This is a genomic window from Pantoea sp. PvP021, from assembly GCF_054056055.1.
On record NZ_JBSRXX010000005.1, the window covers coordinates 115344 to 227587 of the forward strand.

109 protein-coding genes (2 of these 109 cut by a window edge) are annotated in these 112244 nt (G+C 56.7%); 61 read left to right on the forward strand and 48 right to left on the reverse strand.

The window, feature by feature from the left end:
* Nucleotides 1-946, reverse strand: the beginning of a protein-coding gene (locus ACVKSX_RS15145; protein WP_187507252.1) for a zinc/cadmium/mercury/lead-transporting ATPase. 1346 nt of this gene lie to the left of the window's left edge; the window shows 946 of its 2292 coding nt (coding positions 1-946); the start codon lies at nucleotides 944-946; the stop codon falls past the left edge of the window.
* Nucleotides 947-1039: 93 nt separating this feature from the next.
* Nucleotides 1040-1669: a lysoplasmalogenase gene (locus tag ACVKSX_RS15150; RefSeq protein ID WP_010253326.1), complete on the reverse strand. Its 630-nt coding sequence runs from the start codon at nucleotides 1667-1669 to the stop codon at nucleotides 1040-1042.
* A 144-nt stretch (nucleotides 1670-1813) separates the two neighbouring features.
* On the opposite strand from ACVKSX_RS15150, the gene ACVKSX_RS15155 reads away from it, so the two are divergent.
* Complete coding sequence (locus ACVKSX_RS15155) at nucleotides 1814-2170, forward strand: DUF2500 domain-containing protein (RefSeq protein WP_033759060.1); 357 nt, start codon at nucleotides 1814-1816, stop codon at nucleotides 2168-2170.
* A gap of 26 nt (nucleotides 2171-2196) precedes the next feature.
* On the opposite strand, the gene ACVKSX_RS15160 is transcribed toward ACVKSX_RS15155, so the two are convergent.
* Entirely contained in the window at nucleotides 2197-2469 is a 273-nt protein-coding gene (locus tag ACVKSX_RS15160; protein WP_003852192.1) for a DUF1145 family protein, read from the reverse strand.
* Nucleotides 2459-3058 (reverse strand): 16S rRNA (guanine(966)-N(2))-methyltransferase, encoded by a 600-nt coding sequence (rsmD, locus tag ACVKSX_RS15165; RefSeq protein WP_010671526.1) that lies wholly within the window; start codon nucleotides 3056-3058, stop codon nucleotides 2459-2461. Before rsmD ends, ACVKSX_RS15160 begins: the two co-directional genes overlap by 11 nt.
* A 232-nt stretch (nucleotides 3059-3290) precedes the next feature.
* Here rsmD and ftsY point away from each other — a divergent pair, with 232 nt between their 5' ends.
* The 4 genes from ftsY (at nucleotide 3291) to rpoH (ending at nucleotide 7727) form a co-directional block, all read left to right on the forward strand.
* On the forward strand, nucleotides 3291-4982 hold the full coding sequence (gene ftsY, locus ACVKSX_RS15170; protein ID WP_061901966.1) for a signal recognition particle-docking protein FtsY: 1692 nt from the start codon (nucleotides 3291-3293) through the stop codon (nucleotides 4980-4982).
* 5 nt (nucleotides 4983-4987) lie between these two features.
* Nucleotides 4988-5656, forward strand: a complete 669-nt coding sequence (gene ftsE, locus ACVKSX_RS15175; protein ID WP_010253318.1) for a cell division ATP-binding protein FtsE — start codon at nucleotides 4988-4990, stop codon at nucleotides 5654-5656.
* Nucleotides 5646-6629, forward strand: coding sequence for a permease-like cell division protein FtsX (gene ftsX / locus ACVKSX_RS15180; protein ID WP_010253316.1), 984 nt, complete (start codon nucleotides 5646-5648; stop codon nucleotides 6627-6629). Before ftsE ends, ftsX begins: the two co-directional genes overlap by 11 nt.
* A gap of 240 nt (nucleotides 6630-6869) precedes the next feature.
* A complete protein-coding gene (gene rpoH, locus ACVKSX_RS15185) occupies nucleotides 6870-7727 on the forward strand; it encodes an RNA polymerase sigma factor RpoH (protein WP_010253314.1) in 858 nt (285 codons plus the stop codon).
* A gap of 59 nt (nucleotides 7728-7786) precedes the next feature.
* Here rpoH and panM read toward each other — a convergent pair whose 3' ends face one another.
* Nucleotides 7787-8182, reverse strand: a complete 396-nt coding sequence (gene panM, locus ACVKSX_RS15190; RefSeq protein ID WP_010253313.1) for an aspartate 1-decarboxylase autocleavage activator PanM — start codon at nucleotides 8180-8182, stop codon at nucleotides 7787-7789.
* Nucleotides 8183-8577: 395 nt separating this feature from the next.
* On the opposite strand from panM, the gene ACVKSX_RS15195 reads away from it, so the two are divergent.
* From ACVKSX_RS15195 to ugpQ, 10 genes are all read left to right on the forward strand, one after another.
* Complete coding sequence (locus ACVKSX_RS15195) at nucleotides 8578-9690, forward strand: branched-chain amino acid ABC transporter substrate-binding protein (protein WP_010253311.1); 1113 nt, start codon at nucleotides 8578-8580, stop codon at nucleotides 9688-9690.
* Nucleotides 9691-9824: 134 nt separating this feature from the next.
* The gene (gene livH / locus ACVKSX_RS15200; RefSeq protein ID WP_009087789.1) at nucleotides 9825-10751 is read left to right on the forward strand and encodes a high-affinity branched-chain amino acid ABC transporter permease LivH; all 927 of its coding nucleotides are present in this window, start codon (nucleotides 9825-9827) and stop codon (nucleotides 10749-10751) included.
* On the forward strand, nucleotides 10748-12019 hold the full coding sequence (locus tag ACVKSX_RS15205) for a high-affinity branched-chain amino acid ABC transporter permease LivM (protein WP_010253305.1): 1272 nt from the start codon (nucleotides 10748-10750) through the stop codon (nucleotides 12017-12019). The genes livH and ACVKSX_RS15205 overlap by 4 nt, the downstream gene beginning before the upstream one ends.
* The gene (gene livG / locus ACVKSX_RS15210; RefSeq protein WP_022624012.1) at nucleotides 12016-12783 is read left to right on the forward strand and encodes a high-affinity branched-chain amino acid ABC transporter ATP-binding protein LivG; all 768 of its coding nucleotides are present in this window, start codon (nucleotides 12016-12018) and stop codon (nucleotides 12781-12783) included. Before ACVKSX_RS15205 ends, livG begins: the two co-directional genes overlap by 4 nt.
* A 1-nt stretch (nucleotide 12784) precedes the next feature.
* Nucleotides 12785-13498, forward strand: a complete 714-nt coding sequence (gene livF / locus ACVKSX_RS15215) for a high-affinity branched-chain amino acid ABC transporter ATP-binding protein LivF (protein WP_029519452.1) — start codon at nucleotides 12785-12787, stop codon at nucleotides 13496-13498.
* 620 nt (nucleotides 13499-14118) lie between these two features.
* Complete coding sequence (gene ugpB, locus ACVKSX_RS15220) at nucleotides 14119-15435, forward strand: sn-glycerol-3-phosphate ABC transporter substrate-binding protein UgpB (protein ID WP_167430532.1); 1317 nt, start codon at nucleotides 14119-14121, stop codon at nucleotides 15433-15435.
* A 54-nt stretch (nucleotides 15436-15489) separates the two neighbouring features.
* On the forward strand, nucleotides 15490-16377 hold the full coding sequence (gene ugpA, locus ACVKSX_RS15225) for a sn-glycerol-3-phosphate ABC transporter permease UgpA (RefSeq protein WP_010253295.1): 888 nt from the start codon (nucleotides 15490-15492) through the stop codon (nucleotides 16375-16377).
* Nucleotides 16374-17219 carry a sn-glycerol-3-phosphate ABC transporter permease UgpE gene (gene ugpE, locus ACVKSX_RS15230; RefSeq protein WP_010671530.1) on the forward strand — a complete coding sequence of 282 codons (846 nt, stop codon included), beginning with the start codon at nucleotides 16374-16376 and terminating at the stop codon, nucleotides 17217-17219. Before ugpA ends, ugpE begins: the two co-directional genes overlap by 4 nt.
* A gap of 1 nt (nucleotide 17220) precedes the next feature.
* Nucleotides 17221-18294 carry a sn-glycerol-3-phosphate import ATP-binding protein UgpC gene (locus tag ACVKSX_RS15235; RefSeq protein ID WP_159227123.1) on the forward strand — a complete coding sequence of 358 codons (1074 nt, stop codon included), beginning with the start codon at nucleotides 17221-17223 and terminating at the stop codon, nucleotides 18292-18294.
* Nucleotides 18291-19034: a glycerophosphodiester phosphodiesterase gene (ugpQ, locus tag ACVKSX_RS15240; RefSeq protein WP_052270769.1), complete on the forward strand. Its 744-nt coding sequence runs from the start codon at nucleotides 18291-18293 to the stop codon at nucleotides 19032-19034. Before ACVKSX_RS15235 ends, ugpQ begins: the two co-directional genes overlap by 4 nt.
* On the opposite strand, the gene ACVKSX_RS15245 is transcribed toward ugpQ, so the two are convergent.
* Nucleotides 19031-19318: a DUF2756 domain-containing protein gene (locus tag ACVKSX_RS15245; RefSeq protein ID WP_022624015.1), complete on the reverse strand. Its 288-nt coding sequence runs from the start codon at nucleotides 19316-19318 to the stop codon at nucleotides 19031-19033. The genes ugpQ and ACVKSX_RS15245 overlap by 4 nt on opposite strands.
* Before the next feature lie 206 nt (nucleotides 19319-19524).
* Here ACVKSX_RS15245 and ggt point away from each other — a divergent pair, with 206 nt between their 5' ends.
* A complete protein-coding gene (gene ggt / locus ACVKSX_RS15250; protein WP_031292113.1) occupies nucleotides 19525-21276 on the forward strand; it encodes a gamma-glutamyltransferase in 1752 nt (583 codons plus the stop codon).
* 251 nt (nucleotides 21277-21527) lie between these two features.
* Here ggt and ACVKSX_RS15255 read toward each other — a convergent pair whose 3' ends face one another.
* The gene (locus tag ACVKSX_RS15255; RefSeq protein WP_010253280.1) at nucleotides 21528-22022 is read right to left on the reverse strand and encodes a GNAT family N-acetyltransferase; all 495 of its coding nucleotides are present in this window, start codon (nucleotides 22020-22022) and stop codon (nucleotides 21528-21530) included.
* A 348-nt stretch (nucleotides 22023-22370) separates the two neighbouring features.
* Between ACVKSX_RS15255 and ACVKSX_RS15260 the strand changes: the two genes are divergently transcribed.
* The 4 genes from ACVKSX_RS15260 to gntU all read left to right on the forward strand — a co-directional run bounded on the left by ACVKSX_RS15260 (nucleotide 22371) and on the right by gntU (nucleotide 26184).
* The gene (locus ACVKSX_RS15260; protein ID WP_010671535.1) at nucleotides 22371-23066 is read left to right on the forward strand and encodes a pirin family protein; all 696 of its coding nucleotides are present in this window, start codon (nucleotides 22371-22373) and stop codon (nucleotides 23064-23066) included.
* Between the two features lie 102 nt (nucleotides 23067-23168).
* Nucleotides 23169-24164, forward strand: coding sequence for a gluconate operon transcriptional repressor GntR (gene gntR / locus ACVKSX_RS15265; RefSeq protein ID WP_010253274.1), 996 nt, complete (start codon nucleotides 23169-23171; stop codon nucleotides 24162-24164).
* Nucleotides 24165-24304: 140 nt separating this feature from the next.
* The gene (gene gntK, locus ACVKSX_RS15270; RefSeq protein ID WP_010253272.1) at nucleotides 24305-24841 is read left to right on the forward strand and encodes a gluconokinase; all 537 of its coding nucleotides are present in this window, start codon (nucleotides 24305-24307) and stop codon (nucleotides 24839-24841) included.
* A gap of 2 nt (nucleotides 24842-24843) precedes the next feature.
* Entirely contained in the window at nucleotides 24844-26184 is a 1341-nt protein-coding gene (gene gntU, locus ACVKSX_RS15275) for a gluconate transporter (protein WP_010671538.1), read from the forward strand.
* A 13-nt stretch (nucleotides 26185-26197) separates the two neighbouring features.
* On the opposite strand, the gene ACVKSX_RS15280 is transcribed toward gntU, so the two are convergent.
* From ACVKSX_RS15280 to ACVKSX_RS15295, 4 genes are all read right to left on the reverse strand, one after another.
* Complete coding sequence (locus tag ACVKSX_RS15280; protein ID WP_081113823.1) at nucleotides 26198-26527, reverse strand: DUF805 domain-containing protein; 330 nt, start codon at nucleotides 26525-26527, stop codon at nucleotides 26198-26200.
* Nucleotides 26524-26835 carry a hypothetical protein gene (locus ACVKSX_RS15285; RefSeq protein ID WP_242462559.1) on the reverse strand — a complete coding sequence of 104 codons (312 nt, stop codon included), beginning with the start codon at nucleotides 26833-26835 and terminating at the stop codon, nucleotides 26524-26526. Before ACVKSX_RS15285 ends, ACVKSX_RS15280 begins: the two co-directional genes overlap by 4 nt.
* Nucleotides 26836-26945: 110 nt before the next feature.
* A complete protein-coding gene (locus ACVKSX_RS15290; RefSeq protein WP_157353903.1) occupies nucleotides 26946-27527 on the reverse strand; it encodes a hypothetical protein in 582 nt (193 codons plus the stop codon).
* A gap of 135 nt (nucleotides 27528-27662) precedes the next feature.
* Complete coding sequence (locus ACVKSX_RS15295) at nucleotides 27663-28256, reverse strand: YhgN family NAAT transporter (protein ID WP_003853054.1); 594 nt, start codon at nucleotides 28254-28256, stop codon at nucleotides 27663-27665.
* A 217-nt stretch (nucleotides 28257-28473) separates the two neighbouring features.
* Between ACVKSX_RS15295 and asd the strand changes: the two genes are divergently transcribed.
* On the forward strand, nucleotides 28474-29583 hold the full coding sequence (asd, locus tag ACVKSX_RS15300; RefSeq protein WP_010671542.1) for an aspartate-semialdehyde dehydrogenase: 1110 nt from the start codon (nucleotides 28474-28476) through the stop codon (nucleotides 29581-29583).
* Nucleotides 29584-30075: 492 nt separating this feature from the next.
* Here the strand turns inward: asd and ACVKSX_RS15305 are convergent, their stop codons facing one another.
* The 4 genes from ACVKSX_RS15305 to ACVKSX_RS15320 form a co-directional block, all read right to left on the reverse strand.
* On the reverse strand, nucleotides 30076-30237 hold the full coding sequence (locus tag ACVKSX_RS15305; RefSeq protein ID WP_164501699.1) for a hypothetical protein: 162 nt from the start codon (nucleotides 30235-30237) through the stop codon (nucleotides 30076-30078).
* Between the two features lie 392 nt (nucleotides 30238-30629).
* A complete protein-coding gene (locus ACVKSX_RS15310; RefSeq protein ID WP_010253261.1) occupies nucleotides 30630-31115 on the reverse strand; it encodes an Hcp family type VI secretion system effector in 486 nt (161 codons plus the stop codon).
* Between the two features lie 7 nt (nucleotides 31116-31122).
* Complete coding sequence (locus ACVKSX_RS15315) at nucleotides 31123-31383, reverse strand: hypothetical protein (protein WP_010253258.1); 261 nt, start codon at nucleotides 31381-31383, stop codon at nucleotides 31123-31125.
* The gene (locus tag ACVKSX_RS15320) at nucleotides 31364-31873 is read right to left on the reverse strand and encodes a DUF2778 domain-containing protein (protein ID WP_010253255.1); all 510 of its coding nucleotides are present in this window, start codon (nucleotides 31871-31873) and stop codon (nucleotides 31364-31366) included. Before ACVKSX_RS15320 ends, ACVKSX_RS15315 begins: the two co-directional genes overlap by 20 nt.
* 660 nt (nucleotides 31874-32533) lie before the next feature.
* On the opposite strand from ACVKSX_RS15320, the gene glgB reads away from it, so the two are divergent.
* From glgB to ACVKSX_RS15350, 6 genes are all read left to right on the forward strand, one after another.
* Nucleotides 32534-34717, forward strand: a complete 2184-nt coding sequence (gene glgB / locus ACVKSX_RS15325; protein ID WP_191924664.1) for a 1,4-alpha-glucan branching enzyme — start codon at nucleotides 32534-32536, stop codon at nucleotides 34715-34717.
* Nucleotides 34714-36696, forward strand: coding sequence for a glycogen debranching protein GlgX (glgX, locus tag ACVKSX_RS15330; RefSeq protein ID WP_354439431.1), 1983 nt, complete (start codon nucleotides 34714-34716; stop codon nucleotides 36694-36696). The genes glgB and glgX overlap by 4 nt, the downstream gene beginning before the upstream one ends.
* 10 nt (nucleotides 36697-36706) lie before the next feature.
* Nucleotides 36707-37999: a glucose-1-phosphate adenylyltransferase gene (glgC, locus tag ACVKSX_RS15335; RefSeq protein WP_010253246.1), complete on the forward strand. Its 1293-nt coding sequence runs from the start codon at nucleotides 36707-36709 to the stop codon at nucleotides 37997-37999.
* Between the two features lie 63 nt (nucleotides 38000-38062).
* Nucleotides 38063-39496, forward strand: coding sequence for a glycogen synthase GlgA (glgA, locus tag ACVKSX_RS15340; RefSeq protein ID WP_010253243.1), 1434 nt, complete (start codon nucleotides 38063-38065; stop codon nucleotides 39494-39496).
* Nucleotides 39497-39515: 19 nt separating this feature from the next.
* On the forward strand, nucleotides 39516-41963 hold the full coding sequence (glgP, locus tag ACVKSX_RS15345) for a glycogen phosphorylase (protein ID WP_010253240.1): 2448 nt from the start codon (nucleotides 39516-39518) through the stop codon (nucleotides 41961-41963).
* Nucleotides 41964-42185: 222 nt separating this feature from the next.
* Entirely contained in the window at nucleotides 42186-43121 is a 936-nt protein-coding gene (locus tag ACVKSX_RS15350; RefSeq protein ID WP_010253237.1) for a LysR family transcriptional regulator, read from the forward strand.
* On the opposite strand, the gene mdcH is transcribed toward ACVKSX_RS15350, so the two are convergent.
* The 9 genes from mdcH to glpD form a co-directional block, all read right to left on the reverse strand.
* Entirely contained in the window at nucleotides 43102-44004 is a 903-nt protein-coding gene (gene mdcH / locus ACVKSX_RS15355; protein ID WP_207254311.1) for a malonate decarboxylase subunit epsilon, read from the reverse strand. The genes ACVKSX_RS15350 and mdcH overlap by 20 nt on opposite strands.
* Complete coding sequence (locus tag ACVKSX_RS15360; RefSeq protein WP_236352068.1) at nucleotides 44001-44621, reverse strand: malonate decarboxylase holo-ACP synthase; 621 nt, start codon at nucleotides 44619-44621, stop codon at nucleotides 44001-44003. Before ACVKSX_RS15360 ends, mdcH begins: the two co-directional genes overlap by 4 nt.
* Before the next feature lies 1 nt (nucleotide 44622).
* The gene (locus ACVKSX_RS15365) at nucleotides 44623-45582 is read right to left on the reverse strand and encodes an AEC family transporter (RefSeq protein WP_010253228.1); all 960 of its coding nucleotides are present in this window, start codon (nucleotides 45580-45582) and stop codon (nucleotides 44623-44625) included.
* A gap of 133 nt (nucleotides 45583-45715) precedes the next feature.
* Complete coding sequence (gene mdcE / locus ACVKSX_RS15370) at nucleotides 45716-46516, reverse strand: biotin-independent malonate decarboxylase subunit gamma (protein ID WP_354439433.1); 801 nt, start codon at nucleotides 46514-46516, stop codon at nucleotides 45716-45718.
* A complete protein-coding gene (locus ACVKSX_RS15375) occupies nucleotides 46516-47349 on the reverse strand; it encodes a biotin-independent malonate decarboxylase subunit beta (protein WP_010253223.1) in 834 nt (277 codons plus the stop codon). The genes mdcE and ACVKSX_RS15375 overlap by 1 nt, the downstream gene beginning before the upstream one ends.
* Nucleotides 47342-47641: a malonate decarboxylase acyl carrier protein gene (gene mdcC, locus ACVKSX_RS15380; RefSeq protein ID WP_010253220.1), complete on the reverse strand. Its 300-nt coding sequence runs from the start codon at nucleotides 47639-47641 to the stop codon at nucleotides 47342-47344. Before mdcC ends, ACVKSX_RS15375 begins: the two co-directional genes overlap by 8 nt.
* Before the next feature lie 8 nt (nucleotides 47642-47649).
* Nucleotides 47650-48510 carry a triphosphoribosyl-dephospho-CoA synthase gene (locus ACVKSX_RS15385; protein WP_354439436.1) on the reverse strand — a complete coding sequence of 287 codons (861 nt, stop codon included), beginning with the start codon at nucleotides 48508-48510 and terminating at the stop codon, nucleotides 47650-47652.
* Nucleotides 48510-50165 carry a malonate decarboxylase subunit alpha gene (mdcA, locus tag ACVKSX_RS15390; RefSeq protein WP_010253213.1) on the reverse strand — a complete coding sequence of 552 codons (1656 nt, stop codon included), beginning with the start codon at nucleotides 50163-50165 and terminating at the stop codon, nucleotides 48510-48512. The genes ACVKSX_RS15385 and mdcA overlap by 1 nt, the downstream gene beginning before the upstream one ends.
* Nucleotides 50166-50546: 381 nt before the next feature.
* Nucleotides 50547-52052 (reverse strand): glycerol-3-phosphate dehydrogenase, encoded by a 1506-nt coding sequence (gene glpD / locus ACVKSX_RS15395; RefSeq protein ID WP_010671548.1) that lies wholly within the window; start codon nucleotides 52050-52052, stop codon nucleotides 50547-50549.
* Between the two features lie 227 nt (nucleotides 52053-52279).
* Here glpD and glpE point away from each other — a divergent pair, with 227 nt between their 5' ends.
* The 5 genes from glpE to malQ all read left to right on the forward strand — a co-directional run bounded on the left by glpE (nucleotide 52280) and on the right by malQ (nucleotide 58899).
* Nucleotides 52280-52606 (forward strand): thiosulfate sulfurtransferase GlpE, encoded by a 327-nt coding sequence (gene glpE / locus ACVKSX_RS15400; RefSeq protein ID WP_052270778.1) that lies wholly within the window; start codon nucleotides 52280-52282, stop codon nucleotides 52604-52606.
* Nucleotides 52607-52635: 29 nt separating this feature from the next.
* Nucleotides 52636-53457, forward strand: a complete 822-nt coding sequence (gene glpG, locus ACVKSX_RS15405) for a rhomboid family intramembrane serine protease GlpG (RefSeq protein ID WP_010671549.1) — start codon at nucleotides 52636-52638, stop codon at nucleotides 53455-53457.
* 31 nt (nucleotides 53458-53488) lie between these two features.
* Nucleotides 53489-54247 carry a DeoR/GlpR family transcriptional regulator gene (locus tag ACVKSX_RS15410; RefSeq protein ID WP_354439439.1) on the forward strand — a complete coding sequence of 253 codons (759 nt, stop codon included), beginning with the start codon at nucleotides 53489-53491 and terminating at the stop codon, nucleotides 54245-54247.
* A 155-nt stretch (nucleotides 54248-54402) separates the two neighbouring features.
* Nucleotides 54403-56808, forward strand: coding sequence for a maltodextrin phosphorylase (malP, locus tag ACVKSX_RS15415; protein ID WP_187505966.1), 2406 nt, complete (start codon nucleotides 54403-54405; stop codon nucleotides 56806-56808).
* Between the two features lie 9 nt (nucleotides 56809-56817).
* Nucleotides 56818-58899, forward strand: coding sequence for a 4-alpha-glucanotransferase (gene malQ, locus ACVKSX_RS15420; protein ID WP_354439441.1), 2082 nt, complete (start codon nucleotides 56818-56820; stop codon nucleotides 58897-58899).
* A 35-nt stretch (nucleotides 58900-58934) separates the two neighbouring features.
* On the opposite strand, the gene nfuA is transcribed toward malQ, so the two are convergent.
* Nucleotides 58935-59510, reverse strand: coding sequence for a Fe-S biogenesis protein NfuA (nfuA, locus tag ACVKSX_RS15425; protein ID WP_010253194.1), 576 nt, complete (start codon nucleotides 59508-59510; stop codon nucleotides 58935-58937).
* A gap of 58 nt (nucleotides 59511-59568) precedes the next feature.
* Nucleotides 59569-60249 carry a DNA utilization protein GntX gene (gene gntX, locus ACVKSX_RS15430; RefSeq protein WP_264353451.1) on the reverse strand — a complete coding sequence of 227 codons (681 nt, stop codon included), beginning with the start codon at nucleotides 60247-60249 and terminating at the stop codon, nucleotides 59569-59571.
* A 34-nt stretch (nucleotides 60250-60283) separates the two neighbouring features.
* On the opposite strand from gntX, the gene bioH reads away from it, so the two are divergent.
* Together bioH and ACVKSX_RS15440 are read left to right on the forward strand one after the other, a co-directional pair.
* Nucleotides 60284-61057 (forward strand): pimeloyl-ACP methyl ester esterase BioH, encoded by a 774-nt coding sequence (gene bioH, locus ACVKSX_RS15435; RefSeq protein WP_052270782.1) that lies wholly within the window; start codon nucleotides 60284-60286, stop codon nucleotides 61055-61057.
* A gap of 173 nt (nucleotides 61058-61230) precedes the next feature.
* Entirely contained in the window at nucleotides 61231-61500 is a 270-nt protein-coding gene (locus tag ACVKSX_RS15440) for a YdgH/BhsA/McbA-like domain containing protein (protein ID WP_010671554.1), read from the forward strand.
* On the opposite strand, the gene ACVKSX_RS15445 is transcribed toward ACVKSX_RS15440, so the two are convergent.
* The 4 genes from ACVKSX_RS15445 to yjbE form a co-directional block, all read right to left on the reverse strand.
* Nucleotides 61501-63186, reverse strand: coding sequence for an alpha-amylase family glycosyl hydrolase (locus ACVKSX_RS15445; protein WP_022624034.1), 1686 nt, complete (start codon nucleotides 63184-63186; stop codon nucleotides 61501-61503).
* A gap of 128 nt (nucleotides 63187-63314) precedes the next feature.
* Complete coding sequence (locus ACVKSX_RS15450) at nucleotides 63315-65642, reverse strand: Tex family protein (protein WP_354439444.1); 2328 nt, start codon at nucleotides 65640-65642, stop codon at nucleotides 63315-63317.
* A 103-nt stretch (nucleotides 65643-65745) separates the two neighbouring features.
* Entirely contained in the window at nucleotides 65746-66219 is a 474-nt protein-coding gene (greB, locus tag ACVKSX_RS15455) for a transcription elongation factor GreB (protein WP_010253180.1), read from the reverse strand.
* Nucleotides 66220-66401: 182 nt separating this feature from the next.
* Entirely contained in the window at nucleotides 66402-66650 is a 249-nt protein-coding gene (yjbE, locus tag ACVKSX_RS15460; RefSeq protein WP_010253177.1) for an exopolysaccharide production protein YjbE, read from the reverse strand.
* Between the two features lie 537 nt (nucleotides 66651-67187).
* On the opposite strand from yjbE, the gene ompR reads away from it, so the two are divergent.
* A complete protein-coding gene (gene ompR / locus ACVKSX_RS15465; RefSeq protein ID WP_003853014.1) occupies nucleotides 67188-67907 on the forward strand; it encodes an osmolarity response regulator transcription factor OmpR in 720 nt (239 codons plus the stop codon).
* Nucleotides 67904-69271: a two-component system sensor histidine kinase EnvZ gene (gene envZ, locus ACVKSX_RS15470; protein ID WP_010253168.1), complete on the forward strand. Its 1368-nt coding sequence runs from the start codon at nucleotides 67904-67906 to the stop codon at nucleotides 69269-69271. The genes ompR and envZ overlap by 4 nt, the downstream gene beginning before the upstream one ends.
* A gap of 39 nt (nucleotides 69272-69310) precedes the next feature.
* Here the strand turns inward: envZ and pckA are convergent, their stop codons facing one another.
* From pckA to ACVKSX_RS15495, 5 genes are all read right to left on the reverse strand, one after another.
* Nucleotides 69311-70930 (reverse strand): phosphoenolpyruvate carboxykinase (ATP), encoded by a 1620-nt coding sequence (pckA, locus tag ACVKSX_RS15475; RefSeq protein WP_010253165.1) that lies wholly within the window; start codon nucleotides 70928-70930, stop codon nucleotides 69311-69313.
* A 368-nt stretch (nucleotides 70931-71298) separates the two neighbouring features.
* Nucleotides 71299-72165: an Hsp33 family molecular chaperone HslO gene (hslO, locus tag ACVKSX_RS15480; RefSeq protein ID WP_010671560.1), complete on the reverse strand. Its 867-nt coding sequence runs from the start codon at nucleotides 72163-72165 to the stop codon at nucleotides 71299-71301.
* 49 nt (nucleotides 72166-72214) lie between these two features.
* Nucleotides 72215-72619, reverse strand: coding sequence for a ribosome-associated heat shock protein Hsp15 (gene hslR, locus ACVKSX_RS15485; protein ID WP_010253159.1), 405 nt, complete (start codon nucleotides 72617-72619; stop codon nucleotides 72215-72217).
* A gap of 13 nt (nucleotides 72620-72632) precedes the next feature.
* The gene (yrfG, locus tag ACVKSX_RS15490; RefSeq protein ID WP_354439447.1) at nucleotides 72633-73280 is read right to left on the reverse strand and encodes a GMP/IMP nucleotidase; all 648 of its coding nucleotides are present in this window, start codon (nucleotides 73278-73280) and stop codon (nucleotides 72633-72635) included.
* Nucleotides 73281-73337: 57 nt separating this feature from the next.
* The gene (locus ACVKSX_RS15495) at nucleotides 73338-75473 is read right to left on the reverse strand and encodes an intracellular growth attenuator family protein (RefSeq protein WP_033773015.1); all 2136 of its coding nucleotides are present in this window, start codon (nucleotides 75471-75473) and stop codon (nucleotides 73338-73340) included.
* Between the two features lie 391 nt (nucleotides 75474-75864).
* Between ACVKSX_RS15495 and nudE the strand changes: the two genes are divergently transcribed.
* Nucleotides 75865-76428 (forward strand): ADP compounds hydrolase NudE, encoded by a 564-nt coding sequence (gene nudE / locus ACVKSX_RS15500; RefSeq protein WP_010253151.1) that lies wholly within the window; start codon nucleotides 75865-75867, stop codon nucleotides 76426-76428.
* A 73-nt stretch (nucleotides 76429-76501) separates the two neighbouring features.
* On the opposite strand, the gene mrcA is transcribed toward nudE, so the two are convergent.
* Nucleotides 76502-79051: a peptidoglycan glycosyltransferase/peptidoglycan DD-transpeptidase MrcA gene (mrcA, locus tag ACVKSX_RS15505; RefSeq protein ID WP_354439448.1), complete on the reverse strand. Its 2550-nt coding sequence runs from the start codon at nucleotides 79049-79051 to the stop codon at nucleotides 76502-76504.
* A 116-nt stretch (nucleotides 79052-79167) separates the two neighbouring features.
* On the opposite strand from mrcA, the gene pilM reads away from it, so the two are divergent.
* From pilM to hofQ, 5 genes are read left to right on the forward strand one after another with little or no spacing between them, the layout of a single operon-like run.
* Nucleotides 79168-79974 carry a type IV pilus biogenesis protein PilM gene (pilM, locus tag ACVKSX_RS15510; RefSeq protein WP_122889877.1) on the forward strand — a complete coding sequence of 269 codons (807 nt, stop codon included), beginning with the start codon at nucleotides 79168-79170 and terminating at the stop codon, nucleotides 79972-79974.
* On the forward strand, nucleotides 79974-80516 hold the full coding sequence (locus tag ACVKSX_RS15515; RefSeq protein WP_172608215.1) for a PilN domain-containing protein: 543 nt from the start codon (nucleotides 79974-79976) through the stop codon (nucleotides 80514-80516). The genes pilM and ACVKSX_RS15515 overlap by 1 nt, the downstream gene beginning before the upstream one ends.
* A complete protein-coding gene (locus tag ACVKSX_RS15520) occupies nucleotides 80509-81003 on the forward strand; it encodes a HofO family protein (protein WP_010671566.1) in 495 nt (164 codons plus the stop codon). The genes ACVKSX_RS15515 and ACVKSX_RS15520 overlap by 8 nt, the downstream gene beginning before the upstream one ends.
* Nucleotides 80993-81376 (forward strand): DUF2531 domain-containing protein, encoded by a 384-nt coding sequence (locus ACVKSX_RS15525; protein WP_354439451.1) that lies wholly within the window; start codon nucleotides 80993-80995, stop codon nucleotides 81374-81376. The genes ACVKSX_RS15520 and ACVKSX_RS15525 overlap by 11 nt, the downstream gene beginning before the upstream one ends.
* Nucleotides 81315-82586 (forward strand): DNA uptake porin HofQ, encoded by a 1272-nt coding sequence (gene hofQ / locus ACVKSX_RS15530; protein WP_172608216.1) that lies wholly within the window; start codon nucleotides 81315-81317, stop codon nucleotides 82584-82586. The genes ACVKSX_RS15525 and hofQ overlap by 62 nt, the downstream gene beginning before the upstream one ends.
* A 91-nt stretch (nucleotides 82587-82677) precedes the next feature.
* Here hofQ and ACVKSX_RS15535 read toward each other — a convergent pair whose 3' ends face one another.
* Complete coding sequence (locus ACVKSX_RS15535) at nucleotides 82678-82851, reverse strand: hypothetical protein (RefSeq protein ID WP_223265993.1); 174 nt, start codon at nucleotides 82849-82851, stop codon at nucleotides 82678-82680.
* Between the two features lie 97 nt (nucleotides 82852-82948).
* Between ACVKSX_RS15535 and aroK the strand changes: the two genes are divergently transcribed.
* The 7 genes from aroK to trpS all read left to right on the forward strand — a co-directional run bounded on the left by aroK (nucleotide 82949) and on the right by trpS (nucleotide 89061).
* A complete protein-coding gene (aroK, locus tag ACVKSX_RS15540; RefSeq protein WP_003852989.1) occupies nucleotides 82949-83470 on the forward strand; it encodes a shikimate kinase AroK in 522 nt (173 codons plus the stop codon).
* A gap of 38 nt (nucleotides 83471-83508) precedes the next feature.
* Nucleotides 83509-84597: a 3-dehydroquinate synthase gene (gene aroB / locus ACVKSX_RS15545; protein ID WP_010253124.1), complete on the forward strand. Its 1089-nt coding sequence runs from the start codon at nucleotides 83509-83511 to the stop codon at nucleotides 84595-84597.
* Nucleotides 84598-84669: 72 nt separating this feature from the next.
* Nucleotides 84670-85722 carry an SPOR domain-containing protein gene (locus ACVKSX_RS15550; protein ID WP_022624046.1) on the forward strand — a complete coding sequence of 351 codons (1053 nt, stop codon included), beginning with the start codon at nucleotides 84670-84672 and terminating at the stop codon, nucleotides 85720-85722.
* 93 nt (nucleotides 85723-85815) lie between these two features.
* Nucleotides 85816-86631 carry an adenine-specific DNA-methyltransferase gene (gene dam / locus ACVKSX_RS15555; RefSeq protein WP_010671570.1) on the forward strand — a complete coding sequence of 272 codons (816 nt, stop codon included), beginning with the start codon at nucleotides 85816-85818 and terminating at the stop codon, nucleotides 86629-86631.
* Between the two features lie 67 nt (nucleotides 86632-86698).
* Nucleotides 86699-87382 (forward strand): ribulose-phosphate 3-epimerase, encoded by a 684-nt coding sequence (rpe, locus tag ACVKSX_RS15560; RefSeq protein ID WP_010253116.1) that lies wholly within the window; start codon nucleotides 86699-86701, stop codon nucleotides 87380-87382.
* A complete protein-coding gene (locus ACVKSX_RS15565) occupies nucleotides 87366-88043 on the forward strand; it encodes a phosphoglycolate phosphatase (protein ID WP_010253114.1) in 678 nt (225 codons plus the stop codon). The genes rpe and ACVKSX_RS15565 overlap by 17 nt, the downstream gene beginning before the upstream one ends.
* A gap of 16 nt (nucleotides 88044-88059) precedes the next feature.
* Nucleotides 88060-89061, forward strand: coding sequence for a tryptophan--tRNA ligase (trpS, locus tag ACVKSX_RS15570; protein WP_010253111.1), 1002 nt, complete (start codon nucleotides 88060-88062; stop codon nucleotides 89059-89061).
* Between the two features lie 58 nt (nucleotides 89062-89119).
* On the opposite strand, the gene cysG is transcribed toward trpS, so the two are convergent.
* From cysG to nirB, 3 genes are read right to left on the reverse strand one after another with little or no spacing between them, the layout of a single operon-like run.
* The gene (cysG, locus tag ACVKSX_RS15575; RefSeq protein WP_010671571.1) at nucleotides 89120-90484 is read right to left on the reverse strand and encodes a siroheme synthase CysG; all 1365 of its coding nucleotides are present in this window, start codon (nucleotides 90482-90484) and stop codon (nucleotides 89120-89122) included.
* 45 nt (nucleotides 90485-90529) lie between these two features.
* On the reverse strand, nucleotides 90530-90856 hold the full coding sequence (nirD, locus tag ACVKSX_RS15580; RefSeq protein ID WP_163850996.1) for a nitrite reductase small subunit NirD: 327 nt from the start codon (nucleotides 90854-90856) through the stop codon (nucleotides 90530-90532).
* Nucleotides 90853-93393 (reverse strand): nitrite reductase large subunit NirB, encoded by a 2541-nt coding sequence (nirB, locus tag ACVKSX_RS15585; protein ID WP_354439454.1) that lies wholly within the window; start codon nucleotides 93391-93393, stop codon nucleotides 90853-90855. Before nirB ends, nirD begins: the two co-directional genes overlap by 4 nt.
* Before the next feature lie 217 nt (nucleotides 93394-93610).
* Here nirB and ACVKSX_RS15590 point away from each other — a divergent pair, with 217 nt between their 5' ends.
* On the forward strand, nucleotides 93611-94888 hold the full coding sequence (locus ACVKSX_RS15590; RefSeq protein WP_354439456.1) for a cytosine deaminase: 1278 nt from the start codon (nucleotides 93611-93613) through the stop codon (nucleotides 94886-94888).
* Nucleotides 94889-94921: 33 nt separating this feature from the next.
* Here the strand turns inward: ACVKSX_RS15590 and tsgA are convergent, their stop codons facing one another.
* Entirely contained in the window at nucleotides 94922-96100 is a 1179-nt protein-coding gene (tsgA, locus tag ACVKSX_RS15595; protein ID WP_031593897.1) for an MFS transporter TsgA, read from the reverse strand.
* 261 nt (nucleotides 96101-96361) lie between these two features.
* Between tsgA and ppiA the strand changes: the two genes are divergently transcribed.
* The 5 genes from ppiA (at nucleotide 96362) to argD (ending at nucleotide 99706) form a co-directional block, all read left to right on the forward strand.
* A complete protein-coding gene (gene ppiA / locus ACVKSX_RS15600) occupies nucleotides 96362-96934 on the forward strand; it encodes a peptidylprolyl isomerase A (RefSeq protein WP_003852970.1) in 573 nt (190 codons plus the stop codon).
* 99 nt (nucleotides 96935-97033) lie between these two features.
* On the forward strand, nucleotides 97034-97204 hold the full coding sequence (locus tag ACVKSX_RS15605; protein ID WP_010253095.1) for a YhfG family protein: 171 nt from the start codon (nucleotides 97034-97036) through the stop codon (nucleotides 97202-97204).
* The gene (locus ACVKSX_RS15610) at nucleotides 97194-97787 is read left to right on the forward strand and encodes a putative adenosine monophosphate-protein transferase Fic (protein ID WP_022624052.1); all 594 of its coding nucleotides are present in this window, start codon (nucleotides 97194-97196) and stop codon (nucleotides 97785-97787) included. The genes ACVKSX_RS15605 and ACVKSX_RS15610 overlap by 11 nt, the downstream gene beginning before the upstream one ends.
* Nucleotides 97788-97828: 41 nt before the next feature.
* Nucleotides 97829-98404, forward strand: a complete 576-nt coding sequence (locus tag ACVKSX_RS15615; RefSeq protein WP_033758980.1) for an aminodeoxychorismate/anthranilate synthase component II — start codon at nucleotides 97829-97831, stop codon at nucleotides 98402-98404.
* Nucleotides 98405-98485: 81 nt separating this feature from the next.
* Nucleotides 98486-99706, forward strand: a complete 1221-nt coding sequence (gene argD, locus ACVKSX_RS15620; protein WP_010671575.1) for a bifunctional acetylornithine/succinyldiaminopimelate transaminase — start codon at nucleotides 98486-98488, stop codon at nucleotides 99704-99706.
* Between the two features lies 1 nt (nucleotide 99707).
* On the opposite strand, the gene ACVKSX_RS15625 is transcribed toward argD, so the two are convergent.
* Complete coding sequence (locus tag ACVKSX_RS15625; RefSeq protein WP_124890370.1) at nucleotides 99708-101783, reverse strand: YccS/YhfK family putative transporter; 2076 nt, start codon at nucleotides 101781-101783, stop codon at nucleotides 99708-99710.
* 57 nt (nucleotides 101784-101840) lie between these two features.
* Nucleotides 101841-102473, reverse strand: coding sequence for a cAMP-activated global transcriptional regulator CRP (gene crp / locus ACVKSX_RS15630; RefSeq protein ID WP_003852956.1), 633 nt, complete (start codon nucleotides 102471-102473; stop codon nucleotides 101841-101843).
* A 303-nt stretch (nucleotides 102474-102776) separates the two neighbouring features.
* Here crp and ACVKSX_RS15635 point away from each other — a divergent pair, with 303 nt between their 5' ends.
* Complete coding sequence (locus ACVKSX_RS15635) at nucleotides 102777-103181, forward strand: OsmC family protein (RefSeq protein WP_010253071.1); 405 nt, start codon at nucleotides 102777-102779, stop codon at nucleotides 103179-103181.
* 333 nt (nucleotides 103182-103514) lie between these two features.
* Here the strand turns inward: ACVKSX_RS15635 and ACVKSX_RS15640 are convergent, their stop codons facing one another.
* The 3 genes from ACVKSX_RS15640 to ACVKSX_RS15650 form a co-directional block, all read right to left on the reverse strand.
* Nucleotides 103515-104384 carry a phosphoribulokinase gene (locus ACVKSX_RS15640; RefSeq protein ID WP_010253068.1) on the reverse strand — a complete coding sequence of 290 codons (870 nt, stop codon included), beginning with the start codon at nucleotides 104382-104384 and terminating at the stop codon, nucleotides 103515-103517.
* A gap of 61 nt (nucleotides 104385-104445) precedes the next feature.
* Entirely contained in the window at nucleotides 104446-104664 is a 219-nt protein-coding gene (locus ACVKSX_RS15645) for a YheU family protein (RefSeq protein WP_010253066.1), read from the reverse strand.
* 4 nt (nucleotides 104665-104668) lie between these two features.
* Nucleotides 104669-105685, reverse strand: coding sequence for a hydrolase (locus tag ACVKSX_RS15650; protein WP_010671577.1), 1017 nt, complete (start codon nucleotides 105683-105685; stop codon nucleotides 104669-104671).
* Between the two features lie 57 nt (nucleotides 105686-105742).
* Here ACVKSX_RS15650 and ACVKSX_RS15655 point away from each other — a divergent pair, with 57 nt between their 5' ends.
* Nucleotides 105743-106345: a LysE family translocator gene (locus ACVKSX_RS15655; protein WP_010671578.1), complete on the forward strand. Its 603-nt coding sequence runs from the start codon at nucleotides 105743-105745 to the stop codon at nucleotides 106343-106345.
* Between the two features lies 1 nt (nucleotide 106346).
* Here the strand turns inward: ACVKSX_RS15655 and ACVKSX_RS15660 are convergent, their stop codons facing one another.
* Nucleotides 106347-107327, reverse strand: a complete 981-nt coding sequence (locus ACVKSX_RS15660; protein WP_010671579.1) for a LacI family DNA-binding transcriptional regulator — start codon at nucleotides 107325-107327, stop codon at nucleotides 106347-106349.
* 236 nt (nucleotides 107328-107563) lie between these two features.
* Between ACVKSX_RS15660 and tauA the strand changes: the two genes are divergently transcribed.
* From tauA to tauD, 4 genes are read left to right on the forward strand one after another with little or no spacing between them, the layout of a single operon-like run.
* A complete protein-coding gene (gene tauA, locus ACVKSX_RS15665; RefSeq protein ID WP_010253052.1) occupies nucleotides 107564-108541 on the forward strand; it encodes a taurine ABC transporter substrate-binding protein in 978 nt (325 codons plus the stop codon).
* A gap of 9 nt (nucleotides 108542-108550) precedes the next feature.
* Nucleotides 108551-109318, forward strand: coding sequence for a taurine ABC transporter ATP-binding subunit (tauB, locus tag ACVKSX_RS15670; RefSeq protein ID WP_010671580.1), 768 nt, complete (start codon nucleotides 108551-108553; stop codon nucleotides 109316-109318).
* Entirely contained in the window at nucleotides 109315-110142 is an 828-nt protein-coding gene (tauC, locus tag ACVKSX_RS15675) for a taurine ABC transporter permease TauC (RefSeq protein WP_010671581.1), read from the forward strand. The genes tauB and tauC overlap by 4 nt, the downstream gene beginning before the upstream one ends.
* Entirely contained in the window at nucleotides 110139-110978 is an 840-nt protein-coding gene (tauD, locus tag ACVKSX_RS15680; protein ID WP_033772975.1) for a taurine dioxygenase, read from the forward strand. Before tauC ends, tauD begins: the two co-directional genes overlap by 4 nt.
* A gap of 32 nt (nucleotides 110979-111010) precedes the next feature.
* On the opposite strand, the gene ACVKSX_RS15685 is transcribed toward tauD, so the two are convergent.
* Nucleotides 111011-112244: the 3' portion of an ABC transporter ATP-binding protein gene (locus tag ACVKSX_RS15685; RefSeq protein WP_010671582.1), read on the reverse strand. It continues 671 nt past the right edge of the window; 1234 of the gene's 1905 nt are visible here — the last part of the coding sequence; the start codon falls outside the window, past its right edge — the gene reads right to left on this strand; the stop codon is at nucleotides 111011-111013.

Sequence of the window (112244 nt, forward strand, 5' to 3'; positions counted from 1 at the left end):
TTAGCGCGCTCTCATCGAAACTGGCAAGCGGGCTGATTAAGCTGCCATCGACCGGCAAGCGGCTGCCCGCCGCGACTTCAATCACATCGCCGGGTTGCAGCGCTGCGAGCGGTACCTCAGTACGTTTGCCCTGTTCAAGACGGATCGCCGATTCAGGCCGCAACGCCATCAGGCTGGTAACGCCGCTGCGCGCCCTGGAAGCGGCATAGCTTTCCAGCTGTTCGCCCAGCTGAAACAACACCAGCACCATCGCGGCTTCAGCGTGTGCGCCAATAATCAGTGCGCCAGCTGACGCCAGCGTCATTAATGTCTCAATAGTAAAAGGCGATCCGCTGCGCAGACGCTGCCAGGCGCCGCGCGCCACCGGGACCAGGCCGACCAGCGTGGTCAGCACAAACAGCCGATCGCCCCAGGTGGGCGCGAACTGGCTGAGAATGCTACTGGCAAGCACCAGCAGCGCCAGCAAAATCAGCATCCGGTTATGCTGCCAGCCCGGCGTAGCGGGGGATGTGGCCGACGTGGCTGATGGGGTTGCGAGCTGGAAGCCGGCTTTTTTCACCGCCTGTTCAACGGCGTTTTGTACGTCCTGGTCAGCGTTGACCACCAGTTTCTCGCTGCTGAACAAGACACGGGCATCGGTCACGCCACTCACCTGACGGACAGCGGTTTCAATGGTGCGGGCACACGACGGGCAATCCATCCCGCTGACCTGCCAGCTAAAGGGATAACTGTCGGCGCCTCGCCGGTCGCTTTCCTCAGCGGTGTCGGCGTCGTTGCCAGGGCTGCAGTGACTGTCACAGCAACAGCCTGCCGTCTCGGCAGGTACAGGCGTCGCGGCGTGAATAGAAAGGGAGAGGGGGCGGGCCTGGCGAACCTGGCACAGCGGTTTTGCTGCGGCGTGACTGGCACGGGGTTTGCCGCAGCCACAGGCGTGATGTTGATGCATATGACCTCCAGAGTGTAAGGATAGTGGGATGAGCAACGCAGCCCATCCCTTATCCTACACTCTGGAGTGAACTCCAGAGTCAAGGCTATTTTTTCAGACGACCCACAACGAGCGCACGATCATAAAGTGACCGGCGAAGTAGCAGGCGGCGACAATCGCGCTGTCGGCGGTAAAGCGGCGACGATAGTGTGAGATAAACCAGACGGCGTTTGCCAGCAGCAGCAGACCGGCACCCACCATGATCGAGAAGCTGTAATCGGTCGGGCGGAAGAAGTACTGCTCGGTCGCTATCCAGGTCATCACCAGCGTCATGCCGATAAAGGTGCAGACAGGCCAGCGCAGATCTTCCAGTCGGCTCCAGATGATGCCAATCAGGGCGGCACCGATGATGAGCAGCGTCAGCGGAATCGGCCAGAAGAAGGTCATGGTCATGCTGGCGGCGAAGCAGAGGGTATAAAGCAGGTGCGACAGGAAGAAAGCCCCGATGGCATAGAGCATCTGCTGACGCGGCAGCAGCGTTAACGCATCACCGACCAGCGTCGCGACCAGACCGGCCAGAATCAGGTAGTCCGTAGTCTGCAGCACCGGTGCCTGCCAGGCCAGCCCGACAAGAAGCAGCAGCGTGACCGGCTTAAATAACCAGCGTTGCCATTGCGGGCCGCGATAGGTGGCGTCGACATAGAGCCAGCCGGAGAAAAGTACAGCGAGGAAAGACCAGAGCATTGTTTCTCCCTTTTTTGTTCAAAATGGTGAAAGATCCCAAAATATCCCTTCCAGTTTAGGTTAAGCCTCTGAGATGTGACAATCAGGCAACTCTGGTTGTATGCTTTGCCGCCTGATTAATCATCCTGCAGGCACAAGAACGCTATGAGCAAACCGCCGCTAATCTTTATCATCGTTCTGGCGATTATCGCCGTGCTGGCGACCCGTCAGTTCATTAAGCAACGCCGGGAAGTGGCGGTGAATGACGCTTCACCCGAGCGTTCTCTGCAGGTTGAGGTCAAAACCAAACGCGAATTTCCTGCACCCAATCGCCGTTCGCGGCAGCGGGAAGTGATCGCCGGGGAAGAGATGCGCTACGAGGTGCTGTTTCACCCGCTGAACGGTGCCAGCGACATCAAAGTGCAGCTTAAAGAGGCGGAATATCATCAGCTGGACAAGGGCGCCAGAGGTGAACTGAAGATGCAGGGCACGCGCTTTATCAGCTTCACACCCCGGCAGTAACCGGCGGGCAGTGCGCCCGCCCGGAATTATTTCTTGCGTGGGAAGTTTTTCTTCTGCCAGGCGACCAGTTCGAACACCCCGAACAGAAACACTTTGGCCTGGGTGACGCGGTCAATCGGCGGCGCATCTTTGGTCTGCGTGGTGCGCAGTAACACCAGCTGCAGGCCATGCATCAGGATCATGAAAATCAGCGCAACGTTGATAAAATAAGTCAGCGGTTTCGGGTAGGGATGAACCAGGTTAGCCAGTAAAAATCCCCACACGCATAGCATCAACAGACGCCCCAAATTAAGTAACATCCTGCGTCTCCTGTTGACGTTGATACAAACGATAAGCCACTTGTCCGGCTATTTTCTCGCGATAAAGATCCCACTCCGGCGGCACCGGCGGTGCGCCATTTTCCACTTCACTTTCGACGTAAATCAGCGCCTGATCGGCCAGCCAGTGATTCTGCTCCAGCAGCTGTAACGTCTGTTCCAGCAATCCCTGACGAAACGGCGGATCGATAAACACCACATCAAAGGGTTCACCTGGCTGTGCCAGCCAGTTTAACGCATTGGTCTGAATCACGGTGCCATTACTGGCGCGCAACGTCTGCAGATTTTTTGTCAGCTGCTGCGCCACCGGCCGTTCCAGCTCCAGCAGCGTCGCCGATCCCGCGTAACGCGACAGGGCTTCCAGTCCTAATGCGCCGCTACCGGCAAAGCAGTCGAGGCAGCGCGCCTCTGGCAGCACCGGGGCCAGCCAGTTAAACAGCGTCTCACGTACCCGATCGGTGGTCGGGCGCAGTCCGGCGCTGTCCGGCACCGGCAGTTTGCGTCCGCGCCACTGGCCGCCAATGATGCGAATCTGCCCGGCACCGCCTGTACTGCGGGGGTTTTTATTCATCTTGCTCACAACTCGTCATAATTTGTTGCGTAGTTTAACGGGCGAATCGGTGAGAAGAAACGTTAAAAAAGGGTGCTGTGGTGAGCTGGCTGGAAAGTGTTAGACTACTGAGTTGCTGAAGTCATGCATTATTCTGCGGTTTACGCCGGTCTGGCGCTGACCAACTTTCATTGATTTACCCCTGGAAACCACGCGCGACCGGGACAAAGCCATCGAGGAGTGTCGTCACACAATGGCAAAAGAGAAAAAACGTGGCTTTTTTTCCTGGCTGGGATTTGGCAAAGAGGAAGAGAAACAACCTGTCGCGGAGGAGCAGACACAAGAGGTCGCAGAACCCGCAGAGCAGCAGGCAGAACAGGACGCCCCGGCATTAAGCCAGGCTGAAGCGCAAGCGGAAGAGACTGTCGTTATCACCGAAACGGTGGCCGGGCAGCAGCGTGAGGCGGAAGTCACCGCGGCAGCGCCGCACGAGTCAGCACCCATGGTGCTGGATGAAGCTGCGCCGATTGAGGCCGATCCTGAAGCGCTACTGGAAATCGCCGCACCTGAACATGACGCGACGCCGGTTATTGACGCCGACGACGTGGTAAAGCCAGCCGTTGATGCGGAACCCGCGGATGCGCCGTTAAGCGAAGAAGAGCTGACCGCGCTGGCACTGGGCGATGCAGCGATCGTTGAAACCCCGGACAGCGAAGCGGACGCGCCGTTAAGCGAAGAAGAGCTGACCGCGCTGGCGCTGGATGACGCCGGGATCGTTGAAACCCCGCACAGCGAAGCCGAAGCGCCGTTAAGCGATGAAGCGCTGACGCCGGACGAGGCTGCGATCGTTGAAACATCGGACAGCGAAACGGAAGCACCGCTCACCGAAGAAGAGCTGACCGCACTGGCACTGGGCGAAGCCGAAGTCACCGACGCGGAACCGGCAGAGACATTATCCGATACCGTCAGCGATCTCCCGCTGGCCGCCGCGCCACTCATCGTGCAGGAGCAGGAGCGTCCCAGCAAAGAGGGCTTCTTTGCCCGCCTGAAGCGCAGCCTGGTGAAAACCCGTCAGAACCTCGGTTCCGGTTTTATCAGCCTGTTCCGTGGCAAAAAGATTGATGATGAGCTGTTTGACGAGCTGGAAGAGCAGCTGCTGATTGCGGATGTGGGTGTGGATACCACTCGCCGCATCATCACGCATCTGACCCAGCAGGCAAACCGCAAGCAGCTGCGTGACGCGGAAGCGCTCTTCGGCCTGCTGAAAGCGGAGATGGCCTCGATTCTGGCGAAAGTGGATGCGCCACTGGACGTCTCAGGCAAAACGCCGTTTGTGATCCTGATGGTTGGCGTCAATGGTGTAGGTAAAACCACCACCATCGGTAAACTGGCGCGCCAGTATCAGGCTGAAGGCAAATCTGTGATGTTAGCGGCTGGTGATACCTTCCGCGCCGCGGCTGTTGAGCAGCTGCAGGTGTGGGGCCAGCGCAATAACATTCCGGTGATTGCTCAGCACACCGGTGCAGATTCCGCTTCGGTGATCTTCGATGCTATTCAGGCGGCTAAATCGCGTGGCGTTGACGTGCTGATTGCCGATACCGCGGGTCGTCTGCAGAACAAATCGCACCTGATGGAAGAGCTGAAAAAAATTACCCGAGTGATGAAGAAACTGGATGATTCAGCGCCACACGAAGTGATGCTGACGCTGGATGCCAGCACCGGACAGAATGCGGTCAGCCAGGCCCGACTGTTTAATGAAGCCGTTGGCGTGACCGGGATTGCGCTCACCAAGCTGGATGGCACCGCTAAAGGCGGCGTGATCTTCTCGGTGGCCGATCAGTTCGGTATTCCGATTCGCTACATCGGCGTCGGTGAAGGCATTGAAGATTTACGGCCGTTTAAGGCGGAAGATTTTATTGAGGCACTGTTTGCCCGAGAGGACTAATTAGGATGATTCGCTTTGAAGAGGTCAGTAAGGCATATCTCGGCGGACGTCAGGCGCTGCAGGGGGTAGATTTCCGTCTGCGTCCCGGCGAAATGGCGTTTCTGACCGGCCACTCCGGTGCCGGTAAAAGTACCTTGCTGAAGCTGATTTGTGGCATTGAGCGCCCGAGTGCCGGAAAAATCTGGTTCAGTGGCCATGACATTTCCCGCCTGCGTAACAGCGAGGTGCCTTTCCTGCGTCGTCAGATCGGCATGATTTTCCAGGATCACCACCTGCTGATGGATCGTTCGGTTTATGAAAATGTGGCGATCCCGCTGATTATCTCCGGTGCCAGCGGCGAAGATATTCGTCGTCGTGTTTCGGCGGCACTGGATAAAGTGGGTCTGCTCGACAAAGCGAAAAGTTATCCGATTCAGCTTTCTGGCGGTGAACAGCAGCGTGTGGGCATCGCCCGTGCGGTGGTGAATAAGCCCGCCGTGCTGCTGGCCGATGAACCGACCGGTAACCTTGACGACGCGCTGTCAGAAGATATTCTGCGCCTGTTCGAAGAGTTCAACCGCGTCGGCGTCACCGTCCTGATGGCGACGCATGACAGCGGTCTTATCGCCCGACGCAACTACCGGATGATGACGCTGAATCAGGGACGTCTGCACGGAGGCCACGATGGTCAATAAACGCATTAAACGTCCGGCTGCGCCGAAAGCGAAGCAGCAGTCAAAGAGCAAAGCGCTGAAAGGCGGCTGGCAGGAGCAGTGGCGCTATGCGCTGCGCGGCACGCTTTCTGATATGTGGCGTCAGCCGCTGGCAACCCTGCTGACGGTGATGGTCATCGCCATTTCACTGACGCTGCCCAGCGTCTGCTACATGGTGTGGAAAAACGTCAGCCAGGCGGCAACGCAGTGGTATCCGGCGCCGCAGTTAACCGTTTATCTCTCAAAAACGCTGGATGACACGGCGGCAGAAAACGTGGTGGCGCAGCTCAAGCAGGTCGAAGGCGTGGATAACGTCAACTACCTGACGCGGGAAGAGGCGCTGAACGAGTTCCGCAACTGGTCAGGCTTTGGCGGCGCAATGGATATGCTGGAGCAGAATCCGCTGCCTGCGGTGGCCATCATTACACCTAAGCTCAATTTCCAGAACTCAGACACCATGCAAAGCCTGCGCGATCGGGTAACTAAAGTGCAGGGCGTGGATGAAGTGCGGATGGATGATAGCTGGTTTGCGCGGCTGGCGGCGCTGACCGGGCTGGTGGGGCAGATCGCCTCAATGATTGGCGTGCTGATGATCGTGGCAGTGTTCCTGGTGATCGGTAACAGCGTCCGGCTCAGCATCTTTGCCCGACGCGACACCATTAACGTGCAGAAGCTGATTGGTGCCACTGACGGCTTTATCCTGCGTCCGTTCCTCTATGGCGGGGCGCTGCTGGGCTTCAGCGGGGCAGTGCTGTCGCTGCTGCTGTCGGAAGTGCTGGTGCTGCGTCTGCAATCCGTTGTTGCCAGTGTGGCAACCGTATTTGGTACCACCTTCTCGCTGGAAGGCTTCTCGTGGGATGAGGCGCTGCTGCTGTTACTGATTGCGGCAATCATCGGCTGGGTGGCTGCGTGGCTGGCAACGGTACAACATTTACGTCGATTTACGCCGCAGTAAACGCCTGCAACATTTTTTTGTTATAATGGTCCTCTGCTACCGATGGTGGGTGCAGAGGATATTTCCCCTCTTCCCTTCCTGTCATCTGTGTGTAAAATATTCACCGCTATAATTGAACTTGTGGATAACTTTACCACTCTAAGTAGCACAGATTGCTTTCGGATTTCGCGCGACGTTGACTTAATGTATCGTCTGCGCAGGGAAATGTGCGGCAATTCCACTGAATTTGTGAGGGTTTGAATGACCAAAGAAATGCAAACTTTAGCTATTGCTCCTCTTGGCAACCTGGAGTCTTACGTCCGGGCTGCGAATACCTGGCCGATGCTCTCGGCAGAAGAGGAAAAAGCGTTGGCTGAACGGCTGCATTACCAGGGCGATCTGGATGCGGCAAAGACGCTGATCCTGTCTCACCTACGCTTTGTAGTTCATATCGCTCGTAATTACTCCGGCTATGGTCTGCCACAGGCTGACCTGGTCCAGGAAGGCAATATCGGCCTGATGAAAGCGGTACGTCGCTTCAACCCAGAAGTGGGCGTGCGTCTGGTTTCGTTTGCCGTGCACTGGATTAAAGCGGAGATTCACGAATACGTGCTGCGTAACTGGCGTATCGTGAAAGTCGCGACCACCAAAGCACAGCGTAAGCTGTTCTTTAACCTGCGTAAAACCAAGCAGCGTCTGGGCTGGTTCAATCAGGACGAAGTCGAGATGGTTGCGCGTGAGCTGGGCGTAAGCAGCAAAGATGTGCGTGAAATGGAATCGCGTATGGCCGCGCAGGATATGACCTTTGATATGTCTGCCGACGACGAGAGCAGCGAAGGCCGATCTATGGCACCCGTGCTTTATCTTCAGGATAAAACCTCTGACTTTGCTGACGGCATTGAAGAGGATAACTGGGATGCGCACGCGGCTGACAAGCTGAGCTATGCGATGGAAGGTCTGGATGAGCGTAGTCAGCACATCATTCGCGCCCGCTGGCTGGACGAAGACAATAAAACCACGCTGCAGGAGCTGGCCGATCAGTACGGCGTGTCAGCCGAACGTGTCCGGCAGCTGGAAAAGAACGCCATGAAGAAACTGCGTATGGCGATCGAAGCGTAACGCACTTCGACATCTTAAGGGGCGACTTTATGTCGCCCTTTTTGTTTTTCTGCGCCTGACTATTCTACCGCCATTATCCAGCCATCACTCTGCGCCCTGAAGCCACACGCCTGCATAAAGGCTGCCCGCACCTGCTGATCGTCACTGCCATCATCGGCAATCCACCAGTCCGCTATCGACCCATTCTGCCTGATCGTCTCTTCCAGTAAATATTGTCCCACCCCGCGTCGGCGCGTGACATCGCGCACCGACAGCCGGTGAACTTTGCCGTGGATTCCGGCGATTTCCAGCTGCAAACCCGCCAGTAGCCGGTCGTTAAAACGGGCAGCATAGAGACGATGGCGCTCATCCAGCTGCTGCTCCAGTTGTTCAATCTCCAGATCCGGCCAGACTTTGCCAAGATCGATGCGGTCCTGCGCGGTCAGCGTGGTTAAACGCTGGATAGTGAGCTTCATAACAAAAACCTCTGTAACAGGGGAAAGTGCAGCGAAAATGTACAACCAGAGTGCTACCACATTTTCATCAATAAAACAGGTCAAAAGATGGTCGGGATGCCAGGATGATAGTTGTAAACAGGGATAGCGTGCGATCAATCCAGCATAACGCGCTGGCAAAGCGGTGAAAAACCGGCCGTTGCCTCCAGTGTATTATGCTGTTTCACTCAGTCAATTCTGAATATGTCAGTTGATTTACAGAAGAAACTTCCTGTTTAATAACCTGAAAAATAAAGTCTTATTAATAAAAAATGTCAGAAAAGTACGCTAACTCATTCATGCTTAATCAGTTTTCGACTTTATCTGACAGCACAAACACTCACAACATACACGACAAAACAAATGGGGTAGTCAGGATGAAAATGAAAGGTCGCGCATTACTGGCGGGATGTGTAGCACTGGCGATGAGCCATGCGGCGCTGGCTGAAGATATCAAAGTGGCGATTGTCGGCGCAATGTCTGGCCCGGTGGCGCAGTACGGCGACATGCAGTTCGCCGGTGCGACTCAGGCGATTGAAGATATCAACGCCAAAGGCGGTGTTAACGGCAACAAACTGGTTGCGGTGAAATATGACGACGCCTGTGACCCGAAACAGGCGGTTGCGGTAGCGAACAAGGTGATTAACGACGGCATCCGCTACGTGATCGGCCATCTCTGCTCTTCATCCACCCAGCCCGCTTCTGACATCTATGAAGATGAAGGCGTGCTGATGATTACCCCGGCGGCGACCGCCCCTGACCTGACTTCCCGCGGCTATAAACTGATTATGCGCACCACCGGTCTCGACTCCGATCAGGGGCCGACCGCCGCGAAATATGTGATGAGCGAGCTTAAACCGCAGCGCATCGCCGTAGTGCATGACAAACAGCAGTATGGCGAAGGCCTGGCGCGCTCCGTACAGGAGAGCCTGAAAAAGCAGGGCGCCAATATCGTGATGTTTGAAGGTATCACCGCTGGCGATAAAGATTTCTCTACGCTGGTCGCGCGCTTCAAGAAAGAGAACGTCGATTTCGTCTATTTCGGCGGTTACTACCCGGAAATGGGTCAGATCGTGCGTCAGGCACGTGCTGCGGGCCTGAAAACCCAGTTTATGGGACCGGAAGGCGTGGGTAACGCCTCGCTGTCGAACATCGCCGGTGCCGCTTCTGAAGGCATGCTGGTGACCCTGCCAAAACGCTACGACCAGGTTGAAACCAACAAACCGATCGTGGAAGCGCTGAAAGCGAAGAAACTGGATCCGACCGGACCGTTCGTCTGGACCACCTATGCCGCACTGCAGTCGCTGGCAACCGGCATGGAGCGCAGCAAGAGCGCTGAGCCGGACGCTATCGTGAAAAACCTCAAGGAAGGTGCGGCGGTGCCAACCGTGATGGGCAACCTGAACTGGGATGAGAAGGGTGACCTTAAGGGCTTTGAATTCGGCGTCTTTAAATGGCATGCCGATGGCACCTCGACTGCTGTGAAGTAAACCAGGCTGTTTTGTGGTGAGCGGGAGGCCGGTTAACCGGTTTCCCCTGACCAGCGACACGAACGCCTGGTGCTGGTCTGCCAGGCGTTTTTTGTACCCCGATCGCCCACGATCGGTTAAGTAAGGGTCAAGGTATGTCCGAGCAGTTTCTCTATTTTATTCAGCAGATGTTTAACGGTGTGACCCTGGGCAGCACCTACGCGCTGATCGCCATCGGTTACACCATGGTTTACGGCATTATCGGCATGATCAACTTCGCCCACGGCGAGGTCTACATGATCGGTAGCTATGTCTCCTTTATCGTGATTGCCGCCCTGATGATGATGGGCATCGACACCACCTGGCTGATGATTGCGGCCGGCTTTGTGATGGCGGTAATTATCTCCAGCGCCTACGGCTGGAGCATCGAGCGCGTCGCCTACCGGCCTGTGCGCTCATCCAAGCGCCTGATTGCGCTGATCTCCGCCATCGGGATGTCGATATTCCTGCAAAACTACGTCAGCCTGACGCAGGGTTCACGCGACCTGGCGCTGCCGAGTCTGATTACCGGACAGTGGACGGTAGGCGAGAGCAACGGCTTTGCCGCCACGATTTCTACCATGCAGATAGTGATCTGGGTGGTGACGTTCCTGGCGATGCTGGCGCTGACCACCTTTATCCGCTACTCACGCATGGGCCGCGCCTGCCGCGCCTGCGCAGAAGACCTGAAAATGGCCAGCCTGCTGGGAATAAACACGGACCGCGTGATCTCGCTGACATTTGTCATCGGTGCCGCGATGGCCGCGGTGGCGGGCGTATTGCTGGGACAGTTCTACGGTTCAATCAACCCCTTCATCGGCTTTATGGCAGGAATGAAGGCATTCACCGCCGCCGTGCTGGGCGGGATTGGCAGTATTCCGGGCGCGATGATTGGTGGTCTGGTACTGGGCATCGCCGAGGCGCTGACCTCGGCCTATCTCAGCACGGAATATAAAGATGTGGTCTCGTTTGCCCTGCTGATTGTGGTGCTGCTGGTGATGCCGACCGGGATTCTGGGCCGCCCGGAGGTCGAAAAAGTATGAAGACTTCCTTTATCAATGCCCTGATCTCCTCGGTGATGCTGCTGGTACTCGCCACCTTCTTTATGGGGCTGCGCCTGAATCTGGACGGCACTAATCTGGTAGTGCAGAACGCCGGCAGCGTGCGCTGGAACTGGATCGCCACAGGCTGTGCGGTGGTGTTTCTGTTTCAGCTGCTGCGTCCGGTATGGCAAAGCGGCCTGAAGAAAATCTCCGGTCCGGCGCTGGTGTTACCGGGTCTGGATGGCTCGACGCCGAAGCAGAAACTGGTGATGGCGGTGCTGATTATCGCCGCCGTTGCCTGGCCATTCCTGGTGTCACGCGGCACCGTCGATATCGCCACCATGACGCTGATCTACGTGATGCTCGGTCTGGGCTTAAACGTGGTGGTCGGCCTCTCTGGCCTGCTGGTGCTGGGTTATGGCGGCTTTTACGCCATCGGTGCCTATACCTTTGCGCTGTTGAACCATTATTACGGTCTCGGCTTCTGGCAGTGCCTGCCGCTCTCCGGCATAGTTGCCGCGCTGTTTGGTCTGCTGCTGGGCTTCCCGGTGCTGCGACTGCGCGGCGACTATCTGGCGATAGTGACGCTGGGCTTCGGTGAGATCGTGCGTATTCTGCTGCTGAACAATACCGCCCTGACCGGCGGGCCGAACGGCATCAGCCAGATACCGAAACCGACGCTGTTTGGTCTGGAGTTTGGCCGTACGCCGCGGGAAGGCGGCTGGGATACCTTCCATAACTTCTTTGGGCTGAAGTACGATCCCAGCGACCGCATTATCTTCCTCTACCTGGTGGCGCTGCTGCTGGTGGTGCTGACGCTGTTTGTGATCAACCGGCTGCTGCGGATGCCGCTGGGCCGAGCCTGGGAAGCCCTGCGTGAGGATGAGATTGCCTGCCGTTCACTGGGCCTCAGCCCGACCCGCATCAAGCTGACCGCCTTTACCATCAGTGCCGCGTTTGCCGGTTTTGCCGGCAGCCTGTTCGCGGCGCGTCAGGGCTTTGTCAGCCCGGAATCCTTTACCTTTGTCGAATCCGCCTTTGTGCTGGCGATTGTCGTCCTGGGCGGGATGGGGTCGCAGTTTGCGGTGATTCTGGCCGCCATCCTTCTGGTGGTGTCACGCGAGCTGATGCGCGATCTCAATGAGTACAGCATGCTGGTGCTGGGTGGCCTGATGGTGCTGATGATGATCTGGCGTCCGCAGGGCCTGTTGCCGATGAAGCGTCCGCATCTGAAGCTCAGAACCGGTAAACAAGGAGAGCAGGCATGATTCAGCCTTTATTAGCCGTTGAAGGCCTGATGATGCGCTTCGGCGGGCTGTTAGCCGTGAACAATGTGGCGCTGGAGCTGCGTCCGCAGGAGATCGTTTCGCTGATTGGCCCCAACGGTGCCGGTAAAACCACCGTGTTCAACTGCCTGACCGGCTTTTACAAGCCAACCGGCGGGACGATCACATTGCGTGAGCAGCATCTTGAAGGGTTGCCGGGCCAGAAGATTGCGCGGATGGGCATCGTGCGGACGTTCCAGCACGTGCGTCTGTTCCGTGAGATGACGGTCATTGAGAACCTGCTGGTGGCGCAGCATCAGCATCTGAAAAGCGGCGTATTTTCCGGTCTGCTGAAAACTCCGGCGTTTCGCCGCAGTGAGAACGAGGCGCTGGATCGTGCGGCGACCTGGCTGGAGCGGGTGGGGCTGCTGGATCTGGCTAACCGTCAGGCGGGCAATCTGGCCTATGGTCAGCAGCGTCGGCTGGAGATTGCGCGCTGTATGGTGACGCGCCCGGAAATCCTGATGCTGGATGAACCGGCAGCGGGCCTTAACCCCAAAGAGACCCATGAGCTGGATGCGCTGATTGCGGAACTGCGTGGCGAACACAAGGTGTCGGTGCTGCTGATTGAACATGATATGAAGCTGGTGATGGGGATTTCTGACCGTATTTATGTGGTCAATCAGGGAACGCCGCTGGCTAACGGAACGCCGGAAGAGATTCGTAATAACCCGGATGTCATTCGTGCCTATTTAGGAGAGGCCTGAGATGGCAAATGCGATGTTAACCATTGAGAACGTCAGCGCCCACTACGGCAAAATTCAGGCGCTGCACAACGTCAGTCTCTACATCAATCAGGGCGAAATCGTCACCCTGATTGGCGCTAACGGTGCCGGAAAAACCACGCTGCTGGGTACGCTGTGCGGCGAGCCGCGCGCGACGCAGGGCACCATTACCTTTGATGGCAAAACCATCACCGACTGGCAAACCTCGCGCATTATGCGTGAAGCGATCGCCATCGTGCCGGAAGGCCGGCGGGTCTTTTCGCGCATGACGGTAGAAGAGAACCTGGCGATGGGGGGCTTTTTTGCAAGCCGTCCGGACTATCTGACGCGGATCAAGCGCGTTTATGAACTCTTCCCGCGTCTGGAGGAGCGTAAAATCCAGCGCGCCGGGACGATGTCGGGCGGTGAACAGCAGATGCTGGCGATTGGTCGTGCGCTGATGAGCCAGCCGCGCCTGCTGTTGCTGGATGAGCCGTCTCTGGGACTGGCACCGATCATTATTCAGCAGATCTTCGACACCATTGAGCAGCTGCGCAGCGAGGGGATGACTATTTTCCTGGTGGAGCAGAATGCGAATCAGGCGCTGAAGCTGGCGGATAGGGGCTATGTGCTGGAGAACGGGCATGTGGTGCTGGAAGACACAGGTTCAGCACTTCTTTCCAACGAAGCCGTCCGCAGCGCTTACTTAGGTGCCTGATGGGGCACGGCCTGGCTTACTTGCCATTTCGACACCGGGCAGTGCTCGTAATCCTCACGTATGTATATACGCTCCGGTTACTGTGCGCTTTGGTACACAGGCCTGGCTTACTGGTCAGGTTGCGGTTGGGCAGTGCTCGCCATCCTCACGTATATGTGTACGCTCCGGTGGCTGCGCGCTTTGGTACACAGGCCTGGCTTACTGGTCAGGTTGCGGTTGGGCAGTGCTCGCCATCCTCACGTACTACGTGTACGCTCCGGTGGCTGCGCGCTGTCCGCCCGCAACCTGCCTGCGCCGCCGACGGCCTTCGAAATGGGTGTGTGATGCGCCGCCGACGGCCTTGAGTGTCGGTGTTAGAGGGGCCGCCATCGCCTTTTGCATTTGGTGAGGTAGAATCCGCTGCGGGCTTTTTTACTGCCCAGCCGCTCTGCAAATTATGTAACCAAAACCTGGCAGCAGTGACGCGTTACCGCTGCGCTGCCAGCCTCCTCTTTTGCGCATACCGGTCTGTCACCCGGCTGTCATCTTTCTGTTATTAATCCTTCATTTCCCCGTGTCATGTTACTTCGCGAAACAGAAATCCGTGATTTCACGCGTATTTACCTGCACAGGAAAATTCTATGTCCGTCGTTACCTTTCGTCGTAGCCTGATGAGCGTGCTGCTCGGTCTGACGCTCAGCAGCCATGCCATGGCCGCCACTGAGATCCCTTTCTGGCACTCTATGGAAGGCGAGCTAGGCAAAGAAGTGGATTCGCTGGCACAGCGTTTTAACCAGACGCATCCCGATTACAAAATTGTTCCGACCTACAAAGGTAACTACGAGCAGAGCCTGGCGGCAGGGATTGCGGCAGTGCGCAGCGGCAAAGCCCCTGCGGTGCTGCAGGTTTATGAAGTCGGTACGGCGACCATGATGGCCTCACAGGCGATTGTGCCGGTGCATCAGGTCTTCAAAGACGCCGGTATCCCCTTTGATGAAAAGCAGTTCGTGCCAACGGTGGCGGGCTACTACAGCGACAGTAAAGGTCAGCTGATCTCTCAGCCGTTCAACAGCTCGACGCCAGTGCTCTACTACAACAAAGATGCCTTTAAAAAAGCGGGTCTGAACCCGGATCAGCCACCGAAAACCTGGCAGGAGCTCGCGACGGATGCCGCCGCACTGCGCAAATCGGGCATGAGCTGTGGCTACGCCAGCGGCTGGCAGGGCTGGATCCAGATTGAAAACTTCAGCGCCTGGCACGCTCTGCCGGTAGCGACCAAAAACAACGGGTTTGACGGACTCGACGCCGTGCTGGAGTTCAACAAGCCGGTACAGGTTCGTCATATCGAGCTGCTGGAAGCGATGAACAAGAAAGGGGACTTCACCTACTTTGGCCGCAAAGATGAGTCCACCGCCAAGTTCTACAACGGCGACTGTGGCATCACCACCGCATCATCCGGTTCGCTGGCTGATATCCGTCATTACGCCAAATTCAACTTCGGCGTTGGCATGATGCCGTATGACGAGACCGTACCGAATGCGCCGCAGAACGCCCTGATCGGCGGTGCCAGCCTGTGGGTGATGAAAGGCAAAGATGCGACAACCTACAAAGGCGTGGCTGAGTTTATGCAGTTCCTCGCTAAACCGGAAATCGCCGCGGAATGGCACCAGAAAACCGGCTATCTGCCGATTACCACCGCCGCCTACGAGCTGACTAAACAGCAGGGCTTCTACGATAAGAATCCGGGTGCGGATATCGCTACCCGTCAGATGATGAACAAGCCGCCACTGCCGTTCACTAAAGGCATGCGTCTGGGCAACATGCCGCAGATTCGTACCGTGATCGACGAAGAGCTGGAAAGCGTCTGGACCGGCAAGCAGTCGCCGCAGAACGCGATGGATAACGCAGTGAAACGCGGTAACGAGTTGCTGCGCCGCTTCCAGCAGCAGGTGAAGTAATCTCTCCTTGCGGGCCAGCTCAGGCTGGCCCCTCTCTCTGACGCCAGGTACACCATGTCTTCATCTCGTCCGGTCTTTCGCACCAGCCTGTTGCCCTATCTTCTGGTGCTGCCGCAACTGCTGATTACCGCCATCTTCTTTCTCTGGCCTGCCGGTGAAGCGCTGTGGTACTCGCTGCAAAGCCTCGATCCCTTTGGCATCTCCAGCAGCTTTGTCGGCCTGGAAAATTTCAGACGCCTGTTTGCCGATCCTTACTATCTGGATTCGTTCTGGACCACCATAAAATTCAGCGGCATGGTCACGGTGTTCGGCATGGTCTTTTCGCTGCTGCTGGCGGCGCTGGTGGATTATGTGGTGCGGCTGCGCCGTCTCTATCAGACGCTGTTGCTGCTGCCCTACGCCGTTGCGCCTGTCGTGGCCGCGGTACTGTGGATGTTCCTTTTTAATCCGGGCCTAGGCCTGTTCAGCTATCTGCTGAACCACATCGGCTACAACTGGAACTATGCGCAAAACAGCGGTCAGGCGATGTTCCTGATTGTGCTGGCATCAATCTGGCAGCAGATGAGCTACAACTTCCTGTTCTTCTTCGCTGCGCTGCAATCGATCCCCAAATCGCTGGTGGAAGCCGCCGCCATTGACGGTGCCGGACCGGTGCGTCGCTTCTTCAACCTCTCGCTGCCACTAATTACGCCGGTCAGCTTCTTCCTGCTGGTGGTGAATCTGATCTACGCCTTCTTCGATACCTTCCCGGTAATCGATGCCGCCACCGGCGGCGGGCCGGTGCAGGCGACCACCACGCTGATCTACAAAATCTATCGCGAAGGCTTTACCGGTCTGGATCTCTCCTCGTCCGCTGCGCAGTCGGTGGTGCTGATGCTGCTGGTCATCGGGCTGACGGTGCTCCAGTTCCGCTTTGTTGAACGTAAGGTGCAATACCAATGATTGAGAATCGACGCGGGCTGGATCTCTTCAGCCACATCGTGCTGGTGCTGGGCGTGCTCACCATCCTGTTTCCGCTCTATGTTGCCTTTGTGGCGGCGACGCTGGATAACGAAGCGGTCTATCAGGTGCCGATGACGCTGGTGCCCGGCACGCACCTGTGGGAGAACATCTCGCGCATCTGGACGCATGGCGTCAACGGCAACGGGCCGGCGTTTGGCCTGATGCTGCTCAACAGCATGATCATGGCGCTGGGCATCACCTTCGGCAAAATCACGGTGTCGATGCTGTCGGCGTTTGCGCTGGTCTGGTTTCGCTTTCCGCTGCGCACGCTCTTTTTCTGGCTGATCTTCATCACCCTGATGCTGCCGGTTGAGGTGCGTATCTTCCCGACAGTACAGGTGATTGCCGATCTCAACCTGCTCGACAGCTACAGCGGATTAACCCTGCCGCTGATGGCCTCGGCCACCGCCACCTTCCTGTTCCGCCAGTTCTTTATGTCGCTGCCGGATGAGCTGGTGGAGGCGGCGCGTATCGACGGTGCCAGCGCGATGCGCTTCTTTATCGACATTGTTCTGCCGCTGTCGAAAACCAATCTGGCGGCGCTGTTTGTGATCACCTTTATCTACGGCTGGAACCAGTACCTCTGGCCGCTGCTGATCATCAATGACGCCAGCCTCGGCACGGCGGTGGCGGGGATTAAAAGCATGATCTCCTCCAGCGGATCGCCGACCCAGTGGAATGAAGTGATGGCGGCAATGTTATTAACCCTGATCCCACCGCTGGTGGTGGTGTTAGTCATGCAGCGTGCCTTTGTGCGCGGTCTGGTTGAGAGTGAGAAATAAGATGGCAGGCGTAACCCTTCAGGCAGTAACCAAATCCTACGATGGCAAAAATCAGATCATCCAGCCGCTGAATGTCACCATCAATGACGGCGAATTTATGGTGATGGTCGGTCCATCCGGCTGCGGTAAATCGACCCTGCTGCGCATGGTGGCCGGACTGGAGCGCGTCAGCTCCGGCGATATCTATATCGACGGCCGGCGCGTTACTCAGGAAGAGCCAAAAGATCGCGGGATTGCAATGGTGTTCCAGAACTACGCGCTCTATCCCCATATGTCGGTGGAGGAGAACATGGCCTATGGGCTGAAAATCCGTGGCATGGGCAAAGAGCAGGTCCGCCAGCGGGTGCTCGACGCGGCGCGCAGTCTGGAACTGGATCACCTGCTGATGCGTCGGCCTCGCGAACTCTCCGGCGGACAGCGGCAGCGCGTGGCGATGGGCCGCGCGATCGTGCGTGAACCGGCAGTTTTTCTGTTTGATGAGCCGCTCTCCAACCTTGATGCCCGTCTGCGGGTGCAGATGCGGCTGGAACTGCAGCAGCTGCATCGCCGCTTACAGACCACCAGCCTCTATGTCACCCACGATCAGGTGGAGGCGATGACGCTGGCGCAGCGGGTGATGGTGATGAACAAAGGGGTGGTCGAGCAGCTCGGCACGCCGGTCGAGGTGTATGAGCGTCCCGCCAGCCAGTTCGTTGCCTCGTTTATTGGCGCGCCCGCCATGAATTTACTGAAAGGACAGTTCAGCAGCGATGGATCACGCTTTGACCTCGACGCCTCGCACGCTCTGCCGCTCAGCGACAGTAAAGCGAAATGGGCTAACCGGCCGGTGGTGCTGGGTATCCGGCCAGAGCACATCCGGCTCAGTAGCCGCGAGCAGGGCGGCGTGCCGCTGCGGGTCGATACGCTGGAGATGCTGGGGGCTGATAATCTGGCACATGGCCGCATCGGTGACACGCCACTGGTGGTACGCTTAGCCCACAGTGAACGTCCGCAGCCCGGCAGTACGCTGTGGCTGCATCTGCCGTCAGATGCGTTACACTTCTTCGATTCAACCCATGGAAAGCGTCTGGAATGAGCACACAACACTGGCCCTATCCCCGCATCGTCGCCCATCGCGGCGGCGGTAAACTGGCACCGGAAAATACGCTGGCGGCGATCGACACCGGCGCGAAATATGGTCATCAGATGATTGAATTTGATGCCAAATTATCGGCCGATGCGCAGATCTTCCTGCTGCATGACGACACGCTCGATCGCACCAGCAACGGCTGGGGCGTGGCGGGTCAGCTGCCGTGGGAGAAGCTGTCGCAGCTTGATGCGGGCAGCTGGTTTGGCAACGCGTTTACCGGTGAAAAGCTAGCGCGGCTGGATCAGGTGGCGGCACGCTGCCGTCAGCATCAGATGATGGCGAACATCGAAATCAAACCGACCACCGGCAGCGATGCTGAAACCGGACGCGCCGTGGCACAGGCTGCCGCGATACTGTGGCAGGATCAGGTCGCACCGTTGCTCTCTTCGTTCTCTTTTGAGGCGCTGGAAGCCGCGATGAAGGCAGAGCCGCAGTTGCCGCGTGGCCTGCTGTCGCACAGCTGGGATCCGCAGTGGCAGGAGAAAACGGCTGCGCTGGCGTGCGTCTCAATTCACCTTAATCATAAGGTGCTGACCGCTGAGCGGGTCACCGAACTGAAAGCCGCAGGCCTGAAGATTCTGGTTTATACCGTGAACAGCCCGGATCGGGCGCGGGAATTGCTGAAATGGGGCGTCGATGCCATCTGTACTGATGCCATCGACATCATCGGCCCCGATTTTCATTAGTTCTGGTTTAGATTCTGATTCTGCTGGCCCGGCTGCGTGGTAATCACCCGCTGCTGGGCGCTGTTCCGCTGTTCCTGCATTTTACGCTGCGTGTCCTGCGTCTGACGCTGCTGATCCTGGCGCAGCTTCAGCTGTTGCTGCTGCTGCTGGGTCTGCATCTGCGACTGCATCCGCTGCTGGCTGGGGTTATAGCCAGGTTTATTCGGATCGTTAGTGCTGTTCAGCGTGTTCGCCTGACTGGCGAAAGGCAGCAGAGCGGCCAGAATAATCATCCACTTTTTCATCACTCCTCCTTCCTTAAAGCGACAGGGTTTTGGGTGCACAACGGCGTACACCGATATCAGGGTCGTAGCCATAAGTTTACCCGATATCACAGACCTTACTTTCCGATCTATTCCTGATTTGACTTAACCCCGGTTATTTTGCTGTATTTGTAGGCACTTGCAGAAATGATAAAAAAATGTAAATAACAATATGGGATGGTGGCAGGATGAAAATGCAGCAAACAGTGCGTCAGCTTAGCTGGTCGCTGGTGATGAGTTTCACCGTAGTGGCAGGCGCTAACGCCGCGCCAACGCAGGCTCCGCCGGTTTCCTACGGTGTGGACAGTGACACTTTTCACCCGGTAAAAGCGCAGCACGGCATGGTAGCGTCAGTGGATGCGATGGCGACGCAGGTTGGCGTCGAGATCCTGCGTCAGGGCGGCAATGCGGTGGATGCCGCGGTGGCGGTGGGCTTTGCGCTGGCCGTGACGCATCCGCAGGCGGGCAATCTCGGCGGCGGCGGTTTTATGCTGCTGCGCACTGCCTCTGGCCGCGCCACGGCTATCGATTTCCGTGAAATGGCCCCGGGACATGCGTCGCGTGACATGTTCCTGGATAAGCAGGGCAACGCCGACAGCAAGCTGTCGCTGACATCACATCTCGCCTCAGGCACGCCGGGCACCGTAGCCGGACTGGCGCTGGCTGCGCAGAAATATGGCACTCTGCCGCTGAGCACGCTGCTGGCCCCGGCGATCAAACTGGCGCGTGACGGTATTCCGGTCAACGACGCGCTGGCAGATGACCTGAAGACCTACGGCAAAGAAGTGCTGATCACCCATCCCAACAGCAAAGCGATTTTCTACAAACCGGACGGTACGCCGTGGCAGAAGGGCGATCGGCTGGTGCAGAAAAACCTGGCTCACAGCCTGCAACTGATTGCCCGTCAGGGGCCGGATGCTTTTTATAAAGGTGAAATCGCGGATGAGATCGCCGGAGAGATGGCGCAACATGGCGGCCTGATCAACAAAGCTGACCTGGCGGCCTATCGTGCGGTCGAGCGTAAGCCAATTAGCGGGACATACCGTGGCTATGAAGTCTTCTCAATGCCGCCGCCGTCATCCGGTGGCATCCACATCGTGCAGATTCTGAATATCCTGGAGAATTTCGATCTGGCGAAGATGGGCTTTGGCAGTGCTGATGCCATGCAGGTGATGGCGGAAGCGGAGAAATATGCCTACGCGGATCGTTCGGAATATCTCGGCGATCCCGATTTCGTGAAAGTGCCGTGGCAGGCGCTTACCAGTAAAGCCTATGCCAAAACCCTGGCGCAGCAGATCGATGTGGCGAAGGCGCGGCCCTCCAGCGAGATCAAACCGGGCAAGCTCGAACCTTATGAAAGTAATCAGACTACCCATTTCTCGGTGGTGGATAAGCAGGGGAATGCGGTCGCGGTGACTTATACGCTTAACACCTATTTCGGCAGCGGAATTGTGGCGGGCAACAGCGGCATCCTGATGAATAACGAGATGGATGACTTCTCAGCCAAGCCAGGCACGCCCAATGTCTACGGACTGGTCGGCGGGGAAGCGAATGCGGTGCAACCGGCGAAACGTCCGTTGTCATCGATGTCGCCGACCATCGTCGCCAAAGGGGGCAAAACCTGGCTGGTGACCGGCAGTCCTGGCGGCAGCCGCATTATCACCACGGTGCTGCAGATGGTGGTTAACAGCATCGATTTCGGGATGAACGTGGCGGAAGCCACTAATGCGCCGCGCTTCCATCATCAGTGGCTGCCGGATCAGCTGCGGGTGGAGAAGGGCTTCAGTCCCGATACGCTGCGTCTGCTGGAAACCAAAGGTCAGCATGTGAAGGTACTGCCGTCGATGGGCAGTACGCAGAGCATCATGATCGGGCCGGATGGCATGCTCTATGGCGCTTCCGATCCGCGCAGCATCGATGATTTGAGTGCGGGTTATTGAGATTTAAAACTGCTGACAAACTCAAACCCGGGTGAATCTGACAGCAATAAATAAGCTTAACGCGCAGGGAACTGGGTCAGAATAGGAAAGCGTCCCGCGCCAGGACGGCGCGGGCCGAGCATGTCATGGATGACGGCTTTTGCGTCTTTCCGATCTGACCCTGTTTCCTGCGCAGGCGCTAGCTGACAGCGAACCTTGTCAGTGTTTATCAGCAGAAAGGGCGCCTTCGGTGCTCTTTCTGCTTCCACACGTCAGGCTTTAACCCGCGCCATATAATGCGCGTCGATCAGTTCACCGTGCCGCATTGCGAAGCCTTTAGCCGTTCCCTCAATCTCAAAACCGAAACGCTGATAAAGGGCGATAGCCGGGCCATTATCGACGAACACGGTCAGTTCCATTCGGCTCACCTGTAGCCAGTTGTCGCACAACGCGACCATTTCACGCATGAGTGCGGTTCCGACGCCACGCTGACGATAGCGTTCATCCACGCCCATACCCAGTGAGGCCACATGACGCCGTCTGGCGCGCTCTTCCACATGCAGCGCACACTGACCGACGACGACATCATCGATACAGGCCACCAACAGATGCGCATGGGGCTGAGGCGTCGCGAGACGGCTATGCCACATCTGGAGTGATGAGTGGGGCAAATGGAGTGTGCTGGCCTGGGTATCTGGCTGACCGTAGATCCTGTGAAGCGCAGCAGCATCTTCAGGCGTGACGTGGCGGACAACTATTTCACTCATGGTTTCTCCTTTAGCCCATTAAACCCTTTAAACATCAAGGTATTCACCGCGTTAATCAGGGTAAAAAATGTGAAAATGACTTTACAGACGCGAATGATAATGATTATTATTGTCATGCATTCTCGGGAGGTCGCCCGACAGCCTGAGAAAGCACGACATTGCTCACATTGCTTCCAGTATTATTTAGCCAGCTTATCCGCTGGCTTTTTTTTTGCCTGCCCTTCTTCAGTGCTTTTCAGCCACTGCTCAATGCTCATTCAACTATTTTGAACAGAGGCGTGAAGTTTTTCAGCTATCAATCAGACCCCCTCAGGGACAGACTATAAAAAACATTGAGGAGATTTGAACATGATCTATGTACGCAAAGCTGAAGAACGCGGTCACGCAAACCATGGCTGGCTGGATAGCTGGCACACTTTCTCTTTCGCCAGCTATCACGATGCGAACTTTATGGGTTTCTCCGCGCTGCGGGTCATCAACGAAGATGTGATTGATGGCGGTCAGGGATTTGGTACCCATCCTCACAAAGATATGGAAATCCTGACCTACGTGCTCTCCGGTACGGTTGAGCATCAGGACAGCATGGGCAACAAAGAGCAGATCCCGGCCGGGGAGTTCCAGATTATGAGCGCCGGAACCGGCGTACGTCACTCTGAGTACAACGCCAGCGAAAGCGAGCCGCTGCACCTTTATCAGATCTGGATCATTCCTGAGCGTACCGGTATCGAGCCACGCTACGATCAGCGCCGCTTCCCGGATGTGCAGGGACGTCAGCTTGTGTTAAGCCCGGATGCCCGTGAAGGATCGCTGAAAGTCTTTCAGGACATGACCTTATCGCGCTGGGTAATGGCTGCCGGCGAACAGGACAATGTCGCAATTGATGCGGGACGTCGTATCTGGATTCAGGTGGTGAAAGGTGATGTTACCGTTAACGGCAACGCGATCACCACCAGCGATGCTCTGGCTATCTGGGACGAAAGCGCGCTGACCATTGAAGCCAGCTCGGCTGCAGAAGTCCTGCTGTTTGATCTGCCACCGGTCTAAGCAGATAACGGGCGCGCATCGTCGCGCCCGGTTGGCAATTTTGTGACAGAAAAGTGATAGACTCATCGTACTTTAGCTTTAAGGGCGATCCCAGGCGCTACGATGAAGAAGAAAAGACCGGTATTACAGGACGTTGCCGATCGCGTCGGCATTACTAAAATGACCGTCAGCCGTTACCTGCGTAATCCAGAGCAGGTCTCCGTTGCCCTGCGGGATAAGATCGCGGTGGCACTGGATGAGCTGGGTTACATCCCCAATCGCGCCCCCGATATGCTTTCTAACGCCACCAGCCGCGCCATTGGCGTACTGCTGCCGTCACTCACAAACCAGGTTTTTGCTGACGTATTGCGCGGCATCGAAGCCGTCACCGACGAAGCCAACTATCAGACGCTGGTCGCCCACTTTGGTTACAACCCGCAAAAAGAGGAGCTGCAACTGCGCTCGCTGCTGGGCTGGAACATTGATGGGGTTATCCTCACCGAACGCACCCATACACCAGGCACGCTGCGCATGCTGGAAGTGGCCGGTATCCCGGTGATTGAGGTGATGGACAGCGTCACGCCCTGCCTGGATATGGCGGTAGGCTTCGATAACGTTGAAGCGGCCCGGCAGATGACGCAGGCGATCCTCAGCAAAGGTCATCGTCATACCGTCTACCTCGGCGCACGCCTGGATGAACGTACGCTGCAGAAGCAGCGCGGTTACGAAATCGCGATGCGCGAAGCGGGGCTGACGCCACGCAGTGTGATGATGGAAGATGCCTCTTCATTCAGCGCTGGTTGTGATCTGCTGCGTGAGGCGCAGCGCCTTTACCCCGAAACAGATAGCCTGTTCTGTACCAATGACGATCTGGCGGTCGGCGCGATGTTTGAGTGCCAGCGCCAGGGATTGCAGGTGCCCTCTCAGATGGCGATAGCCGGTTTCCACGGCCATGACATCAGTCAGGTTGTCACGCCACAACTGGCAACAGTGCTGACGCCACGCGACCGCATGGGGCGCGAAGCCGCGGCGCTGCTGCTGGCGCGCATTGCCGGAGAAACCAGCACCTGCCAGCCGCTGGATGTCGGTTTTGAGATCAGTGAAGGTGGCAGCATCTGATTGTGGCGTTTTTATGAGTCAGCTCACACTTTCATGCATTTCCTGGTAAAAAGGTTGCCAGGCTGTTAAGCGGCCAGGAGAATGAGAAACGATATTGTTATCGGTAACATTGGCAAATTCTCACCTGCCGGAGCAGAAAAATGACAACGCAATCCCCGTCGCATCACGTTTTTATCCTGATGGGCGTTTCAGGCAGCGGAAAGTCTGCCGTCGCCAATCAGGTCTCTCACCAGCTGAATACAGCCTTTCTTGACGGTGATTTTCTCCACCCACGCGCCAACATCCTGAAGATGGCCGATGGTCATCCGCTGGATGACAACGATCGCCAGCCGTGGTTACAGGCACTGAACGACGCCGCGTTTGCCATGCAGCGCACCCAGGCAATTTCCGTGATTGTCTGTTCAGCCCTGAAGAAAAGTTATCGCGACATCCTGCGTCAGGGAAATGACAACCTGCGTTTCGTCTACCTGAAGGGCGATTTCGACACCATCGAAGCCCGCCTGAAAGCGCGTAAAGGCCACTTCTTCAAGCCGCAGATGCTGGTGACGCAGTTTGCGACGCTGGAAGAGCCGGGTAGCGATGAGCCGGATGTACTGGTGGTGGATATCGCGCATTCACTGGACGATGTGGTGGCGGCTACGGTTGCGACTATCCAGGACGCTATCAGCCAGGGTTAGAGATGAATACCGCAACACTCGTTTTGACCGCAGCAGGCTCCGTCCTGCTGCTGCTTTTCCTGGTGATGAAGGCCCGTATGCACGCCTTCGTCGCATTGATGTTAGTGTCCATCGGTGCCGGGCTGTTCTCCGGCATGCCACTGAATCAGATCGCTGAAACCATGCAGAAGGGGATGGGCGGCACGCTCGGCTTCCTCGCGATTGTGGTCGCGCTGGGCGCGATGTTCGGCAAAATCCTGCATGAAACCGGCGCAGTTGATCAGATCGCCATCCGGATGCTGAAAACCTTTGGTCAGAGCCGCGCCCATTACGCGATGGGCATTGCCGGTCTGATCTGCGCGCTGCCGCTCTTTTTTGAGGTGGCAGTCGTGCTGTTGATTAGCATCGCTTTTGCGGTGGCACGGCGTACCGGCGGCAATCTGGTGAAGCTGGTGATCCCGCTGTTTGCCGGTGTGGCCGCAGCGGCGGCGTTCCTGCTGCCCGGACCGGCGCCGATGCTGCTGGCTTCGCAGATGCACGCAGATTTTGGCTGGATGATCCTGCTGGGTCTCTGTGCGGCGATCCCGGGCATGCTGATTGCCGGGCCCCTGTTTGGCAACTTCATTGGCAACCACGTCTCGTTCAGCGCGCCGCCGGAAGATCATCAACCGGATGTCGATGAGAGCAAGCTGCCGTCGTTTGGCTTCAGCCTCTCACTGATTCTGTTTCCGCTGGTGCTGGTTGGCCTGAAAACCATCGGCGCACGCTTCACGACCGAAGGCACCACCCTGTATGAGTGGCTGGAATTTATCGGCCATCCTTTCACCGCAATCCTGCTGGCGCTGCTGGTGGCGATTTATGGCCTGGCTTACCGTCAGGGTATGGATAAAGAGCGGGTAATGCAGGTGTGCGGCAGTGCGCTGCAACCGGCCGGGATTATCCTGCTGGTGATTGGCGCGGGCGGCGTGTTTAAGCAGGTGCTGGTGGACTCCGGCGTGGGTCCGGTGCTGGGCAATGCGCTGACCGGCGCAGGACTGCCAATTGCGCTGGCCTGCTTTATCCTGTCGGGTGCGGTGCGGGTGATTCAGGGATCGGCGACGGTCGCCTGTCTGACCACGGTGGGCTTAATCATGCCGGTGATTGAACCGCTGCACTACAGCGGCGCTCAGCTGGCGGCGCTATCGATCTGCATCGGCGGTGGCTCAATCATTATCAGCCATGTGAACGATGCCGGGTTCTGGCTGTTTGGTCGCTTCACCGGGGCCAGCGAAGCGGAAACGCTGAAGACCTGGACACTGATGGAAACCATTCTCGGCACTACCGGGGCTATCGTAGGTATGATTGCTTTCGAACTGCTTTCCTGACCAACCCGACGGGCTATCGGCCCGTCAGGTTTTTTTCCCGCGAGCGGGGGAAGAGTAAAAAAGGGAACAGCAGATAAGGCGCCACTACCAAAAGAACAATGATGCCGCGTGAATAGCCAGAGTCATTTATTCTCCTCACCCCACAGGAAAAAACAGGCAAAATAAACAGCAGCAGCGCGATTAAGCCTATTTCATGTTGTGGCCCGGTAAACCATTGCAGATAACTGCAGAACCAGACCAGCTGAAACAGCAGGAAAATAAAATAGCTCGTCCTTCCTTCACGCCCCTCATAGTTAAACGTGCTCAGCAGACAGCTTTTGATAATCTGCAGCAGCCTGTTCATGCCCATTTTCTTCTTATCACAGCAAAAACAACCAGCGTAATGGCGGCGGCAAGTAAGTAAACCCAGGCAAAATCAGTGACGTCAACTTGTATCAGCTGCACGTCATTCAATGCCGCTTTCCGGCCCGAGACGGATAATACGGTCAGTCCAGCCAAACAGAGTATATTTGCCAGAAAGAATAGTGCCTGAAAGGCTGTTTCTTTAGCCGCGGACAGAAAGGCAATTTTTCTGAAACCCCACCAGGCTACCAGATAAACCAGCAGCCAGAGCAACGCGCAGAGTAGCGGGGCAACCAGATAACTGCGCATATCGGTGATCACTCCTGAATGGCCGCCGTTGGCATACTGCAGCACTTCCTGAAGGGAGAAGTAACCTGTTATCAGATAGAGCGCACCGAAAAAAAAGGGTAATAACAACCTCATTGCATTTCCCTCCGGGTTTTCAGACGCTGCATCAGCTGCGGCAGCTCTTTTCCGGGGTCCACCATCACCAGCTGTTTACTTTTTGCATCGTATTTCGCGGCGGCGGTCGGGTCACCTTTACCACCCTCCGCCATCACAAAGCGGGCATCTGAACGGCCATAAAGGCTGACATGCGGAAAGGGATCGCTGCCAAAGGCCAGCACGTTGCGGCCAGGCAGGGTATATTCTCTGGTCAAAAAATCCGGGATTTTTTTTGAATCGATGCCTGAGAAAGGCGTAGTGACAAAGCGGGAACCTGCATAGTCGAGAGAAAAGCAGGTACTGTTATCGGCTGCATTTTTCTGCACCAAATCCGCGCCAAACAGGATTTTTAAACGCTGCCAAACCGTCGCGCTGTCAGGTTCGATCTTCTTGCCTTCCAGATAAACATCTTGCTTATGATAAAGTTGGTAAACCATTTTGTGAATCTGCACCATGGAGGCGCCAACACCGTGCCAGTTCGGCGCATCCCTGCTGTAAAGCCGCTCAACGAAAATAAAGACGCCTGTCCCGGCATAATTTTCGATACTGCCCGCCATAGTTATCTCCTTTTTTACAGCATTATATAAATAATATTGTTCATTTCAATGCCGTAACTTTGTGATAAACAGGCTGGATTAATGCGGTTGCCTGCCAGCCTGCCAGCCTGCCAGGGCAAAAGGACAAAGGTGCGCTTATAACTTCAGATAAGCCCGAATCCCGTCCAGGAACATCTGGGTCGCCAGCATGATCAGTATCAATCCCATCAGCCGCTCCAGCGCATTCACACCCTTATCACCCAGCAGACGCAGGAACAGTCCTGACATCAGCAGAATGCCCACCGTCACGCCCCAGGCGATTAACAGTGCGCCGACCAGATGCGACATCTGATGCGGATATTGATGCGACAGCAGCATCAGCGTCGCCAGCAGCGATGGCCCGGCCACCAGTGGGATCGCCAGTGGCACCAGGAAGGGCTCTTCACCCGCCGGTAAACCAGAACTGCTGCTTTCCGCCGACGGGAAAATCATCTTAATGGCGATAAGAAACAGGATGATCCCGCCGGAAATCGACACCGTTTCAGTACGCAGATTCAAAAATGCCAGGATGCGTTCACCGGTAAACAGGAACAGCAGCATGATGATCAGAGCAATCAACATTTCACGGATCAGCACCACTCGCCGCCGTTTCGGCTCCAGATGCTTTAAAACCGACATAAAAATCGGCAGATTGCCCAGCGGATCCATAATTAACAACAATAATATTGTCGCTGAAATCATTTCAGTCATCGGTTTTACGCCATGTTGTTCACGAAAAAGCGGAGTTATTAGTTACGCTGCTGAAAAAGTTAGCGTAATCGAATTAATTCACTTGCTACCCGGCCTGCATTTTGTAGAGTGAAGGGACACAGGTAAATCTTATTATTACGCAGAGCGGCGTGAAAATAGCACGCCGCTCTCTCCTCTGAAATGAAAAGCAGGTGTAACTGCCTTAGACGGACACGACATGAAGAATGTAGGTTTTGTTGGTTGGCGCGGTATGGTCGGCTCTGTGCTGATGTCCCGCATGAGTGAAGAGCGTGATTTTGATGCAATCAATCCGGTCTTCTTCTCGACGTCGCAGCATGGTCAGGCGGCACCCGCATTTGCGGGCAAACAGCAGGGCACACTGCAGGATGCGTTTGATATTGAGGCGCTGCGGGCGCTGGATATCATTATTACCTGCCAGGGCGGCGACTACACCAGTGACGTCTATCCAAAGCTGCGCGCCAGCGGCTGGCAGGGATACTGGATTGATGCGGCCTCCACGCTGCGCATGAAAGATGATGCCATCATCATCCTCGATCCGGTCAACCATGCGGTGATTCGCCAGGGCATCGACAGTGGGATCAAAACCTTTGTCGGCGGTAACTGTACCGTCAGCCTGATGCTGATGTCGCTGGGCGGCCTGTTTGCTCAGGACCTGGTGGAGTGGGCTTCGGTTGCCACCTATCAGGCGGCCTCTGGCGGCGGCGCGCGCCACATGCGTGAACTGCTGACCCAGATGGGCATGCTGCACGATCACGTTGCGCCTGCGCTGCAGAACCCGGCCTCCGCCATCCTCGACATCGAGCGTAGCGTGACCGACTTCACCCGTTCCGGCACTCTGCCGACCGATAACTTCGGTGTGCCGCTGGCGGGCAGCCTGATTCCGTGGATCGACAAACAGCTGGAAAACGGTCAGAGCCGCGAAGAGTGGAAAGGCCAGGCGGAGACCAACAAGATCCTCGCCACCCGTAACGTCATCCCCGTTGATGGATTGTGCGTGCGCGTCGGGGCACTGCGCTGCCACAGCCAGGCCTTTACGCTGAAGCTGAAACGCGACCTGCCGCTGGCTGAAATTGAGCAGCTGCTGGCCTCTCACAATGAGTGGGTCAAAGTGGTGCCGAATGACCGCGAACTGACGATGCGTGAACTGACGCCCGCCGCTGTCACCGGTACGCTGACCACGCCGGTTGGCCGGTTGCGTAAACTGAATATGGGGCCGGAATATCTCTCTGCCTTCACAGTGGGCGACCAGCTGTTATGGGGCGCAGCCGAACCGCTACGTCGCATGCTGCGGTTGTTAACCAGCTAAACAGAAAACATCGCCAAAGGCCGGATTTATGATCAATGCCGATCAGATTAGGCAAAGATGATCGATTAACTGTCTGATAGCTATATGAAAGCCCGTAATCATTGTTGATGGTTACGGGCTTTTTGTTGTTAGTCCAGTCTATGGATAATTTTGACTTCAGCCAAAAAATTCTTTGCGTTTTATGGTGTGTTTTTTGAGCTTGATGGATGGCTTTGGGCAGAGACTTGCATCACAGCAATATGCACATTCTGTCGCTGCTCAATGGAGTACATAGTGTCTTAGAAATTGTGTTCGTCAGACTGAATCTGCAAACACTTTTCATTAAGGTCCTAACCGCCCAAAAATCATCATTTATCAGGCATGCGCAATGCAGGCTTTTTTAGACGCTAATGCATTTTAAATGACGGGATGGGAATGATGGTACGGTGGTCAATAAGGATGTAATACGGTGGTAAAAAAGAAAAAGCCCCGAGGGGCTTTTTCTATTCAGTATCACTTTTCTTTGAAGTGATGATTGTTTTTGCTTGGCGGAAATGGATCATCTTTTTTCACATGGCGATCATATGCAGTTCCTGCGTATGAATTGTCAGTATCGTGATACTGGCCATAAGTTCCAGTCTTAGGGCATGGTTGCCCTGACCAATGTTTTGCCATTGTTAATTTCCTTATTCACATAGACATCTTAATTGATGTCTTTTTTTTAATACGACTAACTTGTCTGGTTTTCAATCATGTTTTGCTAACTTTTACCGCTTCATTTTCGAAATGTGACAATGTTCAAAATTGAATGACTTATTCATTCTTTAGTATGTTAACCCTCTGTGCTTGCAGAGTTAATGACGTAAAAAAATAGTTGCGCCATTACATTCGGAAATGTTTAGAATGAAAGTAATGTATGCGAATCTCGTTCTGGAAGAAAATACCTGTACGATGATGCTGGTACGCCATTTTAGAGTTGTAGTAGTCAGTATAAATTCAGGCTATTATATTTTTATTCGTTTATTTACACATTCATGCCCTTCAGTGAAGCATTTCTATCCGATGTTCTATGCTCGTATATTCCAGTCATCGGTATACTGGACATTTCCATCAACATAACGCCATGTGATTTTGTCATACATCATGGATATTGATTCCATATGGTTGATTTGCGCATTACCGGACATTTTAGCGTTTGGCATGCCAGGATTCACGCCAGTGATCTTTACCCCCTCAATAGTCATGACAAAGTAACACTCTTCCTGCCCGGCATGATTGATTTTATACCAGCGGATTTCCGCACTTTGCAGCGTCTGGCCCGTAGCAACCGCCTTATAAAGATATGGACTGGAGCTATCAAACTCCTTTTCAATCATCATCGGTGAGTGTGAACGCTTGCCGGTTATCTTGCCGTTAGCACTATCTACAGGAATGTTCAGTCCATGACTGAAACCAACAATCTCAATGCTGCCATCACGATCCCATACATCAACAGAACCTTTAATATGAGCACCGCCATCATCTTTGAGCCACATGTAAGCAGGAATTGGCATCCTATTATCACCTTACTTTTCTGATCAACTTCATTGTTATGAAAAAAATTGCCGCAGTGATAACTATATTAGTGAGGAAACTCATATAGAAATACGTATCATCTATTGCCTCTGCGCCAATTTCACCGGAGCCATATAAAATATGGCCTAGCTTTAAAGCGAAATCATAATTAATCCAGTTATAAGGCTCACCCATAGCCCGACCAACGATAAGTAAAAGAAGAAGGAAGAAGGCTAATTTTCCTAATCTACGGGCAAGTGTCGCCATAAGTGATTACCTCAATGGTGCCATAGGCTTTTAAGTCTGTGCCAGGAACCGAGATTTTAGATGTTCTTAATAGAGCATTTCTCAGCATGTTGAAGTCTGATTGCCAGGCCAGCGTAATACAGCCCTCTGAAACCTGACCGGGATGAAGCCTGAAGCCTCCTCGCGTTACTCCTCGAAAAAAGGTGCTATCGTCGATCATCCCATCCACGCGGAAAAGGGCAAACCATTCTGAATGATCAACATGATATTTGAATGCACTTTTTATTTCGTCAATTGCCCATGCTCTGACGCTATTGACCCAACTACCAGAAGGTCTGTCGACTATGTAGTAGTGTCCGGCAGGTAATGGCCCTTTGTTTATTATCATCCCGCAGCCACCCTTATTACGGTAAATATCATTACCAGAAAACGCTAAAAAAGTGCCTAAGCCCGGAAAAATCAGAGGAGAGTAATCAGCATTGTTTATGACAAACTTTCCTTGTAAAGACATAGCAGTCCTTTACTTCTAAAATTTTTGAATTTACATGCTAATTCAAAGTAAAAAACAGATGTACGGCTATTTTGGGCAAAATTTAGGATCGTGAAGCAGATTCAATTCTCAACTTTTTTATGACTCAATCCGTTTCATGTCAGAAACATACTGCTAACCATCGCTTTACAACACATTATCAGGTAGCTTTTCTCAATCGTCCTCTGCACCCAGCGATCCTGAACTCTGAGATTTGGCGGTGGCAGAGGCTCTGTTTCATTCCGGTGAAAAATGCAGCTTCATCAGTCGGGGCGCTCCAGGCAACATAAATGACCATAATCATCAGTTTATCCGGCCTTTTTTGTTTTTGTCGTACACGAAACAATCTGCCGTTTCGCTTACTCAGTGATCAACTTCCCTTTTTTGCCGGTCGGTAAAGATTATTTTGCTTTAGTCCATGGCAAGTGCCGTGACCAAGCTATGATTTAACCATGATGTGCCACAGGTAACTCTTGTGCTTTCCGGATTAAATGGTTGTGGTACACGGCAAAAACACTTTTCCCACGGAATGGCCTGACTTCTTTGTCGTTGTACGTATGGCTCAATGAAGAGCAGCGCAGGTGAACCGCGACAGGCTGTGTCGCGTTCATTTCGGCTGCCAATTATCACAGGAAGAAAGTCATGTCAGAGCTTCCCGATCGCGATGCGATCAATGCCCTGTTTGCGGGTAATTATGCCGACCCTTTTTCGTTACTAGGGATGCACCGAACTCAGCAAGGCCTTGAAGTCAGGGCATTGCTCCCCGAAGCGCTTGAAGTGTGGGTCATTGAAACCTCCACCGGGCGCAAACTGGCTCAGCTGGTGTGTGAAGATGCACGTGGCTTCTTCAGTGGCGTTATTCCACGCCGCAAAAACCCGTTCCGCTATCAGCTGGCGGTGAACTGGCACGGCCAGCAAAACCTGGTAGACGATGCCTATCGCTTTGGTCCGCTGCTGCAGGAGATGGATCTGTGGCTGCTGGCAGAAGGGACGCACCTGCGCCCTTATGAGACGCTGGGCGCGCACGGTGACGTCATCGATGGCGTCTTCGGCACCCGCTTCTGCGTCTGGGCACCCAACGCCCGTCGCGTGTCAGTGGTTGGCGATTTCAACTTCTGGGATGGCCGCCGTCATCCGATGCGTCTGCGTCAGGAACTGGGCATCTGGGAGCTGTTTGTACCGGGCGCGGTCAACGGCCAGCTCTACAAGTATGAAATCATCGACGCCAATGGCGAACTGCGCATCAAAGCGGACCCGTACGCGTTTGAGGCGCAGATGCGTCCGCAGACTGCGTCGATGATCTGTGGTCTGCCGGAGCCGGTTGAGATGAAAGCGGAGCGCAAGGCGGCCAACGCCTTTGACGCGCCGATCTCCATCTATGAAGTGCATCTGGGCTCCTGGCGTCGTCACACCGACAACAACTTCTGGCTGAGCTACAAAGAGCTGGCTGAACAGCTGGTGCCCTACGTCAAAGAGATGGGTTTTACCCATATCGAACTGCTGCCGATCAACGAACATCCGTTTGATGGCAGCTGGGGCTATCAGCCGCTGGGCATGTATGCGCCGACCCGACGTTTTGGTACCCGTGACGAGTTCCGCGCCTTCATTGACGCCGCCCATGAGGCGGGCCTCAACGTGCTGCTCGACTGGGTGCCGGGCCACTTCCCCAGCGACGATTTCGGTCTGGCAAGATACGACGGCACCGAGCTCTATGAGCACAGCGACCCGCGTGAAGGCTTTCACCAGGACTGGAATACCCTGATCTACAACTTTGGTCGCCGGGAAGTGAGCAACTACCTGTCGGGCAATGCGCTCTACTGGACGGAGCGCTTTGGCATTGATGGCCTGCGTGTGGATGCGGTGGCGTCGATGATTTACCGCGACTACAGCCGCAGCGAAGGGGAATGGGTGCCGAATCAGTACGGCGGCCGTGAAAACCTGGAAGCGATTGAGTTTCTGCGTCACACCAACCGTACGCTCGGCACTGTGGCATCCGGTTCGGTGACCATGGCCGAAGAGTCGACAGACTACCCTGGCGTGACGCGTCCCACCGAAGACGGCGGGCTGGGCTTCTGGTTCAAATGGAATCTGGGCTGGATGCACGACACCCTCGACTACATGAAGGTCGATCCCATCTACCGTAAGCACCATCACGATCTGATGAGCTTCGGCATGATGTACAACTACACCGAAAACTTTGTGCTGCCGCTGTCGCATGACGAAGTGGTGCACGGTAAGCGCTCGATTCTCGATCGTATGCCGGGCGATGCATGGCAGAAGTTCGCCAACCTGCGTGCTTACTACGGCTGGATGTGGGGCTTCCCCGGCAAGAAACTGCTGTTTATGGGCAATGAATTTGCCCAGGGTCGCGAGTGGAACCACGACGTCAGCCTTGACTGGCATCTGCTGGAAGGGGACGACAACTGGCACCACGGCGTTCACCGTCTGGTGCGCGATCTCAACCACACCTATCAGTACTACACGCCGCTGCATCAGCTCGACTTCGATCCGGCAGGCTTTGAGTGGCTGGTGGTAAACGATGCGGAACACTCCGTCTTCGCCTTTGTCCGTCGTGACCGTGAAGGCAACGAAGTGATCGTGGTCAGTAACTTTACGCCGGTGCCGCGTCCGGGCTATCGCTTTGGCGTTAACCAGCCTGGCTGCTGGCGTGAAGTGCTGAATACCGATCAGCATGAGTATCACGGCAGCGACGTGCGCAACCATCGGGTGCATACCGATGAGCAGGAGAGCCACGGGCGACCGCAGTCGCTGAGCCTCAATCTGCCGCCGCTGGCAACGGTATGGCTGGTGCGGGAGGCTGAATGACCATCACTGCCGGAGATCCCGAACCGCTGGGTGCCAGTTACGATGGCAAAGGCGTTAACTTCACCCTGTTCTCACAGCATGCCGGGCGCGTAGAGCTCTGCCTGTTTGATGAGCAGGGTGCAGAACAGCGTGTTGACCTGCCTGGCCGCAGCGGGGATATCTGGCATGGTTATGTTCCGGCGTTGAAGCCAGGACAGCGCTACGGCTACCGGGTGCATGGTCCCTGGGCACCGCAGCAGGGACACCGTTTTAATCCGGCGAAGCTGCTGGTTGACCCCTGCGCCCGCGCGGTTGAGGGCGATGTACCGGATGACCCGCTGTTTCATGGCGGCGAGGCGCAGCCCGATCCGCATGACAACGCGGCGATTGCGCCGAAGTCACGGGTAGTCGCGGAGGATTTTGACTGGCAGGACGACGTCGCACCGGGTATTCCCTGGGGTAACACGGTGATTTACGAAGCCCACGTGCGCGGCCTGACGCAGCAGCATCCGGAAATTCCGGAAACGCTGCGCGGGACTTACGCGGCGCTCGGTCATCCTGTTATGGTGAATTACCTGCGCAGTCTGGGGATTACCACCCTTGAGCTGCTGCCGGTGGCGCACTTCGCCAGCGAGCCGCGACTGCTGCAGCTCGGCCTCAGCAACTACTGGGGCTATAACCCCTTTGCGCTCTGGGCGGTGGATCCCCGTTACGCCTCCGGTCAGCCGGACGTGACGCCGTTGCAGGAGTTTCAGCAGGCGGTCAAAAACCTGCACGCCGCGGGTATCGAAGTGCTGCTGGATGTGGTGTTCAACCACACCGCTGAACTGGATGAGATTGGCCCGACAATCTCCATGCGCGGCATCGACAACGCCAGCTACTACTGGCTCGATGAGCAGGGCGATTATCAGAACTGGACCGGCTGCGGCAACACGCTGAATATCCATCATCCGCAGGTGATGACGTGGGCTTTAGAGGCGCTGCGCTACTGGGTGCGTGTCTGCCACGTCGACGGCTTCCGCTTTGACCTCGCGCCAGTGCTGGGCCGCACACCGGATTACCAGCGTGATGCGCCATTTTTTGAGGCCATACGCGCCTGTCCGCTGCTCTCTCAGGTCAAGCTGATTGCTGAACCCTGGGATATCGGCCCTGACGGCTATCAGGTTGGTCGTTTTCCGCCGCCGTTTGCCGAATGGAACGATCAGTTTCGCGACACCGCGCGACGTTACTGGCTGCACGGCGACATAAGCAACGGCGAGTTCGTCCGCCGTTTTGCCGCCTCCAGCGATCTCTACCAGCATGATGACCGGTCGCCACACGCCACGGTTAACCTGATCACCGCCCACGACGGCTTTACGCTGTGGGATGTGGTGAGCTTCGAACGTAAACACAACGAAGCGAACGGGGAAGATAACCGTGATGGTCACGGCGATAACTACAGCCACAACCACGGCAAAGAGGGGCTGAACGTCAGCTTCGACGTGATTGAACGTCGCCGTCGCAGCGTGCGGGCACTGCTGACGACGCTGCTGCTGTCACAGGGCACGCCGATGCTGCTGGCAGGCGATGAGCGCGGCCACACCCAGCGCGGCAATAACAACGCCTACTGTCAGGACAACGCCCTGAGCTGGCTTGACTGGCAGGCGGATGAGAAGGGATTAGTCGGATTCACCGCTGCACTGATCGAGCTGCGCCAGCGCATTCCGGCGCTGACCGCAGATCGCTGGTGGCAGGACGGTGACGGCAATGTGCAGTGGCTCAATGCCGGTGGCCAGCCACTGCAACACGATGAATGGGCACAGGGGATGCACAGATTGCAGATCCTGCTGTCCGGCCGCTGGTTAATAACAATAAACGCCACGGATACGGTGAATGACATCGTGTTACCAGACGGAGAATGGCGCGCCCTTCCTCCTTTCGCCGGGGACGACAACCCCATCCTGCTAACTGTCTGGCATGGTCCCGCACACGGTGTGTGCGTGTTCCAAAAGCAATCATAAGGAGTCAGACATGGTTAAGTTAGATAGAACAGATCACCTGATGCTGGCCCGCCAGCTCCCTACACAGACGGTTGCTCTGATCCTCGCCGGCGGACGCGGCACGCGCCTGGTCGATTTAACGGCCAAACGTGCCAAACCGGCGGTGCATTTCGGCGGCAAGTTCCGCATTATCGACTTTGCCCTCTCCAACTGCGTCAACTCCGGTATCCGACGGATTGGCGTGATTACTCAGTATCAGTCTCATACCCTGACTCAGCACATCCAGCGTGGCTGGTCGATCTTCAATGAAGAGATGAATGAGTTTGTCGATTTGCTGCCAGCGCAGCAGCGATTTTCGACCGAACAGTGGTATCGCGGGACGGCCGATGCCGTGACGCAAAACCTTGATGTGATTCGCCGCTATCAGGCGCAGTACATCGTGATCCTCGCCGGGGACCACATTTATAAGATGGATTACTCACGCATGCTGCTGGATCACGTGGTCAACGAGGCGAAATGTACCATCGCCTGTTTACCGGTGCCGGTGCATGAAGCCACGGCGTTTGGCGTGATGGCGGTGGACGAAGAGAACATGGTGATCGACTTCGTGGAGAAACCCGCGAAACCGCCCACCATGCCGGGTGATGACACTCAGGCGCTCGCCAGCATGGGGATCTACGTTTTCAACGCAGACTATCTCTATGAACTGCTGGAAGAGGATCTGCAGACGCCAGGCTCTAACCACGACTTCGGCAAAGATATCCTGCCGAAAATCGTGGCAAGCGGCGAAGGCTATGCGCACTCCTTTGCGCTCTCCTGCGTACAGAACGATGACAATGCGCCGCCTTACTGGCGCGACGTCGGGACGCTGGAAGCTTACTGGCGCGCCAATCTCGACCTGGCATCGGTGATGCCTGAACTCGATATGTATGACGTCACCTGGCCGATTCGTACCCACATGGAGCCGCTGCCGCCGGCCAAATTTGTTCAGGATCGTTCCGGCAGTCACGGGATGACCATGAACTCGCTGGTCTCGGGGGGCTGCATCATCTCCGGTTCAGTGGTGGTCAATTCGGTGCTGTTCCCGCGGGTACGCGTTAACTCTTTTTGCAATATAGATTCAACTGTACTGCTGCCTGATGTGGTAGTGGGCCGATCGTGTCGTCTGCGTCGCTGCGTCATTGATCGTGCCTGCGAGTTACCGGAAGGCATGGTCATTGGCGAAAACCCGGATGAAGACAGTCGCCGGTTTCACCGTTCGGATGAAGGCATCGTACTGGTAACCCGCGCCATGCTGGCCAGGCTGGCCAAAGCGGGGCTGTAAGCGATAAGCGAAACTTACGCAATCGGCACGCGGAGCGTGTCGGATAACTTAATGAGGTCGAGGATGCAGGTTTTACATGTCTGTTCGGAACTTTTCCCGCTGCTAAAAACGGGCGGACTGGCTGATGTAGTCGGGGCATTACCTCAGGCACAAATTGCGGGCGGCACGGATACGCGGGTACTACTGCCCGCTTTTCCCGCATTGCGCAAAGGCATACCTGATCTCCAGGTCGTGACAGAGCGAGAAACATTTGCCGGTCATGTACGTCTGCTATTTGGTGAATTTAACGGTGTGGGCATCTACTTGATTGATGCTCCCGGCCTCTACGATCGTCCGGGTAGTCCCTACCATGACGAATCGCAGTTTGCGTATGTCGACAACTATCTGCGCTTTGCGCTGCTGGGCTGGGTTGGCTGTGAACTGGCGTGCGGCATGGACGCGATGTGGCGTCCCGATATTGTGCATGCCCATGACTGGCACGCAGGCCTGACCTGCGCCTATCTGGAAGCGCGTGGTCGTCCGGCTAAATCGGTCTTCACCGTGCACAACCTGGCGTATCAGGGGCTGTTCATGGCGCACCACATGGAAGAGATTGGCCTGCCATGGTCATTCTTTAACATGCATGGGCTGGAGTTCTTCGGTCAGATCTCCTTCCTGAAAGCGGGACTTTTTTACGCCGACCATATCACGGCGGTCAGCCCGACTTACGCCCATGAAATTACTTCTGCCGAATATGCTTACGGCATGGAAACCCTGCTGGCACAGCGGATGCGTGAAGGCCGTCTCAGCGGCATTCTCAACGGCGTTGATCCCTCTATCTGGGATCCGGCGCACGATCTGCTGCTCAGCGCGCGTTATAACCGCGACACGCTGGAAGCGAAAGCGGAGAACAAACGCCAGCTGCAGGTGGCGATGGGTCTGAAGGTAGATGATAAAGCGCCGGTGTTCTGCGTGATCAGCCGTCTGACCAAACAGAAAGGGCTGGACCTGGTGCTGGAGGCGCTGCCCGGCTTGCTGGCGCAGGGCGGTCAACTGGTGCTGCTGGGCCAGGGCGATGCTGAACTGCAGCAGGGCTTCCTGGCGGCGGCGGCAGAGCATCCGGGCAGCGTCGGCGTGCAGATCGGCTATCACGAAGCGTTCTCACACCGCATTGTCGGCGGCGCGGACGTGATTGTGGTGCCGAGTCGCTTTGAGCCCTGTGGTCTGACACAACTTTATGGCCTCAAGTATGGTACGTTGCCGTTAGTGCGCCGCACCGGCGGGCTGGCCGATACCGTGAATGACAGCTCACTGGAGAATCTGGCCGACGGCATCGCCAGTGGATTCAGTTTTGAAGATGCCAACGCCTGGTCACTGCTTCGGGCTATCCGGCGCGCGTTTGTGTTGTGGTCCCGTCCTTCGCTCTGGCGCTATGTTCAGCGCCAGGCAATGGCGATGGACTTTAGCTGGCAGGTGGCAGCACAAGCCTACCGTGATCTCTACCAACGTTTGATGTAACGGATTGGGAAAACTGGATATGAATGCACCTTTCACTTACGCCTCACCAACGTTGACGGTTGATGCCTTAAAGCATTCGATTGCCTATAAATTGATGTTTACCATCGGCAAAGATCCCTCTATCGCCAATAAGCATGAGTGGCTTAACGCCTCGCTGCTGGCGGTGCGTGACCGGATGGTGGAGCGCTGGCTGCGTTCCAGCCGTGCTCAGCTTTCTCAGGATGTCCGGCAGGTCTATTACCTGTCGATGGAGTTCCTGATGGGCCGCACGCTGGGCAATGCGCTGCTGGCGATGGGGATTTATGACGATCTCAACCAGGCGCTGGATGAGATGGGACTGGATCTGGCCGAGCTGATGGAAGAAGAAAACGATCCGGGGCTGGGCAATGGTGGTCTGGGTCGCCTGGCGGCCTGTTTCCTCGACTCGCTGGCGACGCTGGGCATGCCGGGCCGTGGCTATGGCATCCGGTATGATTACGGCATGTTCAAACAGAACATTGTGGAAGGTGAGCAGAAAGAGTCGCCGGATTACTGGCTTGAATATGGTAATCCGTGGGAATTCCAGCGTTTCAATACCCGTTACAAAGTGCGCTTTGGTGGCCGCGTCCAGCACGAAGGCGCGAAAGTGCGCTGGCTGGAGACCGAAGAGATCCTGGCGATGGCCTATGACCAGATCATTCCGGGCTTTGACACCGACGCTACCAACACCTTACGGCTGTGGGGCGCGCAGGCCAGCAACGAAATCAACCTCGGCAAGTTCAACCAGGGCGACTACTTTGCGGCGGTGGAAGATAAAAACCACTCCGAGAACGTGTCGCGCGTGCTCTATCCGGATGACTCGACCTACTCAGGCCGTGAACTGCGCCTGCGTCAGGAATATTTCCTGGTCTCCGCGACGGTGCAGGACATTCTGAATCGTCACTGGCGGATGCATCAGACCTGGGACAACCTGGCGGATAAAATCGCTATTCACCTGAATGATACCCATCCGGTGCTGGCGATCCCCGAACTGATGCGCCTGCTGATCGACGATCATAAATTCAGCTGGGACAACGCTTTTGACGTCTGCTGTCAGGTCTTCTCCTACACCAACCATACGCTGATGACCGAAGCGCTGGAAACCTGGCCGGTTGATATGATCGGCAAGATCCTGCCGCGTCACCTCAGCATTATTTTTGAAATTAACGACTTCTTCCTTAAGACCATTCAGGATCACTATCCCGATGACCTGGATCTGCTGTCGCGCATTTCGATCATCGATGAAAACGATGGCCGTCGGATACGCATGGGCTGGCTGGCGGTGGTGGTCAGCCACAAAGTAAACGGCGTTTCGGAGCTGCACTCCAACCTGATGGTACAGTCGCTGTTTGCCGATTTCTCCCGTCTGTTCCCTGGTCGCTTCTGTAACAAAACCAATGGCGTCACTCCGCGTCGCTGGCTGGCGCTGGCGAACCCGGCGCTGTCAGAGGTGCTGGATGAGGAGATAGGCCGCAACTGGCGCACCGATCTCAGCCAGCTGGGCGAGCTGAAGGCGCAGATCGACTATCCGGCGTTTATTGAAAAAGTGGCGGTCGCCAAGTATCAGAACAAGCGTCGGCTGGCCGACTGGGTGGCGAAGAATCTGGACGTGGTGCTCGACCCGAACGCGCTGTTTGATGTGCAGATCAAGCGTATTCACGAGTACAAACGCCAGTTGCTCAACGTGCTGCATGTGATCACCCGATACAACCGTATCAAGGCCGATCCCCAGGCGGATTGGGTGCCACGCGTCAATATTTTTGCCGGTAAAGCGGCATCGGCCTATTACGTTGCCAAGCACATCATTCATCTGATCAACGATGTCGCCAATGTGATCAACAACGATCCGCAGGTGAAGAACAAACTTAAAGTGGTCTTCATCCCGAACTACAGCGTGAGCCTGGCGCAGATCATTATTCCGGCGGCCGATCTCTCTGAGCAGATCTCTACCGCAGGGACAGAGGCGTCCGGCACCAGTAATATGAAGTTTGCGCTGAATGGCGCGCTGACCATCGGTACGCTGGATGGGGCCAACGTTGAAATGCTGGATCACGTTGGTGAAGAGAACATCTTCATTTTCGGTAATACCACGCCGCAGGTCGAAGCCCTGCGTAAAGGGGGCTATAACCCGCGTGACTATTATGAAAAGGATGAAGAGCTGCATCAGGTGCTGACTCAGATTGCTTCCGGTCTGTTCAGTCCGCAGGATCCGGGCCGCTACCGCAATCTGTTCGATTCACTGGTCAACTTCGGCGATCACTACCAGTTGCTGGCGGATTATCGCAGCTATGTGGATACCCAGGATAAAGTGGATGCGCTCTACCGTAAACCGGATGAGTGGCAACGCCGCGCGGCTAAAAACATCGCCGGAATGGGCTACTTCTCGTCGGACCGTACGATTCAGGAGTACGCTGATGAGATCTGGAATATCTCGCCAGTAAGGTTGTAAGGCGCGTGCAGTAAGGTTTCTGACTTTCTTTGCGGCCGAGGGATCGGCCGCACTCTCCTGTGCTCTCTTTGCTCACCGTCTATCCCGCTCCTCTTTCAGAAGGTTCAGCCTCTTATCGCCTCTGCCTCCGTAAGTACCTCTTGTGCGAGCCAGATCATTACACCCTGGCTGAGAATCGCTACTATGCGGGAAAGCAAAATGACCCTACAGGCAACAGCAGCAATGAGTGACAACATCAACCAGGAAATTACCTTCCGTAAACTCAGCGTCTTCATGATGTTTATGAGCAAGGGCAATATCGCCCGTACGGCGGAAGCGCTGGCGCTGAGCAGCGTCAGCGTGCATCGCGCACTGCATACGCTGGAAGAGGGCATCGACTGCCCGCTGTTTATCCACAAGGGCCGCAACCTGGTGCCGCTGCCTGCCGCCTGGACGCTGCTGGACTATTGTCGCGACGTGACCACCCTGATGGGCAAAGGCATTGAAGAGGCGCGCAAAGTCGCAGGCATCGGCGGAGGGCGTCTGCGACTTGGCACGCTCTACTCCCTGACGCTGGAGACCATTCCCCGGCTGATCATGGGCATGAAGCTGCGTCGGCCCACGCTGGAGCTCGATCTGACCATGGGTTCCAATCAAATGCTGCTGAATATGCTGGAAGATGACGCGCTGGATGCGATTCTGATCGCCACCGATGACGGCGAACTCAGCGACGCGCATTTTGATGTGATTCCGCTGTTTGAGGACAGGATCTTTCTGGCCACACCGGCCGGTGAGACGCGGGACGGAGCCGGTCCGGTGGATCTGCGTGATTATGCCGACCGTGATTTTGTCTCGCTGGCTGAAGGGTTTGCTACCTATGCCGGTTCGCAGGAGGCGTTCCAGATAGCCGGATTTGAACCGCGCATGGTCACCCAGGTGAATGACATCTTCTCGATGATAAGCCTGGTGCAGGCGGGCGTCGGCCTGGCGCTGATTCCGGGACGGATGAAGAAGGTGTATGAAAACAACATTCAGCTGCTGACGCTCGCTGAGCCTTACCAGATGCGTCAGCAGATCTCGATTGTCTACTCACATCGCCGCGAACGGGATAATGACCTGCTGGCACTGGCGGCAGAAGGGCGGATGTACGCCCGCAGCCTTACTGACTCAGCCGTTTAACCAGATGGAGTGCAACCTCAACGCTGTTGCGCTCCAGACAAATCGCGTCGCCCTGCCAGCCCGCCTGAAGCGTCAGGCCGGTCAGCACATTGCCAGGCGGCATCTCAATCGCCAGTCGGGCATCGCGCTGATTGGCTGAAACCATCGCATCATTCCACTGCACCGTACGCGCCATATTAAAGGCAAGGTCGTCGGCAATCTTCTCCGGCTCCCAAATCACGCGTCCGGTTGAACCACTGAGGTAAGCGCAATGGGGACGGGAAAGGCTGACGGACCCGAATGCGCGCGCCAGTTCTGCGGCGGGCTTATCCAGCAGCGCGCAGTGCGACGGCACGCTCACCGCGAGTTTAATCGCTTTGCTGGCACCGGCATCCAGCGCTTTCTGCGCGACTACCGCCATATCCTCGTTGCGGCCAGCAATCACAATCTGCGTTTCCGCATTCAGGTTGGCGATATAGGTGTTGCTGCCGGGCAGCAGTTTTTCCAGACGACTCAGCGTCAGGCCGGTGATGGCGGTCAGGCCATATCCCTCCGGATAAGCCTGCTCCATCAGATCGCCGCGCAGCGCCACCAGCCGCAGAGCATCACTGAAATCCAGCGCGCCGGAAATCACCGCAGCAGGAAACGCGCCAATCGACAGACCGCTGACGATATCGGGTTTCACCCCACGGCGAATCAGCTCGCGCGCCCAGGCGACACCGCAAATCAGCAGACTGAGCTGCACGGCGCGCGTGTGGCGCAGTGCATCGGCACTGTCGAGCTGGTCAGTCTCGTCACCCAGAACTGCACGCACGCTGTTTAACAGGGCGTCGCCGTCGGGTAGGTGCTGTAACATCCCGGCACGCTGAGTGCCCTGGCCGGGAAAGGTAAAGAGTATTTTCATTGTAGTTCCCTGCTCCAGGGTGAAGCGGTCAGTATCGGCCCGGTAACGGTTTTAACCAGCGCGCGGCCTTCACGCAGCCACTCGCTGAGGGCAAACGCGCCGGACGGCGTTTCTACCTGCGTATCGACCCGACAGGCCAGCATGTCGGTTTGCGCCTGCCAGCGTTGCAGCGCATTGCGCGCCAGTGGCTCTGGCGCGCGAATAACTAAATCAAGATCGCTGGCGGCATGCAGCGTGGGTTGCTGTGTTGCCAGTGCGTAACCGGTACTGCCGGTAATACCCCAGCGCCACGGCCAGTCGTGCTCACTGAGGGCAATCGCCGCGCCGACCGGCGCATAAGCGGTAAACGGCGAGGCAAGCAACTGCGCACGCGCTGCCAGCATCTCCGGCGTGACAACGCGAACGATGTCCGCTGCATTGACCCATCCGGCGGCGCGCTGTTCGCGGCGCTCGCCGCGCACACCCACCGGTATCAGCCCGGTTTCGCTCCTGTCGCGCCGCACCACGACCGGAAGGCCGGGATGCCAGAACTGACTGACCCAGCTCTCACTGATGGCGGCTAAGGCGTTGCCGTCTCGCAGCCAGAGAAGATCGTGGGGGCGCGGTACAGAGCTCATATTACATTCCTGATGTCAGCGTAATGAACAGCGGTAATGACAAAATACAGAGAATAGAGCTGAGCAGCAGCACAGCCTCTGCATCCGGCGACTGCACGCCAAAGCGGTTGCCAAACACCACTCCGAAGAAACCGGCGGAGAGCGCAATCATCAGAATGGCGGTAATGGCCACCGGACCGCTGAGACCCAATGCCAGCACCAGACCCCAGGCGATAAAGGGCTGAATCAGCAGTTTAGTTACCGTGCCGACGCCCACCACCGCGTTGAGTTTCAGTTTGCGTGCCGACAGGATGACACCGGTCAGGAAGAGTGCAGCGGCGGTGGCAGCCAGACCCAGCGGTTTGATGGCGGCCAGCACCAGATCAGGCATTTTAACGCCCAGCGCTGATAACACCACGCCAATCAACGGTCCCAGTACGATCGGTTTTTTCACTGAACGCCACATCAGAATCGGCAGCATGGTCAGGGTTGAACCGTGTTCGGTGCCGTCGGCAAACGCTTTTTCACGTTCCAGAATCAGCAGGCAAAGCGGTGTAAGCAGCACTGAACCACAGGCGATGGAGACCGCTACCGAGAGCGAAGTGGCACCATTTTCACCCAGCACGCTGGCCAGAATGGGCAGGCCCAGCGCGGCGTAATTTGGCAGCGCCACAGTCAGTGTCAGCACAGCCGCATCCTGCGGTGACTTTTTGAAAACTTTTGTAGCCGCGAAATAGACAGCTCCATAGGTAATCCACATTGCGCCGGTAATAACCACAATCAGCGGCCATTGCGCCACGATGCCCGGCCAGGGCGTTTGTACCGTGGCACTGAACAGCGCGGCGGGCAGTGCAAAATCCATGACAAAAATATTCAGCAGAGAGACGTCTTTGTTGTTGACCATTCCTGCCTTACCGGCCCAGAAACCCAGCAGCATGATGACAAAAATCGGAGCAAGGGCATGAACAATTATATAAATCATAAATCACCTGTATTTAAGAAAGAATTTTCTGTTAACAGCGATGTTTATAATTCTGAACACGGCCACTGCCCCGGGGCGCACTTAGCAATGCGCCCCGTCAGACCGGTTTCGGCAGGTTTATTTTTTTATTTAATTACCAGGTTGCGCGCATCCGCTCGCGAACCAGGGAGGAGCTGTGGCGATTGGATGCGCCCAGCCGGTTTTTCAGGCTCGGATCCTGACGCGCATCGCTAATGGCTTTCTGCAACGCGATCTCGACCATCGCCACATCGGCGTCAGAAGGCGCATCGGGATTGGCCACGTTCAGCAGATCGGAGAGCAGACCCAGCGTGGCGAAGTTATTCACGTCATAGGCCATCGGCGGAATGGTCGCCGCCAGTTTCTCCACCGCCTCCACCGAACGCAGCGTGATACGCGCGGCGGACTCTTTACCCATCGCGTGCACCAGTACACCCTGATCGTTGAGCGCAATCAGGCGGTTGGCCTGATAACCGTGCGCCAGGAAGGCACCAGACATCGCTTTGCCAACAATCAGCCCAATCACCGGATGACCCGCAAGGCGTGCTTTGGCATAAGCGCCTGCAGCCCCGGCCAGCGCCTGATGAATACCGAACGCCTCTTCGCGACGACCATAGGCCTGACTCGGCACGTCGATCACCGCCACAATCGGGCGTTTCACGTCGCTGTTCTTGTCCTCTTCCAGCGTTTCATTCACCACTTTCGCCAGCGTCCAGCCTTCCAGCAGACCGACTTCGCCCCTCGCGGCACGCGGATAGTGGTTTTGTGCATCGGGCACCACGGCGATAAAGCGCACGCTTTCGCCATTAAGTTCACCGTCCGCCACCTGGACAGAGGCACACAGGCCGCTGAGGCGCTGCGCATCAGGTGCAAGTTTTTCCAGCCAGATTGCACCGCGGCTGTTTGTCTGGGTCATTATTTATCCTCCCGGGCGAAAAGCTGTTTAATCTGCGCCGTGTCCGCCTGCTGACGGGTGTCGAACTGTGTCAGACGTGGCAGGAAATCGGCATATTTATCGCTGCGGTGCTGCGCAGGAACGCCTTTGGCAATGAAGTCATTCATCGCACTCTTAACCGCATTGACGCCATCACCGACCAGCGCATCGACCAGGCCGCTGGCGTAGCGGATTTCACCGCCGGTCATGCTCCAGATAAACGGGCGATCGCGCGAGTCATACTCTTCAATGCCCGCTTCCTGCTCAATCACCTGCGGACCGTTCAGCCCCAGGCGCGCTTCACGCGTCACAATCAGGTAGCTGCACAGCGCAGCGGCGATGGACATCCCGCCAAAGCAGCCGACGGTACCGGCAATAATGCCGATAACCGGGGTATAGCGGCGCAGATCGACAATCGCGGCATGAATATCGGCAATCGCCGCCAGCCCCAGATTGGCTTCCTGTAAACGCACGCCGCCGGTTTCCAGGCAGAGCACCGCCTGAGTGGGTATTCCATTGCGGTTGTCTTCGGCTGCCAGTTCCAGCGCCGCCGCCATTTTGGCACCGGAGACTTCGCCCATGCTGCCACCCTGGAAAGTGCCTTCAATGGCGATAACGACCGCAGGCTGCCCGTTCAGCGTGCCGCGTGCCACCACCATGCCGTCATCTGACTGTGGGACCACACCCTGCGGGGCCAGCCACGGCGACATGATGCCTTCGAAAGGATCCAGCAGTTCGCGATAGCTGCCGTCGTCCAGCAGTGCACGGGCGCGCTCACGGGCGCGTAATTCAATAAAACTGGCATCGTTACGCATGGCTCACCTCCTCAAAAACCTGTTCAATACGGATACGCGCCACGCCGGGTGTCGCGCCGAAATCGTGAATAATCAGCTTTCCGGCAGGCAGACCGTTGGTTAAATTCAGGCGGTCAAACAGCGCCTTCCAGCGGGCGTCGCTGTTATCCAGTGAGGTGGTGATATCAATGCTAAGCGTTTGTCCTTCAGTTGCGGTGTACAGCACTTCCATATCACCGGAACCAACGACCCCTGCCAGAGCTTTACCGCTGAGTGAGCGGTTAGCAGGTAAAGATAATGTGATGTGTTCCATAATGGCCTCTAGAAATAAGAATGTTCAGGTGAACAGACCCGATCAATGAACAGCGTCGCGGCCAGCAAATCGGCAGCCCCGCCAGGCGAAGCGTTGAGCGACAGCATGCGCTGATCGAGCTGCGCCAGCGCCTTCTGGCCGCCTGCTGTGCGACAGCCGCCAGACAGCAGCACGGCGCATGCTCCCTGCTGCATCGCTTTCAGTCCGGTCATACCGGCCCGTGACAGCACGCAGGTATCGCTGAGCGAGGTCATGATCGCCATCAGCGCATCAAGACGGGCTTCACTTTCACTGGCACCCGTTGCACGACTGGTCAGCAGTTGTGGCAGCGCCAGCTTCATCACGTGAGGAAACGCCTGCTGCGCCTCTTCGCGTGCGCCGGGCACCTGATAGCGATGCGTCGCTTTTAACCCTTTGCTGAACAGTTTTGGCGCGGCGCGGTCCGGCAGGCTGGCCAGCGCGGCTGCGGTGCGGGTCAGCTGGTCGGCACTGGCCGCGCCACCGTGCATGGCTGCAGCACTGACCAGCAGTCCCAGCGCCCAGATCGCACCCCGATGGGTGTTGACGCCGCCGGTTGCCGCCATCATCTGCTGTTCACCGTCACGGCCCAGCCGACCCACCGTTTCGCGCAGGGCAATATCAGCAGGGCGCAGCCAGCTGTGACGGGCCAGCGCCAGAAAGGTCGGCACAAGGCTGTGAGCGGAACGCTCCATCAGCGCCAGCGTCAGGTCCTGATGCGCGCCGTTTCCCCGACTGTCTACCAGACCCGGCTTGGGGCTTAGCCGCGCTTCATCGGTCAGACAATCGCGCGCAATCATCGCCAGCTGGCTGGCCTGCGCCTCGGTTTGAGTCTGCGACAGAAGTTTCATTACCAGCTCCGGAATTTTGCCGGTGGGTTATAAAGACCACCCGACCATTCCACCAGGTCAGAGACGCTGCTGGCGGCGAGCAGTGAGCGGGTCGCATCTGAACGACGAATGCCCATATCTTCCGGATAGACCACTTTGCCGCTTTTACGCAGGGCCGCCACGCGCGCCGCATCGACGCCAAGGCCGATATCGGTGATACCGGCTACCGCAGCGACCATCGCACGGCGCTCTTCAAGGCTTTCCGCGCGATAAAGATAGGCAATACCCTCTTCGGTCAGCACATGGGTGACGTCATCGCCATAAATCATCACCGGTGCCAGCGGCATACCGGTCGATTTCGCCACTTCAACGGCATCTAGCGTTTCAACAAAGGTCGGTTTGGCACCGGCCTGGAAGGTTTCCACCATCTGAACCACCAGTTTTTTACCGCGCTGCATCGGGTCCGGTTCGGTGATCATATTGAGCCATGCAGGCGTGGCATGACGCCGGCCGTGCGGATCGTGACCCATGTTAGGCGCACCGCCGAAACCGGAAAGGCGACCGCGGGTCACGGTTGAGGAGTTTGCCAGGCCATCGACCTGCAGGGTGGCACCGATAAACATATCCACCGCATACTGACCTGCCAGCTGACAGAAGGCGCGGTTAGAGCGCATAGAGCCGTCGCTGCCGGTGAAGAAGATATCGGGACGGGCGCGAATGTACTCTTCCATGCCCAGCTCGCCACCGAAGCAGTGCACGCTCTCAACCCAGCCGCTCTCAATCGCCGGGATCAGCGTCGGATGCGGGTTAAGGGTCCAGTGCTTACAGATTTTGCCTTTCAGGCCGAGTTGTTCGCCGTAGGTAGGCAGCAGCAGTTCGATCGCGGCGGTGTTAAAACCGATACCGTGGTTAAGTGACTGCACCTGATGTTCGGCGTAAATGCCTTTAATCGCCATCATCGCCATCAGGATATGTTCCTGTTTAATCAGGCGCGGATCGCGGGTAAACAGCGGTTCGATAAAGAAAGGTTTATCGGCTACGACGATGTAATCGATCCAGGAGCCGGGAATATCGACGCGGGGCAGGTCGGTCTCGTCATCGACCAGCTCATTTACCTGGGCAATCACGATACCGTCACGGAACGCGGCGGCTTCCACCAGGGCAGGCGTATCTTCAGTACTCGGGCCGGTGTAAAGGTTGCCTTTGCGGTCAGCTTTATAACCGGCAATCAGCGCGACGTTTGGACTCAGATCGACATAGAGGCGGGAATAGAGTTCGATATAGGTGTGGATTGCGCCTATTTCCAGCTGACCATCTTCTAACAACTGAGAAATACGCAGACTTTGCGGACCGGAAAAAGAGAAGTCGAGTTTACGCGCAATGCCTTTTTCGAAAATATCCAGATGCTCACTGCGACCCACGCTCGGCATAATCATATGCAGGTCGTGTACTATCGCCGGATTAACCTCAGCCAGGGTACGTGATAAAAAATCGGCCTGCTTCTGGTTATTCCCTTCCAGTACCACCCGGTCGCCCGGTGCAATCAGTTTTTCAAATGCTTCTACAGCTCTTTCAGTAGGAATGACTTTGCCATCAACAGGGAAGGATGCCAGACGACGCGCTTTTTCACTGCGGCGTGTGTTCCATTCCCGGGCAGGCGTTTGGCCTGTGTTCATTTCAACCTCCTGATTAAAATAACGGTTGTTTCGTTTTTACTGAGGAAAGTTTGTGCTTTCTGATGACGTCGTTCAATTAAGCAAAAAGCCTGAACGTTATATTTACAGTAACAATAGGATGTGAACGTTTTGATATGCGAAGCAGAAAGAGTTGAGTTTAGGCGCTGACCAAAAATGTGATCGCATAAACGGATTTCTGTATAAAAAATGGTTTGAGCCTGGCATTTTTAATAAAAAGTTCGTCGTACAAAAATAAACTCTGCTGCACGCTGAAAAGCGCAACCTGTCGGATCAGCACCAGGATTCACCGACCCGCTATCGCAGACATAAAAAAAGCAGGCCGAAGCCTGCTTTCTGATTCTTTAGTTAGTTACTGTCCGTTTATGATGCCAGCGACAGGGCGGGTTTAGCTTTCGCTGCCAGCCACTCGGTGACTCGCGCCTGCTGCTCTTTGGTCAGCCACATGCCCTGTTTGGTACGACGCCAGATAGCATCATCCAGCTCACGAACCCACTCATGCTGCACCAGGTAGCGTAATTCTGCTTCGTAAAACTCGTGACCGAAGTTCTCGCCCAGATCGTCCAGGCTTTTCGCGCCAGCCAGCAGGGTTTCAGTGCTGCTGCCGTAGGTGCGCGAGAAGTGGCGCGCCATATTTTCACTGATAAACGGATAGCGACGACGCAGGCTGGCCGCATAATCTTCACGGGTGCCGGAGATATTTCCGCCTGGCAACACGCAGTTCTTCGTCCATGCCGGGCCCGCGTTCGGGTAGTACTTCGCCAGTTTCTCCAGCGCATGTTCTGCCAGCTTACGGTAGGTGGTCAGCTTGCCGCCAAATACCGACAGCAGCGGAGCCTGACCATTATCGTCGCGCACATCCAGGGTGTAATCACGGGTGATCGCCTGTGGCGAATCGGATTCGTCATCACACAGCGGACGGACACCGGAATAGGACCAGACGATATCGTCAGCGGTCAGCTGCTTTTTAAAGTGTCCGTTGAACACTTTCAGCAGGTAGTCGGTTTCGCTGTCATCAATATTGACGTTTTTCGGATCGCCTTTGTACTCGACGTCGGTGGTACCGATGATAGAGAACTCATCCATCCACGGGATGACAAACACGATGCGGTTATCTTCGTTCTGCAGAATGTAAGCCTGCTTTTCGGTATGGACGCGTGGCACCACGATGTGGCTGCCCTTGATCAGGCGAATACCGTAAGGTGATTTCAGCTTCAGGCTGTCGTCGAACAGCTGTTTGACCCACGGGCCGGCAGCATTGACCAGGCCTTTCGCCTGCCAGGTAAAGGTTTTACCGCTGTCGACATCTTCCGCTTCGACCTTCCACAGGCCGCCTTCACGCCAGGCACGGGTCACGCGGGTGCGGGTACGGACTTCGCCGCCACGCTTCACGACTTCCTGTGCGTTCAGTACCACCATGCGGGCATCATCGACCCAGCAGTCAGAATATTCGAATCCGCGCGTAATTTCCGGCTTCAGGGCCGAATCCGCGCCAAATCGCAAACTTTTACTGCCTGGCAGACTGGTACGCTTGCCAAGATGGTCATACATAAACAGGCCGGTACGGATCATCCACGCCGGACGCAGATGCGGACGGTGCGGCAGACGGAAGCGCATCGGGAACGCCAGATGCGGAGCCATTTTCAGCAGCACTTCACGCTCGGCCAGTGCTTCACTGACCAGACGGAATTCGTAATGTTCAAGGTAGCGCAAGCCGCCGTGAATCAGTTTTGAACTGGCAGAGGAGGTCGCGCAAGCCAGATCCCGCGCCTCCAGCATTAACACCGACAGTCCGCGTCCTGCAGCGTCTGCTGCAATGCCGGCACCGTTGATGCCGCCGCCGATCACGATCAGGTCTTTGGTTTCCACGTCATCTCCTCCGATGTTCGGAATAGTTCACTAATGTTCGTTTTCGAGCATAATCATAATCGCAAACCAACATTGACGCCAGCTTTTAACCAGGTAAAAACATTTTTGCGTGATATAGCTAACATTCTGCCCACCAAAAAAAACGATAGCCGTAACGATTGTCAGGTTATCGGCGTGGATTCTCGGGTTACACTACGCGCTATTGTGACGCTGTTATGAGAGATCCCATGGAAACGTTCGAATGTATTGATGTGCAGCAGGCGCAGGCGCGTCTGGCGCAGGGTGCGCTGCTGGTAGATATCCGCGATCCGCAAAGTTATGCCCTGGGTCATGCGGCGGGTGCGTTGCATCTGACCAACAGCAACCTCAGCGATTTTGTCACTGGTGCCGATCACAGCCTGCCGGTGCTGGTGATGTGCTATCACGGCAACAGCAGCAAAAGCGCGGCACAATATCTGCTGGGACAGGGCTTCAGCGCGGCGTACAGCATTGATGGCGGCTTTGATGCCTGGCGGGCTGCCTTTCCTCAGCAGGTTGCCCTCGGCAGCGAATAGATTGCCGCTCGTCACATGGAGAGTTACTGATGCGCATTACTCAATTTAATCAGCCCCGCATGGCGCAGGCCTTTGTTGACTACATGGCGACGCGGGGCATCACGCTGCGTATTGAGCATGAAAATCACTACGTCATCATGCTGGATGATGAGAGCAAGATTTCACTGGTCGAAAACGAACTTCAGCAGTTTTTGCACGACCCTAACCATCCGCGTTATCAGGCCGCCAGCTGGCACAGCGGAAAAACTGACAGTGGCCTGCGCTATGAGCGCAGCAATATCTGGGCGAATATCCGTGAGCGTGCCGGTCCGCTGACCATGACGCTGATGGTGCTCTGTATCGCGATATTTATTCTGATGCAGGTCATGGGCGATCGCACCGTGATGGCCTGGCTCTCCTGGCCGGATGCCGATCAGCATCTTCAGGTCTGGCGCTGGTTCAGCCATGCGCTGCTGCACTTTTCACTGCTGCACATTCTGTTTAATCTGATGTGGTGGTGGTATCTGGGCGGCGCGGTTGAGAAGCGACTTGGCAGCGGCAAACTCTTTGTCATCCTGCTGATTTCGGCTCTGCTCAGCGGCTGGCTGCAGGCGAAGTTCAGCGGCATCTGGTTTGGTGGCCTGTCGGGCGTGGTCTATGCCCTGATGGGTTACTGCTGGCTGCGCGGGGAGCGCGATCCCGACAGCGGCGTCTATCTTGAACGGGGATTGATCGGTTTTGCGCTGGTCTGGCTGGTGATTGGCTGGTTTGGCGTCTTTGGTCTGGCTATTGCCAACGCGGCGCACGTCGCCGGTCTGGTGGTCGGACTGGCGATGGCGCTGGTGGATACGCGTAAAGTCACGCGTCGTTAGACAGGGTTATGCGGGTTAACAGGAGAGGAACGTGAAGCAGACGCAACGTCATGACGCGATTATCGATTTAGTCCGTCGTCAGGGATATGTCAGTACTGAGGAGCTGGTGGATCATTTTGAGGTCAGCCCGCAAACCATTCGTCGCGATCTCAACGATCTGGCCGATCAGAACAAAATTCAGCGTCACCACGGCGGCGCGGCGCTTCCCTCCAGCTCTGAGAATACCGCCTGGCACGACCGTAAAATGATGTGGTCAGCGGAAAAAGCGCGGATTGCCCAGCGCGTGGCCAGCCAGATCCCGGATGGTGCCACGCTGTTTATCGATATCGGCACCACGCCGGAAGCGGTGGCGCATGCGCTGCTCAACCACAGCGATTTGCGCGTGGTCACCAATAACCTTAACGTCGCCATGCTGCTGATGGATAAACCCGATTTCCGGGTCATTATCGCGGGTGGTGAAGTGCGGACCCGCGATGGCGCGGTAATGGGTGAAGCGACGCTCGACTTTATTTCTCAGTTCCGGCTCGACTACGGCATTCTGGGGATCAGCGGCGTCGATATGGATGGTTCGCTGCTGGAGTTTGACTATCACGAAGTCCGCACCAAGCGCGCCATCATTGAAAATTCACGCTGCGTGATGCTGGTGGTGGATCACTCGAAGTTTGGCCGTAACGCGATGGTCAACCTCGGCAACATGAGTCTGCTTGACTACCTCTACACCGACAAAACGCCGCCTGCCAGCGTAATGAAGGTGATTGAGCAGCATGAGGTTCACCTCGAACTCTGCTGATTCCTGCCACGCCAGCCTCCCGGCTGGCGTTTTTCTTTGATTGCTGTCGCTTTTTTCCTCACTCCCGTCTTTACTTAACGGTTGCTGGCACCCGGTTGCCAGCCCGTGCGCTTTCTATTTTTGCTTCACCTCATTGCGTAACAGAAGGGAGTGATATGCCGCAGCAAAAATTTAATAAAGCCCGTTTTAATGCCGCCTTTACCCGCCAGTGGCAACAGTTAAGTCTCCGTTCCGCCCAGCAGATGACCCCGCACCAGGCGTGGCAGGCGGTCAGCGCGGCGCTGGCGGAGCTACTGGACGCACAACCGGCACCGCGTCCGGCTGTGCAGCAGCGTCACGTTAATTACCTCTCGATGGAGTTTCTGATTGGCCGTCTGACCGGCAACAACCTGCTCAATCTCGGCTGGTATAACGACGTCAAAGCGGCGCTGGCTGAGCACGAGTTCGATTTAACGGAACTGCTGGAGCAGGAGGTCGATCCGGCGCTGGGCAACGGCGGGCTGGGACGACTGGCCGCCTGCTACATGGATTCGATGGCAACGGTGGGGCAGTCCGCCACCGGCCACGGACTGAACTACCAGTATGGCCTGTTCCGCCAGTCTTTCGATGATGGTCAGCAGATTGAAGCGCCCGATGACTGGCAGCGTGAGCGCTATCCCTGGTTCCGCCACAACGCGGCGCTGGATGTGGAAGTCGCGATGGGGGGCCGGGTAGAAAAGCAGGAAAACGGCGGCGTACGCTGGCTGCCCGATTTTACGCTGCGCGGCGAGGCCTGGGATTTGCCGGTGACCGGCTACCGCAACGGCGTGACGCTGCCGCTGCGTCTGTGGCAGGCCGTGAGTGCGCATCCTTTTGATCTCACGGCGTTTAATGACGGCAATTTTCTGCAGGCGGAGCAGCCGGGCATCGAGGCGGCAAAACTGACCAAAGTGCTCTATCCCAATGACAACCATCAGGCCGGCAAGCGGCTGCGCCTGATGCAGCAATATTTCCAGTGCGCCTGTGCGGTGGCGGATATCCTGCGTCGTCACCATCTGGCGGGACGCAGTATTCACAGCCTGCCTGACTTCGAAGTGATTCAGCTTAACGATACACATCCCACCATCGCCATCCCGGAGATGCTGCGCGTGCTGCTGGATGAGCATCAGCTGAGCTGGGATGAGGCGTGGCAGATCACCAGCCGGTTGTTTGCCTACACCAACCACACGCTGATGCCGGAGGCGCTGGAGCGCTGGGATGAGAAGCTGATGCGCAGTCTGCTGCCGCGCCATATGCTGATCATCAAAGAGATCAACCAGCGGCTGAAAAAGCAGGTGAAGCAGCGCTGGCCGGATGACAAAGCGATGTGGCACAAGCTGGCGGTGGTCGCTGACGGTCAGGTGCGGATGGCGAATCTCTGCGTCGTCAGCGGGTTTGCGGTCAACGGTGTGGCGGCGCTGCACTCAAGCCTGGTGGTCAGCGATCTTTTCCCGGAATATCACCAGCTCTGGCCGCAGAAATTCCACAACGTCACCAACGGCATCACGCCGCGCCGCTGGCTGAAGCAGTGTAATCCGGCGCTGGCCGGGCTGATTGATGAGACGCTGAAAACCGAGTGGGCCAATAACCTTGAGGCGTTAAGCGGTCTGGAGGCCTATGCCGACGATCAGGCGTTTCGTCAGCGCTATCGCAGCATCAAACAGCAGAATAAAGCGCAGCTCACAGAGTATATCGCCCGCCACACGGGGATTATCGTGAACCCGGCCGCGCTGTTCGATGTGCAGATCAAACGGCTGCATGAGTACAAGCGCCAGCACCTCAGCCTGCTGCATATCCTCTACTGCTATCAGAAGCTCTGTCATAACCCGGAGGATGTCACCTTTACGCCACGGGTGTTCCTGTTCGGGGCCAAAGCTGCGCCCGGCTATTACCTCGCCAAAAATATCATTTACGCTATTAACAAGGTGGCGGAGGTGGTGAACAACGATCCACGGGTCGGTGATCGACTCAAAGTGGTGTTTATCCCGGACTACCGCATCACCGTGGCCGAACTGATGATCCCGGCGGCCGATCTCTCAGAGCAGATCTCCACCGCCGGATATGAAGCCTCCGGCACCGGCAACATGAAGCTGGCATTGAACGGTGCGCTGACGATTGGCACGCTGGATGGCGCCAATGTCGAGATTGCCGAACAGGTGGGTGAGGAGAATATCTTTATCTTCGGTCACACCGTGGATGAGGTCAAAGCGCTTAAGGCGAAAGGCTATAACCCGAAAAAGGTGCGTAAGCAGAACAAGCCGCTGGACGATCTACTGAAATCGCTGGAGAAGGGCAAATTCAGCAACGGGGATAAACATGCGTTTGACCTGATGCTGGAGAGCCTGACGAAACATGGCGATCCCTGGCTGGTGCTGGCCGATTTCCAGGCCTATATCGAGGCGCAGCAACGGGTGGAAGCCCTGTGGCGCGACCCGGAAGGCTGGACCCGCGCCGCCATCCTCAATACGGCACGAACCGGCATGTTCAGTTCGGACCGGTCAATTCGTGACTATCAGCAACGTATCTGGCAGGCACCGCGCTAAGGAGCAGCAATGAAGCAACATTCACTCGGTCAGGCCGCCCGTGCCGCGGGAATTTCACTGGACTACATCAACGTCAATGGCGAGAAAGAGGCGATCAGCGATGAGACCCTGCAGGCGCTGCTGGCGGTGATGGATGATCCGCAGGACGCAAAAAAATCGCCGCTGCCGCCGGTCGCGGTGTTCAGCGGCAGTGGCAAGCGACAGCTGACGCCACAGGGCAGCGGCGTTTACCGCTGGCAGTTGCAGACTGAAAAGGGCAAACAGCACAGCGGCGAGTTAACCGCCGGTGAGCCTTTTACGCTGCCTGGCCCGCTGGCGCAGGGGTACCACCAGCTCACACTCAGTAAGGGCAAAAAAAGCTGGCAGACGCGGCTTATCGTCGCGCCGCGCCGCTGCTATCTGCCTCCGGCGCTGGAGGCGGGGAAAAAACGCTGGGGTGCGCTGGTGCAGCTCTACACCGTGCGCTCTGAACAGAACTGGGGCATCGGCGACTTCGGCGATCTCGACCAGCTGCTGGTGCAGCTGGCTGAACGCGGTGGCGATTTCGTCGGGCTGAATCCGCTGCATGCGCTCTATCCTGCCAGCGCCGGTTTCGCCAGTCCGTATAGCCCGTCGTCGCGCCGCTGGCTGAACGTAATCTATATCGACGTCAGTCAGGTGGCCGATTTTCAGCAAAGCGCGGCGGCACAGAAGTGGTGGAAAAGCGCCAGAACCCGGAAGGCGCTGACCGAAGCGCGTGAGGCGGAGCTGGTTGACTACGAGGCCGTAATGGCGCTTAAGCTCGCTGCGCTGCGGCACGCCTGGGCACACTTTCAGACGCGAGACAGCCAGAGCGAAGAGCATCAATCCTGGGCGGCCTTTGTGCGTGAAGGCGGCGACAGCCTGCGTTATCAGGCCGCCTACGACGGCATACAGCTGGAGCGGCGGGCAGATAAGGCGCAGCAGGGCGGCTGGCCTGCGTGGCCGGAAGGGTGGCGCAACAGCCAGTTGCCGGAGGTGCAGCAGTGGTGTGCACAGCATGAAGAGGAGATCGCTTTCTGGCAGTGGCTGCAATGGCTGGCGCAGCAGCAGTTCTCTGGCTGCTGGACGCACAGTCAGGCGCTGGGCATGAGCGTCGGACTCTATCGTGACCTGGCAGTGGGCGTGGCGGAAGGCAGCGCGGAAACCTGGCACGACCCGGAGCTTTACCGCCTCAAGGCCTCGGTGGGTGCGCCGCCTGACCGTCTCGGTCCGCTGGGACAAAACTGGGGCTTACCGCCGATGGATCCGCATGTCATGAAGGCGCGCGGCTACCAGCCATTTATCGACATGCTGCGCGCCAACATGCGCGACTGCGGCGCGCTGCGCATCGACCATGTGATGTCACTGCTGCGTCTGTGGTGGGTGCCTGCCGGGGAGACGGCGGATAAAGGCGCCTATGTGGCCTATCCGGTCAACGATCTGCTGGGCATCCTGGCGCTGGAAAGCCACCGGCTGCGCTGCATGGTGATTGGTGAAGACCTTGGCACTGTGCCCCAGGAGATTGTCAGCCTGCTGCGTAAAAGTGGCGTCTTTTCATGGAAGGTGCTCTGGTTTGAGCAGGAGAAGGATGAGCGCTATCGCGCGCCGCAGGACTATCCGCGCCAGTCTATCGCCAGCGCCAGCACGCACGATCTGCCTACGCTGACCGGCTTCTGGGAGCAGGGCGACCTGGCGCTGGGGGAGAAGATTGGCCTCTATCCGGGCGATGCGGTGAAAGCGTTACATCAGCAGCGCGCCGCGCAGAAGCAGGCGCTGCTGGATGCGCTGCATCAGGCGGGTGCGTTACCGGCACGCAGCCAGAAGAAGGCAGAGAAGCTCACCATGACGCCTGCGCTGAATCGGGCAATACATCGCTTCCTGGCGGATACCGACAGTGCGCTGCTTGGCCTGCAGCCTGAGGACTGGCTTGGCATGACCACGCCGGTCAACGTCCCGGGCACGGTGGAGCAGTACCCTAACTGGCGACGCAAGCTGAGCAAAACGCTGGAGGAGATCTTTGCGGACAAGGAAGTGAATGCACTGCTGAAGGTGGTCAGCCAGCAGCGTCAGTCAGGAGAGAAAGAGCAATAACAGAAGCGCGGCAGCCATGCTGCCGCGCTTAATCATCAGTAGAACGAGTGTTCACCGCGCTGATGCTCAGTAATATCCCGCACGCCTTTGAGTTCCGGGAAGGCGGCCAGCAGCTCTTTCTCGATACCATCTTTCAGGGTCACGTCGATCATCGAACAGCCGTTACAGCCGCCGCCAAACTGCAGAATGGCGTAGCCCTCATCGGTGATCTCCATCAGCGACACGCGACCGCCATGGCCGGCCAGCTGTGGGTTGATCTGCGCCTGAAGCAGATACTCAACGCGCTCAACCATTGGCGCATCATCAGAGACTTTACGCATTTTGGCATTCGGCGCTTTCAGCGTCAGCTGTGAACCAAGATTGTCGGTAACGAAGTCAATTTCAGCATCTTCCAGATACGGCTTGCTCAGTTCATCAACGTAAGCAGAGAGCTTTTCGAACTTCAGTTCGGTGTCAGTAGCTTCAACGGCATCGGGCGGACAGTAAGAGACGCCACACTCGGCTGTTGGCGTACCCGGGTTAATCACGAATACGCGAATCTGGGTGCCATCTTCTTGTTTGGATAGCAGTTTAGAAAAATGTTCCTGGGCAGAGTCAGTAATTCGGATCATGTCGATTGCTCAATAGTTGACTAATTTAGTTGGTTATAATACGCCCATCAAAGACGCTCTACAAGGTACGGCACAGGCACCAGACCTGCACGCTGGCGGCACCCTGGGCCATTAACAGGCGGCTGATTTCATCTACCGTACTGCCGGTGGTAATGACGTCATCCAGCAGAGCGATATGGCGTCCCTGCACCACCATTTCAAGGCAGAAAGCACCCCGTAAGTTGGTGCGGCGCTGGCGGGCGCTGAGCTGATGCTGTAATGCGCCCCCGCGCTTGCGGGAAAGACCTTCGCGCCATTCACATCCCAGCCAGTGCGCCAGCGGTTCGGCCAGCAGTACCGTCTGATTAAAGCCGCGCTGCCAGCGTCGTCGCCGATGCAGCGGAACCGGCAGCAGCAGATCGGGACGCGGCACACTGCCACGCCGGTAAACATTAAGCCAGCTTAGCAAAAGCAGCCGCGCCAGCATCACCCTGAGTGCGGTTATGTGAGAAAATTTAAGCTGGTTAACCCACTGGCTGAACGGCGGACAATAGTCATTGACGCAGACCAGCGCCTGCCAGGCGGGCGGTTTAAGCTGGCAGCGGCCGCAGGCGACCTTTGCTGAACCTGCCGGCAATCCGCAGCGTGGACAGAGCAGCGGTAACGGCGGTAATCCGCGCAGACATAAGCTGCAGATGCCATGCCGGGCTATCCGCAACGGCATCCGGCATAGCCAACACAGGGCGGGCATTGCTAGCATAGCGACCTCCTTATCATTTTCGGGATAGTAACTGATGACGTCGCTCTACTGGCACACCTGCGGAGAAGGAAAACGCGATCTTGTGCTGCTGCACGGATGGGGACTGAATGCCGAAGTCTGGCAAAGCATCATTCCGCGACTCAGCGCGCACTATCGCCTGCATCTGGTCGATCTGCCCGGCTATGGCCGCAGCCAGCATTTCGGTGCGCTGACGCTGGAGCAGATGGCAGCGCAATTGCTGCCTGCGCTGCCACCACAGGCGATTGTGGTGGGCTGGTCGCTGGGCGGACTGGTGGCCACGCAGCTGGCGCTGAGTGCGCCAGAAAAACTGGCTGCATTGATCACCGTTGCCTCGTCGCCCTGTTTCACCGCCACAGAGAGCTGGCCCGGTATTAAACCGGAGACGCTGCAGAACTTTCAGCAGATGCTCAGCAACGATTTCCAGCGCACGGTGGAGCGCTTTCTGGCGCTGCAGACGCTGGGTACCGAAACGGCTCGCGCCGATGCGCGGCAGCTGAAAGAGGTGGTGCTGTCGCAGCCGATGCCGGAGGTGGCGGTGCTGGATGGCGGACTGGATATTCTGCGCCAGGTCGATCTGCGCGACGCGTTACCGCAGATTACGCTGCCGTTCCTGCGACTCTATGGCGCGTTAGATGGACTGGTGCCGCGCCGGATTGCGGCGGAGATAGATGAAATGTTGCCAGCATCGCCCTCAGTGGTTATCGAAAAAGCCGCACATGCGCCTTTTATTTCCCATCCTGAGCGCTTTTGCCAGCATATTGTTAATTTTATCAGTAATCTGCCGTGATAATGACGCTTTGAACTGGCAAAATCGCAGACAGCAGCAATACTTCTCTCTGTGAGCGAGGCCGTTGCAATTTTATGTGATTAGTCATGGAAATGACTATGCCGTTCCATACTGCCTTACGCGTTTAGCGGCTGCTTACATCTCACAATGGATCATGAATGAGGGTAAACATAATGAAGGTTTTTAAATGGGTTGTGGCTTCAATGATGATGGGCGCGATTTCATTTTCTGCGATGGCAGCGAAAGAAGTCACCCAGGAAGAAGTTAAAACAATGAACCTGCAAAAGATCGGCAACGTTAACACCACGGCGGAAACCACCTCGCCAATGGATGCTAAGAAAGTGTTGTCGAAGCTCGCTGACGAAAAGGGCGGTAAATACTACCGCGTGATCGCAGGCCGCGAACACGGTAAATTCAGCGCAACGGCTGAAGTCTACAAGTAATTAACGTAGCCACATGAACTGCCAGGCATCCAGCTTAACCGGCTGGGTGCCATCAATTTTCTCTCCGCTCACCACATCCTGCAACGTATGCGCCACCGGTAATTGCGTCTCCACTGACCGTCCACTGAGATTAAATACGCACAGCAGCCCGTCACCGCTTTCTGGCTGATGACGTCTGAGCACCAGCACGGCGTTTTCACTCTCATAAAGCGTCATCGGATTATCCGGGTGAAACGCAGGCTGGCGACGACGCAGCTGAATCAGCTGGCCGAGCCGCGTATAGACCTGCTGGCGCAGCCAGTTACCGCCCGCCAGATCCGCTTCTATCTGCTGTAAATCATACTTCTGCCGATTAATCGCCCGGTTGTGTCCGGCGGCGCGCACGCCATCGTAATGGTTACGACCACCCAGAATGCTCTGGATATAGATGGCAGGCACGCCGGGAAAGACCAGCAGAATCGCATGGGCCAGCAAAAAACGTTTCAGCCGCGTGGCGTCATCGTCATCTTCACGGTTGAGCGCATCCAGATAGGTGACGTTGATTTCATAGGGGCTGGTGGTGCCGTCAGGGTTGTTTTTATAGGAGACCAGCGCGCCTTCCAGCGCCAGATCGCGCACCAGCGCCACAATCTCCACTTCAGACAAAATGCCGCGCGCCGGATTAAGGCCGATGCCGTCGTGTGACGCCAGAAAGTTGAAAAAGGTGGTGTCGTTGCTGCTGAGATCCAGAGCGCTCGCCCACTGCCGCAGTGCGCGCGCCGAGCCGGTGTGAATCGCATGCAGCACCAGCGGCGGCAGCGAAAACTGATAGACCATCTGCGCCTCATCGTGCCCGTTGCCCAGATAGCTGATGTTGTCCTGATGCGGCACGTTGGTCTCGGTGATAATCACCGTGCCTGGCGCAACCTGGTCGGCAATAGCGCGAAATAGCTTCACCAGCTGATGGGTCTTTTCCAGATGAATACAGCGCGTGCCGGGCGTTTTCCACATATAGCCGACCGCATCAAGACGCACATAGTCAGCGCCGCGTTTCAGGTAGTCGAGCAGCACATTGACCATGCGCAGCAGCACCTCAGGATTGGCAAAGTTGAGGTCGATCTGATCAGCGCTGAAGGTGGTCCAGATAAAGCGGGTTTCGCCATCCGCCATTTTAAACGGCGTCAGCAGCGGCGAGGTGCGCGGACGCGTCACGGCGCTGAGATCGGTGGCGGGCGGCATACTGATAAAGAAATCGTCCCAGCCGGGATCCTGCGCCAGGAAGTGGCTGAACCAGGCGCTGTGTGCCGACATATGGTTGCAGACAAAATCGAACATCAGCCGTGTTTCCTGATGCAGCCGCGCAATGTCCTGCCAGTCGCCGCACAGCGGATCGACCTGATGGTAATCAATCACCGAAAAGCCGTCATCGGACGACCAGGGGAAAAAGGGCAGCAGGTGAACCAGCGGAAACGTGGATTGCAGGTGCTGCTGATAGAACCGGGAAAAGGTGCTGAGCGTGGGTTTATCGGCTTCGCGAAACTGATCTGCATAGGTGATCAGCACCACATCCTGCTCATCCCAGTGTGCCTTGCGCGGCAGCTTAATGGCCTCGCGGGCGGTGGCGATGTCAGCCAGCAGGCGCGCAAAGGTCGCCTCCGGAAATGTGCCAGCATAAATCTTATCAATCAGATCGGTGATCGTTTCCATCGTGAATTGGGTGCCACAGCAGGTGTTGTTTTTATGACAGGCGTCTTTTTAGCGTAGCGCGATGGCGGGGATTTTCAACCGGGGAGAAGGGCGTGAAGTGGGGGCCAGGCAGTGGCCCCCTGAAAAGCTTAGCGTTTTTTACCGAAAGCCGCAGCCAGCGCATCACCCATCGCACTGTTACCTGCTGACGAGCTGACCGGACGCGGACGACCTTTCGCGTTGTTCTGACGTTTCTCTTCGCGCGGAGCAGCGTTCTTCGCGCCACCACGGGCATTGCCTTCGCCTGGCTGCTCATCAAGACGCATGGTCAGAGCAATACGCTTGCGCTGGAGATCGACCTCCATCACTTTCACTTTGACGATATCGCCCGCTTTCACCACCTGATGCGGATCTTCCACGAAGCGATCGGAGAGCGAAGAGATATGCACCAGGCCATCCTGATGCACGCCGATATCCACAAATGCACCGAAGTTGGTCACGTTAGTGACGGCACCTTCGAGGATCATGCCCGGCGTCAGATCGTTCAGCGTCTCTACGCCTTCAGCGAACTGTGCAGTTTTAAACTCAGGACGCGGATCGCGGCCCGGCTTCTCCAGCTCTTTCATGATGTCGGTGACGGTCGGCAGACCAAAACGGTCATCAATGAAATCGCGGGCGCTGAGATTACGCAGGCTGCCTGCGTTGCCCATCAGATCGCTCAGTGCCTGCTCGGTGGCGGCCAGGATGCGCTCCACCACCGGGTAGGCTTCCGGATGCACAGTTGAGGCATCCAGCGGGTTATCGCCATGGTTGATGCGCAGGAAGCCCGCACACTGCTCAAAGGCTTTTGGCCCAAGGCGGCTCACTTTCAGCAACTGCTGACGGTTCTGGAAGCGGCCATGCTCATCACGCCAGCCGACAATATTCTGCGCCATCATGCGCGTCAGGCCCGCCACGCGGGTCAGCAGCGGCACCGAGGCGGTGTTGAGGTCAACGCCGACGGCGTTCACGCAATCTTCCACTACCGCGTCGAGTTTCTTCGCCAGCTGGCTCTGACTGACGTCATGCTGATACTGACCCACACCGATCGATTTCGGGTCGATTTTCACCAGCTCAGCCAGCGGATCCTGCAAACGTCGGGCAATCGACACCGCGCCGCGCAGCGAAACATCGAGATCCGGGAACTCCAGCGCCGCCAGTTCTGAGGCCGAATAGACAGATGCGCCAGCTTCACTGACAATCACTTTCTGCGCCGTGACCTGCGGGAACTGCTGCTGCAGATCCAGGAAGAAGCGCTCAGTTTCACGTGAAGCGGTGCCGTTGCCAATCGCCACCAGCTCAACCTGATGCTTAATGCAGAGTGCCGCTACGGCGGCCGCGGCTTTCGCTGTCTGGCCGGTATGCGGATAGACGGTATCGGTCGCGACGACCTTGCCGGTGGCATCGACCACCGCCACTTTGACACCGGTGCGCAGGCCTGGGTCCAGCCCCATGGTGGCGCGCATACCGGCGGGAGCGGCCATCAGCAGATCGTGCAGGTTGCGGGCAAAGACGTTAATCGCTTCATCTTCTGCGCGTTCGCGCACCGTGCCCATCAGCTCCGTTTCCAGATGCAGCATCACCTTGATGCGCCACGTCCAGCTCACCACCGCTTTACGCCAGCTGTCGGCAGGAGCGTTATTCAGGCGCAGGTTCAGGTGCTCAGCAATCAGCGTTTCACCATGGCTTTCACGCGGTGCTTCATCAAACTGCGGATCGGCATTCAGCGACAGTTGCAGCACGCCTTCGTTGCGGCCACGCAGCATCGCCAGCGCACGGTGCGACGGCACGCCGCTGAGCGCTTCGTGGTGATCAAAGTAGTCGCGGAACTTCGCGCCCGCTTCCTCTTTGCCTTCCACCACGCGTGACACCAGATGGGCATTTTTCCACAGGTAATTGCGCACCTTCGCCAGCAGCGCGGCATCTTCAGCGAAACGCTCCATCAGAATGTAGCGGGCACCATCCAGCGCGGCACGGACGTCGGCGACGCCTTTGTCGGCATCGACATACTGTTCGGCAAGCTGCTCAGGAATGTGAGACGGCTCCTGCCACAGTGTCTCCGCCAGCGGCTCCAGACCCGCTTCGATAGCGATCTGTCCACGCGTCCGGCGTTTCTGTTTGTAGGGCAGGTAGAGATCTTCAAGCTCGGTTTTGCTGAGGGTGGTGTTGATCGCGCGGGCGAGGTCGTCAGTGAGTTTCCCCTGATCGTCAATCGACTTCAGAATCGACTGGCGTCGCTCTTCAAGTTCACGCAGATAGCTGAGGCGGGTTTCCAGCTGGCGCAACTGGGTATCATCCAGCCCGCCGGTGACCTCTTTACGATAGCGTGCGATAAACGGCACGGTATTCCCTTCATCCAGCAGGCGAACGGCGGCGTCAACTTGCTCTGGACGCGCCTGGAGCTCACTGGCAATTATCTGGCTCAGAACTTTCATCATCAGGATTGTCTTGCTTTCCGGGTTGAGAAATAGCCGACAGTTATACGGATTGATGGTTAAAATTGCCAGAGACGCGGGCGGCTTTCAGAGATAATCTGAAGGGTTATTGCGGGTAGTCAATCGCGTTGATATACCACAGTGCCGGCCCCACTGGCGTCTCGACGGTGGCGGCATCGCCGACCTCTTTTTTCAGCAGCGCCCGCGCCATGGGCGAGTCGATGGAGATGTAATCTTTGCGGCCAAAAATCTCATCGTAGCCCACAATGCGGAAGCGTTTGAGGTCGCCCTCATCGTTTTCAATTTCCACCCAGGCGCCAAAGAAGACTTTGCCATCCTGCTGGGGTGAATAGTCAACGATACGCAGCTGTTCAAGACTTTTGGTCAGATAGCGAACGCGACGGTCGATTTCACGCAGCCGTTTTTTGTTGTACTGATAATCGGCATTTTCACTGCGATCGCCAAGACTGGCAGCCCAGGTGACTTTTTTTGTCACTTCCGGTCGCTCTTCACGCCAGAGATAGTCGAGTTCTGCTTTCAGCTTATCGAAGCCTTCGCGGGTAATGAGTCGGGTTTTCATGCTATACCGGCCAGAGAGATCCAAAGAGGAACAGTGTAAGACAAAGGGGGCGCGGCAAAAAAGGGCGGGGAAAGGGTTTTTAAAGGCTAAAAACCCACGTTGACTTCCCCGGCGGCGAAAGGGTTGGTGCTGAACAACAATCTGAAGCCAGTAATCTGAAGCTGTAAAAGAAGTCGTGATACTTATTTACCGGCGTGAGTCGCCGTGGTGGTCGATGTACCGGTGCTGTGACCGTCACCGCCGCCGCCGCCCATGGTGGCCAGCGCAACGCCCAGCAGGGCTGCGACTGCGCCAACACCGATGGCGTTAGAGTTACCTTGTGCTGTGGTGGTTGCCGCTGCGCCAGCTGCTTCACCGGTGGCTGTGGCAGCATAAGCTGGAGTGACGCTGCTTAATGCCAGCGCGCTCAGCAGTAAAATTGTTTTTTTCATTGTGTGTAATCCCCGTTGAGACATCGAATGTTGCCTGAGCAGTCTGGTTGAAAACGGAGAAGGCGAAAAGTTGGCTTTACTGATTGATTTAACGGACTTTAATTTCAACTGGTCTTGCTGGTGGCACCGCTGAAACTAATCCGAGAGGAGAGTGGGGCGTTACGCAGGTTTGCTGGAATATTATGCTGCCTGGCTACTGTTGAGGTAGATTATCTGGAGCTTATCCACAGTGATGGCTGATCATTAAGTCAAATTGTCTGCTAACTTGCTGAATTCGTTCATCGAATAAAAACTGGCCCGCTTCTGACGCCAGCGATTCAGAGAAACAGAGCCGTTTTTTCAGATTTGCCGTAACAGGGGCCGGGCAGCACCAGACGCGTTAAAACTGCCCCGAAATCGCCTTAAATCAAATATAAGCTCCTGTTTAATATGCTTTGTAACAATTTTGGCTAGAATATAAACCATTAATGACTGTCACTATAAGGCATCTTTTTTTAACAATGTTGGCTCAGGCAATAGCGCCTTTGGGAGTTGAAAATGCAAGAGAACTACAAAATTCTGGTCGTCGATGATGATATGCGTCTGCGTGCACTGCTTGAACGCTATCTCACCGAGCAGGGCTTTCAGGTGCGCAGTGTCGCTAATGCCGAGCAGATGGATCGTCTGTTAACCCGTGAATCCTTTCATCTGATGGTGCTCGACCTGATGTTGCCGGGCGAGGATGGTCTCTCTATCTGCCGTCGTCTGCGCAGTCAGAGCAACCCGATGCCGATTATTATGGTGACCGCCAAGGGCGAAGAGGTGGATCGTATCGTGGGGCTGGAGATCGGCGCTGACGACTATATTCCTAAACCCTTTAACCCGCGTGAGCTGCTGGCGCGCATCCGTGCGGTGCTGCGCCGTCAGGCCAATGAACTGCCAGGCGCGCCTTCGCAGGAAGAGGCGATCATCGCCTTTGGTAAGTTCAAACTTAACCTCGGCACCCGCGAGATGTTCCGTGAAGATGAGCCGATGCCGCTGACCAGCGGTGAGTTTGCGGTGCTGAAAGCACTGGTCAGCCACCCGCGTGAGCCGCTGTCTCGCGATAAGCTGATGAACCTGGCGCGTGGCCGTGAATACAGCGCCATGGAACGTTCGATTGACGTCCAGATCTCCCGCCTGCGTCGCATGGTGGAAGAGGATCCTGCGCACCCGCGTTATATCCAGACCGTCTGGGGTCTGGGCTACGTCTTTGTGCCGGACGGCAGTAAAGCATGAAGCGACTGCGCTTCTCGCCTCGCAGTTCGTTTGCCCGCACCCTGCTGCTGATCGTTACCCTGCTGTTTGTCAGCCTGGTAACGACCTATCTGGTCGTGCTGAACTTCGCCATTCTTCCCAGCCTGCAACAGTTCAATAAGGTGCTCGCTTACGAAGTTCGTATGCTGATGACCGACCGGTTGCAGCTGGAAGATGGCACGCAGCTGGAAGTGCCACCGGCGTTTCGCCGGGAAATCTACCGCGAACTGGGGATCTCGCTCTACACCAATGCAGCAGCAGAGGAGAGCGGATTGCGATGGGCGCAGCACTATGAATTCCTGAGCGAGCAGATGGGCCAGCAGCTTGGCGGTCCCACCGATGTGCGGGTTGAGGTTAACAAAAACTCGCCCGTCGTCTGGCTGAAAACCTGGCTGTCGCCCGATATCTGGGTGCGGGTGCCGCTGACTGAGATTCATCAGGGCGACTTCTCGCCGCTGTTCCGCTACACCCTGGCGATTATGCTGCTGGCGATTGGCGGTGCCTGGCTGTTTATCCGCATCCAGAACCGACCGCTGGTGGATCTGGAGCACGCCGCTCTGCAGGTCGGGCGCGGGATTATTCCGCCGCCGCTGCGCGAGTATGGCGCGTCAGAAGTGCGATCGGTGACCCGCGCCTTTAACCAGATGGCGGCCGGGGTGAAGCAGCTGGCGGATGACCGCACGCTGTTAATGGCGGGCGTCAGCCACGATTTGCGAACGCCGCTGACCCGTATTCGTCTCGCCACCGAAATGATGAGCGAGCAGGATGGCTACCTGGCCGAATCGATTAATAAAGATATCGAAGAGTGCAACGCCATTATCGAACAGTTCATCGACTACCTGCGTACCGGTCAGGAGATGCAGACTGAGCGCGCCGACCTTAACAGTGTGCTGGGCGAAGTGGTGGCCGCTGAAAGCGGCTATGAACGTGAGATCGAAAATGCGGTGATGCCGGAAGAGTTAATGCTGGATATCAACCCGCTGTCGATTAAACGGGCACTGGCTAACCTGGTGGTCAACGCCGCGCGATACGGTAATGGCTGGATCAGGGTCAGTAGCGGACGGGAACTGCATCGTGCCTGGTTCCAGGTGGAAGATGATGGACCTGGCATCAAGCCGGATCAGCTGGCGCATCTGTTCCAGCCCTTTGTGCGCGGCGACAGCGCCCGCAGCACCAGCGGTACCGGTCTGGGCCTGGCGATCGTGCAGCGTATCATTGATGCCCATCAGGGCTCGCTGGAGATTGGCGAGAGCGAACGCGGCGGTTTACGCATTCGTGCCTGGTTGCCGTTAGTGGAAAGCATGGCGCTGAGCCACAACAACGGCAGCAACAGCGTGTCGGGATGATAAAAACGGCGCGGCAGTTTCATTGCCGCGCCGCTTCTTTTAGCGTTGCGGGCCAGCTTTCACCAGCGCAGCACCTGCGGCGTTATCCGTGTACTTGTCGAAGTTATCAATAAAGCGCTGCGCCAGACCTTCGGCGGCGGCGGTCCACTTCTCCTCACTCTCCCAGCTACGACGCGGATCGAGCGTATCACTATCCAGTTCGCCCAGCGTAACCGGCATCTGCAGATTAAAGATCGGCAGCGTTTCCATCGGCGCATCATCCAGCTCACCCGCCAGAATGGCATTGATAATGGCGCGGGTATTCTTCAGTGAGATGCGTTTGCCGCTGCCGTTCCAGCCGGTATTGACCAGATAAGCCTGCGCACCGGACGCCTCCATCCGTTTCACCAGCACTTCCGCATACTGCGTCGGATGCAGCATCAGGAACGCCGCGCCGAAACAGGCGGAGAAGGTGGGGGTCGGCTCAGTGACGCCACGCTCGGTCCCCGCCAGTTTGGCGGTGAAACCTGACAGGAAATGATACTGCGTCTGCTCCGGTGTCAGACGTGAAACCGGTGGCAGCACGCCAAACGCATCGGCGGTCAGGAAAATCACTTTCTTCGCGTGGCCCGCTTTTGAGACCGGCTGCACGATATTGTCGATGTGATTGATCGGATAGGAGACGCGGGTGTTTTCGGTTTTGCTGCCGTCGTCGTAATCGACGCTGCCATCTTCGCGAACCACCACATTTTCCAGCAGCGCATTGCGGCGAATGGCGCGGTAGATCTCCGGCTCAGCCTGCTCAGAGAGGTTGATGGTTTTGGCGTAGCAGCCGCCCTCGAAGTTAAACACGCCATCATCGTCCCAGCCGTGCTCATCATCGCCGATCAGCTGGCGGTCAGGATCGGTAGAGAGTGTGGTTTTACCGGTGCCCGAGAGGCCAAAGAAGACCGCCACATCGCCCGCTTTACCCACGTTTGCAGAGCAGTGCATCGAGGCGATGCCTTTCAGCGGCAGCAGGTAGTTCATGATGGCGAACAGACCTTTCTTCATCTCGCCGCCGTACCAGGTTCCGCCAATCAGCTGCATGCGTTCAGTCAGATTGAAGGCGACAAAGTTTTCAGAGTGAAGACCCTGCGCCTGCCAGTCTGGATTGGTGCATTTGGCGCCGTTCATCACCACAAAGTCGGGAGTGAATTCGGCCAGTTCAGCGTCGTCAGGCTGGATGAACATGTTCTTCACGAAGTGTGCCTGCCAGGCCACTTCGGTGACAAAACGTACGCTCAGACGGGAATCGGCATTGGCACCACAGAACGCATCCACCACAAACAGGCGCTTGCCGGAAAGCTGGCGGGTGACGCAGCTTTTCAGCGCGTTCCAGGTCTCCTGCGACAGGGGCTGATTGTCGTTTTTGCCGGTGCCCTGGTCGTTCCACCACAGGGTATCGCGCGTGGTGTCGTCACGCACAATGTACTTATCCTTTGGCGATCGCCCGGTGAAAATCCCGGTGTCTACTGCAATCGCGCCGCTCTGCGTCAGGGTGCCACGAGCAAAACCTTCGAGGTCCGGGCGCGTCTCTTCCTGAAAAAGCGTGTCGTAATCAGGGTTGTAAACCACTTCCGTGGTATCCACGATGCCCAAAGCGGCAAGGTCTTGCGAGGTCAGGCCGTTAACGCGCATTTTACTGCTCCTTAAATCGGTGTCTGTTCTGCAAAGCAGAGATAGGTTGGGATCGTGCCACCGGCTGTTGTATCGGGTGCGGCAAATCACTGATAGTCGACTGCGCTTCGTCACGACAGCCTGCAAAGATCACCGGGCAATTCAGGGCATCTGCCTCTGGCTTCCGGGCGTTTGCACGATCGCGCGCAGTTTACTCTTCTGCGTTAAGGGAAAAAGGGCAGTGATCTAAAAATGCGACTCAGGGCGCGTTAAGGCTATGTTTCGAACGTTTAAAAGATGTTATGAAAGTAAAAAAAGATAATTTGTCTGAAAAATTATGGGGATAGGCATGGGCGGCGGGGAAGGGGCGGCAGAAGCCGCCCGATAAATCAGTGAAGCTGGTTATTATTCTCAAGGGAGTGGCTGCGAATACCGGCGATATCGACGGCGTCAAACACGTAGTTTGAGCCGCAATAGTCGCAGTGCATGTCGATTTTGCCATCTTCCGCGATGATCTCATCAACCTCTTCCTGCGGCAGCGTGGTCAGTACTTCGCCACAGCGCTCACGCGAGCAGGTGCATTTGTAGATCACTGGCTGCGGATCGTAGAGGGTGACCTCTTCCTGATGGTAGAGACGCCACAGCGCTTCATTCGCAGGCAGATCGATCAGCTCTTCCGTTTTAATGGTTTCGGTCAGCGTTGCCAGATGGTCGAAAACCTCTTTCTCCGTATCCTGCGCCGGCATCACCTGCAGCAGAATACCCGCGGCGCCTTTGTCGCTGGTGCGGATAAACAGCCGCGTTGGCAGCTGCTCTGAGCGCATGAAGTAATCTTCCAGGCACTCCGCCAGGGTTTCACCTTCCAGTCCCACCACACCCTGATAACGTTCGCCCTTTTCAGGGGAAATGGTGATCACCAGATAGCCATTGCCCACCATGCTTTTCAGGGTACTGTCGTCCGGGATGTCGCCTTTGATGCGCGCTACGCCGCGCAGTTCCTGGTTGTTGTTACCGTTGATCACCGCCAGCGACAGCGGACCGTCACCCTGCAATTGCACGGTGATTTCGCCATCAAACTTCAGCGTGGCAGTCAGCAGGCTGGTGGCGACCAGCATCTCACCCAGCAGCGTTTTAACCGGTGCCGGATAATCATGGTTCTTTACGGTTTCACGCCAGGTGTCAGAGACGTTCACCAGCTCGCCGCGCACGGCGGCATTTTCAAACAGATAACGGTGCAGTTGATCCTGGGCTGACATATTTTTTCTCTCACTGGTACGGGGCGATGGCGCGTCAGCTAAGACGGCGTTATTCATCGCCCGATAATTTAAACTTCATCAAATCGCGACGCTCTTTTTTGTCAGGTCGCCGATCGGGATGGGGCATAGTCAGCGCATTCATTTTGCGCGCCTGCGCCATTTTTTCGCGTTTTTCAATGCTGGCATCGGTTTCGCGATAGAGCTGCTGGGCCTCGCTGGCGGGACGGCGCTGAGCGCTGATGTCCGCCACCACCACGGTGCGTTCATCGTTGCCCTGACGCAGTGTCAGTTCCGCATTCAGCTCTACCACCTTGCCGGGTTTGCTGCGCTGGCCGTTGTAATGCACTTTGCCGCCTTCAATCATCTCCCGCGCAATCGCCCGGGTTTTGTAAAAGCGCGCGGCCCACAGCCACTTGTCGAGGCGTACCTCTTCGCTGCTTTTCTCTTTCTTCATTGCTGCTCCTGACTCAGATCAGCGTCCGGTAGTCGCCGGTGGCGCGATGACGCTGAATGATTTGCTCAGGACGACCCGAATCGGGGTTCTTTACGCCTAAGCACTCGCCGATGCCCCATGACGTCGCAGCATCCAGAATCACTTCGCTATCATCGATAAACAGCGTGCGCGGCGCAGAAATGCCGGTGTGCTGTTGTACCGCCTTCCATAAACGTTGGTCTTCTTTCGGATACCCAAAGGTATGGGTGGAAAGTAATAAATCAAGGTGCGGCGCTAAACCTGTCTGCGCCAGTTTGACGTCCAGATTGTAAGGATGCGCGTTGGTCAGCAGGATAGTGGACTTGCCCGCGCGGCGCAGAGCCTGCAAAAAAGGCAACGTATCGTCACGCAGCGCAATGCGGCTGCGCATCGCCCAGGTCATGGCACGGATGTCCAGCGCCAGCGCTTCTGCCCAGTAATCCAGACAATACCAGTTTAGCGTATGGGCGACGGCCTGATACTTTTCCGCGATGATCGCTTCGGCTTCCGCCCGGGTGATGCCGCGTTGCTGACTGAGTTGTTCAGGCACATGCTCCAGCCAGAAGTGACGATCAAACGCCAAATCCAGCAGCGTGCCATCCATGTCGAGCAGCACGGTATCAATCTCAGACCAGTTGAGCATGCGGATGTTTCACCCTGTAAAAAAACCGGGCGACAGGGTAGCACAGAAGGGCAGGGCTCAGAATATCGGGCGCACGCTCTGCAAAGTGCCGAGGTTATGATTGAAGCACTTGTCGTAATAGTGCTGGATATCGATCATGCGCTGGCGATTAAGGTGCATACGGCGCAGCGCCAGTAACCCATTGATCACACCGCAGGTCAGCAGCACCAATAGCAGCAATACGGTGCCGAGATAGCGCCACTGCGCCATGGCATCCGGTTCATTGTGCAGCACGATGTGACGCGTGCCGTTGGCATCCGTTGAAATGCTGGTGATGATGCCGCTGGCGCTGAAAGGCGTATGCAGCAGCATGGCGGAGATACGTTGCAGTTCGCGCCACTGAGAGGGCGGATCGAGATCAAACAGCGACACGGTTGGCTGAGGCTGATTCACCAGCTGGCGACCCTCGTCGCTGACGATCAGAAAACCCCCTGGCGGCGGGCTGTTAAGATTTTCTGCCGCCCGACGGGTTTCGCGGAAAAAGAAGGTCGAGGTGGCGGTATTGACCAGGTTTTCCAGGGCTTCGGCACTGACCGGCCGCAGCAGCACATTCATGCCGTTTAGCTGGCCGGAATCTGCGCGACGCATCAGCGCTTCCCAGTCTTTGGCATTGCCCAGGTTCACCAGCGCATTTTTCAGGCGCATACAATCCTGTGGCTGATTACAGAGATCCTGCGTTTTCATCACCAGATCGGAGAAGTCATCCAGCAGGATCATGCCGGACTTCTGAATCGCGGAGGCCAGCTGCGGATTCAGTTTAGGATCGGTATTGGTTTCCGGATGCAGCTGCTTTGTGGTGGTCTCCAGCAGAGCAGCGGCTTTATCAATAATGTCCGATTGTGGCTGCGGCAACGGCGTGGCGTTATTCCAGTAGACTGCCGAGCAGTCGAACGGCATGAAGGCGTAACTTCGGTTGCTCTGATAGTTGTCCGGCACCGAACACATGCCGGTACCGCTCACTTTGAGGTTGTCGCCAATATTCAGGGGCACGCTGCTGAGTTTATCGACGCTGCTGACCTCCAGGCTGTCAGTGCCCCTGGCCCAGGCCAGACTGAGTTTGATCGGCATGCCGAGCGGGATCCAGGTGACCAGCATGGTCAGCACCATCAGTGAACCACAGGCCAGCACCACGTTTTTCCGCCAGCGCTGAATAGGGAAGTTTTTGACTTCATCCTGCAGCGACAGGAAGCGACCCTGACGCACCACCTGACGGTTAAGGTAGATCTCCACATCCGTCACCTGTCCCAGATCGTGCGCGACATAAGGCTGCCAGTGTGGTGGATAGGCGAGGTCAATAATCCCCAGCGTGATATTGCTCTGCTCCTGGTTCGATTCGCTGAACAGGCCCCAGCGCTTTGGCGCGCCGCGCAGGCAGTGTATGTCACGCAGGCCGCGCTCACCCGGAATGCGGTAGAGCAGCCACAGGCTGGCGGCAATCATGACTGCACCCGTCAGCACCAGCCAGATCATCAGCGTTGCGGGGACTAACAGGCTGAAGAAGAAGAGTAAGAAGGCAAGAGAGATGATCACCGCTTCACGCGTGCCATCTGGCCGCGACAGACGATACTCTTCCGGCGTCTCTTTGCGCACCTGCAGCAGTTCGACGTTTTCCGTTTCCGCTTTGCGGATAGAGGCGTTGGTCGACACCGGACGCATCAGCGTCGGCAGCGATTGCTGATCCACGGCGTAATCCACCAGCGAGTGGCCGTTCAGCGAGATCACCAGCGGAATAGATTGGGTGCGGATTAACTCAACGTAGTTTTCGTCGGCGATGTACTGCTCCCACAGCGGCGGCAGATGAACTTCAACTTCATCAAGGTAGTAGCGCCATTTATGGGGATCGTCCGTAGAGAGTCCGTAGCGGGTAATCGCACGGGTAACGGGATAGACATTGTTGCTCTGTGCCGTCAGCGTCAGACGTTCGGACGCGCTGCGCTTATCGGTCGTCACCGTAGTACGGGGCTGCTTTTCCAGCGCGGCGACATACTTATCAACCGCCTCACGCTCCTGAGCAGAGAGTTTACGGCAGGGCGGACTGATAAATGGCAGAGGTTTCGCCAACGGCGGACGATGCCGCATAGCGTACCAGAACCCAATGCCTGCCAGGATTGAACAGGTCAGCACTATGGCCAGGATCATCAAGATTGTGCTCATGCTCTGCTCAATTCAGCCAAAATGCTGCCTTCACTTTAAACTTTCGCTTTCGGTTATGCTCACTATAAAAGAGGCATTCCGGAAGATTATATAACCCTGAGGAGTCAGACACCCGATGAAATAGTGCCAGCGTATATCTGATTAGCATTTGTTAAACCCTGCCTTGTCCGAATGGTAACCGGCTCAGACTGGATTAAATATCGGTATTATCTGAAACTTATCGCAGCATATTGACTAATGCAAATTTAGTCTTAACTGATAACCAAAGGCTGTTATTCAATCGATGTAATCTGTGTAACGATAACGTGATTGTCTGACTGTCGCACAATTGCCTGTGGTTAGGTATGCTAATTCGCTCCAGATAGCCGGCGCAAAATAATTTGAGGCTGATATGAAAATTCCAAAAAAACCTGACATCCTCAATATCACCGCCGTGGCACGTTCACGGTTATTCACCATTGAATCGGTCGATCTGACTTTCAGCAATGGTGCGCATCGCGTTTATGAGCGGATGAAGCCCTCAGAGCGTGAAGCGGTGATGATTGTGCCGATTATTGATGACCATCTGATCCTGATTCAGGAGTATGCCGTCGGACTGGAAACCTATGAGCTTGGTTTCCCCAAGGGGCTGATCGATTCAGGTGAAACCGTGAATGAAGCGGCAGTTCGCGAACTGAAAGAAGAGGTCGGTTTTGGTGCCGATCAGCTGACAACGCTGGGCAAACTCACCATGGCACCCTCTTACTTTTCCAGCAAAATGAACATCGTGGTGGCGGAAGGTCTTTACGCTGAAAAGCTGGAAGGCGATGAGCCGGAGCCGCTGATTGTCCACCGCTGGCCGCTGAGCGATATGATGTCGCTGCTGGATGAGCCCGATTTCCGCGAGGCACGTAATGTCAGTGCGCTGTTTATGGCGCGCGAATGGCTGGTGAAGCAGGGGCGGCTGAGTTACTGAATATCATCTGTGACTGAATAAAAAAAGGCCGACTGACGTCGGCCTTTTTTACAGTGCGGTTTCGTGGGTCACATCAGAACAGCTCGTGACTCTCACCGTTATCCATAATGGTGGTACCCACATCATGAACCGAATATTCGGTTGGCTGGGTGCCATTGATGAAGTACTCCTGACGGGTGTTACCCCCCCCATTTGCCAGCTTGCCGGTGCTGCGATCGATCGTCACCGTGACCACACCATCCGGCGGCGTTAACGGCTGCACCGGTACACCATCCAGCGCACTCTTCATGTACTCATCCCATGCTGGTTGCGCGCTCTTCGCACCGCCTTCATAGCCCGAAATCTGATCGGGAATGGCGCCGGAGAGCGTGCTGCGGCCCAGATTGCGGCGCGCATCATCAAAGCCGATCCAGACTGAGGTGACCACGCCAGGGCCGTAACCCGAGAACCAGGCATCTTTCGAGCTGTTAGTGGTACCGGTTTTACCGCCGATATCATTACGCTTGAGGTCACGCCCGGCACGCCAGCCTGTTCCCATCCAGCCCGGTTCGCCAAAGATGTTACTGTTCAGCGCGCTCTTGATCAGGAAGGTGAGCGGGGTGTTGATCACGTGGGGTGCATATTGCTGCTCACCCTGTTGTGCCTGAGCGGGAACCTGCTCCAGTTCAGGCTGTGGAACGGCCTGATTCTGGTTGTTATTAGAGGCTGCAACGTTCTCGACGCTCTCTTCATTCAGGGCCAGCGCTTTTTTGGTCTCGCCGTAGATCACCGGCAGATTGCACTGCGGGCAGGCGATCTTCGGTTTCTCTTCAAATACGAGGCCGCCCTGTTCGTTCTCAATCCGGGTGATGAAGTAAGGATCGACCAGGAAGCCGCCATTCGCCATCACGGAGTAGCCGCGCACCACCTGTAACGGGGTAAACGAGGCCGCACCTAATGCCAGCGATTCGGTGTGAACAATGTTCTGAGCCGGGAAACCAAAGCGCTGCAGATACTCAGCGGCGTAATCCACGCCCATCGCACGCATCGCACGCACCATCACCACGTTTTTCGACTGGCCTAAACCCTGACGCAGACGAATCGGACCATCGTAAGTTGGCGGGGAGTTCTTGGGACGCCAGTCAGCACCCGCACCCGCATCCCAGCGTGAAATCGGCACATCGTTAAGGATTGAGGCGAGCGTCAGCCCGCGATCCATTGCGGCGGTATAGAGGAAAGGCTTGATGTTAGAGCCGACCTGACGCAGCGCCTGGGTCGCACGGTTAAACATGCTCTGGTTAAAGGCAAAGCCGCCTACCAGCGCGCGCACCGCACCATCATTCGGATCCAGCGAGACCAGCGCCGAGTTCACATCCGGCACCTGGCCCAGCCACCACTCATCACCCACCTTGCGCACCCAGATCTGCTGGCCTGCCTGCAATACCTGCGTCACGCTTTTCGGCGTCGGGCCCTGCACGGTGTCAGACTTATAAGGACGCGCCCAGCGCACACCGGCTAATGCCAGCGACACATTGCTGCCATCTTTCAGCATCACCGTCGCTTCATCGCTGCGCGCTTCCGTTACGACTGCCGGATTGAGCGGACCATAGACCGGCAGCGTCTTCAGCGCTTTCTCAATCTTCGTCTGATCCCAGGCCGGTTCACCCACTTTCCACATCACGCTGGTCGGGCCGCGATAGCCATGACGCATATCGTAGGCCATGACGTTATTGCGAACTGAGGTCTGCGCGGCTTCCTGCAGGCGACGGGTCACGGTGGTGTAGACCTTGTAACCGTCGGTGTAGGCATTCTCACCGTAGCGTTTCACCATCTCCTGACGCACCATCTCGCTGAGATAGGGGGCAGAGAAAGCGATTTCCGGACCGTGATACTTCGCGACCAGCGGCGTATTACGCGCCTCATCATACTGCTGCTGCGTGATGTAATGCTGATCCAGCATACGCGCCAGCACCACGTTGCGGCGCGACAGGGCACGACTCGGCGAGTAAAGCGGGTTAAAGGTGGAAGGGGCTTTCGGCAGACCGGCAATCATCGCCATCTCACTCAGCGACAGCTGGTCAACCGGCTTACCAAAATAGACCTGTGAGGCTGCGCCAACGCCATAAGCACGGTAGCCGAGGTAGATCTTATTCAGGTAGAGCTCAAGTATTTCATCTTTGTTCAGCAACTGCTCAATGCGGATCGCCAGGAACGCTTCCTTTATTTTACGCATCAGGGTGCGTTCCGGGCTCAGGAAGAAGTTACGGGCCAGCTGCTGAGTGATAGTACTGGCACCCTGCGAGGCGTGACCGGAGACCAGCGCAACGCTGGCCGCACGGAAAATACCCACCGGATCAACACCATGGTGCTCATAAAAACGGCTATCTTCGGTCGCAATAAACGCTTTCACCATCACAGGTGGCACTTGCTGCAGAGTCAAAGGAATACGGCGCATTTCGCCATACTGGGCGATCAGATCGCCATCGGCGCTGTAAACCTGCATAGGGGTTTGCAGACGCACATCTTTCAGTGTGTTTACGTCGGGCAGCTGCGGCTCTATGTATTTGTATAAACCATAAATCGAGCCAGCTCCCAACAGGATGCAACACACTGCAAGGATCAATAAATACTTTACGAACTTCACCTGGAATTTCCCATCTGTTGTCGTTTGAGCAGTTTATAAACAACCGCGCGGTAGTATAAAGGCAAGCCAGACGCTTTGATATGTCCATTTTCCCGGACGATAAGGAGATCGCGCGTATGGCTTTTCATACCTGGCAAATTGGGCTGGATATTCAGAATAGGCAGATTTGCGCCCTGGCCCTCCAGCCTCGTCGTGATGGCTGGCAGCTACGCCACTGGTGGCAGCAGCGGCTGCCGCAAGATACGTTAAGAAACGGCGTGCTGCAATCTTCGCCTGAATTACTGGCGGCCTTAACGACCTGGCGTCAGCGGTTACCACGCCGTTATTCGCTGCGGGTCGGATTGCCTGCCCAGCTGGTGCTGCAGCGCCAGCTCCCCCTTCCTGCGCAGTCGCTGAATGAGCCCGCGCTGGGGCACTACGTGCAGGCGGCCGCGCGCCGTCTCTTTCCGCTGGAGCCCGCTGCGCTGGCGCTGGATTACCGGCCGGATGTGCAGAGCGGGCAGCTCTGCGTCACGGCAGCGCGGCTGGAGATTATCGACCAGTGGGCGGCACCCCTGTTGCAGGCGGGTTTAAAGCCGCAGGTGTTCGAACTGACCACCGAGGCGCTGAAGCGGTTAGCCCGGCAGGCAGCGCTGCAGGACGACGCGGTGCTGGTTCTGCAGCAGGATAACCGCTGGCTCTGGAGCGATGCGCACACCGCTGCTGACACAGGCGAAGCCGCCACGCTGGAGGCACTGCAACGGCAGGCCTTTCCCGGGGCGCGTTCTGTCGCCTGGTGTACTACAGAGCAGGCGCCGTTGCCTGCAGACGTTAGCGCGTTTTCCCCTTTTGATCTGTTTCGTTATAAGCAGCCACCTTTGCCGGAGAATCCGGGCGCTTTTGCGCTGGCGGCCGGGCTGGCGCTGCGCGACGGAGATGAGTGATGGTCGCGGTTAATCTGCTGCCCTGGCGGCAGCGCCGTCGGCAACAGCAGCGGCGACAGAGCCTGGTCGTGCTGTCACTGGCGACTGGCGCCCTGTTACTGGTGGTGATGCAGCAAACCTGGCGGATCCAGCAGACGCGTCAGCAGGTGGCGCAGGCGAGCAGGACGCAGCAGCAGGCGCTGGAAAGCCTGGGGCAGCAGTTAGCGCAACAGAAGCAGTTACTGGACCAGCTCGCGGTTATGCAAAAACAGCAGGCGAAGCATCGCCAGCAGGCTGCACAACTGGCCGCCTGGCAGCAGTTCTGGCTCGATTTACCCGCGTTACTTCCCGACACCGCCTGGCTGACCCGGCTGGAGAAGCGCGACAACCGTCTGACACTGGAGGGGCAGGCACAGGATATGGCGGCAGTCCGACAGTTCCGCCAGCAATTAACCACTGTGGCCCTGTTTGGTCTGGTGAAGCAGGGCGGGGTTAAGCGTCAGGCTGATGGCCATTATCGGTTTTCACTGCGGGCAGAGATGCAGGAGGTGAACAGTGAGTGAATGGTGGGAGCGCTGGTGGCAGATGGCCGCTATTGCGCGCTATGGCTTGCTCGCCGCACTCTTATCCGGTCTGCTGCTGCTCTCCTGGATCCTGTGGTTACGGCCACAGCAGCAGGCGCGAATTGCTGAACAGCAGACGCTGTTGCAGTTGACCCGCACTCTGCAGCTGCGCCAGCACCAGTGGCGTCAGAACCCTGATAATGCGCAGTTGCAGGCGCAGCTGCAGTCGATGCAGATCGCGAGATCAGCATCTGCATCGGGCCGTGCAGTGGAAGAGATCCTGGCGGCACGCCGTAGCCAGCTGGAAGAGTGGCAGCCGGACGCCCCCTCACGCATGCTGACGCTGCATCTGCAGTGGCCGGCGTTCCAGTCGCTTTTTGCCGAGCTTGCCCAGGCTTCCGCACCGTTTCCGGTGCATTTCCAGCTGCTGGCGCAGCCGCAGTACCTGGTGGCTCAACTCTGGCTGGAACCTGACGATGCGCCATAGTCTGCTGATTTTACTGTTGTACTGTGGCGGCGTACTGGCGCGCGATCCGTTCCGGCCTGTAGCCGGTTCCGTCTGTGAGGCGTCAGTGGAACCGCTCACCGGCTGGCGTCTGCAGGGGATCATTGGCCGGGAGGCGCATTTCCATGCCTGGCTGCTGACCCCGCAGGGAGAGAGCGTCACGGCCCGCACCGGCAAGCCATTTCCATTCGCACCCTGGCAACTGGCGAATATGACCCGCCGCAGCCTCACCTTAGCGGTGCCGAATAGCTGCAACGCACAACAGACCGTATTTTATTTAAAAGGACGTTCGCATGATAAGGATAGCTACCCTGCTGCTGCTACTAAGCTGCCTGCTGCCGGTTCACGCCGCTGATGAGGAACCTCTCAGTCTGACTTTTGATAACGCCCCGGTAGAGCGTATTTTGCAGGCGCTGGCTGACTATCAGCAGATCAATCTGATGATTGCGCCAGAGGTTGAAGGTTCGTTATCGCTGCGGCTGGATAACCTGCCCTGGCATCAGGCACTCGACCTGGTGGCGCGCATGGCAAAGCTGACGCTGGTTGAACAGGATAATGTCTTGCTGGTCTATCCGGAAAGCTGGCAGCAGGCTCAGCAGCAGGCACGTGAGGCTGAGCAGCAGTCGCAGTTGCAGCAGGTTCCTTTGCAACAGCGCGCTGTGATATTGCGTTATGCCAGCGCCAGCGAGGTGTATGCCAGCCTGCTGAGTGAGCGTCAGTCGCTGATGACACCACGCGGTAGCGTGACGGTCGACAAACGCACCAACGCATTGTTACTGCGCGATAGTGCGGCGGCTTTAAAAGAGACGGAGCGCTGGATACGGGCGCTGGATCTGCCACTGGAACAGATTGAACTGTCAGCCCACATCGTCACTATCAGCGAGGAGCATCTGCAGGAGCTGGGCGTGAAGTGGGGATTGCAGGCGGGGGACGCCGCCGTAACAGATATCCTGCATCATCCCCGGCTGGATGTTCCGCTGGCGGTGAGTTCACCCGGCATCAGCGTGGGTATGGCGCTGGCGCGCATCGGAGGGCAGCTTCTGGATCTGGAGTTAAGTGCGCTGGAGCAGGAGAATCAGATTGAAATCATCGCCAGTCCGCGCCTCTTTACCTCACATCAGCAGACCGCCTCGATTAAGCAGGGCACAGAAATTCCTTATGAAGTGTCGGCAGGAAACAGCGGTGCCACCAGTATTGAGTTTAAAGAAGCGGTGCTGGGTATGGAGGTGACACCGACGATTTCCGGCAATGGCCGCATCCAGCTGAAGATCCATATCAGTCAGAATATGCCGGGTCGCAGCATCAGAACCGGCGATAGCGACATATTATCCATCGATAAACAGGAAATTGAGACTCAGGTCACGGTCAGTGACGGGCAAACACTGGCGTTAGGCGGTATCTTTCAGCAGCAGCGCACCCGCGGACAGAATCAGGTGCCGCTACTGGGAAAAGTGCCGCTGATTGGCGGGTTGTTTCGCCAGCAATCTGATCAGCGCAAAAAAAGAGAGCTGGTGATCTTCATTACGCCGCGATTGGTCAGGGAAGCAGCGCTTACGGCTGGATAAAACGGAAAATGCGTCCCTTAAGGCCATCTGCGTTGACGCAGGAGAGGAATTAGCTTACAAGGTTTAGCGATTTTCAATACGGTGTAACCGTCTATGCTGGGTAAATCCCGGCAAACAGATCAGAAAACTCCTCTGTACGCAGCGTTGTAAAGACGCAGCGCTGGCGCGTTACAGTTTCGCGAACACAGGCCAATTCAGAAATGGATGTGCTGAAGGCAATATAATCGGTTGCCAAACAGCCTTGAGTGTTGAGATAATTTTTCATCTGACTCTTGCTAACGCTCATGAGGTCTCAGTTCCTGTCCCGCCAGCAAATGCTGAACGCGGGGTATCATTAACGAATTCTTAGTAATACCGACAAAATGGCAGAGAAACGCAATATCTTTCTGGTTGGGCCGATGGGTGCCGGCAAAAGCACTATTGGCCGTCAGTTGGCTCAGCAACTCAACATGGAGTTCTTCGATTCCGATCAGGAAATTGAGCGACGCACCGGAGCGGATGTGGGCTGGGTTTTTGATGTCGAAGGCGAAGCTGGCTTTCGCGATCGCGAAGAAAAAATCATTAACGAACTGACCGAGAAGCAAGGCATCGTCCTGGCGACAGGCGGTGGTTCCGTCAAATCCCGGGAAACGCGTAATCGTCTCTCCGCCCGCGGTGTTGTGGTTTATCTTGAAACCACCATCGAGAAGCAACTGGCGCGCACCCAACGTGACAAAAAACGTCCGTTGCTTCAGGTGGATTCACCGCCGCGTGAAGTGCTCGAAGCGCTGGCTGGCGAACGTAACCCGCTCTACGAAGAGATCGCCGATGTAACCATTCGCACAGATGATCAGAGTGCGAAAGTGGTGGCGAATCAGATTATCCACATGTTGGAAAAAAGTTGATCCAACGTTCGAAGGCTCCTTAACAGGTATCGGGCATCATGGAGAAGATCACCGTCTCACTGGGGGAACGCAGTTACCCCATCACTATCGCTGCCGGACTGTTTAACGATCCGGCTTCTTTTTGGCCGCTAACCGCGGGCGAAAACGCCATGGTGGTGACAAACCAGACGCTGGCTCCGCTTTATCTTGACCAGCTGACGGCGCTGCTGACGGCGGCAGGTGTAAAAGTGGATCAGGTGATCTTACCCGACGGCGAGCAATATAAGACGCTGGCCGTGATGGATCAGGTTTTTACCGCGCTCCTGCAAAAGCCGCACGGTCGTGATACGACGCTTATCGCCTTAGGCGGCGGCGTCATTGGCGATCTTACCGGTTTTGCTGCGGCCAGTTATCAGCGTGGTGTACGCTTTATTCAGGTACCGACCACCTTACTGTCGCAGGTCGACTCTTCGGTTGGCGGCAAAACGGCCGTTAACCATCCGCTGGGCAAAAACATGATCGGCGCGTTTTATCAACCCGCGTCGGTGGTGATTGATACTGCCTGTCTGCAGACGTTGCCCGCGCGCGAACTGGCGTCGGGTCTGGCGGAAGTGATTAAGTACGGCATCATCCTCGACGGTGCGTTTTTCCAGTGGCTGGAGCAGAATCTTGATGCCCTGCTGGCGCTGGATGAACAGGCGCTGGCGTACTGCATTCGTCGCTGCTGTGAACTGAAAGCCGAAGTCGTGGCCGCCGATGAACGTGAAAACGGTCAGCGGGCGTTGCTGAATCTGGGCCATACTTTTGGTCATGCGATTGAAGCACACATGGGCTATGGCAACTGGCTGCACGGTGAAGCGATTGCAGCGGGCATGGTGATGGCGGCACGCACGGCTGAACGCCTGGGGCAGTTCCAGGCACAGGAGACGGACCGCATTATTGCTCTGTTCCTGCGTGCCGGTTTGCCGGTACATGGGCCGGAGGCGATGAGTGCGGAGATGTATCTGCCGCACATGATGCGCGATAAGAAAGTTCTGGCGGGCGAATTGCGGCTGGTACTCCCGCTGTCGATTGGCCGCTCTGAAGTGCGTGGTGGCGTGGCACATGATATGGTGCTGGCTGCAATTAATGATTGTCAGCAATCCTGAGATTAAGCAGTTGAGTGGTGACGCGGCGCGCAGGGTGCGCAGTGCGGAATGCCGCTTTACGGAGGAGGCAAAATGGATGAGTTTAAACCGGAAGATGAGTTAAAACCTGACGCCAGCGATCGCCGTCCCTCGCGCCCTCGTAAGTCGTCTCCCGCAGCCAAAATACCGGTTTCGCGCCAGCGCATCATGATGGGTGTCGGGATCCTGGTTCTGCTGTTACTGGTACTAGGTATTGGTTCGGCGCTGAATGGCCCGGATGAGAAAAAACCTGCGACTGCGGGCAATACGCCTGCCGCTGGCGGCGGTTCCGGCAGTGAGAAGAACATCGACCTGGCTGGCTCCTCTTCCATGTCAGGTGGACAGACGACGCCAACCGGCGGGCAGACCACGCCAGCTACCAGCGAAAATAACGCGGCGACCAGCGGTAATGCTGCGTCTGACCCGCAGCGCGACGTCTCAATGCCGCCTGTGGCTTCAACGCCTACGCAGGCAGCCCCTGTTGAGACGCCAGCGAATCAGCAGCGTGTCACGCTGCCGGGCGATCTCAACAGCGCGCTGAGTAATCAGCAGCAGCAGGTCGACAGCGCCGCGATGGGCACGCAGGGTGGCAGTTCACTGCCAACGGCGCCTGCCACGGTCAGCGGCAATGCCGGAACGGCTGCGAATCCGGTTACGGCCCCTGCAGGCCGTCAGACGCCAAACAAATCAAACGCTTCTGCCCGTCCGGCGCACGATTCATCGCATAAAACTGCTTCGAAGCCTGCAACCCGTGACAGCAAAACACATACCACGCCAGCACGTACGCCAGCCCCTTCTGCTCCGGCCACTGCGGCGGCAGGCAGCAGTTCAGCCAGCAAATCATTGCCAGGCGGCAGCTATACCCTGCAGCTGAGCGGTGCATCGAAGGCGGAAAGCCTGAATGCCTGGGCTAAGCAGCAGAATCTGAGTGGGTATCACGTCTACAAAACCACCCGTAACGGTCAGTCGTGGTACGTGCTGGTGAGTGGTTCCTATGCCACACCGGCTGATGCCAAACGCGCGGTAGCCTCACTGCCTGCCGAAGTGCGTGCGAAGAACCCGTGGGTTAAACCAGTAAGCCAGGTGAAGAAAGAAGCCAGCCAATAGCGGATGTGGGGCCAGTTTCTGGCCCCGTTTTAAGCGCAGATCTGCTGTCGGTCCAGCCACAGCCTCACAATAAGATGTAATAACCACGACAGCATGAAAAAAAATCGCGCTTTCCTGAAATGGGCAGGGGGAAAATTTCCCTTAGTAGAAGAGATCCATCGCCATCTGCCGCAAGGCGACTGTCTGGTAGAACCCTTTGTTGGCGCGGGTTCGGTGTTTCTGAACACTGAATTTGATCGCTACCATCTGGCTGATATCAACAGTGACCTGATTAATCTCTATAACATTGTTAAAACGCGCACGGCGGATTTCATCCGTGACGCGCAGCTGCTGTTTACGCCGGAAAGTAACAACGAGATCTGTTATTACCAGCGTCGCACCGAATTTAACACCAGCACCGACGCCTACCTGCGCGCGCTGTTGTTCCTCTATCTGAACCGTCACTGTTACAACGGCCTCTGTCGCTATAACCTGCGTGGCGAGTTCAACGTGCCGTTTGGCCGCTATCGCAAACCCTACTTTCCGGAAGCAGAACTGTTATGGTTTGCCGAGCGTGCGCAAAAAGCGACGTTTGTCTGTGAATCGTACGATGTTACCCTGACCAATGCCGGTAAAGGCTCGGTAGTCTATTGCGATCCGCCTTATGCGCCGCTGTCGGCAACGGCCAATTTCACGGCTTATCACACCAACAGCTTCAGCCTGCGTGAGCAGGAGAACCTGGCGGCGTTAGCGGCAAAGCTGGCTTCGTCGGAGGACCGGATTCCGGTACTGATTTCTAACCACGACACTGCACTGACGCGTTTATGGTATCAGGATGCAGAGTTACATGTGGTCAAAGCCCGGCGTTCTATCAGCCGAAGCATAACGGGTCGCACCAAGGTCGACGAACTGCTGGCACTTTATAGCTAGTCTGTTTCGTCCGCGACCAACGCATTACGCCAGCCTGCGTGCTGGCGCACAACAGTGGGAGAATCGGATGAAACAATATTTGCTGGCCCCTTCAATCCTTTCGGCGGACTTTGCTCGCCTGGGCGAAGACACAGCCAAAGCGCTGGCGGCCGGAGGTGACGTGGTTCACTTCGACGTGATGGACAACCACTACGTGCCTAATCTGACCATGGGTCCGATGGTGCTGAAAGCACTGCGCGACTATGGCATCACTGCCCCCATCGATGTGCATCTGATGGTGAAGCCGGTAGATGCGCTGATCCCTGATTTCGCCAAAGCGGGTGCCACCTACATCACCTTTCATCCCGAAGCCAGCGAACACGTTGACCGCACCCTGCAAATCATCAAAGAGCATGGCTGCAAAGCGGGTCTGGTGTTTAACCCGGCGACCCCGCTGAGCTACCTCGATTACGTCATGGATAAGCTGGATATCATTCTGCTGATGTCAGTGAACCCCGGCTTTGGCGGTCAGTCATTTATTCCTGGCACACTGGATAAACTGCGTGAAGCGCGCAGGCGTATCGATCAGAGTGGTTACAGCATTCGTCTTGAAGTGGATGGCGGCGTGAAGATCGACAATATTGGCCAGATCGCTGCCGCCGGTGCCGACATGTTTGTCGCCGGTTCCGCGATCTTCGGTCACCCTGACTATAAAAAAGTGATCGATGATATGCGCAACGAACTGGAGAAGGCCAATGGCTCATTTCACTGATATTCGTGCGCTGGCGTTTGATCTTGATGGGACACTGGTGGATAGCGCACCCGGCCTGGCCGATGCGATTGACCGCACGCTGAATGACCTCCGTCTGCCGCAGGCGGGCCTTGAGCGTGTCTCAACCTGGATTGGCAACGGCGCGGATATCATGATGGCCCGCGCGCTGACCTTCGCGCTGGGCCGTGAGCCGCAGCCGGAAGAGCAGCGTGATGCGCGGGCACTGTTTGACCGGCATTATGCCGATACCGTGGATGCGGGCAGTACGCTGTTTCCACAGGTAAAGCAGACGCTGGCCGCATTAAAGGCTGCCGGGCTGCCGATGGCGATAGTCACCAACAAGCCGACGCCGTTTGTGGCACCGCTGCTGGAGTCGCTTGGCATTGCTGATGCGTTTTCGCTGATTATCGGTGGCGATGATGTGCCGGTTAAAAAACCGCATCCTGCGGCAATTTTTATGGTGCTGGGCACCTTTGGTGTGTTGCCGAATGAGTTGCTGTTTGTCGGCGACTCACGCAATGATATCCAGGCGGCACAGGCGGCGGGCGTACCCAATATCGGCATGACCTTTGGCTATAACTATGGCGAGCCGATTGCCACCAGCCAGCCCGATTTAACCCTCGACTCTTTCGACGAACTTTTGCCCGCTCTGGGGCTGTAAATATCAGGACATAAGTATGAAACCCATCGTTTTCAGCGGCGCACAGCCGTCCGGCGAACTGACCATTGGCAACTATATGGGAGCGCTGCGTCAGTGGGTGCAGATGCAGGATGATTTCCACTGCATTTATTGCATCGTTGATCTGCACGCGATCACCGTGCGTCAGGATCCTGTTGCACTGCGTAAAGCGACGCTGGACACGCTGGCGCTCTATCTGGCCTGTGGTATCGACCCGCAAAAAAGCACCATCTTCGTTCAGTCGCATGTGCCAGAGCACACGCAGCTGAGCTGGATCCTGAATTGCTATGCCTACTTCGGTGAACTGAGCCGCATGACGCAGTTTAAGGATAAATCAGCGCGTTACGAAGAGAACATTAACGCCGGTCTGTTCGACTATCCGGTGCTGATGGCGGCTGACATTCTGCTCTATCAGACCCATCAGGTGCCGGTGGGTGAAGATCAGAAGCAGCATCTGGAGCTGAGCCGCGATATCGCGCACCGCTTCAATGCGATTTATGGCGATATCTTCAAAGTACCAGAGCCATTGATTCCGAAGTCTGGCGCGCGCGTGATGTCGCTGCTGGAACCGACGAAGAAGATGTCCAAGTCTGACGATAACCGCAATAACGTGATCGGCCTGCTGGAAGATCCGAAAGCGGTCGTGAAGAAGATTAAACGCGCCGTCACCGATTCTGAAGAGCCGCCAGTGGTGCGCTACGACATCAAAGAGAAAGCGGGCGTCTCTAACCTGCTGGATATTCTGTCGGGCGTGACCGGTAAAACTATCGCCGAGCTGGAGCAGGAGTTCGAAGGCAAGATGTATGGTCACCTGAAGGGCGCAGTAGCCGATGCTGTGTCGGGTATGCTCTCTGAGCTGCAGGAGCGTTATCACAGCTTCCGCAACGATGAAGCACTGCTGGAGCAGGTGATGCGTGATGGCGCGGCCAAAGCACGCGCACAGGCGCAGGAAACGCTGAAGAAGGTGTATCAGGCGGTAGGCTTTGTCGCGATGCCGTAATGGCTGAGCAGACAACCAGGACGGCGGGCATTGTGCCCGCCGTTTTTATTTGCCGGACTCAGAACCAGCGCAGGCTGTCACGCAGACTTACCACGCTGCCGATGATCATCAGGCTGGGACTGGTCACCTGACCGGCTAACGCTTCCAGCTCGCTCAGTGTCCCGGTGACCACGCGTTGACGCGTAGTGGTGCCGTTTTCCACCAGCGCCACCGGCATATCGCTGCGCATACCGTGCTTTATCAACTGCTGCTGAATCTCTCCGGCCTGCGTGAGCCCCATATAAAAGACCAGCGTCTGCTGTTCCGCCGCCAGCGTCTGCCAGGCGAGCGAGCCCTCTTTCTGCAGATGTCCGGTAACCAGTCTGACGCTCTGCGCATGATCGCGGTGGGTCAGGGGAATACCGCTGTAGGCCGCACAGCCCGATGCGGCGGTGATCCCCGGCACCACGCTGAACGGAATCTGCCGCTGCGCCAGCGCTTCCAGCTCTTCACCGCCGCGACCAAAGATAAAGGGATCGCCGCCTTTCAGCCGCACTACACGTTTTCCCCGCTGCGCCTGTTCGCAGAGCAGCTGGTTAATCTCATCCTGCGGCACGCAGTGATGTCCGGCGCGTTTACCGACAAAGATGCGTTCAGCATCGCGGCGCACCAGATTCAGGATCTCATCGGAAACCAGCCGGTCATAGACGATGACATCTGCCTGCTGGATCAGCTGTAAGCCTTTCAGAGTCAGTAATCCGGCATCACCCGGACCGGCACCGACCAGCGCCACTTCACCCTGTTGGCGAAGGTCAGCGTTAAAGAGCTGGTCGGTAATCTGCTCCGCGCGTTCACTGTCGCCGTTGGCCAGCGTCTGGGCCAGCCGCTGGCTGTTAAAGAAGCGTTCCCAGAAGTGGCGGCGGGCACTGACAGAGCTGAACTGCTGTTTCACCCGCGCGCGCAGAGTGCCTGCCAGCTGAGCCAGCTGGCCAAGGTGTTGCGGCAGCATCGCCTCCAGCTTCTCCCGCAACAGCCGCGCCAGTACCGGCGCGCGTCCACCGGAAGAGACGGCGACCATCAGCGGGGAACGATCGATAATCGACGGCATAATGGCGCTGGCCTGCTGCGGCGCATCCACCAGATTGCAGAAGATCTGCTGTTTTTCGGCGGCTTCAGCCACCTGCTGATTAACCGCATCATCGCTGGTCGCGGCGACCACCAGCCAGCAGCCGGTGAGCCAGTGCGGATCAAACGCCCCTGGCAGCAGCGTGATGGTTTCCTGCTGCGCCCATTGCCGGAAGGCGGGGGAGAAATCAAGGGCACCGACCAGCAGTTCGGCGCCGGCCTCCAGCAGCAGGCGGGCTTTCCGCTCAGCCACGTCACCTGCGCCGACCAGCAGGCAGCGTCGGCCCTGCAGGCGGCAGAACAAGGGGAAGTAGTCCATCAGACGTCCTTAAAAAAGCCCGCGGAGGCGGGCTGTTGACGGGAGTTACAGGCAGACTTCAACCTGTCCGGCATTGACCCGCACCGGCCAGGCCGCCACGGAGCGCGTTTCATCCTCCATGCAGTAGCCATCGCTAAGACGGAAACGCTGCTTTTTCAGCGGGCTGGCAACCCAGAGCGCATCCTGATGTTCAGCAATAATGCCGCGTGACAGCACGCTGGCATCGGCAAAGGGGTCGATATTGCTGATGGCATAGAGCTGCTCATCGTTGCGGGGACGGAAGATAGCAACCTGCCGGCCTTTGACCAGCGCGCAGACGCCCGTAGCGGGCAGGATCTGCGTCAGCGGGCACACCGGATTCCACTGGCTCATGATTCGGTCTCCTCAATCAGGGTCACGGCAATGCGTTCATCGGCGCGTGCCGGGCGGTGCTGGTCGCGCTCCGCGACCCGCTGCACGCCAGGATCGCGTTGCGGCGAGTTGATAAAGTGGGCAAAGCGCGTCAGGTGATCCCTATCTTCCAGCGTCGCTTTCCATTCACAGCTGACGCTGGCGCGCAGTGCGGCCAGCTGCTGCTCCATCTGGCCGTTGAGGCCAAGTTTGTCATCCACAATCACCTTACGCAGATAGTCGATGCCGCCTTCCAGACTCTCCAGCCACAGCGAGGTGCGCTGCAGTTTGTCGGCGGTGCGGATATAGAACATCATGAAACGGTCGAGATAGGTGACCAGCGTCTGCTGATCGAGATCGGCCGCCAGCAGATCGCCATGGCGCGGTTTCATGCCGCCGTTGCCGCAGACGTAGAGGTTCCACCCTTTTTCCGTCGCGATAATGCCGACATCTTTGCCCTGTGCTTCCGCACATTCGCGGGTGCAGCCAGAGACGCCAAACTTCATCTTGTGCGGCGTACGGATGCCTTTGTAGCGGTTCTCCAGCATCACGCCGAAGCCGAGGCTGTCACCCACGCCATAACGGCACCAGGCGCTGCCAACGCAGGTTTTCGCCATGCGCAGCGCCTTGGCGTAGGCCTGGCCGGTTTCAAATCCGGCGTCGATCAGCTGTGACCAGATGGCGGGCAGATCGTCTTTCTGCGCGCCAAACAGACCGATGCGCTGAGAGCCGGTAATTTTGGTGTAGAGCTGATAGCGCTCGGCGATCTCGCCAATCACTTTCAGTCCCTGGGGCGTGATTTCACCGCCGGGCGAGCGCGGGATCACCGAGTAGGTGCCATCTTTCTGGATGTTGCCAAGGTAGAGGTCGTTGCTGTCCTGTAACGGCGCGTGCTGGGGTTTGAGCACATATTCATTCCAGCAGGAGGCGAGCAGTGAGCCAACCACCGGCTTGCACACTTCACAGCCATAACCCTGACCATAGCGGGCCAGCAGTTCGTCAAAGGTTTTAATCTCCTCTACCTGAATCAGGTGATAAAGCTCCTGACGTGACCAGGCGAAGTGGGCGCAAAGATGGTTATTGACCTCAATGCCCTGACGGCTGAGTTCACTGTTGAGAACCTGGGTGATCAGTGGGATACAGCCGCCGCAACCGGTGCCGGCACGGGTGCTGCTTTTCAGTGCTGCCACGGTATGACAGCCACCCTGTACCGCCTTAATGATGTCGCCTTTACTGACGTCAAAGCAGGAGCAGATTTGTGCGGTATCAGGCAGAGAATCGACGCCGATGGCCGGTTTATCCCCGCTGCCGGCTGGCAGAATCAGCGCTTCCGGATTAGCAGGCAGCGGAATACCATTCAGCACCAGCTGCAGCAGGTTGCCATAGTCGCTGGTGTCGCCCACCAGGACGGCACCCAGCAGGGTTTTCTGATCTTCGCTGATAATCAGGCGCTTGTAGATCGATTTGCTCTCATCCAGCCAGACCACGCTGCGAGCGCCTGGCGTGGTGCCGCGCGCATCGCCAATGCCGCCAACATCAACACCCAGCAGCTTCAGTTTGGCGCTCATGTCCGCGCCGGTAAACGCATTGTCGCGGCCCAGCAGATGGTCGCTGGCGACCTGAGCCATTTTGTATCCCGGCGCCACCAGGCCATAGACGCGATTCTGCCAGGCAGCGCACTCACCGATGGCGTAGATAGTGGGATCGCTGGTCCGGCACTGGTCATCAATGGCGATGCCGCCGCGCGGCCCCAGTGCTAATCCACACTGCTTCGCCAGTTTGTCCTGCGGGCGAATGCCGGTGGAGAAGACGATGAAATCGACCTCCAGCGCGCTGCCATCAGCAAACTGCAGCGTTTTGCCGCCGTGCTCGTGATGCACAATCTGTTGGGTGTTTTTACCGGTGTGGACCCGCACGCCCATCTGCTCAATCTTGCGACGTAGCTGCTCACCGCCTTGCTGATCTAACTGCTCCGCCATCAGCACCGGCGCAAATTCAATGACGTGGGTTTCAATGCCCAGATTTTTCAGTGCGCCCGCCGCTTCCAGCCCCAGCAGGCCGCCGCCAATCACCGCGCCGCGTTTGCTGCGGCGCGAACAGGCTTCGATGGCGTTGAGATCTTCGATGGTGCGATAGACAAAGCAGTCGCTGCCTTCGGCACCGTTAATTGGCGGGATCCACGGATAAGAGCCGGTGGCAAAAATCAGCGTATCGTAATGCACCGCGCGACCGGTACTGGAGTGGATGAGCTTCTCATCACGGTTAATGGTGATGGCGCGTTCACCCAGCAGCAGATTGACCTGATGTTTGTCGTAATAGCCTTCACGAACCAGCGACAATTCTTCAGCGGTGTGATGGGAAAAGTAGGCGGACAGGTGGACACGATCATAGGCGACACGGGGTTCTTCACAAAAGACGGTCAGCGAAAACTGGTCAGGTTCCGCTTTCTCTAGTAATTCTTCTATGAAGCGGTGGCCGACCATGCCGTTACCGATAACGACGACATTGTGCTTGCTCATTTTTGCCTCAAATTTGCGATATCTGCGGCTACAATAGCGCGCCGTTTCCGGCACTTATTGATATACATCAACCACGACGCCATATACCCATTAAGAGGTATATGGTTGATTTGAAATAATTTTTTCTGGTGCGGATAACCCGCTGATTATTCGGGCTTGCGGCGGGTCACCTGAATCGTGTTAGTTTTAAAACACAAAACCGGAAAAGGAGTCGGCAATGATGTCACCTAAGTGGATCAATAACGTGCGTTTACCCTGGCGGGATGGGTTATGGCAGATCGCCATCGCCGATGGCAAAATTGCCCGGCTCTCAGCCCAGCCGCAGCACGCTTCACCGGCGGATGAATCGCTGGACGGCGAGGGTGGCTTAGCCTGCGCGCCTTTTATTGAGCCGCATATTCATCTGGATACGACTCAGACCGCTGGCGAACCCGCCTGGAACCAGTCCGGTACGCTGTTTGAAGGCATTGAGCGCTGGGCTGAACGCAAAGCCATGCTCAGTCATGAAGATGTTAAGCGGCGGGCGATGCAGACGCTGAAGTGGCAGATTGCCAACGGCATTCAGTTTGTCCGTACCCATGTTGACGTTTCTGACCCGTCACTGACGGCGCTTAAAGCGATGCTGGAGCTAAAGGCGGAGATGGCGCCGTGGATCACTATCCAGATTGTTGCTTTTCCCCAGGAGGGTATTCTCTCTTATCCCAACGGTGAAGCGCTGCTGGAGGAGGCATTGCGGCTGGGCGCGGATGTGGTCGGCGCGATCCCGCATTACGAATTCACCCGTGAATATGGCGTTGAGTCGCTGCATAAAACCTTTGCGCTGGCTAACCGCTACGATCGGTTGATCGATGTTCACTGCGATGAGATCGATGATGAACAGTCGCGCTTTGTGGAGACCGTGGCGGCGCTGGCGCATCGCGATGGCAACGGCGCGCGCGTGACGGCCAGTCATACCACCGCGATGCACTCTTACAATGGCGCATATACCTCACGACTGTTTCGACTGCTTAAGCTGTCGGGCATTAATTTTGTCGCGAATCCGCTGGTCAATATTCACCTGCAGGGCCGCTTTGATACCTACCCTAAGCGGCGCGGCATTACGCGGGTGAAAGAGATGCTGGAGGCGGAGATTAACGTCTGTTTCGGCCACGACGATGTGTTCGATCCCTGGTATCCGCTGGGTACCGCCAGCATGCTGCAGGTGCTGCATATTGGCTTACACGTCTGTCAGTTGATGGGCTATGAGCAGATTGATGCGGGTCTGGATCTGATTACGCATAACAGCGCGAAGACGCTGCAGCTGTCAGGCTATGGCATTCAGACCGGCAACGATGCCAGCCTGATTATTCTGCCGGCAGAGAGTGGTTTTGATGCAGTAAGAAGACAGGTTCCGGTGCGCTACTCACTGCGTCGCGGCATTGTGGTGGCAGAGACAAAGCCCGCAGAAAGCGAGATTTACTGGCGGGAGCGGGAGCGGATAGACTTCCGGCGTTAAAGCAGGGCGGCGATCTATCGCCGCCCTGAATGATTAATGCGTAACGTGACCGTGCGAGCGATGTTTAGTGACCAGCCCCAGCAGGACACACATCACAAACACCACCGCGTAGAGGCCGTTAGCGGTGGCCAGCGCCGTGTGCACGCCGCTCTTCTCAACAATCGGCGCGGTCACCACGAAGGTCAGCATGGTGCCGACGGTACCGCAGGTCAGAATGAAGTTCACCAGCTTCGGTGACGCCACTTTGGTCTGCAGCGAACCGAGCGTGATGATAGTGGTGTAAATCGCGCTGGAGCTGAAGCCCAACACCATAATGATCCACTTCAGCATGCTGGCATCCTGGCTGCTGACGAACCAGTACATCAGCACGGTAGCCAGTCCCGCCAGCACCATCAGAATGCGTTGCAGATCGAAGAAGCGCAGCAGGAAGCTGAAGGCCCACATCCCCACCATATAAGCGGTCCAGAAGCTGCCCACCAGTTGTCCGGCATCATTAATATTCATGCCCATGACTTTGGTGGCATATTCCGGCACCCAGGAGATAAAGCCAAGCTGGCCCAGAATGTAGCAGAGCGCCGCCACTGCCAGCAGCAGCACGCCCACACCCCATTTTTCTTTCTCAACTGTCGGGCTGTTTTCGGGCTTACGCAGCACCGGGAACTCGACAAACAGCGTCATGATGAAGATCGCGACGTAGATAAAGCCGATGCAGACGTAGACCCAGTACCACGGCAGCTGACGCGCCAGCAGAATCCCCGCCAGCACCGGAAACAGCGTGCCCGCCATGCTGAAGAAGGAGTCGGTAAACAGCAGGCGCGAACCGCGCTGGCGGCCTTCATACATATGGGTGATCAGGAAGGTGCCGATCGACATAGTAATGCCGCTGACCACGCCCAGCACAAACATACAGAGCGAGAAGACGGTCAGATCGCGGCTGGTCATCAACCCGATTATCGCCAGTACCATCAGGACGAAGCCGAAAATCAGCTGACGCTTCAGTGGCACAATCACCATCAGCCAGGCGTTCAGGAAAACCGCCGCCAGGATGCCGCTGTTGAGGAAGGTGAAGGTATTACTCATGCTGGAGATGGGGATCTGGAAATCTTTTGCGATATCGCCCATTACCATGCCGGTAACAATCACCAGCGCGCCGGTAAGCGCGTAGGAGAAGAAGCTTATCCAGGTGAGGCCAATACGATTACGGTTTGTCATGTTCTGAACCTGTTGAGAACCGGGTGCCAAAAAGTGTCAGAAAGTGTAAACGGAACCGTGATCTTAATAAACAACCAGTGAAACCAGAGATCCATATTTCATGTGTTGTGTGATTTTAATCACGTAATTGCCGGGGTTTAACGTTTGCTCCCCCCATTTGCTGCCACAGCGTAAATATAGGTAAAACGCTGGCTCCTGGAATAGAGTCTCTTTACAATCAATCACGTTTTTGTGCCCGCTCTCCCAGGTAAGGAATCTTTCATGTTTAAACGTACTTTAACAGCGGCCATCACCCTGTTAGCGCTCTCTTCCGTTTCCGCCCAGGCGCTGGCTGCAAAAGGTGACACCCACGTTCTGCTCACCACCTCCGCCGGCAATATCGAACTCGAACTGAATAACCAGAAAGCGCCGGTTTCTGTGAAAAACTTCGTTGATTACGTCAACAACGGTTTTTACAACAACACCATTTTTCACCGCGTGATCCCGGGCTTTATGGTGCAGGGTGGGGGCTTCACTACGGACATGCAGCAGAAGCAGACCAACGCGCCAATCAAGAATGAAGCGGATAATGGCCTGCGTAACCTGCGCGGCACGATTTCCATGGCGCGTACCGCCGATAAAGACAGTGCGACCAGCCAGTTCTTCCTCAACGTCGCGGATAATGCATTCCTCGATCACGGACAGCGCGATTTTGGCTATGCCGTATTTGGTAAGATTGTGAAAGGTCAGGATGTGGTTGAAAAAATTTCTCAGGTACCGACCAAAGATGTGGGTCCTTACCAGAATGTTCCATCCAAACCGGTAGTTATCCTCTCCGCCAAAGTCCTGCCTTAAGTCCGTTCGTCGCCATCTGCGGATGGCGACCGCCTGCCGCATCCGGCAAAGCCAGAATTTGCTCTTATACTTAGGGCAAAAACCTGAGCAGGAGGCGGCATGGCGAACAAACTCACCGAAAAACAGAAGGTCACCCTGTGGCGACAGCGGCGTAGCGCCAGCTATCAGGCCAGCTGTCGGCTGGAAGGCTTCTCGCCAAATGAAACCAGCGTAAACAGCGATGATGCGGCCGCACGTCTGGCGTCACTGAGGAGGCAATATGGACTCTAATACCGCCGTCAGCCAGGATCCCTACCTGTGGCAGCATGACAATGTGCTGAAAAACCTGCCCGATATTCACGATGCCGCGCAGCTGCGTAAGGCGGAGCTGAGTTTTAGTGCGGCGCGTGCCGCCACGCTGGAGCTGGGCCCACGTAATCCTGGACTGCCTTACCTGCGCCAGATCCACCGTACGCTGTTTCAGGACGTCTACAGCTGGGCTGGTGAACTGCGCACTATCGATATCTGGCGCGATGAGACGCCGTTCTGTCATTTCGAATATATCGAAAAGGAAGGTAACGCCCTGATGGCCGCGCTGGAGGAGGAGAAGGGCCTTGCTGACCTGCCACGTGACGCGTTTATTGAGCGTGTTGCCCACTACTACTGCGAAATCAATATGTTGCATCCTTTCCGCCACGGCAACGGTCGGGCGCAGCGGATTTTCTTTGAACAGCTGGCGCTGCATGCCGGTTATCTGCTCTCCTGGGAAGAGACTGACGCTGAAAGCTGGAAAGCGGCGAATCAGGCTGGTGTGGCCGGAGACCTGACTCTGCTGGAGCAGGTATTTGCGAAAGTGGTGAGCGAGGCGGCTTAACCGCGTAGAATAGCGGCGCGGGTAATTATTCTGGACTGGCCATGCTGCTGCTTATCGACAATTACGACTCCTTTACCTGGAATCTTTATCAATATTTCTGCGAGCTGGGCGCGCAGGTTCAGGTGGTGCGCAATGATGCCATCACGCTGGAGCAGATGGCGGCGTTACCGCTGACTCATCTGGTGATCTCCCCTGGCCCCTGCACGCCGTCGGAGTCAGGCATTTCGCTGGCGGCGATCCGGCATTTCGCCGGTCAGCTGCCGGTGCTGGGCGTCTGCCTGGGCCATCAGGCAATTGCGCAGGCGTATGGCGCGCAGGTCGTGCGTGCGCGTCAGGTGATGCACGGCAAAACCTCTGCGATTCAGCACACCGGACAGGGCGTGTTCCGCACTCTGAATAATCCACTGACCGTGACCCGCTACCATTCGCTGATTGTACAGCGCGACTCCCTGCCAGATGCCTTCGAGGTGACTGCCTGGACGGTGCGTGACGGCGAGCCTGACGAAATTATGGGATTCCGCCATAAAACCCTGGCGCTGGAAGGCGTGCAGTTCCATCCCGAAAGCATTCTCAGCGAGCAGGGACATCAGCTGCTGCGCAATTTCCTTGAGCAATAAGTTGCCTTTGAGTGATTTTTTATGCATATTTTGTGATTATTATTTCAAAGTTGCACGTCAATCATCTAAATGGGGTCATCAATGGCAGCGGAAAAAATTGCGGTCACGCGGGAGACGTTCGATAACGTTATTTTGCCTGTTTATGCACCTGCGCAGTTCGTGCCGGTAAAAGGCAAGGGCAGTCGTGTATGGGATCAGCAGGGCAAAGAGTATATCGATTTCTCAGGTGGTATCGCCGTCACCGCACTTGGACACTGCCATCCTGCGCTGGTGGAGACGCTAAAAAGTCAGGGCGAGACGCTGTGGCACACCAGCAACGTCTTCACCAACGAACCGGCGCTGCGTCTTGCCAGTAAGTTAATTCAGGCGACCTTTGCCGAGCGGGTCTTCTTCGCTAACTCCGGGGCCGAAGCCAACGAGGCCGCCTTTAAGCTGGCGCGCTACTACGCCTGCAAACGTCACAGCCCGTTCAAAAGTAAGATTATCGCCTTTCATAACGCCTTTCATGGCCGGACGCTGTTTACCGTCACGGTCGGCGGACAGCCAAAATATTCTGATGGGTTCGGGCCTAAACCGGCGGATATCGTCCATGTGCCGTTCAATGATCTGAACGCAGTAAAAGCGGTCATTGACGATCATACCTGCGCCATTGTGGTTGAACCGATTCAGGGGGAGGGTGGCGTCGTGCCCGCAACGCAGGAGTTTATGCAGGGACTGCGTGAGCTTTGCGATCAGCATCAGGCGCTGCTGGTGCTGGATGAAGTGCAGAGCGGCATGGGGCGCAGCGGCAAGCTGTTCGCCTATGAGCATTATGGCATCCAGCCCGATATTCTGACCTCAGCCAAAGCGCTGGGCGGCGGTTTCCCGGTCAGCGCCATGCTGACCACTAACGAGATCGCCTCGACCATGGCGCCGGGCGTGCATGGCACCACCTATGGCGGCAATCCACTCGCCTGCGCCATCGCCGAAACTGCGCTCGATATTATCAATACGCCGGATGTGCTGGCAGGCGTTGAGACACGTCGTCAGCACTTTGTCACGGCGCTGCAGGCCATCGATGCGAAGTATGATCTCTTCAGCGATATTCGCGGCAAGGGTCTGCTGATTGGCGCGGCGCTGAAACCGCAGCATGCCGGTAAAGCACGCGACATCCTGAATGCCGCGGCCGCAGAAGGCGTGATGGTGCTGGTTGCCGGAACCGACGTGATGCGTTTTGCCCCGTCACTGATCATTGAGCCTGCCGACATCGAAGAGGGCATGAGCCGCTTCGCCACGGCCGTCGGCAACGTGCTCAACGGCTAGCTTAGTTTCTACGTAAGCGTCTGATCAGCCAGCGGCCATGTTGCGGCCGCTGGTTCCACGCCAGCGATGAAATGGTGTACATCACGCTCAGATGATCGAGAATGCGCCGCACATGCTGCTCCACCACCGTGATCGGTCCCTCACTGATGTTCTCCAGCTCATCCAGCAGGTTAACCTGTGAGCTTTCACCATCATATTCCAGCCGCTGCTGACACCGCTGCAGCGCGATTTCACAGGATTGCAGGTAACGCTCAGCCAGCGAGGCAGTGAGCATGGTGTGCTCCCGCGCCAGAATCGTCATGGCGTTGATATGCTCGACGATAAACTGACTGTGCGTGACCCAGAGCCGCATATCACTCAGATAGCGGGAGTTGAATGCGGGCTCCTGCATCGCCTGATTCAGTGAGTTAAACAGCGCATTGTGTGCCTGATTGACCTTCACGCGCTGATAAGCCAGTTTCTCTGGTGACTGTTCGTCACCCAGCAACAGCCGTAGCGCATCCTGATAGGTTTCCAGTGCGTCATGGGCGTTCTGCCGCAGTAAGCCGCTCTGCCACTGCGGCCACAGCCACAGCATCCCGCCAAAGGCGATCAGACAACCCATCAGCGTATCCATGAGTCGCGGCAGCAGAAACTGCGCGCCATTCAGCGACAGCAATTGCAGCGAGTAAACCGCCGTGACCGTAAAGCCAATCATCGACCAGCCATAGAACTGGCGGGTAAAGCGATAGCTGATAAAAGTAATTGCCAGCATGATCAGCAGCACCAGCGACTCCGGCACCGCCATGCGCAGCGTGGCGGCCGCGATCACCAGACCGGCAAAAGTGCCCAGCGCCCGGTGCTGAATGCGGACACGGGTAGCGCTGTAGCCGTTCTGGCTGACGAACATGATGGTCATCAGGATCCAGTAGGGTTTGGGGATGTTGAAGAACAGCGCCAGCGCGCTGCCCAGCATCAGCATCACCGCAAAGCGGCCGGCAGTGCGCAGGGCCGATGAGCGAAACGAGAGATAACTGCGCAGCGCCGGTAACAGCGGCAGACGGCGCTGGCGGTCAGCCATCAGATCGCGCTGATAAAGGGGTTTCTGGGTGCGCAGGACCCGCGCGATGCGGTTGAAGTGGTAAAGGCAGAAGTTACCCACCGGATTGTCGGGATGCTGATGGGCGATTTTCTCCAGCGCGCCGAGCTGTTTATCCATCGCAAAGCGATCGGGTAGCTGGTGATAGAGAATGTTATCCGCCAGCACCCGCAACCGGGCCGAGATGGTTTTGGCATTCCAGCGGATCACCGCTTCGGCGTGGCTCTGTTCGACCAGCTTCTGCACCTCTTCCGGCCGATGCAGGCTGACCGAGATATGTTCCTGCAGATCCAGCGCCACCTGAAAGGCGCGCGTCAGCCGTTTATGGCTGTGATCGCGGCTTGCCGACAGCATATGCATCTGCTGATAACAGGTGTTAATCAGATCGACCACTTTCTGCTGGCGAGCCAGCAGCGGCGGCAGCGCCTTTTCCGGATCGGTCAGCTGCGTCAGCAGGGTATATTTTGCGTCGCAGTAGTTAGCCAGCTCGCGGTAGATCAGGCTCAGGCTTTCGCGCATCGGCTGCTCTTTCCACAGCCAGAACCAGAACCAGTTAAACAGCCCGTACCATAGCGTGCCGCCGATATAGAGCAGCGGGGGAACATAGATTGGCATGCGGCCAATCAGGCTCAGGGTAAAGATGGCGGCAATCAGGGTGCCGGGCAGCAGACGACCATGCAGCGGGCTGATCTCCCCGGTAACGCCGAGCAATAAGGGCATAGCAAACAGGATCAGCGGCAGCGGAATAGCATGGAGGGTAAGCCACTGCATCAGAAAGCTGCCGAGGGCAAACAGGCTGCCGCCAACAATCAGGCGTTTGAAGAAGCGTTTATGCGGGGTATCCAGACCGGCGATGTTGCAGCAGGCGGGCACTAATGAGAACAGCAGACCTTTTTGCAGGTCGCCAGCCAGCCAGCCCAGCGCCACCGGCAGACAGAGCACCAGCGTTTGCCGCAAGGCGTAGTTAACTTCAGGATGGTAAATAATTCGACGCCACATCGGCCCAACACAAACAATAACGGCGTGATGTTGCCATCACGCCGTGGGTGACAGGAATTAGCGGGTGCCGTAAACGACGATGGTTTTGCCGTGTGCGGAGATCAGGTTCTGATCTTCCAGCATCTTCAAAATACGGCCCACGGTTTCACGTGAACAACCAACAATCTGGCCAATTTCCTGACGAGTGATTTTAATTTGCATGCCGTCGGGATGCGTCATGGCATCTGGCTGCTTCGCCAGGTTGAGCAGGGTCTGTGCAATGCGTCCGGTTACGTCGAGGAAAGCGAGGTTACCCACTTTTTCAGACGTCACCTGCAGGCGACGCGCCATCTGCGATGAGAGTCGCATCAGGATGTCAGGGTTAACCTGGATCAGCTGACGGAATTTCTTGTAAGAAATTTCCGCCACTTCGCACGCGCTTTTCGCACGTACCCAGGCGCTGCGCTCCTGGCCTTCTTCGAACAGGCCAAGTTCACCAATAAAATCGCCCTGATTCAGGTAGGAAAGAATCATCTCTTTGCCTTCTTCATCTTTAATCAGAACCGCAACGGAACCTTTCACGATGTAGTAAAGCGTTTCTGCTTTTTCACCTTGGTGAATCAGCGTACTTTTGGATGGATACTTGTGAATATGGCAATGGGACAGGAACCATTCGAGTGTAGGGTCTGTTTGCGGTTTGCCGAGAACCATTCGCTATTATCCTCTGTTGTAATCGTGCCCAAAATACAGGGGGCAGTTTTCCCTGTCAGGCGGTGAAAGCTTCAAGCGTTTCCATTTCAGGAAATTATTCGGGCCGCATCAGGCGCAGTGCGCATCATCCTTCCCGGCTTCGTCATCGGGTGACGAAAAATATTTTCAGCACTGTTTGTAGCACAGCTTTTGCCGACTGTCTTCTGTTGTCTCGCTTCAGCTACGGGCGGATTTCTCTGGATTGCTGTTTACCAGGCGAAAGCGTACTCTGGCGACAAAACAGCGTATTCCGGAGCAAAAATCATGCAGGCAAGAGTGAAATGGGTAGAAGGGCTGACATTCCTCGGAGAATCCTCATCCGGCCATCAGATACTGATGGATGGAAATTCGGGTGATAAAGCGCCCAGCCCAATGGAGATGGTGCTGATGGCGGCGGGCGGATGCAGCGCGATTGACGTGGTATCAATTCTGCAAAAAGGCCGAAACGATGTGGCTGATTGTGAAGTAAAACTGACCTCAGAACGTCGTGAAGAGGCGCCGCGAATCTTTACGCACATCAACCTGCATTTTATCGTGAGTGGTAAAGCCCTCCAGGATAAAGCGGTCTCACGCGCTGTGGATCTTTCTGCTGAAAAATATTGCTCTGTGGCCATCATGCTGGGTAAAGGCGTCAACATTACGCATAGCTATGAAGTGATCGAACTTTAGTACCCGCAGGGATCTTTTAAGGTCGCGGGCAAAATCTGTCGTGCTCTGCTGTCAGACTGTGCCTGCGCTGGGAACCGGGTCAGATCGGAAAGTCGCTTAAGCCAATCCCTGGCCGCTCGGCCCGCGCGATTACGCACCTCATCCCTGAGGTGCGCCCGTAGCCGGGCCAACGCGTTGCGTTGTTCAAAAACGCTCCCGGCGTTTTTGTCCCAGGCGCGGGACGCTTTCCTCTTCTGACCCGGTTCCCAGCGTGTTAAGCTTTTTCGCTGCTGTCAGATTCATCCTGCATTGGCATTGGCATTGGCATTAGTCTGGAAAGGCCCTTTTGGCCTCTTACTCTATTCGTTTGCCTTCCATCAGCCGCTTCACCAGTGGGCCCATAATCAACTCCATCGCCAGACCCATTTTGCCGCCAGGCACCACCAGCGTATTGATGTGCGAGATAAACGAGCCCTGCAGCATCGCCAGCAGGTAGGGGAGGTCGATATCTTCCAGCGCCTGGAAGTGGATCACCACAAAGCTCTCATCCAGTGACGGAATAGCGCGGGCAGCGAACGGGTTTGAGGTATCGACCGTCGGGACGCGCTGAAAGTTGAGGTGAGTGCGTGAGAACTGTGGTGTGATGAAGTTGATGTAATCTTCCATCGAGCGCACCACCGAATCCATGACCGCTTCACGTGAATGGCCGCGCTCGCCGGTGTCGCGCACCAGCTTCTGAATCCACTCCAGGTTCACAATCGGCACCACGCCAACCAGCAGATCAACCTGTTCTGCTACGTTGTGCTGCGCCGTTACCACGCCGCCGTGCAGCCCTTCGTAGAAGAGAATATCGGTGTTCTGCGGCAGCGGTTGCCACGGCGTAAAGGTGCCGGGCACCTGATTCCACGGCACCGCTTCATCGTAGGTGTGCAGATATTTACGCGACTGGCCCTGTCCGCTCTGACCATACTCTTTAAAGCTCTGCTCCAGCAGGCCAAAGTCATTGGCTTCCGGGCCGAAGTAGCTGACATGACGTCCTAAATCGCGCGCCTTACGAATCGCCATATCCATTTCAGGGCGGGTAAAGCGGTGAAAACTGTCACCTTCCAGCTCCGCCGCATGAAGATCGAGCTGCTGAAAGATTTTGCGAAACGCCACGCTGGTGGTGGTGGTCCCTGCGCCGCTGGAACCAGTCACCGCGATAATGGGATGACGTGCAGACATAGAAAAGCTCCCTGTGAGGTCGGGCAATAGGCATTGTTAACACGAAATGCCGTTGGGTGCATCAGCCACGAAATTCTTTGCGCGGCATGATATTGACCGATTCGTGCAGTTCCGACCACACCAGCACCACTTCACCCGTTTCCAGCTGACGTCGCACATCGGCCACCTTGTCGATCAGGCTGCGTTCCTGCTCGCCATAGTCCGTGCCTTCGCGCAGCACAAAGGTTTCAATCAGATTTTCAAGGGTCTCAGGTGAGACCTGTTGCCAGGGAATAATCACGAGATCAGTTATCCAGAAAAGGGGCGATCCACTGGGGGATACGCTGTTCCAGCCACATTTCAGGCTGGCGTAATGTCCCACCAACAAAACCTACATGGCCGCCGTGTGGTGTCAGTTGATAAGTAATAGTGGCAGATAATTGGCTGCTGTGCGGGATCACCTCATCACTCATAAAAGGATCATCTTTGGCGTGAATGATCAGCAGCGGTTTCTCTGCGTGCTTCAGCCAGGGCATGGCGCTGGCACGATGATAGTAATCGGCCGCATCCAGAAAACCGTGGGCGCGGGCGGTAATGGCATCATCAAAATCGCGCAGTCGACGTAGCGCTTTCAGCTGCGCCAGATTGACCGGCAGCGTATCCGGCCAGGCGTGCAGTTTGCGGCGGGCATTTTTCTTGAGCTGCGCCAGCAAATAGTATTGATAGACGCGTGAGAAGCCGCGTTCCAGTTTTAGGCTACAGGGCTCCAGCAGCAGCGGAGCGGAGACAATGACGCCCGCGTCTACCTCAGCGGCTGCGCCCTGCTGGCCCAGCAGGCAGCCCAGCATGTTACCGCCCAGCGAGAAACCGACCGCGGCGGTGGGTACGCGGCCCCAGCGGGTGCGCAGCCAGTGCAGAAAAAAACGGGCATCTTCGGTTTCGCCGGAGTGATAGATGCGGTTGAGCCGATTCGGTTCGCCGCTGCAGCCGCGAAAATGCATCACCACCGCCAGCCAGCCGCGCGCGCGGCAGATCGCCATCAGTCCATGAATATAGGGGCTGTGAAAACTGCCCTCCAGCCCATGAAACAGCACCACGCGCGGTTTATGCTGCGCGAACTGCGGATCTTCACTCCAGGCGAGATCGACGAAGTCGCCATCCGGCAGGTCGAGACGTTGCCAGTGGGGATCGCCCGTGATACGACGACGTAGCAGGCGCGGCAGCAGGGTCTGCAGGTGCGCGTTACGCAGACTCTCAGGAGGCGTGAAGTGCTCGTTTTCCGGTCCGGTAAATTTCATGTGGTAAAAGCTTGTCTGTTCCATATCACACTGTTAGCTTCGATAAGTTTTTTCTTGCAGGGTAAGGAGTACCCGATTGCCATGGAACTGAGTCTTTTCTTATCAATGTTGGGATTTCTTTGGGTCGCGGCCATTACGCCCGGGCCTAATAATATGTTACTCACTGCCTCGGGCGCTAATTTTGGCTTTATGCGCACCATTCCGCTGATGATTGGCATCATGATCGGGATGCAGGTGATGCTGCTGATGGTGGCCTTTGGCGTCGGCGGGCTGATCCTGCTCTATCCTTCGCTGCACCTGGTGCTGAAAATCGCCGGTAGCCTCTATCTGCTCTGGCTGGCATGGAAAATCGCTACCGCCAGTTATGAGAAGCTGGAAACCGATCAGGCGCCGGATGCGCCGATGCCCTTCTGGCAGGGCGGATTGTTGCAGTTGATCAATCCCAAGGCCTGGCTGATGGCGCTGGGCGCGGTCGCCAGTTTCAGCCTGGCCGGTGACGCATATCGCCATTCAGTGATGGCGATAAGCATCGGCATGTTTCTGGTTAATCTGGTATCGGGTGTTATCTGGATGGGATTTGGTGCGATGATCGGCCGCATTCTGCGCAGCCGTCGCGCCTGGAAAATCTTTAACCTCGCCATGGGGCTGCTGACCGCCGCCTGCGTGCTGTTAATCTGGCACTAAATTAGCTGGATGCGCGTTCAACGCGCGTCCAGGGCAGCACCTCGCGGATGACTGGCGCATTAGGATTGCGGATCTTCTGCAGCAGCAATTGCACGCTACGCGCGCCCAGCTGGTTCATCGGCTGCTCGATGGTCGTCAGCGGCGGATTCAGGCTGCGGGTAAACGACACGCCATCAAACCCGACCACCGCCAGATCTTCCGGCACGCGCAGACCCGCTTCCAGCGCCGCATGCACCACGCCTACCGCCAGCACATCTGAAACCGCAAACACCGCATCCGGCGGTTCCGGCAGCGCCATCAACTCCCTTAGCCCCTGACTGCCCGCCTCACAGGAGATTTCGTAAGTGTAGGAGACGCCGGACCAGACATACCCCAGCTCCTCAATCGCCTGCCGGTAGCCCTTTTCACGATGATGCGAGTAAAGGTAACGCATGTCGCCATTGATCAGCCCGATGCGTTTACGCCCTTTACCGGCAAGGTAATGGACGGTGTCGCGCGCGGCTTCAAGGTGATCAATGCTGACCGAGGAGGCGGGGATATCCGGATCAAATTCGCAGCACTGCACCCAGGGCGCACCGGCGATGAGCGCCTGCAAATCCTGTAAACCGGAGGCCGCATCCATCGTAATTACGCCATCGACCACTTTTCCGGTCAGCAGGGAGAGATAAGCGGCTTCACGCTGGAGCTGCGAGGCGGAGTTACAGAGCAGGATGTGATAGCCGTGCAGTTCCGCTTCGGCCTCGATGCCCTGAACCACGCGTGAACAGAAGGGATTGGTGATATCCGAGATCAGCACCAGCAGCATGTTGCTTTGCGACGTACGCAGCTGACGCGCCAGTAAGTTGGGCTGATAGTCGCAGGCAGAGATTGCCGCCAGAACTTTCTCACGCGTATCGGGCTTCACGCCGGGATGCGCGTTGAGAACCCGCGATACCGTGGCTTTGGAGACGCCAGCCAGCTGAGCGACTTTCTCGATCGACATCGGATTCAGAAACCTTAACAGGCAATAATTGGGAACGCATATGAATAGCACAGGGACAATGTGAGCGCCTGACATTTTTGCTTACTTTAGCTATTTTCAGCATTTGCGATTTTTGACTTAGTTTTGCAGATAGTGATCTAAGAACTTATTTCTATTAGGGATAATTTTTAATTCCTTTATGAAACTATAGCGCGCAGAGACACTGCCTCCACTATAAAAACGGTGGGGTAGTGATCATGGCAGCAACACGTTTAACTTTTTTAGCCGCAGCGCTGGCGCTGCTGGCGTTTCGGGCTGATGCGGTCAATGTCACCGTGGCTTACCAGACCTCGGCTGAGCCGGCGAAAGTGGCGCAGGCTGACAACAGCTTTGCGAAAGAGAGCGGGGCCAGCGTTGACTGGCGCAAATTTGACAGCGGCGCCGGGGTATTACGTGCGATGGCGTCCGGTGACGTCCAGATTGGCAATATCGGTTCCAGCCCGTTAGCGGTCGCGGCGGCGCAGAAGCTGCCGATTGAAGCCTTTTTACTCGCCTCTCAACTGGGCAACTCTGAAGCGCTGGTGGTGAAGAAGAATATAACCACGCCCAAAGATTTAATTGGCAAGCGCATCGCGGTGCCGTTCATCTCTACCACCCACTACAGCCTGCTGGCTGCGCTGAAACACTGGGGCATCAAACCGTCACAGGTACAACTGGTCAATCTGCAGCCGCCAGCGATTATTGCTGCCTGGCAGCGTGGCGACATTGATGGCGCTTACGTCTGGGCACCGGCGGTTAATGAGCTGGAAAAAGAGGGCAAAGTGTTAACCGACTCTGCGGAAGTGGGAAGCTGGGGATCGCCGACGCTGGATGTCTGGGTGGTACGCAAAGATTTTGCTCAGCAGCATCCGGAGATCGTGACTGCTTTTGCCCGCAGCGCGCTTGACGCGCAGCAGGCCTACCTGAACAGCCCCGACAGCTGGCTGAAACAGTCCGATAACCTCAGCAAACTCTCTCGCCTCAGCGGTGTGCCGGAAGCACAGGTGCCCGGTCTGGTGAAGGGCAATACCTACCTCACGGCGCAGCAGCAGGTTGAGCAACTGGGCAAACCGGTCAATAAAGCGATCGTCGATACCGCGCAGTTTCTGAAAGCACAGGGCCGGGTGCCGCAGGCGGATAACGACTACAGCAGCTATGTGACCTCCCGTTTCGTCGAGCCATTAGTTAAACCTTAAGGAGGCACTATGCTGCGCATCGCTCACCTTAATGCCCGTTATGCCGGACAGCCGGTGTTGCAGGATATCAATCTGCAGCTGGATAGCCATGAACTGCTGGTGGTGCTCGGCCCCTCCGGCTGCGGCAAAACCACACTGCTCAATCTGGTTGCCGGTTTCCTGCCGGTGGAGTCGGGCAGCATCACGCTGGATAACCAGCCGGTGACCGGGCCTGGTGCGGAGCGCGGCGTGGTGTTTCAGCATGAAGGATTACTGCCGTGGCGCAACGTGCTGGATAACGTCGCCTTTGGCCTGCAGCTGGCGGGGATGTCACGCCCGGATCGCGACGCGATTGCCCGCCGGTTAATCAGGCAGGTGGGGCTTGAAGGTGCGGAAAAGCGCGCCATCTGGCAGTTGTCCGGTGGTCAGCGTCAGCGGGTGGGCATTGCGCGTGCGCTGGCTACCGATCCACAACTGCTATTGCTGGATGAGCCTTTCGGCGCACTGGATGCCTTTACCCGAGAGCAGATGCAAACCCTGCTGCTGACGCTGTGGCGCGACAGCGGTAAACAGATTCTGTTGATTACGCACGACATAGAAGAGGCGATTTTCCTGGCCAGCGAACTGATTCTGCTGTCGCCAGGACCGGGCCGCATCGTAGAGCGGCTGCGTCCTGGCTTTGGTCAGCGCTTTGCCGCGGGAGAGTCGTGCCGCAGCATCAAATCCGATCCGCAGTTTATCGCCCAGCGCGAGTATGTGCTGAGCCGGGTCTTTGATCAGCGGGAGGCGTTTGCATGAGTGCACTCATCAATGACAAGTCTCTGCCGGTGCGCCGTCGTTTGCGCTGGCCGTTTTCAACCGCCTTCACGCTGAGCATGCTGAGTCTCTCTCTGCTGTTGCTGCTCTGGTGGGGCGTGACCGCGCTGGGCCTGATTGCCCCGCTGTTCCTGCCGTCGCCGCAGCAGGTGTTAAGCAAGCTGCTGCTGATTGCCAGCTCGCAGGGCTTTATGGATGCCACGCTGTGGCAGCATCTGGCCGCCAGCCTGACACGAATGCTGATTGCGCTGACTGCCGCTGCCGCCATCGGTATTCCTGTAGGGATCCTGATGGGCCTCAGCCCGGTCGCTCGCGGGTTGCTCGATCCTCTGATTGAACTCTATCGTCCGATTCCGCCACTCGCCTATCTGCCATTGATGGTGATCTGGTTCGGCATTGGTGAAACCTCGAAAATCCTGCTGATCTATCTGGCGATTTTCGCGCCGGTGACGCTCTCCACCCTGGCCGGCGTGCGTAACACGCAGCAGGTCCGACTGCGTGCGGCGCGCTCGCTGGGGGCTAATCGCTGGCAACTGCTGCGCTGGGTGATTCTGCCAGGCGCGTTGCCGGAGATCCTCACCGGTCTGCGCATCGGTCTGGGGGTTGGCTGGTCAACGCTGGTGGCCGCTGAGCTGATTGCTGCCACGCGGGGTCTGGGTTTTATGGTGCAGTCAGCAGGAGAATTCCTCGCCACCGATGTGGTGCTGGCGGGTATCGCGGTAATCGCCTTTATTGCTTTTAGCTTAGAACTCGGGCTCCGCGCGTTGCAGCGCCGTCTGACGCCCTGGAGTGGAGAACAATCATGAACGAACGTCTCAGTTTTACCCCGCTTGGCCCGTACATTGGCGCGCAGGTCTCAAACCTGGATGTGTCTCGCCCATTGAGTGATGCTCAGTTTGAGCAGCTTTATCATGGCCTGCTTCGTCATCAGGTGCTGTTTCTGCGTGACCAGAAAATAACGCCGGAACAGCACCGCGCGCTGGCAATCCGCTTTGGCGATCTGCACATCCATCCGGTCTATCCGCATGCGGAAGGCGTCGAGGAGATTATCGTGCTGGATACCCATCAGGATAATCCGCCAGATAATGACAACTGGCATACCGATGTCACCTTTATTGATACGCCGCCAGCGATCGCCTTGCTGGCCTCGAAGGTGTTACCGGAGTCGGGGGGTGACACGCTCTGGACCAGCGGCATTGCGGCTTACGAAGCGCTCTCTGAACCCTTTAAGCAGCTGCTGGCAGGTCTCCATGCCGAGCATGATTTCAAAAAGTCATTCCAGGAGTATAAGTACCGCAAAACCGAGGACGAGCATCAGCGCTGGCAGCAGGCGGTAGAAAAACATCCGCCAGTGCAGCATCCGGTCATCCGCACCCATCCGGTCAGCGGCAAAAAAGCGCTGTTTGTGAATGAGGGCTTTACCACGCGGATCGTCGATTTAAGCGAGAAAGAGAGTGATGCGGTGCTGGGCTTTCTGTTTGCGCACGCCACCAAACCGGAGTTTCAGGTGCGCTGGCGCTGGCAGCCAGACGATCTGGCTATCTGGGATAATCGGGTCACGCAGCATTATGCCAATGCTGATTACTATCCTGCCCGGCGCATTATGCAGCGGGCAACGGTGCTGGGCGATAAACCTCGTTAAAAGAGAATCTCCCCGCTCGCGGGGAGATTTTTTTATGAGGCCATAATCTGTTCGAGCTGTTCCTGCGCTTCCAGCCACGCCATCTCCACCTCTTCCAGCGCAGATTTGCTCTCCGCCTGACGCTGCAGCGCGGTGGTCAGGTCCGCTTTACGGCTCTGTTCATAGATAGCGCTGTCTGAGAGCTGAGCTTCGGCTTCGGCCAGCTGGCTCTGCCATTTGCTCATCTGCTTTTCCAGCTTCTCTATCTCTTTGCGCAGCGGCTGCGTCTGGGTGCGCAGTTCAGCATCACGACGCTTCTGGTCTTTACGCGCCTGGGCACTGTTGCCGTTATCCTGCTTCGGCGCGGCATCCTGTTGCGCCTGCTGCTTCTGCAGATCGCTCAGCCACTTCTGATAATCTTCGAGATCGCCTTCAAACACATCCACTTTGCCATCATGCACCAGATAGAGATCGTCGGTGGTCGCGCGCAGCAGATGTCGGTCGTGCGATACCACGACCAGCGCACCTTCGAAGTCGATCAACGCTTCGGTCAGCGCCTGGCGCATATCGAGATCGAGATGGTTGGTGGGTTCATCCAGCAGCAGCAGGTTAGGGCGCTGCCAGACAATCAGCGCCAGCACCAGTCGCGCTTTCTCTCCGCCGGAGAAGCGCTCAGTGATTTCAGTGACTTTATCGCCGCGGAAATCGAAGCCGCCCAGATAGTCGCGCAGCTGCTGTTCCAGCACCTCAGGCGCAATACGCGACAGATGCTGCAACGGTGACTCATCGGCCCGCAGGTACTCCAGCTGATGCTGGGCGAAGTAACCGAGCTTGATCCCTTTCGCCAGACCCATCTTGCCGTCCATCGCCTCCAGCTCACCCGCCAGCAGCTTAATCAGGGTCGATTTACCGGCACCGTTACGTCCCAGCAGGCCGATGCGCGAGCCGGGGACCAGGTTGAGCTTGATGGCGTCGAGAATAATACGATCGCCATAACCCGCAGTGACCTTCTCCATCTTCATCAGCGGATTAGGCAGGTTCTCCGGCTTGCGGAAAGTGAAGCTGAACGGGTTATCGACATGGGCGGGCGCAATCATTTCCATGCGCTCCAGCATCTTGATGCGGCTCTGCGCCTGCTTCGCCTTGGTGGCCTGAGCGCGGAAGCGATCAATGTAGCTGTGCAGGTGCGCCACTTTCTCCTGCTGGCTCTCATACAGTGACTGCTGCTGAGCCAGTTTGGCGACGCGCTGCCGCTCAAAGGAGCTGTAGTTGCCGGTATATTCGAAC

What these genes read in the sequence shown, in the direction of transcription:
- ACVKSX_RS15150 (WP_010253326.1), bottom strand. Translation starts at nt 1,669, where the DNA reads ATGCTCTGGTCTTTCCTCGCTGTACTTTTCTCCGGCTGGCTCTATGTC.
- ACVKSX_RS15155 (WP_033759060.1), top strand. Translation starts at nt 1,814, where the DNA reads ATGAGCAAACCGCCGCTAATCTTTATCATCGTTCTGGCGATTATCGCC.
- ACVKSX_RS15160 (WP_003852192.1), bottom strand. Translation starts at nt 2,469, where the DNA reads ATGTTACTTAATTTGGGGCGTCTGTTGATGCTATGCGTGTGGGGATTT.
- rsmD (WP_010671526.1), bottom strand. Translation starts at nt 3,058, where the DNA reads ATGAATAAAAACCCCCGCAGTACAGGCGGTGCCGGGCAGATTCGCATC.
- ftsY (WP_061901966.1), top strand. Translation starts at nt 3,291, where the DNA reads ATGGCAAAAGAGAAAAAACGTGGCTTTTTTTCCTGGCTGGGATTTGGC.
- ftsE (WP_010253318.1), top strand. Translation starts at nt 4,988, where the DNA reads ATGATTCGCTTTGAAGAGGTCAGTAAGGCATATCTCGGCGGACGTCAG.
- ftsX (WP_010253316.1), top strand. Translation starts at nt 5,646, where the DNA reads ATGGTCAATAAACGCATTAAACGTCCGGCTGCGCCGAAAGCGAAGCAG.
- rpoH (WP_010253314.1), top strand. Translation starts at nt 6,870, where the DNA reads ATGACCAAAGAAATGCAAACTTTAGCTATTGCTCCTCTTGGCAACCTG.
- panM (WP_010253313.1), bottom strand. Translation starts at nt 8,182, where the DNA reads ATGAAGCTCACTATCCAGCGTTTAACCACGCTGACCGCGCAGGACCGC.
- ACVKSX_RS15195 (WP_010253311.1), top strand. Translation starts at nt 8,578, where the DNA reads ATGAAAATGAAAGGTCGCGCATTACTGGCGGGATGTGTAGCACTGGCG.
- livH (WP_009087789.1), top strand. Translation starts at nt 9,825, where the DNA reads ATGTCCGAGCAGTTTCTCTATTTTATTCAGCAGATGTTTAACGGTGTG.
- ACVKSX_RS15205 (WP_010253305.1), top strand. Translation starts at nt 10,748, where the DNA reads ATGAAGACTTCCTTTATCAATGCCCTGATCTCCTCGGTGATGCTGCTG.
- livG (WP_022624012.1), top strand. Translation starts at nt 12,016, where the DNA reads ATGATTCAGCCTTTATTAGCCGTTGAAGGCCTGATGATGCGCTTCGGC.
- livF (WP_029519452.1), top strand. Translation starts at nt 12,785, where the DNA reads ATGGCAAATGCGATGTTAACCATTGAGAACGTCAGCGCCCACTACGGC.
- ugpB (WP_167430532.1), top strand. Translation starts at nt 14,119, where the DNA reads ATGTCCGTCGTTACCTTTCGTCGTAGCCTGATGAGCGTGCTGCTCGGT.
- ugpA (WP_010253295.1), top strand. Translation starts at nt 15,490, where the DNA reads ATGTCTTCATCTCGTCCGGTCTTTCGCACCAGCCTGTTGCCCTATCTT.
- ugpE (WP_010671530.1), top strand. Translation starts at nt 16,374, where the DNA reads ATGATTGAGAATCGACGCGGGCTGGATCTCTTCAGCCACATCGTGCTG.
- ACVKSX_RS15235 (WP_159227123.1), top strand. Translation starts at nt 17,221, where the DNA reads ATGGCAGGCGTAACCCTTCAGGCAGTAACCAAATCCTACGATGGCAAA.
- ugpQ (WP_052270769.1), top strand. Translation starts at nt 18,291, where the DNA reads ATGAGCACACAACACTGGCCCTATCCCCGCATCGTCGCCCATCGCGGC.
- ACVKSX_RS15245 (WP_022624015.1), bottom strand. Translation starts at nt 19,318, where the DNA reads ATGAAAAAGTGGATGATTATTCTGGCCGCTCTGCTGCCTTTCGCCAGT.
- ggt (WP_031292113.1), top strand. Translation starts at nt 19,525, where the DNA reads ATGAAAATGCAGCAAACAGTGCGTCAGCTTAGCTGGTCGCTGGTGATG.
- ACVKSX_RS15255 (WP_010253280.1), bottom strand. Translation starts at nt 22,022, where the DNA reads ATGAGTGAAATAGTTGTCCGCCACGTCACGCCTGAAGATGCTGCTGCG.
- ACVKSX_RS15260 (WP_010671535.1), top strand. Translation starts at nt 22,371, where the DNA reads ATGATCTATGTACGCAAAGCTGAAGAACGCGGTCACGCAAACCATGGC.
- gntR (WP_010253274.1), top strand. Translation starts at nt 23,169, where the DNA reads ATGAAGAAGAAAAGACCGGTATTACAGGACGTTGCCGATCGCGTCGGC.
- gntK (WP_010253272.1), top strand. Translation starts at nt 24,305, where the DNA reads ATGACAACGCAATCCCCGTCGCATCACGTTTTTATCCTGATGGGCGTT.
- gntU (WP_010671538.1), top strand. Translation starts at nt 24,844, where the DNA reads ATGAATACCGCAACACTCGTTTTGACCGCAGCAGGCTCCGTCCTGCTG.
- ACVKSX_RS15280 (WP_081113823.1), bottom strand. Translation starts at nt 26,527, where the DNA reads ATGAACAGGCTGCTGCAGATTATCAAAAGCTGTCTGCTGAGCACGTTT.
- ACVKSX_RS15285 (WP_242462559.1), bottom strand. Translation starts at nt 26,835, where the DNA reads ATGCGCAGTTATCTGGTTGCCCCGCTACTCTGCGCGTTGCTCTGGCTG.
- ACVKSX_RS15290 (WP_157353903.1), bottom strand. Translation starts at nt 27,527, where the DNA reads ATGGCGGGCAGTATCGAAAATTATGCCGGGACAGGCGTCTTTATTTTC.
- ACVKSX_RS15295 (WP_003853054.1), bottom strand. Translation starts at nt 28,256, where the DNA reads ATGACTGAAATGATTTCAGCGACAATATTATTGTTGTTAATTATGGAT.
- asd (WP_010671542.1), top strand. Translation starts at nt 28,474, where the DNA reads ATGAAGAATGTAGGTTTTGTTGGTTGGCGCGGTATGGTCGGCTCTGTG.
- ACVKSX_RS15305 (WP_164501699.1), bottom strand. Translation starts at nt 30,237, where the DNA reads ATGGCAAAACATTGGTCAGGGCAACCATGCCCTAAGACTGGAACTTAT.
- ACVKSX_RS15310 (WP_010253261.1), bottom strand. Translation starts at nt 31,115, where the DNA reads ATGCCAATTCCTGCTTACATGTGGCTCAAAGATGATGGCGGTGCTCAT.
- ACVKSX_RS15315 (WP_010253258.1), bottom strand. Translation starts at nt 31,383, where the DNA reads ATGGCGACACTTGCCCGTAGATTAGGAAAATTAGCCTTCTTCCTTCTT.
- ACVKSX_RS15320 (WP_010253255.1), bottom strand. Translation starts at nt 31,873, where the DNA reads ATGTCTTTACAAGGAAAGTTTGTCATAAACAATGCTGATTACTCTCCT.
- glgB (WP_191924664.1), top strand. Translation starts at nt 32,534, where the DNA reads ATGTCAGAGCTTCCCGATCGCGATGCGATCAATGCCCTGTTTGCGGGT.
- glgX (WP_354439431.1), top strand. Translation starts at nt 34,714, where the DNA reads ATGACCATCACTGCCGGAGATCCCGAACCGCTGGGTGCCAGTTACGAT.
- glgC (WP_010253246.1), top strand. Translation starts at nt 36,707, where the DNA reads ATGGTTAAGTTAGATAGAACAGATCACCTGATGCTGGCCCGCCAGCTC.
- glgA (WP_010253243.1), top strand. Translation starts at nt 38,063, where the DNA reads ATGCAGGTTTTACATGTCTGTTCGGAACTTTTCCCGCTGCTAAAAACG.
- glgP (WP_010253240.1), top strand. Translation starts at nt 39,516, where the DNA reads ATGAATGCACCTTTCACTTACGCCTCACCAACGTTGACGGTTGATGCC.
- ACVKSX_RS15350 (WP_010253237.1), top strand. Translation starts at nt 42,186, where the DNA reads ATGAGTGACAACATCAACCAGGAAATTACCTTCCGTAAACTCAGCGTC.
- mdcH (WP_207254311.1), bottom strand. Translation starts at nt 44,004, where the DNA reads ATGAAAATACTCTTTACCTTTCCCGGCCAGGGCACTCAGCGTGCCGGG.
- ACVKSX_RS15360 (WP_236352068.1), bottom strand. Translation starts at nt 44,621, where the DNA reads ATGAGCTCTGTACCGCGCCCCCACGATCTTCTCTGGCTGCGAGACGGC.
- ACVKSX_RS15365 (WP_010253228.1), bottom strand. Translation starts at nt 45,582, where the DNA reads ATGATTTATATAATTGTTCATGCCCTTGCTCCGATTTTTGTCATCATG.
- mdcE (WP_354439433.1), bottom strand. Translation starts at nt 46,516, where the DNA reads ATGACCCAGACAAACAGCCGCGGTGCAATCTGGCTGGAAAAACTTGCA.
- ACVKSX_RS15375 (WP_010253223.1), bottom strand. Translation starts at nt 47,349, where the DNA reads ATGCGTAACGATGCCAGTTTTATTGAATTACGCGCCCGTGAGCGCGCC.
- mdcC (WP_010253220.1), bottom strand. Translation starts at nt 47,641, where the DNA reads ATGGAACACATCACATTATCTTTACCTGCTAACCGCTCACTCAGCGGT.
- ACVKSX_RS15385 (WP_354439436.1), bottom strand. Translation starts at nt 48,510, where the DNA reads ATGAAACTTCTGTCGCAGACTCAAACCGAGGCGCAGGCCAGCCAGCTG.
- mdcA (WP_010253213.1), bottom strand. Translation starts at nt 50,165, where the DNA reads ATGAACACAGGCCAAACGCCTGCCCGGGAATGGAACACACGCCGCAGT.
- glpE (WP_052270778.1), top strand. Translation starts at nt 52,280, where the DNA reads ATGGAAACGTTCGAATGTATTGATGTGCAGCAGGCGCAGGCGCGTCTG.
- glpG (WP_010671549.1), top strand. Translation starts at nt 52,636, where the DNA reads ATGCGCATTACTCAATTTAATCAGCCCCGCATGGCGCAGGCCTTTGTT.
- malP (WP_187505966.1), top strand. Translation starts at nt 54,403, where the DNA reads ATGCCGCAGCAAAAATTTAATAAAGCCCGTTTTAATGCCGCCTTTACC.
- malQ (WP_354439441.1), top strand. Translation starts at nt 56,818, where the DNA reads ATGAAGCAACATTCACTCGGTCAGGCCGCCCGTGCCGCGGGAATTTCA.
- nfuA (WP_010253194.1), bottom strand. Translation starts at nt 59,510, where the DNA reads ATGATCCGAATTACTGACTCTGCCCAGGAACATTTTTCTAAACTGCTA.
- gntX (WP_264353451.1), bottom strand. Translation starts at nt 60,249, where the DNA reads ATGCTAGCAATGCCCGCCCTGTGTTGGCTATGCCGGATGCCGTTGCGG.
- bioH (WP_052270782.1), top strand. Translation starts at nt 60,284, where the DNA reads ATGACGTCGCTCTACTGGCACACCTGCGGAGAAGGAAAACGCGATCTT.
- ACVKSX_RS15440 (WP_010671554.1), top strand. Translation starts at nt 61,231, where the DNA reads ATGAAGGTTTTTAAATGGGTTGTGGCTTCAATGATGATGGGCGCGATT.
- ACVKSX_RS15445 (WP_022624034.1), bottom strand. Translation starts at nt 63,186, where the DNA reads ATGGAAACGATCACCGATCTGATTGATAAGATTTATGCTGGCACATTT.
- ACVKSX_RS15450 (WP_354439444.1), bottom strand. Translation starts at nt 65,642, where the DNA reads ATGATGAAAGTTCTGAGCCAGATAATTGCCAGTGAGCTCCAGGCGCGT.
- greB (WP_010253180.1), bottom strand. Translation starts at nt 66,219, where the DNA reads ATGAAAACCCGACTCATTACCCGCGAAGGCTTCGATAAGCTGAAAGCA.
- yjbE (WP_010253177.1), bottom strand. Translation starts at nt 66,650, where the DNA reads ATGAAAAAAACAATTTTACTGCTGAGCGCGCTGGCATTAAGCAGCGTC.
- ompR (WP_003853014.1), top strand. Translation starts at nt 67,188, where the DNA reads ATGCAAGAGAACTACAAAATTCTGGTCGTCGATGATGATATGCGTCTG.
- envZ (WP_010253168.1), top strand. Translation starts at nt 67,904, where the DNA reads ATGAAGCGACTGCGCTTCTCGCCTCGCAGTTCGTTTGCCCGCACCCTG.
- pckA (WP_010253165.1), bottom strand. Translation starts at nt 70,930, where the DNA reads ATGCGCGTTAACGGCCTGACCTCGCAAGACCTTGCCGCTTTGGGCATC.
- hslO (WP_010671560.1), bottom strand. Translation starts at nt 72,165, where the DNA reads ATGTCAGCCCAGGATCAACTGCACCGTTATCTGTTTGAAAATGCCGCC.
- hslR (WP_010253159.1), bottom strand. Translation starts at nt 72,619, where the DNA reads ATGAAGAAAGAGAAAAGCAGCGAAGAGGTACGCCTCGACAAGTGGCTG.
- yrfG (WP_354439447.1), bottom strand. Translation starts at nt 73,280, where the DNA reads ATGCTCAACTGGTCTGAGATTGATACCGTGCTGCTCGACATGGATGGC.
- ACVKSX_RS15495 (WP_033773015.1), bottom strand. Translation starts at nt 75,473, where the DNA reads ATGAGCACAATCTTGATGATCCTGGCCATAGTGCTGACCTGTTCAATC.
- nudE (WP_010253151.1), top strand. Translation starts at nt 75,865, where the DNA reads ATGAAAATTCCAAAAAAACCTGACATCCTCAATATCACCGCCGTGGCA.
- pilM (WP_122889877.1), top strand. Translation starts at nt 79,168, where the DNA reads ATGGCTTTTCATACCTGGCAAATTGGGCTGGATATTCAGAATAGGCAG.
- ACVKSX_RS15515 (WP_172608215.1), top strand. Translation starts at nt 79,974, where the DNA reads ATGGTCGCGGTTAATCTGCTGCCCTGGCGGCAGCGCCGTCGGCAACAG.
- ACVKSX_RS15525 (WP_354439451.1), top strand. Translation starts at nt 80,993, where the DNA reads ATGCGCCATAGTCTGCTGATTTTACTGTTGTACTGTGGCGGCGTACTG.
- hofQ (WP_172608216.1), top strand. Translation starts at nt 81,315, where the DNA reads ATGATAAGGATAGCTACCCTGCTGCTGCTACTAAGCTGCCTGCTGCCG.
- ACVKSX_RS15535 (WP_223265993.1), bottom strand. Translation starts at nt 82,851, where the DNA reads ATGAAAAATTATCTCAACACTCAAGGCTGTTTGGCAACCGATTATATT.
- aroK (WP_003852989.1), top strand. Translation starts at nt 82,949, where the DNA reads ATGGCAGAGAAACGCAATATCTTTCTGGTTGGGCCGATGGGTGCCGGC.
- aroB (WP_010253124.1), top strand. Translation starts at nt 83,509, where the DNA reads ATGGAGAAGATCACCGTCTCACTGGGGGAACGCAGTTACCCCATCACT.
- ACVKSX_RS15550 (WP_022624046.1), top strand. Translation starts at nt 84,670, where the DNA reads ATGGATGAGTTTAAACCGGAAGATGAGTTAAAACCTGACGCCAGCGAT.
- dam (WP_010671570.1), top strand. Translation starts at nt 85,816, where the DNA reads ATGAAAAAAAATCGCGCTTTCCTGAAATGGGCAGGGGGAAAATTTCCC.
- rpe (WP_010253116.1), top strand. Translation starts at nt 86,699, where the DNA reads ATGAAACAATATTTGCTGGCCCCTTCAATCCTTTCGGCGGACTTTGCT.
- ACVKSX_RS15565 (WP_010253114.1), top strand. Translation starts at nt 87,366, where the DNA reads ATGGCTCATTTCACTGATATTCGTGCGCTGGCGTTTGATCTTGATGGG.
- trpS (WP_010253111.1), top strand. Translation starts at nt 88,060, where the DNA reads ATGAAACCCATCGTTTTCAGCGGCGCACAGCCGTCCGGCGAACTGACC.
- cysG (WP_010671571.1), bottom strand. Translation starts at nt 90,484, where the DNA reads ATGGACTACTTCCCCTTGTTCTGCCGCCTGCAGGGCCGACGCTGCCTG.
- nirD (WP_163850996.1), bottom strand. Translation starts at nt 90,856, where the DNA reads ATGAGCCAGTGGAATCCGGTGTGCCCGCTGACGCAGATCCTGCCCGCT.
- nirB (WP_354439454.1), bottom strand. Translation starts at nt 93,393, where the DNA reads ATGAGCAAGCACAATGTCGTCGTTATCGGTAACGGCATGGTCGGCCAC.
- ACVKSX_RS15590 (WP_354439456.1), top strand. Translation starts at nt 93,611, where the DNA reads ATGATGTCACCTAAGTGGATCAATAACGTGCGTTTACCCTGGCGGGAT.
- tsgA (WP_031593897.1), bottom strand. Translation starts at nt 96,100, where the DNA reads ATGACAAACCGTAATCGTATTGGCCTCACCTGGATAAGCTTCTTCTCC.
- ppiA (WP_003852970.1), top strand. Translation starts at nt 96,362, where the DNA reads ATGTTTAAACGTACTTTAACAGCGGCCATCACCCTGTTAGCGCTCTCT.
- ACVKSX_RS15605 (WP_010253095.1), top strand. Translation starts at nt 97,034, where the DNA reads ATGGCGAACAAACTCACCGAAAAACAGAAGGTCACCCTGTGGCGACAG.
- ACVKSX_RS15610 (WP_022624052.1), top strand. Translation starts at nt 97,194, where the DNA reads ATGGACTCTAATACCGCCGTCAGCCAGGATCCCTACCTGTGGCAGCAT.
- ACVKSX_RS15615 (WP_033758980.1), top strand. Translation starts at nt 97,829, where the DNA reads ATGCTGCTGCTTATCGACAATTACGACTCCTTTACCTGGAATCTTTAT.
- argD (WP_010671575.1), top strand. Translation starts at nt 98,486, where the DNA reads ATGGCAGCGGAAAAAATTGCGGTCACGCGGGAGACGTTCGATAACGTT.
- ACVKSX_RS15625 (WP_124890370.1), bottom strand. Translation starts at nt 101,783, where the DNA reads ATGTGGCGTCGAATTATTTACCATCCTGAAGTTAACTACGCCTTGCGG.
- crp (WP_003852956.1), bottom strand. Translation starts at nt 102,473, where the DNA reads ATGGTTCTCGGCAAACCGCAAACAGACCCTACACTCGAATGGTTCCTG.
- ACVKSX_RS15635 (WP_010253071.1), top strand. Translation starts at nt 102,777, where the DNA reads ATGCAGGCAAGAGTGAAATGGGTAGAAGGGCTGACATTCCTCGGAGAA.
- ACVKSX_RS15640 (WP_010253068.1), bottom strand. Translation starts at nt 104,384, where the DNA reads ATGTCTGCACGTCATCCCATTATCGCGGTGACTGGTTCCAGCGGCGCA.
- ACVKSX_RS15650 (WP_010671577.1), bottom strand. Translation starts at nt 105,685, where the DNA reads ATGGAACAGACAAGCTTTTACCACATGAAATTTACCGGACCGGAAAAC.
- ACVKSX_RS15655 (WP_010671578.1), top strand. Translation starts at nt 105,743, where the DNA reads ATGGAACTGAGTCTTTTCTTATCAATGTTGGGATTTCTTTGGGTCGCG.
- ACVKSX_RS15660 (WP_010671579.1), bottom strand. Translation starts at nt 107,327, where the DNA reads ATGTCGATCGAGAAAGTCGCTCAGCTGGCTGGCGTCTCCAAAGCCACG.
- tauA (WP_010253052.1), top strand. Translation starts at nt 107,564, where the DNA reads ATGGCAGCAACACGTTTAACTTTTTTAGCCGCAGCGCTGGCGCTGCTG.
- tauB (WP_010671580.1), top strand. Translation starts at nt 108,551, where the DNA reads ATGCTGCGCATCGCTCACCTTAATGCCCGTTATGCCGGACAGCCGGTG.
- tauC (WP_010671581.1), top strand. Translation starts at nt 109,315, where the DNA reads ATGAGTGCACTCATCAATGACAAGTCTCTGCCGGTGCGCCGTCGTTTG.
- tauD (WP_033772975.1), top strand. Translation starts at nt 110,139, where the DNA reads ATGAACGAACGTCTCAGTTTTACCCCGCTTGGCCCGTACATTGGCGCG.